At 46.2% G+C, this 115,343-nt stretch carries 102 protein-coding genes and 4 tRNA genes (2 of these 106 running past the window's edge); 45 read left to right on the plus strand and 61 right to left on the minus strand.

Annotated features, from left to right (window positions below):
* The 6 genes from cas10 to FHS56_RS07075 all read right to left on the minus strand — a co-directional run.
* Window positions 1–2,164, minus strand: the 5' portion of a protein-coding gene (gene cas10, locus FHS56_RS07050) for a type III-A CRISPR-associated protein Cas10/Csm1 (protein ID WP_166919188.1). 152 nt of this gene lie to the left of the window's left edge; the window shows 2,164 of its 2,316 coding nt (coding positions 1–2,164); it begins with the start codon at window positions 2,162–2,164; its stop codon lies beyond the left edge, outside the window.
* A gap of 637 nt (window positions 2,165–2,801) precedes the next feature.
* Window positions 2,802–3,188, minus strand: coding sequence for a hypothetical protein (locus FHS56_RS07055; protein ID WP_166919189.1), 387 nt, complete (start codon window positions 3,186–3,188; stop codon window positions 2,802–2,804).
* A 141-nt stretch (window positions 3,189–3,329) separates the two neighbouring features.
* Window positions 3,330–4,658 (minus strand): TM1812 family CRISPR-associated protein, encoded by a 1,329-nt coding sequence (locus FHS56_RS07060; protein WP_166919190.1) that lies wholly within the window; start codon window positions 4,656–4,658, stop codon window positions 3,330–3,332.
* 150 nt (window positions 4,659–4,808) lie between these two features.
* Window positions 4,809–5,984 carry a thiolase family protein gene (locus FHS56_RS07065; RefSeq protein WP_166919191.1) on the minus strand — a complete coding sequence of 392 codons (1,176 nt, stop codon included), beginning with the start codon at window positions 5,982–5,984 and terminating at the stop codon, window positions 4,809–4,811.
* Between the two features lie 110 nt (window positions 5,985–6,094).
* Window positions 6,095–8,542: a 3-hydroxyacyl-CoA dehydrogenase/enoyl-CoA hydratase family protein gene (locus FHS56_RS07070; protein WP_166919192.1), complete on the minus strand. Its 2,448-nt coding sequence runs from the start codon at window positions 8,540–8,542 to the stop codon at window positions 6,095–6,097.
* Window positions 8,543–8,588: 46 nt separating this feature from the next.
* A complete protein-coding gene (locus FHS56_RS07075; protein WP_166919193.1) occupies window positions 8,589–9,050 on the minus strand; it encodes a MarR family winged helix-turn-helix transcriptional regulator in 462 nt (153 codons plus the stop codon).
* A gap of 306 nt (window positions 9,051–9,356) precedes the next feature.
* Here FHS56_RS07075 and mdh point away from each other — a divergent pair, with 306 nt between their 5' ends.
* Window positions 9,357–10,298 carry a malate dehydrogenase gene (mdh, locus tag FHS56_RS07080; protein ID WP_166919194.1) on the plus strand — a complete coding sequence of 314 codons (942 nt, stop codon included), beginning with the start codon at window positions 9,357–9,359 and terminating at the stop codon, window positions 10,296–10,298.
* A 95-nt stretch (window positions 10,299–10,393) separates the two neighbouring features.
* On the opposite strand, the gene FHS56_RS07085 is transcribed toward mdh, so the two are convergent.
* Both FHS56_RS07085 and FHS56_RS07090 read right to left on the minus strand, forming a co-directional pair.
* On the minus strand, window positions 10,394–12,034 hold the full coding sequence (locus FHS56_RS07085; protein WP_166919195.1) for a mechanosensitive ion channel family protein: 1,641 nt from the start codon (window positions 12,032–12,034) through the stop codon (window positions 10,394–10,396).
* 47 nt (window positions 12,035–12,081) lie between these two features.
* Window positions 12,082–12,828, minus strand: coding sequence for a class I SAM-dependent methyltransferase (locus FHS56_RS07090; protein ID WP_166919196.1), 747 nt, complete (start codon window positions 12,826–12,828; stop codon window positions 12,082–12,084).
* Window positions 12,829–12,871: 43 nt separating this feature from the next.
* Between FHS56_RS07090 and FHS56_RS07095 the strand changes: the two genes are divergently transcribed.
* Together FHS56_RS07095 and FHS56_RS07100 are read left to right on the plus strand one after the other, a co-directional pair.
* Window positions 12,872–13,627, plus strand: a complete 756-nt coding sequence (locus FHS56_RS07095; RefSeq protein WP_166919197.1) for an ABC transporter ATP-binding protein — start codon at window positions 12,872–12,874, stop codon at window positions 13,625–13,627.
* A 30-nt stretch (window positions 13,628–13,657) separates the two neighbouring features.
* Entirely contained in the window at window positions 13,658–14,464 is an 807-nt protein-coding gene (locus FHS56_RS07100) for a thymidylate synthase (RefSeq protein ID WP_166919198.1), read from the plus strand.
* 39 nt (window positions 14,465–14,503) lie between these two features.
* Here the strand turns inward: FHS56_RS07100 and FHS56_RS07105 are convergent, their stop codons facing one another.
* Window positions 14,504–14,944 carry a J domain-containing protein gene (locus FHS56_RS07105; protein ID WP_166919199.1) on the minus strand — a complete coding sequence of 147 codons (441 nt, stop codon included), beginning with the start codon at window positions 14,942–14,944 and terminating at the stop codon, window positions 14,504–14,506.
* A 141-nt stretch (window positions 14,945–15,085) separates the two neighbouring features.
* Between FHS56_RS07105 and FHS56_RS07110 the strand changes: the two genes are divergently transcribed.
* Complete coding sequence (locus tag FHS56_RS07110; protein WP_166919200.1) at window positions 15,086–15,985, plus strand: SDR family oxidoreductase; 900 nt, start codon at window positions 15,086–15,088, stop codon at window positions 15,983–15,985.
* Window positions 15,986–16,052: 67 nt separating this feature from the next.
* Here the strand turns inward: FHS56_RS07110 and FHS56_RS07115 are convergent, their stop codons facing one another.
* Complete coding sequence (locus tag FHS56_RS07115) at window positions 16,053–16,565, minus strand: Spy/CpxP family protein refolding chaperone (protein WP_166919201.1); 513 nt, start codon at window positions 16,563–16,565, stop codon at window positions 16,053–16,055.
* A 317-nt stretch (window positions 16,566–16,882) separates the two neighbouring features.
* Window positions 16,883–17,542, minus strand: a complete 660-nt coding sequence (locus FHS56_RS07120; RefSeq protein WP_166919202.1) for a hypothetical protein — start codon at window positions 17,540–17,542, stop codon at window positions 16,883–16,885.
* Between the two features lie 346 nt (window positions 17,543–17,888).
* Here FHS56_RS07120 and FHS56_RS07125 point away from each other — a divergent pair, with 346 nt between their 5' ends.
* The 7 genes from FHS56_RS07125 to FHS56_RS07155 all read left to right on the plus strand — a co-directional run bounded on the left by FHS56_RS07125 (window position 17,889) and on the right by FHS56_RS07155 (window position 28,057).
* Complete coding sequence (locus tag FHS56_RS07125; protein ID WP_166919203.1) at window positions 17,889–21,206, plus strand: helicase-related protein; 3,318 nt, start codon at window positions 17,889–17,891, stop codon at window positions 21,204–21,206.
* A gap of 11 nt (window positions 21,207–21,217) precedes the next feature.
* Window positions 21,218–24,538, plus strand: a complete 3,321-nt coding sequence (locus tag FHS56_RS07130; RefSeq protein ID WP_166919204.1) for an Eco57I restriction-modification methylase domain-containing protein — start codon at window positions 21,218–21,220, stop codon at window positions 24,536–24,538.
* A complete protein-coding gene (locus FHS56_RS07135) occupies window positions 24,535–25,146 on the plus strand; it encodes a transposase (protein ID WP_166919205.1) in 612 nt (203 codons plus the stop codon). The genes FHS56_RS07130 and FHS56_RS07135 overlap by 4 nt, the downstream gene beginning before the upstream one ends.
* 34 nt (window positions 25,147–25,180) lie before the next feature.
* On the plus strand, window positions 25,181–25,750 hold the full coding sequence (locus FHS56_RS07140; RefSeq protein ID WP_208409648.1) for a transposase: 570 nt from the start codon (window positions 25,181–25,183) through the stop codon (window positions 25,748–25,750).
* A 201-nt stretch (window positions 25,751–25,951) separates the two neighbouring features.
* On the plus strand, window positions 25,952–26,560 hold the full coding sequence (locus tag FHS56_RS07145; protein WP_166919206.1) for a DUF6992 family protein: 609 nt from the start codon (window positions 25,952–25,954) through the stop codon (window positions 26,558–26,560).
* 116 nt (window positions 26,561–26,676) lie between these two features.
* Window positions 26,677–27,378 carry an SDR family NAD(P)-dependent oxidoreductase gene (locus tag FHS56_RS07150; protein WP_243844179.1) on the plus strand — a complete coding sequence of 234 codons (702 nt, stop codon included), beginning with the start codon at window positions 26,677–26,679 and terminating at the stop codon, window positions 27,376–27,378.
* 49 nt (window positions 27,379–27,427) lie between these two features.
* Window positions 27,428–28,057 (plus strand): flavin reductase family protein, encoded by a 630-nt coding sequence (locus tag FHS56_RS07155; RefSeq protein ID WP_166919207.1) that lies wholly within the window; start codon window positions 27,428–27,430, stop codon window positions 28,055–28,057.
* A 235-nt stretch (window positions 28,058–28,292) separates the two neighbouring features.
* Here FHS56_RS07155 and FHS56_RS07160 read toward each other — a convergent pair whose 3' ends face one another.
* The 5 genes from FHS56_RS07160 to FHS56_RS07180 form a co-directional block, all read right to left on the minus strand.
* Window positions 28,293–29,741, minus strand: coding sequence for an SDR family oxidoreductase (locus tag FHS56_RS07160; protein WP_166919208.1), 1,449 nt, complete (start codon window positions 29,739–29,741; stop codon window positions 28,293–28,295).
* Window positions 29,742–29,807: 66 nt separating this feature from the next.
* Window positions 29,808–30,458 carry a hypothetical protein gene (locus FHS56_RS07165; protein ID WP_166919209.1) on the minus strand — a complete coding sequence of 217 codons (651 nt, stop codon included), beginning with the start codon at window positions 30,456–30,458 and terminating at the stop codon, window positions 29,808–29,810.
* Window positions 30,455–31,756 (minus strand): DASH family cryptochrome, encoded by a 1,302-nt coding sequence (locus FHS56_RS07170; protein ID WP_166919210.1) that lies wholly within the window; start codon window positions 31,754–31,756, stop codon window positions 30,455–30,457. Before FHS56_RS07170 ends, FHS56_RS07165 begins: the two co-directional genes overlap by 4 nt.
* Complete coding sequence (locus FHS56_RS07175) at window positions 31,753–31,908, minus strand: DUF2256 domain-containing protein (RefSeq protein ID WP_166919211.1); 156 nt, start codon at window positions 31,906–31,908, stop codon at window positions 31,753–31,755. The genes FHS56_RS07170 and FHS56_RS07175 overlap by 4 nt, the downstream gene beginning before the upstream one ends.
* Window positions 31,909–32,303: 395 nt before the next feature.
* Window positions 32,304–32,672: a DMT family protein gene (locus FHS56_RS07180; RefSeq protein ID WP_166919212.1), complete on the minus strand. Its 369-nt coding sequence runs from the start codon at window positions 32,670–32,672 to the stop codon at window positions 32,304–32,306.
* Between the two features lie 403 nt (window positions 32,673–33,075).
* On the opposite strand from FHS56_RS07180, the gene FHS56_RS07185 reads away from it, so the two are divergent.
* From FHS56_RS07185 to FHS56_RS07195, 3 genes are all read left to right on the plus strand, one after another.
* Window positions 33,076–34,320, plus strand: coding sequence for a metallophosphoesterase (locus tag FHS56_RS07185; RefSeq protein ID WP_166919213.1), 1,245 nt, complete (start codon window positions 33,076–33,078; stop codon window positions 34,318–34,320).
* A gap of 66 nt (window positions 34,321–34,386) precedes the next feature.
* Window positions 34,387–34,701, plus strand: coding sequence for an ArsR/SmtB family transcription factor (locus tag FHS56_RS07190; protein WP_166919214.1), 315 nt, complete (start codon window positions 34,387–34,389; stop codon window positions 34,699–34,701).
* Between the two features lie 27 nt (window positions 34,702–34,728).
* Window positions 34,729–35,124: a rhodanese-like domain-containing protein gene (locus FHS56_RS07195; RefSeq protein ID WP_166919215.1), complete on the plus strand. Its 396-nt coding sequence runs from the start codon at window positions 34,729–34,731 to the stop codon at window positions 35,122–35,124.
* Here FHS56_RS07195 and FHS56_RS07200 read toward each other — a convergent pair.
* Together FHS56_RS07200 and FHS56_RS07205 are read right to left on the minus strand one after the other, a co-directional pair.
* Entirely contained in the window at window positions 35,121–36,443 is a 1,323-nt protein-coding gene (locus FHS56_RS07200; protein WP_166919216.1) for a sensor histidine kinase, read from the minus strand. The two genes, FHS56_RS07195 and FHS56_RS07200, sit on opposite strands and share 4 nt — an antisense overlap.
* Window positions 36,433–37,815, minus strand: a complete 1,383-nt coding sequence (locus FHS56_RS07205; RefSeq protein WP_166919217.1) for a sigma-54-dependent transcriptional regulator — start codon at window positions 37,813–37,815, stop codon at window positions 36,433–36,435. The genes FHS56_RS07200 and FHS56_RS07205 overlap by 11 nt, the downstream gene beginning before the upstream one ends.
* A 35-nt stretch (window positions 37,816–37,850) precedes the next feature.
* On the opposite strand from FHS56_RS07205, the gene FHS56_RS07210 reads away from it, so the two are divergent.
* The 7 genes from FHS56_RS07210 (at window position 37,851) to def (ending at window position 43,404) form a co-directional block, all read left to right on the plus strand.
* Window positions 37,851–38,594, plus strand: a complete 744-nt coding sequence (locus FHS56_RS07210; RefSeq protein ID WP_166919218.1) for an ABC transporter ATP-binding protein — start codon at window positions 37,851–37,853, stop codon at window positions 38,592–38,594.
* A 9-nt stretch (window positions 38,595–38,603) separates the two neighbouring features.
* Window positions 38,604–39,026, plus strand: a complete 423-nt coding sequence (locus FHS56_RS07215; protein ID WP_166919219.1) for a hypothetical protein — start codon at window positions 38,604–38,606, stop codon at window positions 39,024–39,026.
* Between the two features lie 152 nt (window positions 39,027–39,178).
* Window positions 39,179–39,865, plus strand: a complete 687-nt coding sequence (locus tag FHS56_RS07220; protein ID WP_166919220.1) for a response regulator transcription factor — start codon at window positions 39,179–39,181, stop codon at window positions 39,863–39,865.
* Between the two features lie 55 nt (window positions 39,866–39,920).
* On the plus strand, window positions 39,921–41,012 hold the full coding sequence (locus FHS56_RS07225; protein WP_166919221.1) for a sensor histidine kinase: 1,092 nt from the start codon (window positions 39,921–39,923) through the stop codon (window positions 41,010–41,012).
* A 62-nt stretch (window positions 41,013–41,074) separates the two neighbouring features.
* Entirely contained in the window at window positions 41,075–42,358 is a 1,284-nt protein-coding gene (locus FHS56_RS07230; protein ID WP_166919222.1) for a UDP-N-acetylmuramoyl-tripeptide--D-alanyl-D-alanine ligase, read from the plus strand.
* Window positions 42,359–42,370: 12 nt separating this feature from the next.
* The gene (ruvX, locus tag FHS56_RS07235) at window positions 42,371–42,784 is read left to right on the plus strand and encodes a Holliday junction resolvase RuvX (protein ID WP_166919223.1); all 414 of its coding nucleotides are present in this window, start codon (window positions 42,371–42,373) and stop codon (window positions 42,782–42,784) included.
* Between the two features lie 41 nt (window positions 42,785–42,825).
* Window positions 42,826–43,404 carry a peptide deformylase gene (def, locus tag FHS56_RS07240; protein ID WP_166919224.1) on the plus strand — a complete coding sequence of 193 codons (579 nt, stop codon included), beginning with the start codon at window positions 42,826–42,828 and terminating at the stop codon, window positions 43,402–43,404.
* A 92-nt stretch (window positions 43,405–43,496) separates the two neighbouring features.
* Here the strand turns inward: def and FHS56_RS07245 are convergent, their stop codons facing one another.
* From FHS56_RS07245 to FHS56_RS07265, 5 genes are all read right to left on the minus strand, one after another.
* Window positions 43,497–43,931, minus strand: a complete 435-nt coding sequence (locus FHS56_RS07245) for an STAS/SEC14 domain-containing protein (RefSeq protein WP_166919225.1) — start codon at window positions 43,929–43,931, stop codon at window positions 43,497–43,499.
* A gap of 430 nt (window positions 43,932–44,361) precedes the next feature.
* Window positions 44,362–44,688, minus strand: coding sequence for a HesB/IscA family protein (locus FHS56_RS07250; protein ID WP_166919226.1), 327 nt, complete (start codon window positions 44,686–44,688; stop codon window positions 44,362–44,364).
* 65 nt (window positions 44,689–44,753) lie between these two features.
* A complete protein-coding gene (locus tag FHS56_RS07255) occupies window positions 44,754–45,317 on the minus strand; it encodes a hypothetical protein (protein ID WP_166919227.1) in 564 nt (187 codons plus the stop codon).
* Window positions 45,318–45,351: 34 nt separating this feature from the next.
* Window positions 45,352–47,301, minus strand: a complete 1,950-nt coding sequence (locus FHS56_RS07260; protein WP_166919228.1) for a GAF domain-containing protein — start codon at window positions 47,299–47,301, stop codon at window positions 45,352–45,354.
* A gap of 183 nt (window positions 47,302–47,484) precedes the next feature.
* The gene (locus FHS56_RS07265; RefSeq protein ID WP_243844180.1) at window positions 47,485–48,012 is read right to left on the minus strand and encodes a YfiR family protein; all 528 of its coding nucleotides are present in this window, start codon (window positions 48,010–48,012) and stop codon (window positions 47,485–47,487) included.
* A gap of 234 nt (window positions 48,013–48,246) precedes the next feature.
* Between FHS56_RS07265 and prfA the strand changes: the two genes are divergently transcribed.
* The 4 genes from prfA to FHS56_RS07285 all read left to right on the plus strand — a co-directional run bounded on the left by prfA (window position 48,247) and on the right by FHS56_RS07285 (window position 53,522).
* Complete coding sequence (prfA, locus tag FHS56_RS07270) at window positions 48,247–49,320, plus strand: peptide chain release factor 1 (protein WP_166920178.1); 1,074 nt, start codon at window positions 48,247–48,249, stop codon at window positions 49,318–49,320.
* A gap of 5 nt (window positions 49,321–49,325) precedes the next feature.
* Window positions 49,326–50,684: a choice-of-anchor Q domain-containing protein gene (locus FHS56_RS07275; RefSeq protein ID WP_166919229.1), complete on the plus strand. Its 1,359-nt coding sequence runs from the start codon at window positions 49,326–49,328 to the stop codon at window positions 50,682–50,684.
* Between the two features lie 80 nt (window positions 50,685–50,764).
* Complete coding sequence (locus tag FHS56_RS07280) at window positions 50,765–52,147, plus strand: CsgG/HfaB family protein (RefSeq protein ID WP_166919230.1); 1,383 nt, start codon at window positions 50,765–50,767, stop codon at window positions 52,145–52,147.
* The gene (locus FHS56_RS07285; protein WP_166919231.1) at window positions 52,122–53,522 is read left to right on the plus strand and encodes an LPP20 family lipoprotein; all 1,401 of its coding nucleotides are present in this window, start codon (window positions 52,122–52,124) and stop codon (window positions 53,520–53,522) included. Before FHS56_RS07280 ends, FHS56_RS07285 begins: the two co-directional genes overlap by 26 nt.
* A 96-nt stretch (window positions 53,523–53,618) precedes the next feature.
* Here the strand turns inward: FHS56_RS07285 and FHS56_RS07290 are convergent, their stop codons facing one another.
* On the minus strand, window positions 53,619–56,252 hold the full coding sequence (locus FHS56_RS07290) for an AAA family ATPase (protein ID WP_166919232.1): 2,634 nt from the start codon (window positions 56,250–56,252) through the stop codon (window positions 53,619–53,621).
* 98 nt (window positions 56,253–56,350) lie between these two features.
* On the minus strand, window positions 56,351–57,307 hold the full coding sequence (locus tag FHS56_RS07295; protein ID WP_166919233.1) for an ABC transporter substrate-binding protein: 957 nt from the start codon (window positions 57,305–57,307) through the stop codon (window positions 56,351–56,353).
* Window positions 57,308–57,509: 202 nt separating this feature from the next.
* Here FHS56_RS07295 and FHS56_RS07300 point away from each other — a divergent pair, with 202 nt between their 5' ends.
* A complete protein-coding gene (locus tag FHS56_RS07300; protein WP_208409649.1) occupies window positions 57,510–58,610 on the plus strand; it encodes an anhydro-N-acetylmuramic acid kinase in 1,101 nt (366 codons plus the stop codon).
* A 55-nt stretch (window positions 58,611–58,665) separates the two neighbouring features.
* On the opposite strand, the gene FHS56_RS07305 is transcribed toward FHS56_RS07300, so the two are convergent.
* Both FHS56_RS07305 and FHS56_RS07310 read right to left on the minus strand, forming a co-directional pair.
* Entirely contained in the window at window positions 58,666–59,130 is a 465-nt protein-coding gene (locus tag FHS56_RS07305) for a hypothetical protein (RefSeq protein ID WP_166919235.1), read from the minus strand.
* A 292-nt stretch (window positions 59,131–59,422) separates the two neighbouring features.
* Window positions 59,423–59,935 (minus strand): Sua5/YciO/YrdC/YwlC family protein, encoded by a 513-nt coding sequence (locus tag FHS56_RS07310; protein ID WP_166919236.1) that lies wholly within the window; start codon window positions 59,933–59,935, stop codon window positions 59,423–59,425.
* 158 nt (window positions 59,936–60,093) lie between these two features.
* On the opposite strand from FHS56_RS07310, the gene FHS56_RS07315 reads away from it, so the two are divergent.
* Both FHS56_RS07315 and FHS56_RS07320 read left to right on the plus strand, forming a co-directional pair.
* Entirely contained in the window at window positions 60,094–62,358 is a 2,265-nt protein-coding gene (locus tag FHS56_RS07315; protein WP_166919238.1) for an aconitate hydratase, read from the plus strand.
* A 90-nt stretch (window positions 62,359–62,448) separates the two neighbouring features.
* A complete protein-coding gene (locus FHS56_RS07320) occupies window positions 62,449–63,090 on the plus strand; it encodes a tetratricopeptide repeat protein (protein WP_166919240.1) in 642 nt (213 codons plus the stop codon).
* Window positions 63,091–63,158: 68 nt separating this feature from the next.
* Here FHS56_RS07320 and FHS56_RS07325 read toward each other — a convergent pair whose 3' ends face one another.
* From FHS56_RS07325 to FHS56_RS07340, 4 genes are all read right to left on the minus strand, one after another.
* The gene (locus tag FHS56_RS07325) at window positions 63,159–64,613 is read right to left on the minus strand and encodes an SUMF1/EgtB/PvdO family nonheme iron enzyme (RefSeq protein ID WP_449441501.1); all 1,455 of its coding nucleotides are present in this window, start codon (window positions 64,611–64,613) and stop codon (window positions 63,159–63,161) included.
* Between the two features lie 200 nt (window positions 64,614–64,813).
* Window positions 64,814–66,247 carry a gliding motility lipoprotein GldJ gene (gene gldJ / locus FHS56_RS07330; protein ID WP_243844182.1) on the minus strand — a complete coding sequence of 478 codons (1,434 nt, stop codon included), beginning with the start codon at window positions 66,245–66,247 and terminating at the stop codon, window positions 64,814–64,816.
* 157 nt (window positions 66,248–66,404) lie between these two features.
* Window positions 66,405–69,758, minus strand: coding sequence for a transcription-repair coupling factor (mfd, locus tag FHS56_RS07335; RefSeq protein ID WP_243844183.1), 3,354 nt, complete (start codon window positions 69,756–69,758; stop codon window positions 66,405–66,407).
* A gap of 113 nt (window positions 69,759–69,871) precedes the next feature.
* On the minus strand, window positions 69,872–70,465 hold the full coding sequence (locus FHS56_RS07340; protein ID WP_166919242.1) for a NifU family protein: 594 nt from the start codon (window positions 70,463–70,465) through the stop codon (window positions 69,872–69,874).
* A gap of 54 nt (window positions 70,466–70,519) precedes the next feature.
* Here FHS56_RS07340 and FHS56_RS07345 point away from each other — a divergent pair, with 54 nt between their 5' ends.
* Window positions 70,520–71,191, plus strand: a complete 672-nt coding sequence (locus FHS56_RS07345; protein ID WP_166919245.1) for an acetyltransferase — start codon at window positions 70,520–70,522, stop codon at window positions 71,189–71,191.
* On the opposite strand, the gene FHS56_RS07350 is transcribed toward FHS56_RS07345, so the two are convergent.
* The 4 genes from FHS56_RS07350 to recO form a co-directional block, all read right to left on the minus strand.
* The gene (locus FHS56_RS07350; RefSeq protein WP_166919248.1) at window positions 71,182–72,021 is read right to left on the minus strand and encodes a transglutaminase family protein; all 840 of its coding nucleotides are present in this window, start codon (window positions 72,019–72,021) and stop codon (window positions 71,182–71,184) included. The genes FHS56_RS07345 and FHS56_RS07350 overlap by 10 nt on opposite strands.
* An 83-nt stretch (window positions 72,022–72,104) precedes the next feature.
* Window positions 72,105–73,751 (minus strand): acyl-CoA carboxylase subunit beta, encoded by a 1,647-nt coding sequence (locus FHS56_RS07355; protein WP_166919250.1) that lies wholly within the window; start codon window positions 73,749–73,751, stop codon window positions 72,105–72,107.
* A 114-nt stretch (window positions 73,752–73,865) separates the two neighbouring features.
* On the minus strand, window positions 73,866–74,750 hold the full coding sequence (locus FHS56_RS07360) for a ChaN family lipoprotein (RefSeq protein WP_166919253.1): 885 nt from the start codon (window positions 74,748–74,750) through the stop codon (window positions 73,866–73,868).
* 24 nt (window positions 74,751–74,774) lie between these two features.
* On the minus strand, window positions 74,775–75,458 hold the full coding sequence (recO, locus tag FHS56_RS07365; RefSeq protein WP_166919255.1) for a DNA repair protein RecO: 684 nt from the start codon (window positions 75,456–75,458) through the stop codon (window positions 74,775–74,777).
* Between recO and FHS56_RS07370 the strand changes: the two genes are divergently transcribed.
* The 6 genes from FHS56_RS07370 (at window position 75,457) to FHS56_RS07395 (ending at window position 80,750) form a co-directional block, all read left to right on the plus strand.
* A complete protein-coding gene (locus tag FHS56_RS07370; protein ID WP_166919258.1) occupies window positions 75,457–76,515 on the plus strand; it encodes a thioredoxin fold domain-containing protein in 1,059 nt (352 codons plus the stop codon). The two genes, recO and FHS56_RS07370, sit on opposite strands and share 2 nt — an antisense overlap.
* A 70-nt stretch (window positions 76,516–76,585) precedes the next feature.
* Window positions 76,586–77,629 (plus strand): DHH family phosphoesterase, encoded by a 1,044-nt coding sequence (locus tag FHS56_RS07375; protein ID WP_166919260.1) that lies wholly within the window; start codon window positions 76,586–76,588, stop codon window positions 77,627–77,629.
* Between the two features lie 7 nt (window positions 77,630–77,636).
* A complete protein-coding gene (locus FHS56_RS07380; RefSeq protein WP_166919262.1) occupies window positions 77,637–78,545 on the plus strand; it encodes an FKBP-type peptidyl-prolyl cis-trans isomerase in 909 nt (302 codons plus the stop codon).
* Window positions 78,546–78,548: 3 nt separating this feature from the next.
* Window positions 78,549–79,499, plus strand: coding sequence for an FKBP-type peptidyl-prolyl cis-trans isomerase (locus FHS56_RS11880; protein ID WP_208409650.1), 951 nt, complete (start codon window positions 78,549–78,551; stop codon window positions 79,497–79,499).
* Window positions 79,499–80,095, plus strand: a complete 597-nt coding sequence (rdgB, locus tag FHS56_RS07390; protein WP_166919264.1) for an RdgB/HAM1 family non-canonical purine NTP pyrophosphatase — start codon at window positions 79,499–79,501, stop codon at window positions 80,093–80,095. The genes FHS56_RS11880 and rdgB overlap by 1 nt, the downstream gene beginning before the upstream one ends.
* Window positions 80,096–80,171: 76 nt before the next feature.
* Window positions 80,172–80,750 (plus strand): LPP20 family lipoprotein, encoded by a 579-nt coding sequence (locus tag FHS56_RS07395; RefSeq protein WP_208409651.1) that lies wholly within the window; start codon window positions 80,172–80,174, stop codon window positions 80,748–80,750.
* Between the two features lie 60 nt (window positions 80,751–80,810).
* Here the strand turns inward: FHS56_RS07395 and FHS56_RS07400 are convergent, their stop codons facing one another.
* Both FHS56_RS07400 and sucD read right to left on the minus strand, forming a co-directional pair.
* Window positions 80,811–81,212: an Hsp20/alpha crystallin family protein gene (locus FHS56_RS07400; RefSeq protein ID WP_166919266.1), complete on the minus strand. Its 402-nt coding sequence runs from the start codon at window positions 81,210–81,212 to the stop codon at window positions 80,811–80,813.
* A gap of 176 nt (window positions 81,213–81,388) precedes the next feature.
* Window positions 81,389–82,273 (minus strand): succinate--CoA ligase subunit alpha, encoded by an 885-nt coding sequence (gene sucD / locus FHS56_RS07405; protein WP_166919268.1) that lies wholly within the window; start codon window positions 82,271–82,273, stop codon window positions 81,389–81,391.
* Between the two features lie 165 nt (window positions 82,274–82,438).
* Here sucD and FHS56_RS07410 point away from each other — a divergent pair, with 165 nt between their 5' ends.
* A complete protein-coding gene (locus tag FHS56_RS07410; protein WP_166919270.1) occupies window positions 82,439–82,654 on the plus strand; it encodes a hypothetical protein in 216 nt (71 codons plus the stop codon).
* A gap of 62 nt (window positions 82,655–82,716) precedes the next feature.
* On the opposite strand, the gene FHS56_RS07415 is transcribed toward FHS56_RS07410, so the two are convergent.
* The 21 genes from FHS56_RS07415 to purB form a co-directional block, all read right to left on the minus strand.
* Entirely contained in the window at window positions 82,717–83,352 is a 636-nt protein-coding gene (locus tag FHS56_RS07415) for a lipoprotein signal peptidase (protein ID WP_166919272.1), read from the minus strand.
* A 13-nt stretch (window positions 83,353–83,365) separates the two neighbouring features.
* The gene (gene hemL / locus FHS56_RS07420; protein ID WP_166919274.1) at window positions 83,366–84,667 is read right to left on the minus strand and encodes a glutamate-1-semialdehyde 2,1-aminomutase; all 1,302 of its coding nucleotides are present in this window, start codon (window positions 84,665–84,667) and stop codon (window positions 83,366–83,368) included.
* An 11-nt stretch (window positions 84,668–84,678) separates the two neighbouring features.
* Window positions 84,679–86,397, minus strand: coding sequence for a hypothetical protein (locus FHS56_RS07425; protein ID WP_166919276.1), 1,719 nt, complete (start codon window positions 86,395–86,397; stop codon window positions 84,679–84,681).
* Window positions 86,398–86,481: 84 nt separating this feature from the next.
* Window positions 86,482–87,162: a DUF2461 domain-containing protein gene (locus FHS56_RS07430; RefSeq protein WP_166919278.1), complete on the minus strand. Its 681-nt coding sequence runs from the start codon at window positions 87,160–87,162 to the stop codon at window positions 86,482–86,484.
* Window positions 87,162–87,554, minus strand: a complete 393-nt coding sequence (locus FHS56_RS07435) for a DUF3467 domain-containing protein (RefSeq protein ID WP_394352667.1) — start codon at window positions 87,552–87,554, stop codon at window positions 87,162–87,164. Before FHS56_RS07435 ends, FHS56_RS07430 begins: the two co-directional genes overlap by 1 nt.
* Window positions 87,555–87,569: 15 nt before the next feature.
* Complete coding sequence (gene rpoC, locus FHS56_RS07440) at window positions 87,570–91,907, minus strand: DNA-directed RNA polymerase subunit beta' (RefSeq protein WP_166919280.1); 4,338 nt, start codon at window positions 91,905–91,907, stop codon at window positions 87,570–87,572.
* 89 nt (window positions 91,908–91,996) lie between these two features.
* The gene (gene rpoB / locus FHS56_RS07445) at window positions 91,997–95,896 is read right to left on the minus strand and encodes a DNA-directed RNA polymerase subunit beta (protein WP_166919282.1); all 3,900 of its coding nucleotides are present in this window, start codon (window positions 95,894–95,896) and stop codon (window positions 91,997–91,999) included.
* Window positions 95,897–96,025: 129 nt separating this feature from the next.
* Window positions 96,026–96,406 carry a 50S ribosomal protein L7/L12 gene (rplL, locus tag FHS56_RS07450; protein WP_166919284.1) on the minus strand — a complete coding sequence of 127 codons (381 nt, stop codon included), beginning with the start codon at window positions 96,404–96,406 and terminating at the stop codon, window positions 96,026–96,028.
* 78 nt (window positions 96,407–96,484) lie between these two features.
* Window positions 96,485–97,027, minus strand: coding sequence for a 50S ribosomal protein L10 (gene rplJ / locus FHS56_RS07455; RefSeq protein ID WP_166919286.1), 543 nt, complete (start codon window positions 97,025–97,027; stop codon window positions 96,485–96,487).
* Window positions 97,024–97,722, minus strand: a complete 699-nt coding sequence (gene rplA, locus FHS56_RS07460) for a 50S ribosomal protein L1 (RefSeq protein WP_166919288.1) — start codon at window positions 97,720–97,722, stop codon at window positions 97,024–97,026. The genes rplJ and rplA overlap by 4 nt, the downstream gene beginning before the upstream one ends.
* A gap of 13 nt (window positions 97,723–97,735) precedes the next feature.
* Window positions 97,736–98,191 carry a 50S ribosomal protein L11 gene (rplK, locus tag FHS56_RS07465; RefSeq protein ID WP_166919291.1) on the minus strand — a complete coding sequence of 152 codons (456 nt, stop codon included), beginning with the start codon at window positions 98,189–98,191 and terminating at the stop codon, window positions 97,736–97,738.
* A gap of 83 nt (window positions 98,192–98,274) precedes the next feature.
* Window positions 98,275–98,850, minus strand: coding sequence for a transcription termination/antitermination protein NusG (gene nusG / locus FHS56_RS07470; RefSeq protein WP_166919293.1), 576 nt, complete (start codon window positions 98,848–98,850; stop codon window positions 98,275–98,277).
* 27 nt (window positions 98,851–98,877) lie between these two features.
* Window positions 98,878–99,108, minus strand: a complete 231-nt coding sequence (gene secE / locus FHS56_RS07475) for a preprotein translocase subunit SecE (protein WP_166919295.1) — start codon at window positions 99,106–99,108, stop codon at window positions 98,878–98,880.
* 14 nt (window positions 99,109–99,122) lie between these two features.
* Window positions 99,123–99,195 (minus strand) — tRNA-Trp (locus FHS56_RS07480).
* Between the two features lie 95 nt (window positions 99,196–99,290).
* The gene (tuf, locus tag FHS56_RS07485) at window positions 99,291–100,478 is read right to left on the minus strand and encodes an elongation factor Tu (protein WP_166919298.1); all 1,188 of its coding nucleotides are present in this window, start codon (window positions 100,476–100,478) and stop codon (window positions 99,291–99,293) included.
* A 109-nt stretch (window positions 100,479–100,587) separates the two neighbouring features.
* Window positions 100,588–100,659, minus strand: a tRNA-Thr gene (locus FHS56_RS07490).
* Between the two features lie 31 nt (window positions 100,660–100,690).
* Window positions 100,691–100,763 (minus strand) — tRNA-Gly (locus tag FHS56_RS07495).
* A 7-nt stretch (window positions 100,764–100,770) separates the two neighbouring features.
* Window positions 100,771–100,856 (minus strand) — tRNA-Tyr (locus tag FHS56_RS07500).
* 138 nt (window positions 100,857–100,994) lie between these two features.
* Window positions 100,995–101,984 (minus strand): SiaC family regulatory phosphoprotein, encoded by a 990-nt coding sequence (locus tag FHS56_RS11885; protein ID WP_208409652.1) that lies wholly within the window; start codon window positions 101,982–101,984, stop codon window positions 100,995–100,997.
* A complete protein-coding gene (locus FHS56_RS07510) occupies window positions 101,962–102,717 on the minus strand; it encodes a ribonuclease H-like domain-containing protein (protein WP_166919300.1) in 756 nt (251 codons plus the stop codon). Before FHS56_RS07510 ends, FHS56_RS11885 begins: the two co-directional genes overlap by 23 nt.
* 59 nt (window positions 102,718–102,776) lie before the next feature.
* Complete coding sequence (purB, locus tag FHS56_RS07515) at window positions 102,777–104,132, minus strand: adenylosuccinate lyase (RefSeq protein WP_166919302.1); 1,356 nt, start codon at window positions 104,130–104,132, stop codon at window positions 102,777–102,779.
* A 163-nt stretch (window positions 104,133–104,295) separates the two neighbouring features.
* Between purB and FHS56_RS07520 the strand changes: the two genes are divergently transcribed.
* The 6 genes from FHS56_RS07520 (at window position 104,296) to ccsA (FHS56_RS07545) (ending at window position 110,398) form a co-directional block, all read left to right on the plus strand.
* Window positions 104,296–105,570 carry a dicarboxylate/amino acid:cation symporter gene (locus tag FHS56_RS07520; protein WP_166919304.1) on the plus strand — a complete coding sequence of 425 codons (1,275 nt, stop codon included), beginning with the start codon at window positions 104,296–104,298 and terminating at the stop codon, window positions 105,568–105,570.
* Between the two features lie 117 nt (window positions 105,571–105,687).
* Complete coding sequence (locus FHS56_RS07525; protein ID WP_317165659.1) at window positions 105,688–106,353, plus strand: heme exporter protein CcmB; 666 nt, start codon at window positions 105,688–105,690, stop codon at window positions 106,351–106,353.
* A gap of 12 nt (window positions 106,354–106,365) precedes the next feature.
* The gene (gene ccsA, locus FHS56_RS07530; RefSeq protein ID WP_166919314.1) at window positions 106,366–107,061 is read left to right on the plus strand and encodes a cytochrome c biogenesis protein CcsA; all 696 of its coding nucleotides are present in this window, start codon (window positions 106,366–106,368) and stop codon (window positions 107,059–107,061) included.
* Window positions 107,058–107,264, plus strand: coding sequence for a CcmD family protein (locus FHS56_RS07535; RefSeq protein WP_166919316.1), 207 nt, complete (start codon window positions 107,058–107,060; stop codon window positions 107,262–107,264). The genes ccsA (FHS56_RS07530) and FHS56_RS07535 overlap by 4 nt, the downstream gene beginning before the upstream one ends.
* A gap of 13 nt (window positions 107,265–107,277) precedes the next feature.
* Complete coding sequence (locus FHS56_RS07540) at window positions 107,278–107,715, plus strand: cytochrome c maturation protein CcmE domain-containing protein (protein ID WP_166919318.1); 438 nt, start codon at window positions 107,278–107,280, stop codon at window positions 107,713–107,715.
* A 106-nt stretch (window positions 107,716–107,821) separates the two neighbouring features.
* Window positions 107,822–110,398, plus strand: a complete 2,577-nt coding sequence (ccsA, locus tag FHS56_RS07545; RefSeq protein WP_166919327.1) for a cytochrome c biogenesis protein CcsA — start codon at window positions 107,822–107,824, stop codon at window positions 110,396–110,398.
* Between the two features lie 391 nt (window positions 110,399–110,789).
* On the opposite strand, the gene FHS56_RS07550 is transcribed toward ccsA (FHS56_RS07545), so the two are convergent.
* Window positions 110,790–111,407: a rhomboid family intramembrane serine protease gene (locus tag FHS56_RS07550; protein ID WP_166919329.1), complete on the minus strand. Its 618-nt coding sequence runs from the start codon at window positions 111,405–111,407 to the stop codon at window positions 110,790–110,792.
* Window positions 111,408–111,488: 81 nt separating this feature from the next.
* Here FHS56_RS07550 and FHS56_RS07555 point away from each other — a divergent pair, with 81 nt between their 5' ends.
* Both FHS56_RS07555 and FHS56_RS07560 read left to right on the plus strand, forming a co-directional pair.
* On the plus strand, window positions 111,489–113,045 hold the full coding sequence (locus FHS56_RS07555) for an NFACT RNA binding domain-containing protein (RefSeq protein ID WP_166919331.1): 1,557 nt from the start codon (window positions 111,489–111,491) through the stop codon (window positions 113,043–113,045).
* A gap of 56 nt (window positions 113,046–113,101) precedes the next feature.
* A complete protein-coding gene (locus tag FHS56_RS07560; protein ID WP_166919333.1) occupies window positions 113,102–113,740 on the plus strand; it encodes a LysE family translocator in 639 nt (212 codons plus the stop codon).
* On the opposite strand, the gene FHS56_RS07565 is transcribed toward FHS56_RS07560, so the two are convergent.
* Window positions 113,733–114,257 (minus strand): dihydrofolate reductase, encoded by a 525-nt coding sequence (locus FHS56_RS07565; RefSeq protein ID WP_166919335.1) that lies wholly within the window; start codon window positions 114,255–114,257, stop codon window positions 113,733–113,735. The genes FHS56_RS07560 and FHS56_RS07565 overlap by 8 nt on opposite strands.
* The gene (gene fmt, locus FHS56_RS07570; RefSeq protein ID WP_243844184.1) at window positions 114,254–115,171 is read right to left on the minus strand and encodes a methionyl-tRNA formyltransferase; all 918 of its coding nucleotides are present in this window, start codon (window positions 115,169–115,171) and stop codon (window positions 114,254–114,256) included. Before fmt ends, FHS56_RS07565 begins: the two co-directional genes overlap by 4 nt.
* Window positions 115,172–115,310: 139 nt before the next feature.
* Here fmt and FHS56_RS07575 point away from each other — a divergent pair, with 139 nt between their 5' ends.
* On the plus strand, window positions 115,311–115,343 hold the start of the coding sequence (locus tag FHS56_RS07575) for an iron-containing alcohol dehydrogenase (protein WP_166919337.1). 1,116 nt of this gene lie beyond the right edge of the window; only the first 33 of its 1,149 coding nucleotides appear in the window; it begins with the start codon at window positions 115,311–115,313; the stop codon falls past the right edge of the window.

Genomic DNA, 115,343 nt, shown 5'->3' on the forward strand with positions numbered 1-115,343 from the left:
CTATTACCTCGTGGGTATAGCCTCTGCGAGCAAACCAATAATGCAAGCCTACCATGCTGCGCCGCAGTTCCATCACATCCACCTCTTGTTGGTTTTTGAAAGAAACTTTGATGATTCGAAGAATACGGTGTACCATCGAGCGGCTTATCTTCCCCTCTTTTGTATCGCCTTCTTCCTGAGTGGCAGTATGCTTCAGCAAGGTGCCGGCAAATTTCAGCATTTGGGAATAAAGCCCCCAGCCCATTACTACCCCAAAGACCGACACGGCATTCTTGGCATTGGTGTGGCAGTTCTTTTGGCGTAAGGCATACATACCTTTGGCTGCTTCTTCGGCTTCGGCAGCCAATTCGGCAAATTTGGGCACTGGAAAATGGTCGTGGCAGAAGAAAATGCCAGCACTGAAGGTCAAGTTTTTGTTTTCGACACAGAAAGCAGAAAAACGCTGGCGCAGCTCATCAGCAAAATGCAAGATGTTGTACCACGAACCCACAACAAAAGCATCATCGCCACCAGCATAGAGCACATATATCTGAAACTGTTCTGCCAAATAATTGATGTAGTGGCTGAAGAAAAACGCTAGTTCGCGGCTAAGAGACGCCGTGTGCAACACCGATGCCTTTTCGCCTAAGCCTATTTCGAAGAGAGCCCCAAGGTTGTCCACATCGAGGCGCAACACGCCCAGCAAAGGATAGCTAAGGGACTCGCTTTCGTTGTAGCTCAAAGCTGCCAACTCAGAAAAATCCAAAGTCCTCACATGTCCATCTTTCTCTTTTTTGCTTGGTGCATACGTACCGAAAAGTCTGTAGGTATAACTTCCAGTACGTTCATTGTCGTAAGGAATGTAGGCGGTTGGCTTGGGATAGTTCAAATAAATGACTCTGTAGGCTTGCTTTTTTTCCCAAATTGGGGGCTTATTTACTTCCTTACGGTCTATGGAATAGGGGAAAAAGTAGCGCGTGTCCGTTTTTGTTTCTAAGTGAAATAATGCTTCTTCCTTCAAGGTCTTTTTCTCGTTTTCACTTAAGCTATTCTTATCAAAGCGCAGCTCAATGAGCGCATCGAGGTAAGGCAGCTCTCTGCCTAATTTTTCCATGAATGATGGAGAATACCCTTTGCGCTTTTTCAAAGACTCCAGTATGTCGGGCAGATACTGCAAGTGGGCTTGTGCTTTTTTGCGTTGCAGAGCAAAACCTAACTCTTGCATCCGAGAGCTAAAGTGTTGGTCGAGGTCTTGTTCCGAGAGAGGCTCTGTGGCAGCCAGCAAGAAAGTGGCGCTTCCAAACTGCTTCAACAATTCGTTGATTTCCTGCTCTATCTCTTCTATGCTTTTCCCTTCGGGCAACAAGCTTGCCAACAAGAGGAAGTGCCCACCGCCGGCATAGAGCAGGTTGGCGGCTTCCAAACCCAACTTCTCAAGAATATAACCAGCAAAATAGTCGGTAAGAAAACTCACCAAGAAAGAGCGGGCGCGCAGGTTGCGTGCCGTGCCTTTGGCTTCGCCAGCTTCTTCTTGCGACACCTCGCCGTAAATAAAATCCTGAATGCCCTTGAAGTCGCCTTTCAGCAGCACATAGCGGGCTTGTGCGGGCGTGGTATTTTGTTGGGTAGCAATCGCTTGTTTAGCGGCAGCTACGCGCACTTCATCAAACAGACTGATGTATTCTGCGCCTTCCTGTATGGTGTGGCGTGCAGGCAAACGAAACATGTACTTTTTGCACAGCTCAAAGAGCACCGTTTTGTATGCCTCCTCGCTGCGCAAGGACTTCATCTTTTCCAGCTCGGCTGCCAAGTGTTTGATTAACTCTTTGTAACAATCAGGGGCTTTTTGCTTGGCTTCGCTTTCTTCAAGAGGGAAATAAGGGGATGCCGCCTTTTCTTTCCCATGCACTCTTTCCAGCTCACTCCACGTGTACAGGGGCATGGGCAAATAAGCAAACTTCTTCTCGCTCAACAGCCCATGGTTTAGTTTCACATGCTTGAAAATAGAGCGTAAACAAGCATCCTGCTTTATGCTGATGTGCTGGTTTTCGAGGTTGGTGGGGAGCTGTAAGCCACAACCCTCTACGGAGTTGCTTAATAAGGCTTGCGCCTCCTCAGCGTTCTTTTCCATGCGCAAGACATCATAAATGCCCTGCCAGAGAATGTGTAGGTATTCCGATGCCATAGTGTTTATGTTGTAGGTTCTGTGAATAAAGGGATATGAGTAAGTGCCACTCTAATGCATTCTATTCTTGCATTGAATTTAAAGCATTGCACTTATTTACTTCTTATTCTGCAAGCTTGTAAACGCTCACTATTCCAAAACCCACACTGGCAGGGCGCCTACCGAAAGAATACATTTGAATGAAATATCAGGTCAAATGTATGATAAGCTTGCCTTTTTATAGCATCGCTTCTCAATTCGTTCTGTGTATGTTCTACTTATATGGTTTCTCTGATTATCCACTCGTATGCTCTTAACAAAACACAGCTCTATTGCCCCGTAAGTAAGCACACCCTCAGACGGGCAAAAGAACCGCCCATGTAAGTGCAAAGCAAGAATTAGCCAAAAATCATGTAGTTTGTTGAAGGAGTGAATTGCTTCAAAAAATGTTTTACTGACTTTCGAGTTTTTCATAAAATAACATGTAGTAGCATGTTCAATCTTAGAAATATTTTTTAAAAAACCAAAAAAATGGAAATGATTTTGAACAACTTTGGCTTTGTAGTTAGCAGCAAACAGGCAGTTTGTGGTAGAAAACACCAAAAGCAAGCACCTCATCTACTCAGAAGCACATGCAGCTGGCTACTGCTTTTTGTTTTCACTTCAGTGAATAATAATCTCGGAAACGCACGAACTCAAAACGGACTTCCTTACGGTTATCTGCCAACTGCTGCACCATGCGGCGGCTGGTAGCCACTACACAACGTATGCCGGCAGCCTCGAGACGTTTTACCAATTGATAACAGAAAGTAAATTCACCAGCAAGATGAAGAGCCAAGGGCTGTCGTTCTACAATCTGCTGTGTCATTTCCTCTGCCAAACGGTTCACTTCTTCTATGCCCCATTGCGGTGGGATTTCCGGGAAAGGCAGGTCTTCTACCGCCCCAAACTCACGAATAGCAGCCTGCTTTTGCGCCTCGCCCCAACCTTCAAAAGGATGGTTGCTTAGGTTGATTAAACACTTTTTATATACTTGCCCACTCATAAGCAGATGTTCGTTTTATCATTAAAAACATGAAAAAAAAGAGCATGGCGTTCTGTCCCTCTTATCCGCTGACATGTAGGACATACAGTTCCGCAAAAATCACTTTGTTTTTTTCTTCTGATAACTTTTTCTTTTAAACCTCTACTTTTCTTTTTTCAGATAGTTTTTTGCTGTCTTTAGGTACTCGTCGAACTGTTTAATCGTATCAGGGCTTCGGGGGTTTTCACGCATACCGGCATGCTGTATATCATTGCGTAAGTCAGACAGCTTTTTTGCGTACCAATCAAGCAGCTCTTTTTTATTGAGTTCTTCCCACGCAAGCATCTCTTTTATCAAGTCTTTATATTCATCCTTAATGTCCCAATTTTCTTCTTTTATTCCTTTACACTTGATATGAAACGCCTTCGATAAATGCTCTCTAAAGTGCTTTTCACTGTAGTTTTTACCGTGTGCATGCAATATCACTGACAAAACATGCTCGTATAGCAAATTTACCCCAATGGCATACCACTGGTATTTCGAGCACCAATCCAGCACCACCCAAGCGTTGTCCAAGCTGTTTGGCTTTAAATTGCCTATCAAGCTTTTCAGTTCTTTAAGCACAGGACGCAGGGGAGGCAATACCTCTTTTTCGTTGAGCACCTGCTCCAGCACCTCGTTAGCTTTGTCTGCCCCCTTCATTTCGTATATGTTTTGCAGACGCACAAAGCGTACTGCTTCAAAGGCTTGTTCTATAAAATTGACTACTCGCCGTAGTTTAGCAGCTACCTTATCCGGCCCATTGGGTTGAGCCAAGATGGGCTTAATCTCCTCTTTGGTAAGAGTTATCAAATAATCTGGATTACCATACTGCACCAAAGCACGTACCGCGGCTGCCCACTCCTGCAAAGTGTTCAATACCAACAAGTCAATCATCTCTACTTTTCTCTTTTCAGGGGGCATCTCTCTCACTTCCTTTGGCGAACCTAATGCTTCAAAGGCACCATAGTAAATGCCTTTTATTTCTACGTTTTTCAAAGATTTCAAATAGTTGAGCGAAGTAATAGAAAGCAGCGGCAAAGAGCGGAAAGCATGGGTTACATCCATAATGATGGGGCTGCCCGGCTCCACCGCCTCTATGAATTTTTCAAAGATACCCAGTAGCTGAGCACGATCAAATCCATTTGGCACATCCACTTCTTTTATCTTCGATGCATCATAACCTATGTCTTGCAAGCGTTTTTTTAGCTTGCCTTCTCCTTCCCAGTTTTTGCTGCGTGCCTCGGAGGTCAAGAAAATTACGATTTTGCCTACCTCTACTTCACGCTTCAACATACGCAGCAGCACTGCCTCTTGGGTGTATTTTACCGAGGGAGAACAGAACTCTAATGCACTACCCTTTTCGAAAACATAACGGCAATCCACATAATCGCCTGTGCCCAAAAACGAAAGGAAATACAGAGGTGTTTGCTTTTGGTCAGTAGCTCCCATGTTGTTTAATTGTTTTTGCTTCATGTTCAAAAGTGAAAAAAAATAAACAATACCTCTTACTTCTACAAGCTTGCAAAAGACAAAAACAAAAAAAAAAACGGCAGCCGGTGAAGACTGCCGTTTTGCGAAAACCTCCATAATGAACGGGCACTAATTCAACAACTCATAGATGCCAGCCACTCCCTGCCCACCGCCCACGCAGGCAGTAACCATGCCGTATTTCTGCTTGCGGCGACGCATTTCGTTCAACAGCTGCACGGTCAATTTAGCACCAGTGCAACCTAAGGGGTGCCCCAAAGCAATAGCCCCCCCATTCACGTTCACAATGTCGGGGTTGAGGTCCAAAGCACGGATTACTGCCAACGACTGCGCAGCAAAGGCTTCATTCAGTTCTATTTGCTCGATGTCGCTGAGTTTTAAGCCGGCTTTTTGCAAGGCTTTGGGTACGGCAGCCACCGGACCAATCCCCATGATGCGCGGCTCTACGCCTGCTGCCGCATACGAGAGCATGCGGGCAATGGGTTTCAAGCCCAGCTCATTCACCATCTTTTCAGACATCACCAACACAAAAGCGGCACCATCGGAGGTCTGCGACGAGTTGCCGGCAGTTACACAACCGTTAGCAGCGAAGACCGGTGGCAGCTTCGCTAAGGCTTCCAAGCTGGTGTCTTTGCGCGGTCCTTCGTCGGTATCTACCACCCAGCTGCGTTTTTGCTTCTTGCCTTTTTCATCTACATACACCTCTTCTACCTCTACGGGCACTATTTCATCTTTGAACAAAGCGCTTTCTATAGCTTTGGCGGCTTTTTGGTGTGATTCGTAAGAAAAGCGGTCTTGGTCTTCGCGCGAGATGTTGTAGTCTTTAGCTACTTGCTCGGCGGTCAAACCCATGCTCAGGTAGTAGTCGGCATGTGCCGAAGCTATTTCATAGTTAAGGGCGGTTTTCCAGCCCATCATGGGCACCAATGACATAGATTCCGCCCCCCCAGCTACGATGCAGTCGGCTTGTCCGGAATGGATGCGCTGAGCTGCCAAAGCGATTGCCTCCAAGCCAGAGCCGCAGTAGCGGTTCAACACAAAACCGGGCACATCAATAGGCAAAGACAAGAGCGAAATCATACGTCCCATTTGCATGCCTTGCTCTGCTTCGGGAATGGCGCAGCCCACAATCACGTCGTCGATGCGCTTGGGGTCGAGGGCAGGCACAGAACCCACCAAATGTTTAATGACTTTGGCAGCCAAGTCATCGGGGCGCATAAAGCGAAACCCGCCTTTTTTGGCTTTACCTACTGCGGTACGATAGCCTGCTACAATATATGCGTTCATAATTGTTTGCTTTTTGGGTTTTGAAAAAATTTATGTAAACAAGTGTTTGAAAACGAAACAAGTGGCAGCGGTGCAGACAAGCCAGCTACACCACTGCCTTGCGTTATTGCTTAGTTGCGAATGGGTCTGCCGGTAGTCAATACTGCCTGAATGCGCTCCAGGGTTTTCTTCTCGCCACACAACGACAAGAAAGCCTCGCGCTCCAAGTCGAGCAGGTATTGTTCCGATACCAGCTGAGGACTCGACAGGTCGCCACCGCAAAGCACATAGCCCAGCTTATCTACTACCTTCTTGTCGTGCTCAGAGATGTATTGCCCACGCCACATGCCATGCAAGCCTGCTTTGATAAGTGCCAAACCGCTACGCCCTTGCACCTTGATGTCTTTGCGGCGGATAGGCTGCACATACCCGCGGTCTGCCAACTCTATCACTTTGGCTTTGGCGTCGCCTATCAAGTGCGCACGACTGGTGGTGATGGCATCCGACGGGCGCAGATAACCCAATTCGAAGGCTTCTACTGCCGAAGTAGATACCTTCGCCATGGCTATGTTCATCAAGGTGTTTTGCAAACGGTTCAACTCCACATCCCCATTTTGCAGCGAGTCAGACAAGCGCAGTGCCATCTCTTTGGTACCACCGCCGGCAGGAATCAAGCCAACGCCTACTTCTACCAAGCCCATGTAGGTTTCAGCATGCGCTTGTACGTGGTCGGCGTGCAGGTTCAACTCGCAACCACCCCCCAGTGTCAAGCCAAAAGGCGTGCTTACTACCGGTATTGCCGAGTAGCGCAGGCGCATCATAGTATTTTGGAACTGGGCAATCATCATGTTGATTTCGTCCCAGTCTTGTTCCACAGCATACATAAACAGCATGGCGAGGTTGGCACCTGCCGAGAAGTTGTCGCCGCGAGCAGTGATAACCAAGCCACGGGCTTCTTTTTCGGCACGCTCCACAGCATAGTTTAAACCTTGAATGACTTCTGCCCCGATGGTATTCATCTTGGTATGCAGCTCAAGGCAATATACACCATCGCCGATGTCATAGAGCGAAGCCCCCGGATTGCTCCAAATGACGTTGTTGCTGTAGTTTTCAAGCAAGATGAAGTTCTCTGTACCCGGAATTGGCTGATAAGACTTGCTGTGTACATCGTAGTACAGCTTACGGCTGCCTTCCACCTTATAGAATGAAGTAAAGCCAGCAGCCAGCATGTCTTTCACCCACTGGGCTACGCTCAAGCCTGCTGCTTCGATGAGCTTCACGCCTTCTTCTACGCCAATGGCATCCCAAGTGGCAAAGGGACCCATTTTCCAACCGAAACCGGCACAAACGGCATCGTCTATCTTGTAAAGCTCATCGGCAATTTCAGGAATACGATACGACACATAGGCAAACAAACTGGCAAAGGTTCTACGATAAAACTCGCCGGCTTTGTCTTTGCCGTTCACCAACACTTTGAAAGCCTTTGCCAAGTCGTCGATGCCCTTGACAGCATCGAGCGTAGCAAATTTTACTTTCTCTTGCGGACGATACTCAAGCGTAGCAAAGTCCAGCGCTAAAATATCTTTCTTTCCGTTCTGTTGCGCTTTCTTGTAAAAGCCTTGTCCGCTCTTTTCGCCCAACCATCCTTTTTCTTGAAGGGCTTCGAGCACTTTGGGCAGCTTAAACGCTTCGCGGCGCTCGTCATGCGGCACGGCTTCATACAGGTTTTTGGCTACCAGAATCATGGTATCCAAGCCCACCACATCTAAGGTGCGGAAAGTAGCCGATTTGGGGCGCCCCAACACCGGACCGGTCAGCTTGTCCACCTCTTCTACCTTCAAGCCCATTTCTTCGATGATATGCAGGGCATCCATGATGGCAAATACCCCCACACGGTTGGCAATGAAGGCAGGTGTGTCTTTACACAAAACGGTAGTTTTGCCCAAGAAGCGACGCCCGTAGTCCATCAAAAACTCCACTACTTCGGGCTTGGTGCGGTCAGTAGGGATGATTTCGAGCAAGGGCAAATAACGCGGCGGGTTGAAGAAGTGCGTACCGCAGAAATGGGCAGCAAAGTCGTCGCTACGCCCTTCCAGCATCAGGTGAATAGGAATCCCCGAAGTGTTGGAAGTAACCAGCGTGCCGGGCTTGCGGTATTTTTCTACCTGCTCAAATACTTTCTTCTTGATGTCCAAGCGCTCCACTACAACCTCTATGACCCAATCGCAGTCGGCAATTTGGGGCATGTCGTCTTCCATATTGCCCAAGGTGATGCGCTCGGCGTATTTATTGGAATACAAAGGGGCTGGCTTTGATTTTACGGCTTTTTGGAAAAGCTCGGTTACTTGACGATTGCGCACCACTTTGTCTTGCAGCGTCAAACCTTTTGCCTTTTCGGCTTCGGTCAGCTCACGCGGCACAATATCCAACAACAAGACTTCTACTCCTATATTCGCAAAATGGCAAGCGATGCCACTGCCCATCACTCCGGCGCCCAATACAGCTACCTTTCGAATACGGCGACGCTCAGCCGAGCGCAGCCAAGTGGCTTGTTTGCTTTTTTCTAAGGCTGTTTCCATAGTTTTATTCTGTTTTTGTGAAAAGACAGTTTGAAAATGATTTACTTTATGATGATTGAAGCGAAAACTCATCGACTACCTGCATGACCATGCGAATCACTTCAAAAAAGACCTGCAGCTTTTCGGCAGGCACACGCTCCCGCACAGAAAAGTTGAACTGACGTACTACCCGGCGTGCCACTTCTTTCTTTTCGCGCCCTTTAGGCGTAAGGCAAATCCGCACATAACGACGGTCCAAGTCGTCCTGCTTGCGCACAATCAAGCCGTCTTCTTCCATTTTTTTGAGGGTGCGCGTAATGCTGCGTGCTTCCAAACCAAAAAGCGGTGCTATTTTGGTGGCAGGCGTCCCCTCCTCATCATCTATGTTGAGCAAAATGTAACCGATGGAAGTCGTGATACCATACTTCACTGCCTCGGCATTGTACATGCGCGCAATGGCATGCCATGCCGTCTTAATGTTGTAATCAATGGTTTCTTCGCGAGGTAGTTTTACCTTTGTATCAATCATAGCCCAAATTTATAAATTATTATGCTTGCATACTAAATTTTATCCCAAAAAATATCAGAATAAGTATAGGTCATAGGCAAACTTACACAAATTTTATTGTTTTTAAGACCTCAAACGGCAGCGAAAAGTAGTGAAAAACAAGCGACTGCCCGCTGCGCCTTATACAGGGGCTTAGCTACAGCTTGCCCCCAAAATACTTAATAAAAAAGGCTCTTTTAAGCACCACACAGGGGCAGATAACAGGATTTTACTAAATTTACCACACCAACCATTGGTTCATGTCTTACAATTAAAATTCACGTTCTTATGAAAGTAACAGTTATAGGTGCCGGAAACGTAGGTGCTACCTGCGCCGATGTATTGGCTTACCGTGAAATTGCCAACGAAGTAGTGCTTTTGGACATCAAAGAAGGTATAGCCGAAGGCAAAGCGCTGGATATTTGGCAAAAAGCTCCCATCACCCTTTACGACACCCGCACCATAGGGGTAACCAACGATTATAACCGCACTGCCAACTCCGACGTGGTAGTGATTACGTCGGGTATGCCACGCAAGCCGGGCATGAGCCGCGACGACCTCATCGAGGTGAATGCCAAAATTGTAAACAGCGTAACGGAAAATGTAATCAAGCATTCTCCCAATGCCATCCTCATTGTGGTGTCGAACCCCTTGGACGTGATGACCTATGCCGCACACGTAACTTCTAAGTTTCCCCGCACGCGTGTCATAGGTATGGCAGGCATTCTTGACACTGCTCGCTATCGCGCTTTTTTGGCAGATGCTTTGAACTGCTCGCCCAAAGACATTCAGGCATTGTTGATGGGAGGTCATGGCGACACCATGGTACCTCTGCCTCGTTACACCACCGTTGCCGGCATTCCGGTAACCGAATTACTCGACAAAGAAACCATCGATGCCATCGTGCAACGCACCATCCATGGCGGTGGCGAGCTGGTGAAACTCATGGGTACTTCGGCATGGTATGCCCCTGGTGCTGCAGCCGCTCAAATGGTAGAAGCCATTGCCCGCGACCAGCGCCGTATCTTCCCCTGCTGCGTGAAATTGGAAGGTGAGTATGGCATCGACAACTGCTATTTGGGCGTGCCCGTGATACTGGGTAAAAACGGTGTGGAAAAAATCATTGAGGTAAGCCTGAACGAAGAAGAGAAAAAGCTGCTGGAGGTTTCCCGTCAGAAAGTGTCGGAAGTGATGGCAGCATATGACCGCATTGTAGGTGTAAAGCAATGATAGAGCCATAGTTTCTCTTGAATAAGAAAAATCAGAAGGGGTGCTTTTGGCGGGCACCCCTTTCTTCTTTCGCTCTGCTTTCTGTAGTCAAAACATTAACCTTGTTTTCTTTCTGTTCCATTATAGCGCTCCGAAAAGAATGCCTGCAGGCGCTTTTGCAACTCGCTGGGGTTGGTTTCGTACTGTGGCGCCAAGCTGCCCTGCCCCGGTGCTTCTTCTATATAAATTCTTTGCGCAGGGAAGGCAAAACGCACTCCCAGTTTCTCGGCAAGGCGTAACATATCCAGTATCAATTCATGACGCGCCCGAAGCTCATTGTCCCTGTCAGGTACTTTAAGGTACACAGAAAAAAATATTTCGATAGCGCTGCTGCTTAGGTCATTTACATAAACATAGAAATTTTCTTTACGAGTATTGGGGTGGTTTAATATCAAATTGCGCAAACCTTGCACATAAGCTTCCAGCAACTCAGGAGGCGTGTCATAGGTAACTGCTAATCGAATGAGAAAGCGCCGGTAAACGCGCGCCCCCATGTTATCTATAATCATATCAGCCAATTTGCCGTTGGGCACAGTAATAAGCGAATCATTAAAAGTACGGATGCGGGTAGAGCGAAATCCTACTTCTTCTACTGTGCCATCTATCCTTTCAGATACAATCCAATCGCCAATCTGAAAGGGCTTGTCAATGAAAATAGTTAAGGAACCAAACAGGTTTTTGATGGTATCTTGTGCTGCCAAAGCTACTGCCAAACCACTGATGGACAAACCGGTGAGCACTGCCGCTATATTAAAATTCAGTAAATTCATAATGGCAACCCCTACACCCACCCAAACCAGCACTTTCAAGATGCGCTCAAGCAGGGGTACGAGTTGGTCGTCCAGCTTCGACTCGGTCTTCTCAGCAAAGCGGCGCATATAAATGCTCACGAAGTCAACCGCTCGCACCAAAACAAAACCAACAAAGACAGCAATGGAAATACGCACGCCCAAAATCAGGAATCTAGTCAAACCGACAGGCAACTGTAAAACAGGGATAAGCAGTTTCAACAGATGAAAAACCAAAAACAGACTCAGCGGGCGCGCAGTAGGCAACAGCAAATGTTGAGTGAGTGTCTTCTTGCGCCAACGGATGATGATACGCAGAAGTATTTTCCGTATGATGAACGTAAATAGTTTATGCAGTACAAAAGAGAAAGCCAACAACAAGCCCAAGCCCAACCACTGCCAATAACTTAAGCCCAGAAAGCGGCTCACGGTCTGTTGCGGCACCAACATAAGCAGTTTGTCAATGCCAAAGGGATAAGTCTCGCGATGCAATTGTGGAATTTTCCTTACCGTTTGAGCAGAATAGAGCCACTTCTTTCCCTTTTTCACCAAATACACATCGGGCAATTCTTTGGGAAAAGGCACATACCGCTGCTTACCCGTCAGCGAATCGACATAATCGGGGTCATTGGGAATAGCCTCCAAATCGACAAATAGACCTCGCCCTTCATAAATTTGAATAAGCTCAATTGCCAAGCGGCGCCTTTGCTCGGGCGAAAGTCCCGGCGCATCGAAGACCTGCGCCGCTTTATCTGGGTCATAACTATCGGGCTGGAGATACTGCAAATGGGTGCGTATGGTCTCAAAGGGGGAAAAAAGGCGGAGCGTATCTTCTTGCGCCCACGCCTCTTGGTGGCATACCCACAACACACTTGCAAGCAGAACCCAAAGTAAAGATAGTTTCTTCATCGCTTTTTTTCTACAAAGTTAAGTGAGGCAGTTTCTTTTTCCCAAAACTATTTGCGAGCAATGAGCACAATGTAAGGGGAAAAGTACTTAGATTTCAACGGAATCAACTTACTCAACACCTTACCGCTCAACCACAAGGCTTTCACCATAACACGCACATACCACGGTTTAGGGGGCTCTTTTTCGAGCCATAGGCTGAATACTTTATAATAATCGCAATGCAATACCTGCAAACCTAAGGCTTCTGCGGCAGTCTGTAAGTGAGTTTTCGACATACAGGGAATGTAATGCCTGTTGTAGTTCTCACGGTCAAAGGTCTTTTGAATCCAGCCGTTAAGTCCCCGAAAATTGGGGATAGCTATCATCAAACAGCCTCTGGCGGCGAGAAACTTCGTATGCTGCTCTAAGATGTTGAGCGTGTCAGAGAAGTGCTCAACCAAACCTACCGAAAACACCAAGTCATAGCGTTTTTGAGGTGTAAAGTCGAAAAAGTCGGCATGAATGACCTCTACTTCTTTGATTGACAAACCATTGCGCTTCCAAAGGTCTTCCATCAACGGGTGGTCTATGAAGTAGTCGAGCAGCGCTACCTGTTCAATTTGCAGATATTTTTTCAAGTAAAGTGCGTAAAAGCCGGGGAAGCCCCCCAACTCCAAAGCCGAGCGAAAAGGCGCCAAACGGTATATTTTTTGAAATACATCTCCAAAAATGTAATTTCGACTGATAGGCTGATAAAGTACCGGATGTCGGAGCCAATAATTTCGCCAAAATTCCTGCTCAGTAAGCTTTTCCATAAGCTCAAATTATTTCGTATTTTTCGACACAAAGCACAATCTAATGATAGAAATCCGGAATGTAAAAAAGAGCTTCGCTTCAAAAGAAGTACTCAAAGGCATCAGCGGGCGCTTCGAAAAAGGGCGTTGCAACTTGATTATCGGTGCCAGTGGCACTGGCAAGAGCGTATTGCTTAAATGCATCGTGGGGCTCATCGAACCCGATGAAGGCGAAGTGCTTTTCAACGGTAAAAATTTCTGGCAAGCCTCTAAACAAGATAAGCTTGCCATACGTCGTGAAATAGGCATGCTTTTTCAAGGGGGCGCTTTGTTTGATTCCATGACCGTAGAACAAAACGTCATGTTCCCGCTGAACATGCTCACCAATATGCCTTTGAGCGAGAAGCGCGACCGCGTGTTTGAGTGTTTGCGGCGAGTAGGCTTAGAAGATGCAGCGCACAAAATGCCCTCAGAAATCAGCGGTGGCATGAAAAAACGTGTGGGCATTGCTCGTGCCATTGTCATGAACTCCAAATATCTGTTTTGCGACGAACCCAACTCGGGGCTCGACCCGCTGACTTCCATCAAAATAGACGCCCTGATTAAAGAACTGACCGAAGAATACAATACCACTACCATTGTGGTAACCCACGACATGAACTCGGTACTTGAAATCGGCGACTATATCATGTTCTTGCACAAAGGACATAAACTATGGGAAGGCAACAAAGAAAGCATTATTGATGCCGAAGTGCCCGAGCTACAAGAGTTTGTTTTTGCAAACAAGATTTTGCGCTCAATGAAAAAGCATTTACATTAGCAGGCTGTCTTGTGTCAAAAAAAGAGCGTTATGTCGAAAAATGAACAACAATATTTAAACCTACTGAAGCACATTCTGCAAAACGGAACCAGAAAAGAAGACCGCACCGGCACCGGCACACTGAGTGTGTTCGGCTATCAAATGCGTTTCGACCTGCAAGAAGGCTTTCCGCTGCTCACCACCAAAAAAGTACACTTCAAATCTATTGTGCATGAATTGTTGTGGTTTATCAAAGGCGATACCAACGTGCGCTATCTGCAAGAAAACGGCGTTACCATTTGGGACGAGTGGGCAGACGAGGCAGGTAATTTAGGTCCGGTGTATGGCAAGCAATGGCGCAGCTGGGGCACTGCCGACGGGCAAAACATTGACCAACTCAAACAGGTGATTGAAGACATACGCCACACGCCACACTCGCGCCGCCTGCTGGTGAGTGCATGGAATGTAGGCGAACTGCCACAGATGGCTTTGGCTCCCTGCCATGTGCTGTTTCAGTTTTATGTAGCCGACGGCAAGCTCTCTTGTCAGTTGTATCAGCGCTCGGCAGATACCTTCTTGGGGGTACCGTTCAATATTGCATCCTATGCCCTGCTCACCATGATGATAGCACAAATCTGCGAGCTAACTCCTCACGAATTCATCTGGACGGGCGGCGATGTGCATCTTTATTTGAATCACCTTGAGCAGGCACGTCTTCAGCTGTCGCGCGAGCCACGCCCGCTGCCACGCGTGCGCTTAAATCCAGCGATAAAAGAAATCGATGCCTTCCGCTATGAAGACATCGAGCTGTTAGGCTATGACCCACATCCGGCAATCAAAGCGCCGGTAAGTGTGTAAAGACCCACCCCGAGGCGCTTATGTCAATCGCCTCTTTTTTTATTTCATTTTATGCTTTTTCTCGAAGTAAGTATAGGCTTCGTTTAATTTGCGGCATACCTCTTCGGCTATTTGCCGCTTCTTCTCATCCTGATAAAAGCGGTCGGGATGATACTGCTTCATGAGCTTTTTATATGCCTTGCGTATGTCTTCAAACGAAGCGCCGGGCGGAAGCTCCAAATAGGCATAGTAGCGGGCTTCTGCGCTTTGTGTGCTCTTGTTGTTGGTCGATGAGGAATGGTGGTTGTTTTGCCCGTAAGCATATTGCTGATAAAACTGCTCGTAGCGCTTTTGCTGATACTGTTGATAGCGCGCATACTTTTCTTCGAACTCCTCGAAGGGGTCTTTCCGCTTGTATTGCTTGCGTTCTCTGGTATTTTCTTCTTCCCCAAAGAGAAACTCATCCAACTCCTCGTCAAGCGCATCTACCATGTATGACATAAAAATTTTCCAAAATTTATCGGCAAGCATACTTTATTAGGTTTTTTGTGTATTTTAGAGCAAGAACCTGTCCAAAGGTTTGCAATTAAAGCAAGTATTTTAAATACACAACTCCATCAAACAATTAAAACATAGAAAATTATGGCATTGTACACACAACCTATGTTGCCGGAAGGCAGTATGAAAGACCGTGTAATAGTAGTTACAGGCGGGGGCACGGGTTTAGGGCGCTCCATGACAAAATATTTCCTGCAGTTGGGTGCCCACTGTGTCATTACCAGTCGTAAGCTAGAAGTATTGCAAGAAACAGCCCAAGAACTGGAAAAGGAAACCGGTGGCAAAGTGCTGGCAGTCGCCTGCGATGTGCGCGACTATGAGTCGGTGGAAAACATGCTCAAGCAAGCTGTGGAACACTTTGGCAAGGTAGATGGCTTGGTAAACAATGCAGCGGGCAATTTCATCTCTCCTACTGAGCGTTTGTCGCATCGGGCATTCGATACCATCGTGGACATCGTACTGCGAGGCAGCTATTACTGCACCTTGGCATTTGGCAAATACTGGATAAAAGAGCAAATACCGGCTACGGTGCTCAACATAGTAACCACTTATGCATGGACCGGTTCGGCTTATGTGGTGCCTTCGGCTTGTGCCAAAGCTGGCGTGCTGGCTATGACCCGCTCGCTGGCAGTAGAGTGGGCAAAATACAAAATACGCATGAACGCCATTGCACCGGGTCCGTTTCCTACCGAAGGGGCATGGAGCCGCCTCTTCCCGCCGGCACTGGCAGAAACAGAGCTGGGACAAAAGCTTAAACCTGAAAACAAAATACCGGTAGGTCGAGTAGGCGAGCACCAAGAGCTGGCAAACTTGGCAGCCTATTTGATGTCAGACTTCTCTGCTTACATCAATGGCGAAGTGGTAACCATCGACGGCGGTGAATGGCTCAAAGGCGCCGGTGAGTTCAACATGCTGGACGCTGTGCCTCAGCAGATGTGGGACATGCTCGAGCAAATGGTGAAAGCTAAAAAAGGCAACAGCTAAATAATCGTTGTTTTGCCAATCATCAATCAAGGGCACCTGAAAGGGTGCCCTTTTGTTTTCGCTTACCTTAATCTTCCATTTCTATGTCTTCTTCAAGTTCTATTTCCTCTTCCGTATCTATTGGTTTGCCCTTTCCGCGTTGTTTGCGTAATTTTTTTCGCTGTTCTACACGTTCACGAAGTTTCTCTTTCTTTTCTTTTTGCCACTGCTCATACTTTTTCAACTGTTCATCGTTGAGCTCAGCGCGTATGGCTTCCTCTCTCTTTTCTTGCACGCTTTTCCGTGCTTCAAGATTCGCTTTCATTTTTTCGCGCATGGCTTCAGGCTCTGCCTCACGCATAGCCCGGCGTTCTTCGCGTAGCTTTCCCAGCTCTTTTTCTGCTTCTAAATTGATTGCATAAATCTTTTGATACTGCTCATCGCTCAGGGCAAGCTTTTCTTTCATGCGTTCAGTTATCAGCTTGGCGCGCTGTTCGGGTGTTTTGGGTGCCTTTTGCGGTGTTTTGGGTGCCTTTTGGGCATGCACGCCCCATGCAAAACACAATGCAACAAGTAGCATCCATACATTTCTGAGTTTCATAGTACTTTCTGTTTTTGGTTTTCAATATACTTAGAGTCTTCTGAGGCGAAAAGGTTTAAAGAGCCCAGACAACAGTGCCTTTTATCATATTCCTCCTTCCTTTACGGCGTAGCTCCTTCATTTGTTTGATGCGATGCTTTCATTTTTTCTAATTACAGGAGCAAAAGAAAATCTTGCAAAAACAATCATTGACTTCCCTGAAAAAAACATCTCGCCAAGCAACATTTCTGCATTGGCGAGATGCGAGAATAAAACAGTGGAATTCCAAGCGAATTGTGTATTGCTAACCTTGAAATTCTCAAAGCCGAGGCGGCTATTTAGCGGAACTTAGGACCTCCCATTATTCTTATACCCTCAAACTTGCCCTCGGTAATGGTAACGCCTTGGTAAGATTCTCGCCTAAAGGGATTATGTTCCTGAATCAGCATTTTTGCCGAAAAGGTGCCACTCGCCAGCCATTCTCTGCCCGTAAAAGAGTCGAGGTCGGGCTCAATTTTAGTGATGGTGAGGTTCATTTCTGTTCCTTTATTAACCTCACTACTAGAAGCTATAAATTGCACTTCACCACCTGCATTGATGGTTTCATAGCGTGAAAACATTGCAAAATTTTCTTTTGATAAGGTATAAGTGGCTGGTTCGAATTTAAAGTCTTTGATAAAGAAATTTAACCAACCGCGGTGAGGTCTATGGGGCACATCACCATATAGACCAAGACTCAAGCTTCGCGTGTCTTCGTTATACAGCCCTATATGTTCATCTACATCTCCACCGGTGGTTTTGTTGGTGCGCACCAGCGTATCGTTTACTTTAAATGATACAAAACCATCCGAGTTATCATCATTAGTGGAAGGCGCTGTGTTGACAGAGGTCTCGCTTTCCTTTTCTGTGTTGCTGCTGCTGCTTTCTTTTGATGATTCCGAGCCGCAGGATAAGAGCAACAATGCTCCAAACAAAGTAAGTGAAGCTACGTATTTCATATGAATTGGAATTTCAAGACATCAAAGTAAGAAAAAAATAATAAAACACCAATTCTGGCTCAAATTTTTTTATGCAGTAAGGAATTCATAGCCCTTTTCTATCGTAGGTTTCTTATCGGAATTAGTAGCCAATGTAGGTAGATGCCACTTCCAAAAAACGAAATAAAACACACAGAAAGCAAGACAGCCTGAGGGATAGGGTGTTTTTTTTGAAATTAAAATTTCTAATTGCAGCATGTGGTCTGTTGAATGAAAGGGCGCCGTTTTTTCAATCAAAAGTTTTACTATGTTTAAAAATTTCTGTGTAGGTTATGGAATATATTCATAAGGTTCAACATGTAGGAATATGAGTACAAAATTTTTTAACAACAAAAACGACCGAAATCTTTACAATAAGTTTATTGGCATCATCGAAAACATGAAGGATTTGTACGCCTTCTATGCCGCAGTGGGCTATTTTCGTTCTTCGGGATACTTTGCACTACAGCCCTATCTGAAAAATGTAAAAGAGGTTAAAATACTCGTGGGCATCAATGTCGACCAGCTATTTGCCGAAGCTCAACGTAAAGGGATTTTATTCTTTGGAGATGAACAGAAAACCAAAGAAGAATTCTTGAACTGGTTTATTCAGGATATTCAAGAAGCTCGATATTCCGAAGAGGTTGAAAATGGGATTGTACAATTTGTGAATGACATTATCGATGGGCGGATTGAGGTTAGGGCTCATACTTCAAGCACTTTACATGCCAAGTTTTACCTCTTTTTGCCCGAACACCATAGTGAACACTCCGATGGTTGGGTCATTATGGGTTCTTCGAACCTCACCGATGCTGGGCTGGGTATTAAAAAATCGCCCAACTATGAATTAAACATTGCCCTTAAAGATTACGACGATGTACAATTCGCTAAGCAGGAATTTGAAGAATTATGGGCTCAATCGACTCCCATACTGCCCGCCGACATCCAAGAGTTTAAGCAAAAAACCCATATAGGGCAAAAGTTTACTCCATTTGAGCTATACATCAAGTTCCTGATTGAATATTTTGGCAAAAACATCGACTATGACCCCGACACGGTGGGCGATTTACCCAAGAATTACAAAAAACTCTCGTACCAAATCGATGCCGTAAACCAGGGCTTTCATATGCTTATGGAACACAACGGTTTTTTCCTGTCGGACGTGGTGGGGTTGGGAAAAACCGTTGTAGCCACCCTCATAGCCAAGCGTTTTATCAATACCAATGGCTCGTTAAATACTAAAATACTGGTAGTTTACCCTCCTGCCCTTGAGAAAAACTGGAAAGCAACCTTTCGACAATTCGGCATTGACCGCCATACCAAATTCATTACCAATGGAAGTCTCGATAAAATTGTAGAAAAAAAAGATTTAGATTATTGGTCCAAAGAAGATTACGATTTAATCATAGTCGATGAGGCGCACCGCTATCGCAACCATACCTCTCAGGCATTTGCTTATCTTCAACGCATCTGTAAGGCACCCCGTAATGGACAGGGACTTATTCCCGGAAAAAATAAAAAAGTCATACTCATCTCTGCTACTCCCCTCAATAACCGCCCACAGGACATTTACCATCAGCTGCTTTTATTTCAGGATGCCCGGCGAAGCACTTTACCAGTTACCAATTTACAGGGTTTTTTTGCGCCCATTATTAAGGAATTCAAAGAGTTGATGAACCAAGACCAACCCGATATACAAGCCATTCGCAAAATATATGGGAAGATACGCGAAAAGGTCATTTCACAGATAACGGTTCGCCGCACGCGCCGCGATTTAAAGAACTACCCCAAATACCTCGATGACCTGAAGGCTCAAGGCATTACTTTTCCCGAAATTGCCCCACCTCGCCCCCAAATTTATCAACTCGATGCCAAGCTGAGCAAACTGTTTTACAAAACCATCTTTTACCTGACCGACGATGAAAAAATCCAGTACTACCGCTATCAAGCCATCCGATACTTAAAACCCGAAATCGGACAACAGCATTACGAAAAAGCCAACTTGGTTTCACAGTCATTGGCAGGCATCATGAAAACGTTGATGGTGAAGCGATTAGAGAGCAGCTTTACCGCTTTTAAAACTTCCTTGCAAAACCTGGCTACCTCCACACAACGAATGATTGAAATGTTTGAAAAGGGGAAAGTTTTCGTTGCTCCAGATTTAAACATTAACCTCCTCATAGAAAAAGGCTACAGCATGGAAGAGCTGGAAAACCTCATTCTTGAGCTAAATTTAGAAAAACCCCAAAATAATGTATTTAGCGCCGATGATTTTGAAGCAGAATTTATTGAGGGCTTACGAAACGACTATAAGCTTTTAACAGAATTACTCAACGAGTGGAACAAGGTAGAGCATGACCCCAAATTGGAATTATTTTTAAATATTTTCCACAACGAGTTGATGAACAAACAAATTAACCCTACCGGCAAGCTGGTTATTTTTACCGAAAGCACCGACACAGCTAACTACCTCGCCCAAAAATTAGAAGAACGCTTAAATGTCAAGGTCTTGAACGTCTCGAGCCAGAACATCAACAAACTATTCGAAAGCATACAGGCGAACTTCGATGCTAACTACCACGGCGACCAAAAAAATGACTACAATATTCTTATAGCAACCGATGTTTTGGCAGAGGGCATCAACCTGCACCGGGCTAATGTGATTGTGAATTACGATACCCCATGGAATGCCACCCGCTTAATGCAACGCATTGGGCGCGTAAACCGCATTGGTAGCATCGCAGGCGTCATTTATAACTACAATTTTTACCCATCGCAACAAGGCGACGAAGAAATACAACTCTACAAAAATGCTTTAGTCAAACTACAGGGCTTTCACTCTGCATTTGGAGAAGATGCAAAGATTTTTACCCACGAAGAAATGATTGAACAATTCAAACTTTTCAACGAAGGCATGCCCGACGACGAAGACAACCGCCTGCAGTACTTGCGTTTTATCCGAGAATTTAAAGACAACCATCCCAAAGAGTTTAAACGCATACAAGCGTTTCCGCTTAAAGCACGAACCGCGCGAAGCATCTGGCAAGCCAACAAGCCCGAAGCCAAAAATTCGTCGGTGGTTTTCCTCAAATCGTCCTATAAAACCGAGTTTTACAAAATTACAGGCGAGGGCGAGGTTACTCCCCTCACCTTTATAGAAGCAGCCCAATTGTTCGAAGCCAACGTAAATGAACCACCGTATCATCCTATCCCCAAAAACCACTTTGACCACATTCAGGCTGCCTTAAATACATTTGAAAAAGAGTTCCTTAGCCAAAACACCGAAAAAGCCGCTTCAACCGACAAAGCCGATGCCAATACCAAACAAGCCTTAAAGTTCTTACGCGATTTTAAATCCATTACTCACGATGAAAAGGTAAAGCAGGTTTGTCAGAATCTACAACCTATAGTCGAAAAAGGGACCTATACCCCCTTAGCCAACGAACTCAAAAAAATTAGCCAACAATTCTTTAAAAAAAAGTCTCTCAACCTCGCGCAAGTAGATGGCTTGCTGATGAACTTAGCACAAAAGTACGATGCTTTACCCGCAGAGGATGAAAAAACCAGCCAGAATACAACCCAACCGCAAAGCCTAAACGACATTACCCCCCATATTATCCTATCCGAAACATTTGTTGAGCCATAAATAAAAGACTTATGGAAAAGAAAGAATTACAAGCCACTTTATCAGCTCCATTCGATTTGCAACAATGGCAACAGGTTTTAAGGAAGGTCTTTGGCGTTCAACATTTATATGCCACTCCAAGCGAAATTCCATTACCAGCTAACAACAAAGCCGATGCGGCTTACGAGCTGGGCAAATTTACTACAGCCGACGACCGCCTGGTAGGGCTTTACTGGGTAAAAGTGAAACCCAACGTATGGATTGAACGCAACAAGGTAGGGCTTAGGGAACTACTTCGGTCGGTTTATAAGTACGATGTGGATGGTGCCCTCATTGTGTTCGAACAAGGCGATAAATGGCGTCTGAGCTTTGTGAGCGAAATCAGAACCCGCGACGAACAGGGCAATACCGTAGAACAGCTAACCGAACCCCGCCGCTATACCTACCTGCTCGGCGCGGGCGAAAAAACCAATACCCCCAGTGCCCGCCTTGCAAGCCTGGCTGGCAAAAAACTATACCTCGACGACATTCGGCAAGCCTTTAGCGTGGAAGTTCTCAACGCCGAGTTTTATAAAATGGTAGCCAACCATTTCTATCAACTGGTGGGCACTGCCGAAAACAAAAATATTGCGCATCAGGGTGTTCTGCTATTGCCCTCAATTACTCCCAATAACCCTCAGAACAGAAAAAAATATCAGGAATTTGCTGTAAGGCTTATTGGTCGTACCGTCTTTTGTTGGTTTCTTAAAGTGAAAAAATCAAAACAGGGCAAAGCACTCATACCCGAAGAACTGCTAAGCGCTCAAGCCGTAAAGCAACATCCTAACTACTACCATAACATCCTCGAAAAGCTTTTCTTTCAAACCCTCAATACCCCGATGGCTAAGCGAAGAGACGACCTACCCGAAGCGTTTCGAGACATTCCCTTTCTCAATGGCGGACTCTTTGACCCACACCCCGACGATTACTATAAGCTTAGCGAATTAACTGGCTTATCGGGGCACCTTAATACGTTGATAATCCCCGACAGCTGGTTCGCAAGCTTTTTTGAGCAACTGGAACAGTACAACTTTACCATCGACGAGAACAGCAGCGTAGATGTAGAGGTAAGCGTTGACCCCGAAATGCTGGGACGCATTTTCGAAAACCTTTTGGCTGAGATTGACCCCGAAAGCGGCGAAACCGCCCGCAAAGCCACAGGTAGCTACTACACCCCACGCGAAATTGTCGATTACATGGCAACCGAAAGCTTGGTGCACTACCTGCACAGCAAAACCCACATCGACCCCGACCAGCTCAGACCCATTTTTAAAATGGACAGCAGCGTTTCGTTTACCGATGACGACAAGGAAAAAATACTGCAAGCCCTGGACCAGCTCAAAATCATTGACCCCGCCTGTGGTTCGGGGGCATTCCCCATGGGCGTGCTGCAAAAAATGGTAATGGCTCTTGAAAAATTAGACCCCAGCGCCCATTGGTGGAAACAGCAACAAATTAGCCGCATTGAAAATGTGATGCTTCGCAAACAGGTGAGCGAAAAATTAGATAATACCTCAATGGAGTATGCCCGTAAAATTGGCATTATACAAAATACCCTGTACGGTGTGGATATTCAACCCATTGCTGCCGAAATATCGAAGCTGCGCTGCTTCCTTACACTTGTTGTCGATGAAAATGTGGACGACACCCAACCCAACCGCGGTGTAGAACCCCTGCCTAACCTCGAATTTAAATTTGTTACTGCCAATGCACTCATTGGCTTGCCTGTAGAACAAGACTTTGGGGGCTTATTCAATGCAAACGACGATTTAGATAAGCTTAAACAAATCAGGCTAAGCTACTTGCAAAGCTATGGAGATGAAAAAAATCAGCTAAAAGAAGAATTTAAGAGCATACAAACTAAAATTTTAAGAACCCAATATAACAATAGAGTAACCGATGTAAACAGTCGTGCCTACTTAATAAGCACATGGGAACCCTTTAGCCACGAGTCTGCCAACTGGTTCGACCCCGAATGGATGTTTGGCGTAAAAGAGTTTGATGTAGTGATTGGAAACCCGCCGTACATTCAGCTGCAAAAAGCCCAAAACGATAAAACGAAATATGCTGACCTTTACAAAGCCCAAAACTACGAAACCTTTGCACGCACAGGCGATATTTATTGCCTCTTTTACGAAAAAGGCATGAAGCTGCTCAAATCCGATGGCATACTCTGTTACATCACCTCGAACAAATGGATGCGAGCCGGCTATGGCGAAAAACTTAGAGCATTCTTCACAAGGTACAATCCGCTGTTGCTCCTCGATTTAGGTCCCAACGTGTTCGAAAATGCCACCGTCGATACCAACATACTGATTATTCAAAAGTGCGAAAACCGCAACCAGCTCAAAGCCCTCACCATCAACGAGCGCAAAAAGGATACAATACCTTTCGACAGCCTGGTAAAAGAAAAAAGCGTGGTATTGAAAAACCTTAGCAAAGATGCCTGGTTTATAGGCAGCGATGCCGAGCAGCGGCTCAAAGAAAAAATTGAACGCATTGGCAAACCCCTCAAGGACTGGGATGTAAAGATTTATAGGGGGGTATTAACTGGCTTAAACGAAGCCTTTATCATCACCACCGAAAAGCGCAACGAGATACTGGCTCATTGCAAAACCGACGAAGAACGCCGCCGCACCGAAGCCATCATCAAACCCATTTTGCGGGGCAAGGATATTAAGCGGTATTATTATGAGTGGGCAGGGTTGTGGGTGATTGTTATCCCTGCTGGCTGGACAAACGAGAACAAGGGAAAACAAAGTGCTGAAGAATTTATACAAGAACAATTTCCATCTCTAATGACGCATTTAAAAGTGTTTGAAGCAAAAGCTAAAAAACGAGATGACCAGGGCGATTACTGGTGGGAACTACGAGCCTGTGCCTACTACCCAGAGTTTGAGAAGGAGAAGGTGGTGTGGCAACGAATAACTCAGGAGCCAACATTTTGTTTAGTAAAACCAAATGTTTATGTCCTTGACAGTATGGCATTTTTTACAGGAAATAATCTTAAATTCATAATGGCTATATTAAATTCAAAACTAATTTATAAGTATGTTGAGATGATTGTTCATCAATATGGTTTTACTGGGTTTAGGTTATCAAATCAATATGTAGAAGTAATGCCCCTTCCTCCCATCACCCCAACCAACGAGCCCATTGTTCGGCAAATTGAGGCGCTGGTGGATAAAATCCTTGCGGCAAAGAAAGAGGATAAAAACGCCGATACCACCGCCTGGGAGCGTGAGATAGATGGGTTGGTGTATGGGTTGTATGGGTTAACAGAAGAAGAAATAAAAATCATAGAAGGAAAATGACCTACGACCCTAATAAACATCATCGCCGTTCCATTCGTTTGCGCGGATACGATTATTCAAAACCGGGTGCGTATTTCATCACCATCGTTACCCACAATCGCCAATGTTTATTTGGCGAAATCATCAACGGCGCAATGGTGTTGAACGATGCGGGTTTCATTGCCCGAAAATGTTGGTTGGAAATACCATCGCATTTCCCGCATACCCAATTGGACGAATTCATTATCATGCCCAATCATATTCATGGAATCATCATTATTTGCGACAATGAACATGTGGGGGCGAAAAATACCGATATTGTTGGTGCGAAAAATATCGATATTGTTGTAGGGGCAAAAAATTTTTCGCCCCTACAACAAACCCCAAAACCATTGGTCACATCAACAAATCAACAACCACAATCCCCATCCCGAACCATCGGTTCCATTGTTCGGGGGTTCAAAATTGGTGTTACGAAATGGTTTCGACAAAACACCGATATATACAACGTCTGGCAACGCAATTATTACGAACGCATCATTCGCAACGAGAAGGAATTCAACAACATCAGGCGATACATTATCAACAATCCCGTGAATTGGGCAAATGATAAAAACCGTGTAAAATAACGCCCCCCGAAAACACCATCGCCGTTCCATTCGGTTGCGCGGATACGATTATTCAAAACCGGGTGCGTATTTCATCACCATCGTTACCCACAATCGCCAATGTTTATTTGGCGAAATCAAAAACGGCGCAATGGTGTTGAACGATGCGGGTTTCATTGCCCGAAAATATTGGTTGGAAATACCATCGCATTTCCCGCATACCCAATTGGACGAATTCATTATCATGCCCAATCATATTCATGGAATCATCATTATTTGCGACAATGAACATGTGGGGGCGAAAAATACCGATATTGTTGGTGCGAAAAATATCGATATTGTTGTAGAGGCGAAAAATTTTTCGCCCCTACAACAAACCCCAAAACCATTGGTCACATCAACAAATCAACAACCACAATCCCCATCCCGAACCATTGGTTCCATTATTCGGGGGTTCAAAATTGGTGTTACGAAATGGTTTCGACAAAACACCGATATATACAACGTTTGGCAACGCAATTATTACGAACACATCATTCGCAACGAGAAGGAATTCAACAACATCAGGCGATACATTATCAACAATCCTGTGAATTGGGCAAATGATAAAAACCGTGTAAAATAACGCCCCCCGAAAACACCATCGCCGTTTCATTCGGTTGCGCAGATACAATTATTCACAGCAAAATACCGACCATGAGGTAAAAAATTTTTCGCCCCTGTTCCTATTCAACCATTTTTCGCGCCACCAAAAAAATCATCTGACTTTAAAACATTTTAGACAGATGAGTGTATTAAAAGGTGTCGTGATTAACAAAATAAAGAAATGAATCATAAAACGCCCCTCCTGCTCTTCACAATGGTTTTTATCCCATTAAACTTTCTTTTTGCTCAAAGAGCAATCTCAGACAAACTGCAACATTTCCAAGCCAAACGAAATGACATAAACCAAACTGCTATGCTTGTGCTGGGCAGCTGGGCTGCTGCAAATATTTTAGTGGGAAGCATTGGAAATTTTAAAACAGAAGGTGAAACTAAATATTTTCATCAGTTGAATGCCACGTGGAACGCAGTGAACTTAGGCATTGCTGCTTTGGGTTATTTTAAAGCTGTCCATTCTGACCCGGCAGCAATGACCAACGTAGAAATGCTGAAAGATTACAATTCACTTCAGAGCTTTCTCTTGCTTAACGCTGGTTTGGATGCTGCCTATATTATGACAGGGCTTTATTTGAAAGAAAAATCAAAACATTCTTCAAGCGCTGAAAGGTTGAAAGGATATGGCAACAGTTTGCTGCTTCAAGGTGGGTTTCTTTTGCTGTTTGATGTGTCTTTATATTTTATCCATCTGAACCATGCCAACATCCATCTTTATCCGCATCTGGAAAGCTTAGCTGCCGGAGGATTTGGTCTTGGGATAAGCATTCGATTGTAATTTTCTGCTTGAAAGTTCTGTATGAAGCAGCATTTCGCCCCAAACAAACAGAACCTTGTAGAGTTATTCTAAAAGACAACAAGGGAAAAACGATTATTTGATACAAAACCAAATCCATGATGAGCACATATTTAATTGTTGGCGGCACCTCTGGAATCGGATTGGAAACCACCAAACTTCTCAGTAAAAACCATCGTGTGATGGTGCTAAGCCGAACAAAGAAAAATCTTGACGGATTAAATAATGTCGAGTTCTTTTCTGCCGATGTTACAAAATCAGTAGAAGAACTTCCACCAATCAATGAACCCATCCACGGCATTGTTTATTGCCCCGGAACAATAAACTTAAAACCGCTAAGAAACTTAAAAACAGAAGATTTTCTACATGACTTTGAGGTGAATCTGCTCGGTGCAGTTAAGGTAATAAACAAGTATTACAACAACCTCAAAGGTGCAGGCAAAGCCAGCATAGTCTTGTTCAGCACGGTGGCAGTGCAAACAGGAATGCCATTTCACGCCTCCATTGCTTCGGCAAAGGGGGCTGTTGAAGGACTAACAAGAACGCTTGCCGCCGAGTTTGCACCAAACATTCGGGTGAATTGCCTTGCGCCCTCCATTACCAATACGCCACTTGCAGAAAAACTTTTAAACAACGAAACCAAAATGAAATCATCCGAAGAGCGTCATCCTCTAAAAAGAATCGGCGATGCAAAAGAAATGGCTCAGATAGTAACGCTGCTGCTTTCTGATGCTGCTTCGTTCATAACCGGACAAATTATCAAAGTGGATGGCGGAATTTCTTCTATAAAGTTAATTTAATCACTGCGCCTTAGAACATCTTTTGCTAACAGTTAAGTTTGAGAAACGAATGAAAATAACTAAAGAAAATATCCTGCAGTTTGAAAAACTATATCGCACCAATTTCATCAACTCACTTTCCGGTTTTAAAAGTGCCAATCTCATAGGAACAGCCTCAAAGGAGGGCAACACCAATCTTGCCATTTTCAGTTCTGCGATTCATGTTGGTGCCCATCCCCCTTTGATTGGATTATTGTTCCGCCCTGTATCGGTTCCCAGACATACTTACGAAAACATCAAAGAAACAGGATACTTTACTGTAAACCACATCAATAAAGACATTTACAAACAAGCACATCAAACCTCCGCAAGGTATGATAAAGAACTTTCTGAGTTTGAGGAATGCGGATTGACTCCGGAATTTTCGGATACAATTCAAGCACCTTATGTGAAAGAATCGAATATTAAAATTGGTTGCCGCTTTGTTGAAGAACATTGGATAAAAATCAACGATACCATTTTTCTAATCGGTGAGATTCTGGAAGTGATTCTACCTGACAATGTTGTGCTCGATGATGGATATGTTGATATAGAAAAAGCCGGAACAATCACCATCAGTGGATTAGACAGCTATCACGAAACGAAAAGAATTTCAAGATTGTCTTATGCTAAACCCGGTAAGGAATTAAATACTTTATAAGTAGAAATTTTTTTGAAGAAGCAATTTGCCTTCAAAGCAATTGAGCTGAAATTTAGTATCAAGCAAAGAGAGGTTTAGAAAAATTGTATTGAAAATATGCACAAAATAATTTGGCAAAAGTAAAGCAAAAAAGTTTTCATTGGTAATTGTTCATGACACTATTTTAAACCTGATGTAATCGATTTCTGCTACAAAATTCCCTTCCTGATTAAAAAAATTATGTGCAAAGAGATTTTTAATCTCTGTTGTGCTTAATAATATTTTCAGCCATACCCTCAAACACAAAAAAATGAAAAGGCAAAATCAAGTACCAGTATAAACGCCCTAGCAAGCCTTTCGGGCGGAATGTTGCGGTTTGTTGCAGAAAATGTTTTCCGTCCTTATTTGTAATCTTAAACTCGAGCCAGGCTTCCCCGGGCAATTTCATTTCGGCATAGAGCAGCAGTCTTTTATTTTCTTTGTCGGCAACAAGCACGCGCCAGAAGTCCAGTGCGTCCCCAGTGTAAATGTTGTTTTGGTTTGTTCTTCCTCTGCGCAAACCCACACCGCCCACCAGTTTATCCAAAAAGCCACGAAGGCGCCATAACCAATTTGCATAATACCAGCCGCGTTCACCACCAATAGACCAAATGTTTTCAAGAACTTTATCAACACTGCCCTTAATTTCTTTTACTCTTCTATCAATATAACATCCGTATGTTGGCACATTGATATGTTCTAAAAGCGAGTTATCCGTATAACTTGATACGAGTGAATCTTTCCAGCTCGAAATAACATTGTTTTGTTCTATTTTTTGAAACGCTAACTCAACCGCTTCTTTGTACGGAATTGGTTTTATGCCCAGCATTTTTTCAAGTCTGTTGTCTTTTGCCACCACAGGCACTTTCATACTCTCGACTAAATTAACCGCAAGCTTGTAAGATGTGGAGGTTACAAAATAGAGCCAATAAGAGGATAATCTGGGAGTCATAACAGGGACCGTAAAAATATACCTTTTTAGTCCGCGAACTTCTGCAAATTGTAAGAGCATTTCTTTATATGTCAAGATATCAGGACCCCCAATATCGAATGATTGATTATAAGTTTCTTCATTTAGCAAAACGCCAACTAAATATTCCAACACATTTCGTATTGCAATCGGCTGATGCTTTGTATTGACCCATTTGGGAGTTATCATTACAGGAAGTTTTTCAACCAAATCACGAATGATTTCAAAGGATGCACTGCCCGACCCCACGATAATTCCGGCTTTCAGAGATGTGAGTGGAATACCGCTCTTGCTTAAAATCTCTTCAACTTTTTTTCTGGAGGCAAGATGTTTAGAAAGTTTTTCTTCGTTTGTAATTCCGCCCAAATAAATAATCTGCTTCACAGCAGTTTGCTTCATAAGCTTTACAAAATTATTTGCAGAGATTTCTTCGAGCTTTTCAAAATCTTTTATTTTTGAACTCATGGAATGGATAAGGTAGTATGTAGCATCAATATCCTCTATGGACTTTGCGGAAGGTAACTCTTTTGTAAAATCCACTTCAAATAGAGAGATTCTATCACTTTTGTAAATCCCTTCGGTTGGGAATCGCTTCTTGTCTCTTACACAGCAAACCACCTCGTGCCCATGTTCTAACAACACAGGCAGCAAACGCTTGCCAATATATCCGGTTGCACCTGTTAAAAGTATTTTCATAGGATTATGATAAAGAAGCAATCAGAACAACTGGAAAAGGAACGATTTGGTTTAGATGAAATCTTTTTAACCTGTTTCATACAACCTCTTATCTTCTAATCTGCGGGGCAAAACGATGGTTCCTAAACCATCCTCGCCCCCGACTTCGCAACCTCTTCCATTTACAAATTCATAAACCGTAATGGCTGCAACCGAAGCATCCAGCATATCTTTGATTCCGCTAATAAAATGATTCAAGCACAATTCATACGTAAGGTTTTCTTTTTCAAGCATTTTGTATGAGGCGGACGGAAAGACTTCATATACATGCTTAAAATCTTCAAGTGCCGAGAAAATATTATAACCGAGCTTCATCCACTGCGGCGATTCTGCCAGTGTTTTCGTCCATTGCGGATTTGCTATGTTGTAAGCTTTGATGATTGCTTCGCATTCTCTGCCGAAGCTTTGTTTAGGTTTTTCAATCCAAGAATTCATTTTTCTATCAAAATATCTGTTCCGCCATTTTGTGATAGGCATTCGGGGTGCATCAATCCCAACCGCTATCTTATCAGGTCGATTGTTAGAAACTTGAAGCAGTAGTGTGCGTAATGTTTGTGGAATATTTTCTTTTACCCATCCGCTTGCAACATATTTTTTGTTTTGCTCAATAATGTAATAGCAACAACCTCGATTTATCTGGACATCGATTCCGGCAAAGTATTTCAATTTATGCTTCATGGTTTAGCTAATGAATCAAGCCAAAGTTTTCTGTAAGATGTGTCTTGGTCATACATTGCAGCCTGCTTGTTCACATTGAAGTACCTCGCTTCACGGGGGTCATTTCCAACGCCGGCTATATACATCCAGTTGCCCCAGTTGCTTGCCACATCATAGTCAATAAGTTGAGATTCAAACCAACTGGCGCCCCATCGCCAATCAATCTTCAAATCTTTACAAAGGTAACTCGCCACATTTTGTCTGCCACGATTAGACATAAATCCCGTTTTCATCAATTCGGTCATGTTAGCATCCACAAAGTCATTACCTGTTTTTCCAGTTCGCCATTTTTCAAACACTTCAAAATCATTGTTATAGCTGAGACTTTTGTTTTTAATTCCACCTTTCAGAAAAATTTTATTTCCATATTTCTTGGCAACAAATCGGAAATAATCACGCCACAGTAGTTCAAATACAAGCCAGTAGGTGGACTCATTGGCTTCAACTTCTTTTTCAAACTTTTTAATTTCTGAAAATACTCTTCTTGCCGAGAGTGAACCGTTGGCAAGCCAAGGAGAAAACTTCGAAGAATAATTTTCTCCTATCAACTGATTTCGTGTTTCTTTGTAATGAAGAATACTTTTATCTTGCCAAATAAACTTGTTTAATCTCTTCAGCCCTTCGCACTCGCCCCCAGTAAAATGCATTACGGCTCTTGAGTCAAACACAGCTTCGTTCAAACCAAAGTCTTGAAGAGAAAAAGAATGCTCATTTCTGAACTCATCCGGAAACGGCGGAAGCTTTTCTACTTCTTCGATAGGTTGAACTGTATCAAGTATTGGCTCAACTTTCTTTCTGAAGTGGGTAAAAATATCAGGCAGGTTACTAATGGAAAACGGAAGTTGTTCGGTTTTCAACAAAGTTTTGGATTCATGAAAATGAACAGGAATGCTAAGTCGTTTCTTCAATGCTTCTTCAACAAAAATCTCTTCGCTTGTGTCTTCTTTCTCTGCATAAATCTCATTTGCGTTAAACCTTTTAGCAACCTCAAAAAGCACTTCTTCGGTTTTACCAAAAGTTACAAGAAGGTCAGAACCAATCTTTTGAAGATTGGTTTTTAAATTGTTCACGGTCTCAATTAAAAACTTTGCCCTGATGCTGCCGGTTTTAGGAAAGCCAAGTGTATGCTTTGCAAACCATCGTTCGTCAAAGCAAAATATAGGCAGCAGAACCACCTCTTTCTGATTTTCAATTCGTTTTAAAATAATTTGGTCGTGCAGCCTTAAGTCATTTCTAAACCAATAAATTATTTTTTTCATAAAGTTTTTATTGAGCCTCGTTTACTTCGGCATTTATCGCTGCAATACTTAACTTCATCCCATACCTTTTTCCACTTCTTTCGCCAAGAAAAAGGGCGCCCACACACAACACAGATTTTTTGTGGAAGAAATTCTTTTTTATTTCTTAACATTTTTGCTATTGATGGATTCAAGGAAGAATTACAACAGAGCACTTGTGGTTAGTTAACTATTTGAAATAGGATTAGGTTATATGAAAGTCAAATCTTTTTCTTGGGCTTTTGTTGTTTTTTCTTCAAGCCACTGAATCAGGCAGGATGCTTTTAAAGCAGGGGGTGCAAAAATATTTATCCACTATAAGCATAAGCTGTTGATATTTTCGGAATTTAAAGCAGCTTTGCCATAGCTTTGCACTCCCTGTAATTTTACTGTTTTTTACTTTCTCACTACTCCTACACTGTGTGGCGGTCTTATGGGTTTTTGGCTACAAAACCTTGAAATCGCGACTTCGTTGGCAAGTCTATTTCATTTTGCCCATGTCGCAACACGTCCAATGTCTGTAATTCCACTACTTTTTGAAAGTAAAATAAACGGCTAAAACCAGAAAGATGAATGCTATTATATGGTTCGTTCTGAAGGTTTCTGTTTTGAAAACAATCAAAGTAAAAACGGTAAAAACCACCAAGGTGATTACTTCTTGAAGTACCTTTAGCTGAATCAAAGAGAAGGGTCCGCCATTGCCTTTAAATCCAATTCTGTTGGCAGGGACTTGAAAAATGTATTCAAAGAAGGCAATTCCCCAACTTATGAGGATTATTGAAATGAGTCCTAACTTATTGAACCATTTCATTTCGGAAAATTTTAAATGCCCATACCAAGCAAGGGTCATAAATGAATTGCTCAAAATCAGAAGCAAAATAGTTAAAACTGCTTTCATTTTACCTCAACTTTTTATTTTAAGACGATGATTTTTTTGACTTGCATACAAGGTTTTGGCAATATCTGAAGTCTCGACAAAAGTAGATATTTGGACGAAAGGTAGCAAAGCCCGATACCTGCTTGTTAAGCATAGTTTGAGTAGGATTAGTTTCGATTTCTTTACTGTTCTTTATTTTTCTTCGGATTTTTGTTTATCTCTTGATTTGAAAGCCAAACACTTCTGCTGAATTGACCACAAAGGAAGCAATAATAATCCGGCAATATTAGAAATCTTACTAAAAGACAAGCCTTACTAAAAGACAAGCATACCTAACTGACGTAGCTATCCGGCGATAAACTTATCCGCTTCCTTATGTGTTTTTATTTCGCTTTCTTCTTTCAACAAAAATTTAATAGTATCGATGCAACAAGGTAGAATTATTTTTCTTTTGGTACTCGCGGTTATTTTTTTGCTTTTAGATTGGTATGTATTTCAGGCAGTGCGTACTGTGTGGCACGACAGCCCTCCTGCTACACGCCAACGTATTTACGCACTTTATTGGTCTATCACTGTATTGAGCCTGATGAGTGTAGCCTCTTATGTCTTTTTAGGCAGCCAATGGGCTACATGGAAAACCCTCTCCATGGGGGGAACTTTTATTGTCTTTCTGTCGAAGCTACTGGTAGGCATTGCTTTAGTTATTGAAGACCTTAGTCGTTTGTTGCGCTGGGGCACGCAAGTGGTGGTCTCAGCTGGTGCCAACACCGAAGGCATCAGCCGCAGCGAGTTTTTAAGTCAAGCAGCTTTGGTCACGGCGGCGCTGCCGCTTACTGCCATGAGCTTTGGCATTCTGTCGGGCGCGCATGACTACCGCGTGCGCCGGCGGCAAATTTATCTTCCCAACCTGCCCAAGAAATTCGATGGCATCCGATTACTGCAAATTTCTGATATCCACAGCGGCAGTTTTTTCAATAAGCGGGCAGTGCGTGGCGGTATAGAGATGATTCTTCGCGAAAAGCCTGATATCATTTGCTTTACTGGCGACTTAGTCAACAACGAAACCAAAGAAGTCAACGATTACATTCAGTTGTTCGAAAAACTGAAAGCGCCTTTAGGGGTGTATTCTACGCTTGGCAACCATGACTACGGCGACTATCACCCATGGGCAAGTATGGAAGAAAAGCGCCGCAACTTCGAAGATATGTTGAAAGCGCACCGCCTGCTTGGTTGGCGCCTGTTGCTCGACGAGCACCTGCCCATTGAAGTAGAAGGCGAAGCCATTGCCCTGCTGGGCGTGCAAAACTGGGGCACAGGACGCTTCCCTAAATATGGCAAACTGCACAAAGCCTATCAAGGCACCGAAGACTATCCCGTGAAAATACTGCTTTCACACGACCCCAGCCATTGGGATGCACAAATACGCCCCGAATTTCCGGACATAGACTTGACACTTGCCGGTCATACACACGGCATGCAGTTTGGCATAGAAATTGGCGATTTCCGCTGGAGTCCTGCAAAATACCGTTACAAACAATGGGCAGACCTCTACCGTGAAGGACAGCAGTATTTGTACGTAAACCGTGGCTTCGGATATATAGGCTTCCCCGGACGAGTAGGCATACTGCCGGAAATCACGGTGCTGGAACTCCGTAGCACCAAGGCGTAAAAAAGCACTATTTTTGCATGAACATATTTTCATTTAACTTTGTTCTGTAAAAAAACAGAACACGCTATGACGACGGAAGAGTTAAATTTAGAGGCTTTGACAGCCGACAAAATCGAAAAAGTAGCTTTCATACTGAAAGCCATTGCGCACCCTATGCGGCTGGGTATTGTGAAGTTGCTGGCAGAACATGAAGAATTGTCGGTATCTGCCATTTGCGAGATGCTGGGCTCAGAGCAGTCGCTCACTTCGCATCACCTATCCAACATGAAACTGAAAGGTATATTGGATTGCAAGCGAGACGGAAAAAATATCCTTTACTCCCTGAAGATGAAAGAAGTGTTGGGTGTACTGAAATGTATGAGCAGCTGCGATGCCTTTTGAAAATAAAGCGTAAAAAAACAAATGACCATGAAACTGTGGAGCATAAAGTGGATAACCCTTGTTGCCTTATTACTGACAGCCTGTTCTGGCGCCTCCCAGTCGAAAGAAGGGCAAGACCTACCCCCTACCACCTTCGCTCAAAAACTAAAAGAGCAGCCGGGGGTTGTATTGGACGTGCGCACGCCCGAAGAATACACTGAGGGGCATTTGCCCAATGCCCAACTGCTTAACTTCTACGATGAACGATTCCGCCAGAAACTCGAGCAGCTGGATAAAAATCAAACGTACTACGTCTATTGCCGCAGCGGCGGACGCAGTAGCCGCGCTGTTGCCTTGATGCGCGAATTGGGTTTCAAGAAGGTATATAACCTAAAAGGAGGCATCATGGACTGGCAAGCGTCGCAATTACCAATTGAACGCTAAAAATCAATGCGAATGCAGGTGCCTTTCCCCCATTCGGATTGTACCTTCAAGCGCCAGCCATGTGCCCTTACAATTTGCCTTGAAAGGCTCAGTCCTATGCCTGAGCCTTTTTTCTTTGTAGAGAAAAAGGGCACCAACAAGCGTTGCATGGCTTCCGGTCGAATGCCCAGACCGTTGTCTTCTACCGCCAAATAACGCTCCGCCTCTATGGCTACCAATCGCACTTTGCGTTCTTTGCCTGCTTGTGTGTCTGCCAAAGCATGCAGTGCATTTTTGCACAAATTGATGAGCACTTGCATGAGCAAAGCTCTGTCTGCCCACAATTGCATACCGGCAGGCGCTACTACGATTTCAATGGAAGCTTGAATGGCATCGGCTTCTTGCTGTAACAGCTGCTTTACCTCTTCAAACAAAGCGCGTACTTCTATCCATTGGCGGTTGGGCTCCGGCATTTTGGCTAAATGCCGAAACTCTTGCACAAAACGAGTCAGCTCTTGGGCGCGACGCTCTACCAGTGCCAAGGCTTGTTGCACTTCCTCTTGCTCTTCGGCAGCCAAGGCTTCCCCTTGCATCAGTTCGCGCACCGAAGCGAGAATAGAGGCAATAGGGGTAACCGAGTTGCTTATCTCGTGAGTAAGTACTCTGGTCAGCTGCTGCCACGCCATCATTTCTTTGTCTTCCATGAGGTGCTGCAGGTTTTGTATGCTTGCCGCTATCAGCGACTCACCCAACACGGCAAAACGACTCACCTTAGAGGAAAAGCTAATGAGCGAATGGTCTATGGGCACCTCAAAGAGGTGCTCTTCGTGGTGTGCTGCCTGCAACACCCATTGTTTCCATGTTTCCCAAGCCGGCGGCAGTTGTTGCAGATGCCGTGCTGCCGGCGGCAAGCGCAACCAACGTACGGCTGCCGGATTGTGCCAATAGATGGTGCCATCCAAGCGCAGCACTATCACGCCCACTTCTATGTTGGCAAGCAGTGTTTCCAAAAAGAGGTTGTGTGCCTCTTGTTGTTCTTGTTGTTGCTGCAAGGCAACGACGCTTGCTTGCCAACGACGGTAGGCTTCGGCATAGTAGTCTTTAAAGGAAGCAGGCTGGCGGTGTTCGCCTGCTTCCCATGCATCGAAGAGCAACCACCACCTGCGCTCAATGCGCAACAAAACCTGCCATGCTGCCAACAAAAAAGCCCCTGCCAACAAAGCAAAGAAGATAGCGGTAAAAGGTCGCTGCTGCCCATAGCTCCACGTTGCGGCAGCTACAAAAGCACATCCCAGCAGCACATGGAAAAAAAATTGCCGATATGGTGATTTAAAGCCCATATTTTTCTATTCGTCTATACAAAGCAGCACGCGTAATGCCCAGCTCTTTGGCGGTCTGGCTTATGTTGCCTTGATGCTTTTTCAGTGCCTGCGCAATGGCTTGCTTTTCCAGTTCTTCCAAATTCAGAGGCAAATCCGTAGGTAGTTTGGCAGAAGGTGCCGCTTTTTGCAAAAAAGCAAAATCATCGTTGGTCAGCGTGTGCTTGTCTGCCATAATCACTGCCCGTTCTATGGCGTGCTCCAATTCCCGTATGTTGCCGGGCCAGCTGTAAGTTTTCAAGACTTTGAGCGCTTCGGCAGACAACTGCCGCACTTCTTTTCTGTACTTCTGCGCAAAACGGCGAAGGAAATGCTCGGCAAGTAGCGGAATGTCTTCGATGCGCTCGCGCAGGGGCGGCAAATAAATCTCTACTGTATTGATGCGGTAAAGCAGGTCTTGGCGAAAAGTGCCCTCCTTGACCATCTCGTGTAGCGGCATATTGGTGGCACAAATCAAACGCACATCGATGTCAATCCAGTCATTGCTGCCCAGCCGACGTATGCGTCTGTCTTGCAATACGGTCAACAACTTTGCCTGAAGTGCCAGCGACAGGTTGCCTATTTCATCTAAAAAGAGGGTGCCTCCATGAGCCAATTCTATCTGCCCTATTCTGTCTTGTTTGGCATCGGTGAAAGCTCCTTTTTTATGCCCGAACAGCTCACTTTCAAAGAGGGTTTCGCTCACTGCCCCCATGTCCACGCCAATAAAGGGTTTTGCCGAACGCCTCGATTGGCGGTGAATCATCTTAGCCACCAATTGCTTGCCTGTGCCGTTTTCGCCTAAAATCAAGACATTGGCATCGGTAGCTGCCACCTTGTCGATGAGCATGCGCACCTTCTGCATGGCAGCGCTATTGCCCAACATTTCCACCTCTGCTCGGTTGATGATGCCAGTCAGTTGTTCGTTTTTGCGTTCCAGTTGCTCTACCTTGCGATAAGAATCGCGCAGCTTCAAAGCAGCCTGCAGCGTGGCAATGAGCTTTTCATTTTCCCAAGGTTTGAGTACAAAGTCGGTAGCACCGGCTTTCAGGGCTTGCACAGCGGTATCCACATCGCCATAGGCTGTAATCATAATCACCACGGCTTGGGGGTCTATTTCCAATATTTTAGCCAGCCACTCAAAACCTTCCTTGCCGGAAGTAGTATCTTCGCGAAAGTTCATGTCCAGCAAGATAAGGTCAAATGCATGCTGCGACACCAAAAAAGGAATGCGGCGCGGGTCTTGCTCGGTGCTTACCTCCCAACCTTGTCTTTTGAGCAACATCTTCAGCGCCCACAAGACGTCCTCGTTGTCATCTACAATCAATATTTTCTTTTTTGCTGCCTGTGCCATATCTTGCATATTTGAGCGTAAGCCTCTTCTTGCGAATGTACAAATTTTATAAACTACTTGGCAGCTCTTCGTTTCAGCAACCGGCAAACGCCGGGCAGCTCTTCCCTATTCAACTGAGAGACGTGCACAAATATTACGATTCTGGCAGCGTGCAAACACCCGCCTTGCGCGGCATAAACCTGCAAATCTCGCAAGGGGATTTCCTCGCAATCATGGGACCTTCGGGCTGTGGCAAAACCACCTTGCTCAACTTATTGGGCATGATAGATGTGCCTACGTCGGGCAGTATTTACCTGAACGACCAAGCAGCGCCCCTTTCCGAGAAAGCACGCACCATCCTGCGCCGCAATCATATAGGCATGGTATTTCAACAGTTCAACTTGGTAGAAGAGCTGAATGTGTATGAAAATATTGTGTTGCCCCTGCGGTATAAAAAAAACAAAGACGGCTTACCTTCCGCCTTGCTCAAAGAGTGGATGCAACGCTTGCGCCTGTGGCACCGGCGCTATGCTTACCCCCACGAGCTCTCCGGCGGGCAACAACAAAAAGTAGCTTTGTTGCGTGCATTGGTGAGCCGCCCCGCTTTGTTGCTTGCCGATGAACCTACCGGCAATTTGGATAGTACCGAAAGCGCTCAGGTGATGCAGCTGATGCAGGAACTGCATCACAGCGGTGAGCTCACCATTGTCATGGTAACGCATGCCGAACAATGGGCGCACTACACTCGCCGCATCGTGTATATGCTCGACGGCAAAATTATTGGCGAAAAACAAACCTAAAAAAGAAGGATGCAAACGGCGTTTCAAAGCGAACACAGCTGTATAAAAATAGACACTGGCAAAGAGCTTATCGTAGTCGAATGGTGGGGATTTGCCCCCCCAGAAGAGCATCGGCAAGTGTGGCACGAAAGCATAGACTTAGTCAAAAAGCACAAACTCAAACGCTGGCTTATTGACTTGCAGGATGCTTCCTTGCAAACAGTAGAAGAAATCCGCTGGACCTACAACGAATGGTACCCACAAGCCATAGCACAGGTACCCTTCCCTTTCCGGGTAGCTATTCTGCCTTTTCGAAATGCCTTCGGCGAACTGACCCTGCAGGTACAGCTCAACAAGAAAGTACCAGAGCGGGGCTTGGTCTTACCACCCCTGCGCTATTTTCAAGATGAAGAAGAAGCCCTACAGTGGCTGTTTGAAGACATAGTGCTCTGAGTGCGTTGACTTTCTCGGGCTACCCAGCACGTCACCCAGTCAAATGATGTAAAGAAATCATTAACAAAGCTTTAATATTTTGTCAATCAAACACTTACTCTCTTCGGTTTTATTAAAAAACATTAATTTTACGACAAAAAAGCATACACACTATGAGTACTACCCCTTACAAGGTGTTGGTGGTTGACGATGAGCGTGATATTGTCGAGCTGTTAAGCTATAACTTGAAAAAAGAAGGCTATGAAGTGCAAACAGCCTTCGACGGACAGGAAGCCGTAGAGGTAGCCCGGCGGTTTCGTCCTGACCTTATCATTATGGATATTATGATGCCCAAAATGGACGGAGTGGAAGCCGGCAGGCGTATCAGAGAAGAAAATGAAGATGTTTACCTTCTTTACTTGACCGCCCGTAATGAAGAATATTCTGAAGTAGCCGCCTTCGATATTGGTGCTAATGACTACCAATCTAAGCCCATACGTATTCGAGCACTGATGACTCGCATTGCCAGCGCTCTAAAACGAGAAACCAAGCGTAGCCGTGAACCTCAAAGCAACCGTATAGAAGTAGGCGAGCTCATCATTGACCGCGACAAGTACTTAGTTACACTGAATGGAAAAGAAGTGGAGCTGCCCCGCAAGGAGTTTGAACTGCTTTTCTTCTTGGCACAACACCCCAAAAAAGTATTCACCCGCGAAGAGCTGCTGCAAAACATATGGGGCGACGATGTGTTTGTCCTTACCCGCACAGTAGATGTGCATGTGCGTAAAATACGCGAAAAGATTGGTGATAACTACATCAAGACGGTCAAAGGTGTAGGATACAAATTTTCAATCGATTAAAATAGCTGCTCACAGTAGAATAGAAGTAGTTTTGAACCGTTAAGATTGCTCTTTTATGCCTCGTTCACCCAAACAGTGGGCTGTATTCATTTCAGTGTGTGTAGCAGGGCTCACTACCCTTTTTGTGTCTCTCTTTCCAGAAAGCCATTTTTGGTTGCTCCTCACCTGTTTTGGCATTTCTTTTGCCGCAGGCGTCATTCTCAACACTTTGGCGCTGGAGCTGCTTATCTTCCGCGAAGTCAATCAACTCTACACTTCTCTGAATAAGATTAAGAAAAAAGACTTTAAGCTTGCCAAGCGTCAACTGGCTACTATTTCAGGACCGCTGCAGGACCTGCACAAAGAGATATATAGCTATGCTGCTAAAAAACAAAAAGAAATAGATGACTTGGTGAAGTTGGAGGCTTTTCGCCGCGAGTTCATCGCCGATATTTCCCATGAGTTAAAAACACCCATTTTTGCAGCACAAGGCTACATACAAACCCTTTTGGATGGCGCCATCGACGACGAAGAAGTGCGCTATGTATTTTTAGAACGTGCCAACAAAAGCCTCGAAGGACTCGAGCACTTGGTGCAAGACTTGCTCATGCTCTCACAAATGGAAATGGGCGTTATCAAAATGAACTTTCAACAGGTGGACCTGCATAGAATCTGTGAAGAGGTATTTGAACAGCTGCAGAACAAAGCCGCTGCCCGCTCCATCGAACTGCAACTAGAGAGCCCGAGGCAGTGTATCGCATGGGCAGACCCACAACGCATCCGCCAGGTATTTATAAACTTAGTGGAAAACGGAATTAAATATGGGAAAGAAGGCGGCTTCGTACGGGTGCGTCTGCTGTCGGCAGACTCCACAGACCGGTGTCAAGTAGTGATTGAAGACAATGGCGTGGGGATTCCCAAAAAGCACCTACACCGCATCTTCGACCGCTTCTATCGTGTAGAAAAAAGCCGTTCGAAAGAAAGTGGCGGCAGCGGTCTGGGGCTCGCCATCGTGAAGCAAATCATCTTGGCGCACCACAGCGAAATAGAAGTAAAAAGCAAAGTGGACGAGGGCACGCGTTTCAGCTTTTATCTCTTCACCAAACCGCAGGCTGTGCCCTCTGCCCCCACCGGGGCAAGTGCTCAAATCCCAACAACAGAAGCCTAAGTCTTAGAAAAGAAGTTTCGTATCTTTGCCCTCCGTTCTTATTCCGATACAAACAGAAAGTCATGTACACTACCATTCCGGAGCTTTTTCGTCTTTACAATGAAAGCCGCGGGGTTTGTACCGACACCCGCACCCTGCAATCAGGCGAGATTTTTTGGGCATTAAAAGGTGCGCGCTTCGATGGCAACCGCTTTGCCTTGCAGGCTATAGAAGCCGGCGCCGCCGCTGCAGTCGTCGATGACCCTTCGGTGGCAAAAGCCCATCCCCGCTGCTATCTGGTAGAAGATGGCTTGCAAGCATTGCAAGCATTGGCACATCACCGCAGAAAACAATTCAATATTCCACTTATTGCCATTACCGGCTCCAACGGCAAAACCACCACAAAAGAGCTCACCCACGCCGTGCTGTCTTGTGGCTACCGTGCCTTTGCTACACCGGGTAACCTCAACAACCACATAGGCGTTCCTTTGAGCCTTTTGCGCATGCCTGCAAATACCGAAATAGCTGTAATAGAGCTGGGAGCTAACCACGAAGGCGAAATAGCGGCTTTGTGTGAAATAGCAGCTCCTACCCATGGGCTTATTACCAACATAGGGATGGACCACCTCGAAGGCTTCGGCAGCCTCGAAGGGGTTGCCCGTGCCAACAGTGAATTGTATTATTATTTGCTCAAAAACGAAGGTACTGCCTTTGTCAACAGCCGCGATGAATGGCTCATGCGCATGGCAAGCCGGCTACCTAAACGGATAGAATATCCACAAGGCATAGAAGCCATAAAAGGCGAGTACTTTGTAGGCATCAAAACAAAAGAAGGACATACTTATTCAACCCACCTCTTTGGCGACTATAATTTCGACAACATAGCAGCAGCCCATTGCATCGGGCTTACTTTTGGGATTGAAGAAAGTCAAGCACTACAAGCCATTGCCCAATACATCCCCAAAAATCAGCGTTCGCAACTCATAGAACAAGGACAAGTGCGCATCGTATTGGATGCCTACAATGCCAACCCCTCTTCTATGGAGCAAGCCATACGTAGTTTTGCACGGCTGCCCCATCGCCCCAAGATGCTTATTGTTGGTGATATGCTTGAACTGGGCGGTTATAGTCGGCAAGCTCACGAAGACTTAGGGCAACTCATTGCTTCCTTCGACTTTGATAAAGTGGTACTCTATGGCAAGGAGGTGCAGGCAGCACTTGCCCACTTGCCTTTTGCCTACTATTTCCCCGACAAATTTTCACTTCACAATTGGTTGGCAGACCAACACTGGGCAGGTTATCATATACTCATCAAAGCTTCGCGCGGTATGCAGCTCGAAAGTACCCTTCCATTCATTCACGATTAACCCAAACGCACGATGGCTCGCATTCTTGCCTTTGACTACGGACTGAGTAGAACCGGCATAGCGGTAACCGACCCTTTGCAAATCATCGCGTCGCCTTTGGAAACGGTGCCCACCGACCAACTCTGGGAATACCTGCACCGTTACCTGCAAAAAGAAGAAGTAGAAGCCTTTGTAGTGGGCTACCCGCTCAAAGCCGACGGCTCCCCTACGCACTCTACCACCGCTGTAGATGCTTTTATTCAAGAACTGAAACAGCGTTATCCGCACATCGCCTTGCATACAGTAGATGAATACGGCAGTTCTAAAGACGCAGTACGGGCAATGATTGCCGGAGGCACCAAACAGAAATACCGCCGGCAAAAGGGCAATATAGACCGCACGGCTGCCACCCTCTTGCTTCAAGAGTTCTTGCAACATCGCCTATAAGCAATTTTGTTCGTATCTTTGTTGTCGAAACAAAAAGACTTATGATTTATCCTATTGTAGCTTACGGCGACCCGGTGCTGCGTAAAAAAGCAGAAGATATACCACAAGGCTCCGACCTCAAACAGCTGGTCGAAGACATGTTCGAAACCATGTATCAGGCGCATGGAGTAGGGTTGGCTGCCCCGCAAATAGGTAAAGCCATTCGCCTGTTTGTGGTGGATACCCTCCACCTGAAAGAAGAGGAAGAAGAAAATGCCTCACAAGAGCAATACATCAAAAAAGCATTTATAAATCCCACCGTGCTTGAAACTTCAGGCGAAGAGTGGGTAATGGAAGAAGGATGCCTAAGCATTCCTGAGGTGCGCGAGAATGTGAGCCGCAAAGAGCGCGTCAAGATTCGCTATTTCGATGAAGAATGGCAACTGCATGAAGAAGAATATGATGGTTTTACTGCGCGTGTCATTTTGCACGAATATGACCACATCGAAGGCAAGCTGTTCATCGACTACCTTTCGCCTTTGAAGAAACGTCTGCTAAAACGGAAGCTGCAAAAAATAATAAAAGGAGAGCTTAGCCCCTCCTACCCCATGAAGTTTGCAACAAAGGAAGTTGCCTTATAGGCATTTATCCTAAAAAAACAAACATGCAGGTTCTTCAAACAGAAAACTTGCCGCATGTTTGTTTTAAAATAATGGCTGCTTTCCTCTTCTGACTATTGATTCAAAGCCATTGTGCGCAACCAGCTGCGCGCTTCTTCTATTTCTTTGAAGATGCGCACATTCTCCTTCATTTCTGGGCGCTTGCGCATTAGCATACGGTATAGATTATCCAGAGAGATACGAGGCAGCAGCTCTTCCGGTGCCACAAATGCCACATAACGAAGGCGTAGGCGTTGAGCATCATTGAGCCACCTTTCCACAATCCAGCGGTTGGCAGAGTCCCAGGAGTTGGTTACTGCCCGGTGGTCTGAAAGGAGCTTATCGCTTTTAACTTCCTTTAATATTTTTAGTGCTTTTTGCATGGCTTCCTGCACCTCAGCAAAAGCAATGTGCCCCTTCCATTGCATCTCCAGCCAATTCTCAGGGGCAGACACGTAAAACATGTTCACGTGCTCGGTATGGTAATAAGCGCTTGACAGGTCAATCATAAGAAATTAAGCTTTTAAATGAGAATGAAGAAGCAACAGGCTTGCAAATATAAAATTCCAAATTAAACCGATTTGTTTTTGACTTGGTAATGTCTTCTTGTATAATTTACCAAATCATCAGCGCATAAACAATTAAAGCATTGAAAAGTAATGCCCTATTTTACTTTTCCTGAATCAAAACATGCTGCTCTCTGCGATATTTCTCGCTAAGCACGAGGTAAAAGAGTAGAAAAATCGCCCTCTTTATGGTGTTTTTTTCTTTTCGTCTCGTAAGCGCTGTACCTGCGTTTTAGACATAGCTTTAAACTGGCAAATAGGTCGAAGCATTATTCTTTTATAAGGCGTGGACAAAGGGCTTCGTAAAAGAAACACGAGCCACCTTGCAAATAGATGACTCGTGTTTCTTCTGGATTATCTTTTATGTAATGCTCTATACTGCAAAACTTTCGCCACAACCACAAGTGCGGGAGGCATTGGGATTGAGGAACTGAAAACCTTTACCATTCAAGCCGTCGGAATAGTCCAGCGTGGTACCCAACAGATACAGCAAGCTGCGCTTATCGACCAGTATTTTGATTCCCTTATCTTCAAACACTTCGTCGTTGGGCTGTATCTGATTGTCAAAAGAAAGGTCATACATCAAACCTGAACATCCGCCCCCTTTGACAGCTACCCGCAGGTGATAATGCTCGTCTTTCCCTTCTTCGGTACGCAGCTGTATAAGTTTTTGCTTGGCTTTTTCTGTAATTGTAACCATAGTGAGTTTGTATTTAATGGACTTCTATTTTTAACTTTCTTGCTCGTGGAATAGTTTCCAAAGCCTCAATTGAATCGCTTGACTATTTCTTTTTGCGGAAAGATAAGCAACCACAAAGCAACAGGCGCGTTGCTTTCAGCATCCTCATAAAAAACTACGGGTGCAGTGTACCAATATTCCTTACGTTCTTTGATAAATTGCACATTGGTTTGCAAATCATGTCCCTGCTCCATGTCATAGAGATAAGCCAACCACAACTGTTTTTCTTGCTCTGTTGAGGCAGTTTCATGTTTGCTTTGTAAATCTTTCAGCGTAAGAAACTCATAGCGAAAACCGTGCACAGCGGCAAGGCTATCGATATATGGACGTATTTGCTCTTCGCAATCTGCTAAAGGGTGTTGATGCATGCATGCCTCTAAGCGGCGGTTCAGTGCCACCACTACGCTGGCGCTGTGCTCATCTACCCAAGCCACAAACTGCGCCGGCGTGATGCGCTTCACTTTGCGCAACTTTATTTCTTCTTGAATTGCTTCTACATCATAGCCCGCTTCTTTGATGGTTTTTACTTCGCAAGACCAACCAAAAGTGGATAGCCAAGCTATCCATCCCCATGCAAAAAGACGTTTCATGTCCCTTTTTCTTTTTAGATACCAAGTAAAATTGTCAGTTCACATGCAACATGCGTACTTCATTGATATCATCAAGCACCAGCATGTATTCCGTGCTTTCTCCATTTTGAATGGTACCTGCCAAAATTTTCACCCACAGTTCATCGCCCGATTTGGTGCGGATGGTTACAATGCCCCGCCAGCTTTGCCCGCGCGAAAGCTGCATACGCATCTCTTCGTACTTGGCTTCGGAAGCAAACAACTCACTCAAAGTCATTTTTTTCAATTCTTCGGGGGTATAATAAAGCACCTGTGATGCTAAGTTGTTAGATTGGGTAATTTGAAAACGCTTATTTACATGCAATACAACGGCATTAGAATAAATCACCAATTCTTTGCTTTCTGCCAGCAACTGGCGCTGTGCCAACTCTTCCTGAGTAGCCTGCATCTCTTCAATGTATTGGCGCGTTTGCTCTTCTTGGGCTGCCATACGCTCTGCCAGCATCTTACTTTCTTCAAGTAGGCGCTGGGTTTTCTCGTTGTTTTTAAGCATTGCCAAAGTAGCAGCAATGCTCTCGGCTACTTTTTCCACAAACTCACGCTGGTAGTCTTCAAATCTATCGAATGAAGCCAATTCAATAACACCATACACGACATCGGCGGCTTTCAAAGGTACTATCAAAATGCTGTTAGGGTTGGCTTTGCCAAGACCAGAGGTAATCATCACATAATCATCGGGCACGTTTTCAAGGTATAACATCTCGCCCTCTTGCCATACTTGTCCAGTGAGTCCTTCGCCTTTGTATATTTTCTTTTCAAGGAAACGTTTTTTATCCCATGCATAACAAGCCACCAGCTCCAAATAAGGTTCTTGTTCCCCCTCCTCATCTTCACGCACGATAAAAAATCCGCCTTGGTTAGCTTTCAAATAAGTAACCAACTCCGAAATCACCACATCAGCCATGCGCTCGACGTCATCACTACTTTCCCGCAAGATTCTACTAAACTCAGCCAATCCGCGGTTTGCCCAGTTTTGGCGCGTCTCCAGCGCGGTCATCTTCACAAGGTTGTCGCGCATGTTTATCAATGCGTTACCCAATACGTCATTTTCACTAAGCGGCTTAAAGGGCACGTTATACTCTTTGCGACCGATGCTTTCGGCAAAGGCAGCTACCGAGCGCAAGCCGCTCACCAAGCCATACACCGAACGAGCTATCTCACCCACTTCATCGTTACGGTTGCGAATGGTATCTATTTCGTTTTCTTCGGGCAGTTCACCACGACTCAGGCGCGCAATGACCGTATTGATTTTTTCAATAGGCAATACGATATCGTTGGTTACCAGCCATGCCAATACCAGACCTGTGAAGGTAATAAACAAGACTAAAAGAATAGTCTGCAATTTCAAATTTTGAAATGAATCAACCACATCATCATGATACACGTCCTTTTCTTGCTTCTTGGCTTGCTCGATACGGTCCAAGTCGTTCAATATGAGCGAGGTGGCAGGCAATAATTTGTCTTCTACCAGTTGGTTCATATTAGATATTTTCAGGAAGTCGTTCCGGTCATCCACGGTACGGAAGGTGCTCAATGCCACTTTTTGGTCTGCTATAAGGACTTCTATCTTTTGAAAAGCCTCTTCCATTTGCTCTACTTGTGAGCTGTCTTTCCAAAAACCCGTAAGGGTAGTAATGCGCTCCTTCAAGGAAGGATACTCTTGTTCGTGCAGGTTTTGAAGCGCTTGTTTATCATCTTCGAGGGTAGGTGCCTGCGGTGGCGAATAGATGAAAGAGAAGGTAAGTCGCTGCGAGTTGACCACCAAAAGCTTTAAGTCTTTAATAGCATCCAAAGAAGGGTCAATCACCCGGTTCCATTCGCCTATTTTTGTTGCACTGTTTTGCACGGTAACAATACCGTACACACCATAAACGGCGAAAATAAATACTTCCAAAATAAAGCCTAAAAGTATTTTTCCGCGTATAGTTAGCCCTTTTCGTTTCATATATTTTGCTTGTTGATACGACTATTTTGCTTAAAAATACGCTTTTTTGATAAAAAAGAAAAGAAGTACAAGCTTAATGGGCTATTCCCTCAAGCGAGCGCCAGAATACTCTTTTGCGAGCACAAAAAAACCACCCCACAGACAAGCCTGGAGGTGGCATCTTTGTATTGCTTTTTATCACCCTTAGCGTACTCTAATGGCTACACGCAGCAACTCACTCGACACTTTCAAACCGGCTCGTTCAGTAGCTTCTTCATTGATTTCGAAAGTCCAACGACCATTACGTACTACGAAGTTTATCATGCTGCCCTGTAGGGCTAAGCCATTTTTTTCAGTTATTATCAACGTAGGTTTGCCGTCTACCGCTTCCTGCACATATTTCAAATACCCGCTTTTTGAATAAGGGATAAAAAACATATGCACTTTTTCATTGCGCAAATCGTTGGGTGAGTCGAATTGCTTCACTACGATAGGCTGCACTCCACGTACTTTCTTTTTCTCTGTCCAATATATCAATTGATTGGTCAGGGGCGATGCTCCCAACACACCTATCACAAAGTCGCCTTGCTGATAGTCAGAGGGCCAAACAATATACTTAGTAAAGTTGTAAATAAAAATGTTGTGGAACTTGTAATCTCCGCCTTGCGCCTGGGCATATTGGGCGAAAAATACCATTACAACCGATAAACACAACAGTCGAATTGTCTTCATAAGTATTTACGTTTGCTTTTTCTTCTATAAGCAATTGACTGACAAAGATAAGGCAATTTACGTGAATCTAAATATCAATCAATCAAGTTTTTGTATGTTTTAAAAAGATTTTTTCAATTTTTTGCTTTTGCAGCTCAAAGGTAAAACCTCTTGCCGATTTTCAACTATCAATTTAGTTAAATTTTAGTTAATTTTGCAAAAGTTGTTTTTCAAAGACATCCAACACCTATGGACCTGATAGCTAAATTAGAGGCGATAGTAGAGCGTTTTGAGGAAGTAAACCGTCAAATGAGCGACCCCAATGTCATTAGTAACATGGACAATTACGCCAAGCTCAGCAAGGAATACAAAGAGCTGGAAAAGATTGTAACCGTCTATAAGAGATATAAATCCATCTTATCGAACATTCAAAATGCCAAAGACATTTTAGCCAACGAAAAAGACGAAGAGTTTAGAGAAATGGCTAAAATAGAACTTGACGAGCTGTTGCCTGCCAAAGAGCAAATAGAAGAAGAGCTGAAACTTCTACTTATTCCCAAAGACCCCAATGACAACAAAAACGCCATCCTCGAAATACGGGCGGCTGTGGGCGGCGACGAAGCTGCCCTCTTTGCCGGAGACTTGTTCCGCATGTATCAACGCTTTGCAGAAAAACAAGGTTGGAAAATAGAAGTACTCGATTACACCGAAGGCACTTCGGGCGGCTATAAAGAAATTGTAGCCTCTATAACGGGCAATGAAGCCTATGGTACCCTGAAATATGAATCGGGGGTGCATCGCGTGCAACGAGTGCCGGCAACCGAAACCCAAGGACGGGTACATACCTCGGCAGCGAGTGTAGCCGTGCTTCCCGAAATGGAAGAAGTAGAAGTAGAAATCAACCCGAATGATTTGCGCATCGACACCTTCTGCTCTTCGGGTCCCGGGGGGCAATCGGTAAACACCACCTATTCGGCAGTGCGCATCACCCACTTGCCCACCGGCTTGGTGGTAAGCTGCCAAGACGAAAAGTCACAGATAAAAAACAAAGAAAAAGCGATGAAGGTACTGCGCGCCCGCCTCTATGAGCTTGAACTTGAAAAATACCAAAAAGAAGTGGGTGAGCAACGCCGCTCTATGGTGAAAACAGGCGAGCGCTCCGAAAAAATACGCACCTACAACTTTCCGCAGAGCCGTGTAACCGACCACCGCATTGGCTTGACGCTCTACAACCTGCCGGCAGTCATGGACGGCGAGCTGGAAGAAATCATTGACGCACTGCGTATTGCCGATAATGCCGAAAAACTCAAAGAGGGTAGTGTGCAATAAAAGCGATGAAGCAAAGGAGCTGGCATGTACAGTATCGAATAGTGATTCTTCTGGCTTGGCTGTTAGCATGCCAAAGTACAGAAGAGCCTGTATCCTCTGACAGCCAGCTCAAACTGTCGTTTTCGAGCGATGCCATCATATTAGATACGGTTTTCACCGACCTCACCACGCCCACCTATCGCTTCAGCGTTTACAATAAAAACAGTAAAAACTTACGTATCCAGCGCATCACGTTGCAGGGTGGCAACTCATCGCCCTACAAGGTGATTGTCAACGGAAAAGCCGGCAACCAATGGAAAGATGTTTTCTTGCGTGCCGGCGACAGCCTGCGCATCTTGGTGTCTGCCAAGCTGCCCGGCAACAGCCAAAGCCAAGAGCCAACACTTTTTTACGATGAGCTGCTTTTCGAAACCAACGGCAACCAACAGAAAGTGCCGCTCATCAGCTGGGGGCAAAGCGTAAACCATATCAGTGGTACTATCGGCTGCGACGCCGTATGGGATGCCGCCCGCCCCTATATTCTCTACGACTCGGTGAGCGTAGCCCCTACTTGCAGTCTCACCATCGAAGCAGGCGCACGCGTCTATGCCTACAATCGCGCTGCCCTACATGTTTTTGGCACTTTGCTGGTCAACGGAACCCCCACCAATCCCGTAGTAATGGGTGGCTTCCGTCAAGAGCCCCTCTACGAAAAAGCTGTAGGCACATGGCGCGGGCTCTTGCTCTACCCAAACACAAGCCGTCATGTACTCAATTACTGCACCCTGCGCAATACAGAAATAGGTATCTTGTGCAGTGATACTCAAGTAGACCTCAACGGCTGCCAGATATATCACGCTTCGGTGGCAGGCTGCGTTGCATTCAATAGCACAATGCGCCTCTACAACAGCATCATTAGTAACTGCATTGAACGCCTCTTTCAAGCCAACGACGGCGGCAACTATGAACTCATACACTGCACTTTCGCCAATTATGAATATGATTTCTTCCGCAACAATGAGCCGGGTACTGTTTTCTTACAAAGCGACGGAGCGCCTGCTATGAACATCCGCCTGTTCAACTCGGTTTTTTGGGGTAATTTAGCCGATGAAATTTACTTCGTAGGACCGAACTTCACCCTTCAGGCGGCTCATAACGTATTCAAGACAGCTATTTACTCTGCCGAAGTGCTCAACCCGTCTGGCAATCAAAATCAGGTGAACCCCAGCGGTGCCCTCTTCCAAAACGAGCGTCTTTTGGACTTTCGTCCGGCAGAGAACTCGCCGCTCATCAACCGAGGATTGCCCACCTCTTTGACAATCGATATCAAAGGCAATCCCCGCGACAGCCAACCCGATATCGGCGCTTTTGAGTACCACCCCTAAGAGGTTTTCATTTTACCCGACCAATGGTCTGCTTTGGCACATTTTTTCTTAAATTAAAGGCAAAGAGAATCGATGGTATTATGAAAAACTGCTCACCTTTTTATTTTTTAGTAGCCTTGTGCCTGCTGTTATCTGGGTGCAGTGGAGCCAAAAGGTATTTAAAACAAGGCATTGCCTTCGAGCAATCCCACATGTATCTCGAAGCTGCCAATAGCTACATGGAAGCCATACGGCGCAACCCCAGAAAAACAGACGCCCAAATAGGCTTGAAAAGGGCAGGCGAACATGTGCTGGAAGACTACCTCCGTGAAGTATTTAAAGCACATACCAACGGGCAACATCGCGAAGTGGTTTATGCTTTTCTGAAAGCCGAAGACTTCCGACAGAAAGTAGCCCAACACCATGTAGAGTTAAGTATTCCCGCCCCCCATCGTGAGTATTTTGAAGAATCCAAAGCCATCTACCTTGAACAGCGCTACAAGGAAGGCACTCAAAAGCTGCTCGCAGAGCAGTTTGCCGAAGCCGATGCCATCTTCGATGAAATTCTACGCATGGACCCCACTTATAAAGACGTCAAAACGCTGAAACAAAGCAGCACCTATGAGCCCATTTATCGAGAAGGCAACCGCTTGATGAACGAAGAAAAATACAAGCAAGCCTTCTATAAGTTTGATGAAATTTACCGTCAACTGCCCGACTACAAAGACGTGCGTCAATTGCGCGAGTACTGTCGTCAAAAAGCCATGCTTACGGTCAGTGTGTTGCCGGTCATTCCCGGCGACCACCAAAACCTACCTTATGCCGAAAGCCTGCGCGGGCGCCTCATCCATCTATTGGTCAACAGCAAACACCCTCTAATTGAAGTTGTGGACCGCGACAATATCAACAAGTTTTTAAGCGAACAACAACTGAGCATGAGTGGGATGGTCAATGAAAATACAGCAGCCGAAGCCGGCAAGTTATTGGGTGCCAAAGCAGTATTGTCAGCCCGCATCATCAGTGTATCGGTCAACCAAACGCCCCTGCAATCGATGAACAAAATAGCTTATGAAAGCTATAAGGTAAAAGTAACAGATACAACAAGCAATGAAACAAAGTATGAGATACGCTACCGCAAAACCAACTACACTGAATACCAGCAATCCAAAACTGTGGAAGTAAGCGTACAGTATTATTTAGTTTCTTCGGAAACAGGCAAAATCATATTTTCCGATATTGCTCGCTATGCTCAAAACGACAACATACACTATGCCACCTATCGTGGTGATTATAAAAACTTGTATCCCGGTAGCGAAACCAGTGTCAATACCTCTACTGCCGCCCGCAGCGAATTGCAAAAACTTTTCACTGCCAAGCAGCAGCTCAACTCCACCCAAGCAATGATAGACCCGCTTTGGGAGCGTATTGCCAACGAATGTGTAAAAAAAGTAATTCGATATGTTGAAACTCAGTATGAAGACTAACAACTGCCTATATTTGCTGTGCATGGTTGCTTTACTATGCGGCACCTTTGCTTGTCAGAAAAAGAGTGCTGCCGTCGGCATGCAAGAAAAAGACAATCGTCCCGAATGGGTGAAGTCGCGTCCCATCTCTTCGGTTTACTACATAGGCATTGGAAGTGCTTCTATGCGCCAGCCCGACTACCAAGAAACCGCCAAAAAAAATGCCTTGCAAGATTTGATTTCAGAAATAAAAGTAACCGTATCCAGCACGTCCTTTCTGTATCAATTGGATAAGAACGGCAGTTTTCGCGAAGAATACGAGTCAAACATCAAAACAATAGCTACTGCCGAAATCGAAAATTTCGAAATCGTAGATACCTACGACGACGGCGAGCGCTATTGGGTGTATTACCGCCTGTCGAAAGCCGAATATACACGCCAGCAGGAACAGAAAAAAAAGAATGCACACCAAACAGCTCTTGCCTTCTACCAAAAAGCCAAAGAAGCAGAACAAAACCACCAATGGATAGAAGCCATGGAAGGCTATTTTCAAGCCTTGTTTGCCATAAAAAATTATTGGGGCGAAAACCTTGAAATAAACATAAACGGCGAGTCTCGCTCATTGATGGTAGAAGCTTATTACGGCGTTCAAAACATCTTGAATAAAATCAACCTTTTCATAAGCCCGCAGGAAGTGCGCCTCAAGCGCCGCAATAGTCAGCCTCAATTGCTGAAATTGCGAGCCACCGTAGCTAACCAACAAGCGTTGGCTTATTTGCCTCTACACAGCTATTTCCAAGACGGCGAGGGGATATTGAGTTGCCCCCCTACTGCTGACGCAAACGGCACTGCCAGTCTGGAGCTCAAAAGAGCCCTCAGCGCTACAACGACGCTCCATCTCATCGTAGAACCCAACCTCATGCAGATTGCCAAGGTCAAAGAAAGCGATAAGCTGGAGCGCTTTCTCATCGAGCGCTTTTCAACCCCAAAAGCTACTGTAACCATCCACATTGAAAAACCCGTGGTGTATGTCGAAAGTCAAGAGTTCAACTTGGACAAACCGCTCGAAAACAAAATCATAGAACAATACGTCAAGAGCGAGCTCAGTAAAAAAGGCGTGGAGTTTAGCAGCACCGCCCAAAATGCCGATGTGGTGCTTTCTATCAAAGCCAACACCGAAGCGCTCTCACGCAATGGAGCAATTCACATCAGCAAACTCAGCATACAGGCAGTAGCTATTGACCCTATCACCCGCCGCGAGATACTGACCACTACTTTAGACAATATCAAGGGTTTTCAGACCGACTATGAAAAAGCAGGTTTAGACGCCTACAAAAAGGCACAGCAAGAAGTAAGCCTACAATTGGTCAGAAAACTAACCGAAGCCCTCTTGTAAAAAAGCAACAGACAGGGTCTTTTGCCCATAAAAATACAAGTCAAAGCCGAGCTTCAGGCTTAGCTTTGACTTACTTCGTTTGGTGAGGCTTGGCATTTAGGCTTCTCCTCCGCGCAAACGAAAGCCCAAGCCTTCGGCTTTTTCTTCGGAAGTAGGAAGCAAGTCCTTCAAATCTTCAATAGTAACCGTTGCCAGTACTTCGGGAGTACGCTCCTCTTTGGGCAAAGAAGCCATACGCAAGTGCTGGTTGCGAACGGCTTGCTGCACCACCTTACGCACCGAACGGGCATTGCCAAAATACTTGTTTCTCGTACGGTAAAGATGTTCCAAATAGCTTCGCAACTGCTGTTGCGCTGCCAAGTCCAGTTGTAAGCCCTCCCGCTCGAACATGCTCACGGCTATGGCATACAGCTCCTCTACATTGTAGTCGTCAAAGTGAATGGTCATGTCAAAACGGGACAATAATCCCGGATTGGCATGCAAAAACTCGTGCATGTTATCGGGATAGCCAGCTACAATCACTACAAACTCGCCACGACGGTCTTCCATCTGTTTGAGTAATACCTCCATGGCTTCTTTGCCATAATCTTGTTCAGACTTAGCACTCAAAGCATAGGCTTCATCAATGAACAAAACCCCGCCAATGGCTTCCTCTATTTTTTGCTTGGTTTTAATGGCAGTTTGCCCTACGTAAGCCGCTACCAACGATTGCCTGTCGCACTCCACCAGATGCCCCCGCTCCAAAATACCCAATGCCTTGTATATCTGTGCAATGATACGTGCCAAAGTAGTTTTACCAGTACCCGGATTGCCTGTAAATACCATATGCATGGAAAACTTATTCAGCACGTCGCGCCCCGACTCACGGTAAAAACGCACCAATTTTACCAGCTCATATATTTCATTTTTCACATTCTCCATGCCTATGAGAGCATTCAGTTGCTGCATGGCATCCAGAAGCAGCTCTTCATCTATGGGGATATCGGGCTTTTTGGCTTGTTGTTTGCCGAAGATGCCCTTCACGTCTTCCAGCAAAATGGTTTCCAACGCCTCTTTTGAAAGCTCTCGCGACGGCTGTTGCACAATGCGCAAGCCCATGTTCATTTTTGCTTCCTCTACGAGTGAAGTAACCAAACGGGCATTGCCAAAAGTGCGGTCGCGATTGCGGTACATCTCCACCAGTTGCTTGTAAATAAACTCCTTGGCTTCGGGGGAAAACACAACCCCTTTCTTTCGGGCTTTTAGCTCAAGGATTTCCATCAGCTCCTGCGGAGTATAATCCGGGAAGTGATAAATCAAGTTGATACGGGATTTCATACCCGGATTAGACTGCAACATGTGTTGCATCTCTTCGGGGTAACCTGCCATAATGATAGCCAAATCGCCGGGACCATCAGACATTTCCTTTATCAGGATTTCAATGGCTTCCTTGCCAAAGTCTTGCCCTCCCTCATCGCCCTTGCGCGCTAAAGCGTAGGCTTCGTCTATAAACAAAATACCTCCCCTTGCTTTGTTGATGGCTTCTTGAGTTTGAGGGGCTGTTTGTCCAATGAATTTACCTACCAAATCGACACGGGACACTTCGTGTACAGTACCCTTTGACAACAAGCCCATCTTGTGGTATATCTTGCCCAACATTTTGGCAACAGTAGTCTTACCAGTACCGGGATTGCCCAAAAAGGCAGAATGCAAGCTTATTTGGGTGTTCTCCTCAAAGCCTTGCGCCTGTCGTAAGCGTAAAAACTTTAAGTAGTGGATAAAATCGTTGAGACGTTTTTTCACGGGCTCTAAGCCTATCATCTCATTGAGTTCTGCGAGCAAGTCTTCCAGCGACTTTTCATCTACTGCCTCTGCGGTCGCTCCATTAGCAACATAAGGCTTCCCCCCCGCCGGATAAAATACCTCCGGCACTCCTTCTATCTCCTGCGTCTCATGCACACGAAAAGGTGCTACTGCCACCAACTCCGACATAAACACGACTTCCACGCGATAATTGTCGGGCAACCAAGACCCCGGGATGCCATTGCCCCAACCTGCCAGTGAATAGAAGGTAGTAGTACCCGGCGGCACATACGCCAAGTCGCTCATACTGCCTTTTAATTGCCCGGCATCATCGAAATAACTAAAAAAAAGCTCGCAGTACCAAGAGCGACTTTGCTTATTGCGTAATTTCAGTTCCGTCCATATGTACTGTGTTTTGTCGGAAGCAAACTGCGTCAAATAGCGCCTTTGTCCGCTTGGTAAGTCATCGAGGCTGTAGGGACCGTTGAAAAAACGTAAACTTTCAATATCGAAATAAGGATTATTTCCGGGGGTTACTTTTCCGCCCTCCTCCACGTATATTTTGCGAGAAGCCACCAGCTCCCCATCAATAAAAGCCTCCCAGATGTAGTCCCCGCGTTTCCAGACCCCTCCATAGTCAGGCGTTCCCCATCCTTCCCGCACATACACGATGTTCTCTTCCTTTTGCACCTCCCGGTGAATATCAATACTGCACAATTCTATCTTTTCATTGTTTTTGATGCGATAAGCTTTCAGCACACAATCACATGCCCAATCTTCTTCGTCAAAAAGTTTGTTGTAAAAAGACAATTCCGCATACAAGTAATTCACTTCCGAGGCTTCAAATACACAACGGTACTGATATTGATTTCCCATGAGCGGATTGCGCGAAGCATAGCAGCGCAAATCCCTTAATTTGTAGTTTTTATCTAATTTCTTGGATGTCATGAACGTATCATTTCTATGCCTCAAAAAGAAAAATACCTTACTAAAAGTTTTTTAGTAAGGTATAAAACAGACACATGAAAAGCAAAAGCAGTAACCGCTCATGCCACCGTTTCTTTCTGCAAAACTGGCTGCACCACTTCTTCTACGGCAAATGGCAAATGGTCGAGTACTTTTTTGTCGAGTCCCAGCAGCACCTTATATTCCAACATTACGTTCCATAAGTCATGCCAATAGGCGAGGTCCATCCTACCCCAGTTTTTGCCTCCATAATGCGCCAGTGCTCTTAGCTGTGTTTGATACAAAAAGCGAACGTTATTTAAAGAGGGATGACGCGCCCCTTCCATCAATAAGTTGGCAGCACTATCGGGGTGTTCAGTAGCAAAATAATAACCTTCTGCCACCACGCGCAGAAAAGCTCGGATTGCTTCTTGCTTCTGCTGCCATACGTCATCACGCACACACAATATATGCGTATAGCGATAAGGCAGGTGGTGCTCATCTATCATAAAAGAAGTAAGGGATATATGCCTGCAAGCTGCATCCACCCCTTCCCAAATCGTGTGATAACGCACTACATCTACTTGACGGCGCAAGAAAGCACGCCATGCTCCTGCTACGCCCGTTTCTATTGTCTCATACTTGCCCTTTCCTCTGTCATGCTTTATCAAACAACGCAAGAGCCTATGCTCATAGGGCAAACCCATATAAGCATAACGCTTGCCGTCGAGATGCGCCAGACGCGCCACCCCCATTTCTTTCCTTACTCCAATGGCTTGTGTATTGTTTTGCAGCAAAGAAGCCAATGCTATAAACCGATGCGCTGGCTCCGAAATGTTTAAACAAGTAAATTCTTCCGGCTTCAAAATTGCCAAATCTACTTTCCCTTTCCATAATTTTTGCGCAGGGGTCTGGTAGTAACTATCTTCATCCGGGCTAATGAAGCGCACTACCAGCTCTTCATCGTTGAACCAGCCTTTGCCTAAGGCTACATACATGCCCGTGTGGAATACAGAGGGCGTGGAGTCCAGAGCAATTTTGAGACAATGGCTTTCCATAGTTTTAATTAAGTTGGTTTTTAGTAATAAAAAAGGCTTCAAAAAAGAGAAAGAGAACCAACAGCTGTATAAGCTTGTTGTCATCAATCTAAAAAAAATGCACTATTTATTCAAATTTTTTACAAAATTTTTCAAAAAAATAGTAGACATGCATACCATTTTAAAAACAATGCAAAAACAAAAGCTAAAAATCATAGGCTGTATGTCAGGAACATCTATGGATGGATTAGACATAGCCCTCTGCACAGTAAATCAAATCAAAAAAAACAAGAATATTACATTACATTTCTTCAAAACGGCGAAATACAGTAAGTCTCAAAAAGAAAAATTACAAAAAATAGCCTTTCAAGAGCAGGTAAGCTTAAAAGAAGTAAGCCGCCTGCATCGCATGATAGGCGAATGGCACGCACAAATGATACTGCAAGCTCTTGAAGAGTGGAAAATCCTCCCCCAAGAAGTGGACATGATTGCCAGCCACGGACAAACCATCTACCACGCCCCAGACCCGCAAGGTGGCTTTCATTCCACTTTGCAAATTGGCGACGGCGACTGCATCGCTTTACGTACTGGCATACTTACCATCAGCGATTTCAGGCAAAAACACATTGCGGCAGGCGGCGAAGGTGCCCCTCTTGCGCCCTATGGCGATTACCTGCTATTGAGCGATGCAAAAGAAAGCCGCTGGCTGCTCAATATAGGAGGAATTGCTAATGTAACTTATCTACCTCCGCGCCATAGCGGGCAAAGTCTTTGGGCAAGCGACTGTGGTCCCGGCAATACCTTGTCGGATGCCATTTCAAAACACTTTTTAAAGCAAGATTATGACCCTCACGGACAAATTGCCAGCCAAGGGCGTTTTTTAGAGGATTTATTTACCCAACTCACTGCTCATCCGTTTTTCAGACAAGCATTTCCCAAAAGCACCGGACAGGAAGCTTTTTCGTGGCAGTGGCTTGCCGGCTTACTGAAAGGCAAGGACTACAATGTACCCGACATTTTGCACACGCTTGGCTGTTTCGTAGCATGGAGCATCGCCCAAGCAATAAACAGCCAAAACCCATGCGATGCCCGCAAGATATACGTAAGCGGCGGTGGTGTGCATAATCATTTTTTGATGGAAAAACTGCAGGCTTATCTTCCCGAGTATCACATTCAAAGCACTGAAGCACTGGGCATCCCCCCGGATGCCAAAGAAGCCATGCTGTTTGCGCTCTTGGCTTATGAATGCTTTCACGGCAACCCCGACTCCTACCCGCCCCCTCTTGTGCCGGTGCGTTTTGGTAAAATATCCCTACCCGGATAAAACAAAAAAGCCCCCTCGGGGCTTTTGATTCTTTTTTCTGACACTAACAACTTAACTAAAAACTGCGGAAAAGGCGCGCACTCTCGTGCCAAGGAATGCGCGTAAGCATTAAAAGAAAGCTAATCAGAAAGAAAGTAAAGGCATGCTTGAACTTTTGTTTCTCTGCTCGCGCACGCTTCGACTTGGTACGCCCAATTTGAGCCAAAACCACTGCAATCAGCATCACCGCAATGTGTTCTACTGCCCAATAACGCAGAACCGCGGTTTTCATTACTACCTTGGTACCTTGCGCAAAAGCATCCAAGCCAAAAGGGCTGAATACGAAATAAAGCAACAAGCCCAACAACAGCTGCAAATGCATCATGCCCACAAAGGCGACTTGTGTGGCATTATCCGACTTTTTGAAATGCAAGCCCATTTGCCATCCTCGAAAAGAACGGACAATAACCCATATGGCTGTCAGCAAGACAGCCCACCGCAGCCAAGAGTGTAAAAAGAGTAAAATTTGATAGAAACTCATAGTTGTATCTGTTTGATGATGAACTCAGAAGTCAAGATAGTGCAAAGTCCCCAAAGAAGCAAAGGCAAAGCTTATACTCACAGCTCCGATGGCATTCATGCGCATGGTATTTTCATCAATAGGCAGCTGCTGGCGATATACTCAACACCATTCATTCAAAAAACACATGCATGGCAAAAGTCAATGCAAGGCAAGCCGCCCGCAACCAAAAGGCAGTTGTAGTTGGCTCAAGACATAGAAGCATACCAGCTATAAGAAAAACGAAAATGCAGTATAGCGCCATATACTTTCATCAGCTTCCTTTTTCCAAGCTTTGAATGGTGCCGTTGTTAAGCAAATGCACTTTATCGGGGCGATGCCGCTGCTTGGGCAATGTCATCGCCGGAAGGTAGGCGTCCCAAGTATCATCCAAAACGTAAGTGTCGCCCAGCAATATACCAATCACTGGATGCCCTATACGATTGAGCAACTTGCGCCAGTTTTCTTCTTTGCTCAAAGAAATCCAAAAATCATTGCCTTCTACGCCCTCTGGTAAGCAGTGATATTGCTCAAATTTCATCCACAAGGGGCGTTGGTTCATTTCCATCCAGTCCCAAGCGATATCGGGTACTTCTGCAACGTATTGCGATAACAAACCGATGGATTCAATATGCAACACCCATTCCTTCTGTGTCAGTGTATGTTTGATTTCTTTCAAGCGCTCAATCCCCTCCTTTTTCCAGCTGTCGGCAATTAACCACCAACCTAAGGAAGAAGGAAATAAACACAAGTTGGCTGCTTTCAGCTTCTTTACAATTTCAATCATGACTTTTCTCTTAGCTCTTCCTTTCTCGACAAATATACAAGGAAAGCGGTGCAATACCGTGTTTTCTTTTTCAAAAACCGCTGTGCTTGTTATCATCCGATATTTACTAACTTTGCCATGAGTTTTTAGTTCGTAACTTCTTTAAAAAACTAAGCCTTATGCTATTCGACTTCGATATGATTCAGCGGGTGTATCAACAACTACCCGAGCGAGTAAACCAAGCTCGCAAGGTATTGAATCGCCCCATGACATTAGCTGAAAAAATCTTATATGCCCACCTCTACCCCGGGCAGGAAATTCGTGAGTTTCAACGTGGGAAAGACTATGTGGAGTTTGCCCCCGACCGCGTAGCCATGCAAGATGCCACTGCCCAAATGGCGCTGCTGCAGTTCATGCTGGCAGGTAAAAGCAAAGTGGCTGTACCTTCAACTGTACACTGCGACCACCTTATCTTGGCAAAAAACGGTGCAGAGCAAGACTTGGAAGAAGCCTTAGGGCGCAATAAAGAAGTATATGACTTCTTGTCTTCCGTATCCAATAAATACGGAATCGGCTTCTGGAAACCGGGTGCAGGCATCATCCACCAAGTAGTATTGGAAAACTACGCCTTCCCCGGCGGTATGATGATAGGTACCGACTCGCACACCCCCAATGCCGGTGGGCTGGGCATGATTGCCATTGGTGTAGGTGGTGCCGACGCCGTAGATGTAATGACGGGCATGGCTTGGGAACTGCTCTTCCCCAAATTGATAGGTGTGAAGCTGACGGGCAAGTTGAACGGCTGGGCTTCCCCCAAAGATGTTATTTTGAAGGTAGCAGGTATCCTTACTGTGAAAGGTGGTACCAACGCCATCATTGAATACTTTGGCGAAGGAGCCGATTCACTGTCTTGTACCGGTAAAGCAACCATCTGTAACATGGGTGCAGAAGTGGGGGCTACTACCTCTGTTTTTGCTTACGACCACCGTATGCGAGCATATCTCGAAGCTACCGGACGCAAAGAAGTAGCTGATTTAGCAGAAAGCATCAAGGAATACCTGCGTCCGGATGCAGAGGTATATGAAAACCCTGAAAAATACTACGACCAGGTGATAGAAATCAACCTGTCGGAACTGGAGCCCCACATCAACGGACCTTTTACCCCCGACTTGGCATGGCCCCTGTCGAAATTTGCCGAAGCAGTAGAAAAGAACAACTGGCCCGACAAACTAGAAGTAGGTTTGATTGGTTCCTGCACCAACTCTTCTTATGAAGATTTGACCCGCGCAGCCTCCGTAGCCAAGCAAGCCAAAGAAAAGAAACTGAAAGTGCAAGCCGAGTTCACCGTAACCCCCGGCTCTGAGATGGTACGCTATACAGCCGAACGCGATGGCTTACTCGATGAGTTCGAAGCTATCGGCGGTGTAGTGCTTGCCAATGCCTGCGGTCCTTGCATCGGTCAGTGGCAGCGCCACAACAACCCTGACCGCCCCAACTCCATCATGACTTCCTTCAACCGTAACTTCGCCAAACGCAACGACGGCAACCCCAAAACCCATGCTTTCGTGGCATCGCCTGAAATCGTAACAGCTTTTGCCATCGCCGGCTCTTTGAAGTTCAACCCCATGACCGACACCCTTCTCAATGAGGAAGGCAAAGAGGTGAAGTTGGACGAGCCCAAAGGCATTGAGCTGCCCGAAAAAGGATTCGATGTAAAAGACAACGGCTATGTGGCACCTGCCGAAGATGGCAGCCAAGTAGAGGTAAAAGTGAACCCTCAATCGGAGCGCTTGCAACTACTGACGCCGTTCCCTGCGTGGGAAGGTGCCGACCTCAAAGGCTTGAAGCTGCTCATCAAAGCCAAAGGTAAGTGCACTACCGACCACATTTCTATGGCAGGTCCTTGGTTGAAATACCGCGGTCATTTGGATAACATATCCAACAACCTGCTTATCGGAGCAGTGAATGCCTTCAACGGTGAAACCAACAAAGTAAAAAACCAGCTGACCGGTGAGTATGACGAGGTGCCCAAAGTAGCCCGTGCTTACAAAGCTGCTGGCATTGGTTCGGTTGTAGTAGGCGACGAAAACTACGGCGAAGGCTCTTCTCGTGAGCATGCCGCTATGGAACCTCGCCACTTGGGTGTACGTGCCGTTATTGTGAAGTCTTTTGCCCGTATCCACGAGACCAATCTGAAAAAACAAGGGATGTTGGCGCTTACCTTTGCTAACCCGGCAGACTACGACAAAGTGCAAGAAGATGACACCATCGACATCTTAGGGCTGGAATCGTTTGCTCCCGGCAAGCCGCTGACTGTAGTCTTGCACCATAAAGACGGCAGCACCGACGAAATAAAAGTCAACCACTCTTACAACGAAGCTCAATTCGAGTGGTTCAAAGCGGGTTCTGCACTTAACCTGATTCGTCAACAAAGCAATGCATAACTAAGCATTGAATGATGCGTTCATAAAACAACAAGACCTATGGGTATAATACCCGTAGGTCTTTTTTCTCATACCATAAACAAGCAAAGCATGAAAAAAGTATCTGGTTTTTTGCTATTGTGCTGCCTGCTGTGGGTAAGTGCTTGCAAGACAGCTTCGCAAACTGAGGAAGCAAAAGCAAAAGCAGAAGCGCTGCGCTTGCGGGCAGTTAGTTCTTTGCAAAAGCAAGACTATGCCACTGCCTTAGCGCAATACGACAGCCTCTTGAGGCTTACCGACACGGTAGCCGACTATTACTTTGAGCGGGCAATAGTCAAAGAATTCCTTACAGACACCGCAGGGGCTATTCAAGATTACGAGCGGGCTATTGAGCTAAACCGCCACTTTGCCGATGCGTGGTGCAACAAAGGCGAGCTGTACCGTCTTCAAAAACGCTACCAAGAGGCAATCGAGGCGCTGTCGAAAGCCATTCGCTTACAACCCCGAATAGCCATTCTTTATTACAATCGGGGCTTGGCATATGCAGCTATAGATAGCACCGATGCAGCACTGGACGACTTCACCACCGCCTTAGATTTGGCACCCAATTTTGCCTACGCCCACTTGGAAAGAGGAAAGGTGCTTTACCAGACAGGACACCGGGAACGTGCCTGCCAAGAGTGGGCAAAAGCCTATGAAAAAGGGCTTTCCGAAGCCGCCGATTGGGTAAAACAACATTGCCTTCAGCAATGAACGAAAAGCGGGGAAAAAAATAAAAGGCAGGTGCTTGGGGCATCTGCCTTTTCTTCCTATATTCCGACTTACTCTCTGTTTCGTTTCAACTGCCACCATTTTTTCTTTTCTTGTTCGGTATAGTCTCCTTCGGGCAAGTTCTCTCCTCCCATATAGCTCATGGCGCAGCGAAAACCCACTGTTGCCGAGCTTTCTGTCATTTTCATAAAACGGCGCGTGCCCGGTGCCAACCAATAAGCAACATCCTTCCAAGAGCCACCTTTGTACACACGGTAAATTTGTGGATTCATAGGGTCGATGTAGTCTTTAAAGAAGCTGTTGGGAAAAGTCATCAAGTTTTCATGCATAACCGCCGCCGAGTCTTTCATCCCCCCATCTTTGCCCAGCACATCTTCATTGTAAAGCAGCACCTTCATGCGAAATTTGGCGACAGAAGCCGAATCGGTGAAGCGCTCATATCGCTTAATGGCTTGAATGTCCACGAAGTCTTCCCATCCTTCCGGCACATATACGTCTTCTACCCATTCATTGACATTACCTGCCATATTATATAAACCGAAGTCGTTGGGGGCATAGGCATACACCCACTCAGTCATCACTGCTCCGTCGTTTTGACGACCGGCTATGCCGGCATAGTCGCCGCGTCCACGCTTGAAGTTAGCCATGAAGTAACCTCCATTTCTTTGGTAAGGGTTACGCAAAGCCCTCCCGTCCCATGGATACAGGCGTTTGCTTTGATTACGCTCATCATCGTAGCGCACTCCCACACGGGCAGATGCGGCATATTCCCATTCGGCTTCGGTGGGCAGGCGGTAATCAGGCAAGCGCAAGCCCTCTTTGGGCTGGGTTCGCGCTATCTGTCCTTCGTCTATCTTATTGTTTTTCTTTAAACCTGTAACGTAGGTTTGCGCTTCTATGGTTTTGTTGACCATCATGGTTCGCCATTTGCAGAATTCTTGGGCTTGAATCCAAGAAACTCCCACTACCGGATACATACGAAAGCCCGGATAGCGCAAGTAATTTTTCACATAGGCGTCGTTGTAAGCCCCTTCCGATGCCCAAACAGTTGTATCGGGTAGTAAAATTAGTTTGCGATATTCTTCATAGCTAACCCCTTCGGGTACGTCTCCGGGGTTTTTTTCATAATAATTCATAAACTCAAGCCAATGCAAGTTGGCTACCTCCGTACGGTCCATGTAAAACGAAGGCACGGTTACGCGCGTAAGTTGCCCGGGTGAAAGGTGCATCACATCTTCTTCGGTAATGCCCATCACAAAGCTCCCCCCCTCAATAAAAACCAAACCGGGACCGGCTATCTGCCCAGAGAATTCACTCAATCGATAACTATTTTCATAGGTAGAGTCGTTGTAAGGAATCCCTGTTACCTGGCTTACTGCTCCTTTTTTAAGACCTTTTGCCGACTGCTTCTCAAAGCCATCTTTCTTTTGAAAGACTTTACAAGCAGTCATCAGCAGCAATACCAACAGTATTATTCCTCCAAAACGCACCCTTACCACAGGCATCTTCATCATTGCAATTCAGGTTCTTTTACTAAAGTAAAGTACAGGAACTGTACCAACTGCGGCTATCTTCTTTACGCAAAAAGATGCAAAAGGTTAGCAAATTTTACATAAGGTAAAATCCGAATTTTATTTCAATGGGCGATTTTAAACAAGAAAAGGCTTTTTTAAAAAGCCTTTTCTTGCAAATTTAATATATTTTCTTACTTCCTTCTATATTTTCTTGTTTCGTTTTTGCGTCTGTTTTCTCCTTCTTTCTCGCCTGCCATAATCATGGCGCAACGGAACCCTATATCGTTGGTTGATTTGTTTTTGTCAAGGAAACGACGTGTACCGGGCGACAGCCAATAGGCTACGTCCTTCCAAGAACCACCTTTGTAAACCCTCACGTCGTCATTGATAAGAGAGTTCAGGGCTTTGCTCCCATCGGCTTTTCTTACCAAGTAGTTTTCTTCATCGTCGCCATATACGGACAGAGTAGTGTCGGGACGCAGGCGGGTACTGTCCAAGCGCTCACGACGTACGGGGTTGAGGTCGTCGAAGTCTTCATAAGCCAAGGGGCGATATACGTCTTCTACCCACTCATTTACGTTGCCTGCCATGTTGTACAGACCGAAATCGTTAGGCGGATAGGCATAAATCCACTCGGTAATAAGCGCCCCGTCGTTTTGCCTACCGGCAATACCGGCATAATCCCCACGCCCACGTTTGAAGTTTGCAAGGAAGGTACCCATCTGTTTACCGTAGGGATTACGCAAAGAATGACCGTCCCAAGGATAGATGCGTCCGTTAGATTGGTTTTCATCGTTGTATTGGGTACCAATCAACCCTTTGGCGGCATATTCCCATTCAGCTTCGGTAGGCAAGCGATAGTCGGGCAATACTATCCCACTTTCCAGAGGCACTTGCCCGGGCTTGTATTCGTTGAGGCGCCCGTCTTTGTCTTTCTTTTTGGCTTCTGCAAACAGATATTCGTTTACCGCTTTGGTACGCCATGCACAGAAAGCTTTGGCTTGTACCCAAGATACACCTACCACCGGGAAGAAACGGAAGCCGGGATAACGCAGGTAGTTTTGCACATAGGAATCGTTGAAGGCTTTGTCGTTTGCCCAAACGGTAGTATCTGGTAGCAAGATACGTTTGCGGAATTCTTCGTAGCTGCTGGTATAATCGGGGGACAACACCAATTTAAAATCTTCTTGAATGGTTCCTTGATTTTGAGGTCTTTCATAGTAGTGCATGAACTCCAGCCAGTGGATGTTGGCTACTTCGGTACGGTCCATAAAGAAGGACTGGATACTGACGGTACGCTCCTTATTGTCGCGCGTATAAAGAATATCTTCTTCACCGGACCCCATCACAAAGCGCCCCCCTTCAATGAACACTAAGTTGGGACCATCGGGCTGCCCCAAATATTCGTTTACTACCAAGCTGGTAACGTTGTTTACAGTGTCTTCGTAGTTATAGGGGATGCCTGTCACCTGGCTAATCATGCCTTTACGGTGTACATTCGTACTTTTTTGAATTTGAAATTCAAACCCCTGCTCTTTTTTCTTGAAGAGCTTGCAAGAAGTAGCACCAAATAGCATCGCAGCTGTCAACAGAAGGCTTCCAGCTAATTTCCCATGTTTTCTCATAACTTGTTTAACTTTTTGATAGCACCAAAGCTGAAGTTTCTACCACATGAATTGTACCAAACAATGCAAATACTTACTGGAAAGTAATCACATATTTTAACTTTCTATCTACAAATAAACTAAATTTTACAATTTTTCTATAAGCAGGGTATGAAATTTACGCATTTTTTTTCATTTCACCCAAAAGGTCAATGGCTTGCTTGACGTTGGCAACTCCTTGCGCTATCAAGACAGGCTTCCCTTTTGCCTCCTTGAGACGGATTTTGGTAGGGTTTTGTTGCACAAAGCGCAAAATACACCCAAAAGTTTCTGATTGAAAGTACTCTTCTTTGTCCAAGAAATAAGCTTTCATCTTGTCATTTTTAAGTATCAGCTTTTCGAATCCCAGTTTTTCGGCTATCCAACGCAGGCGTACGGTTTCGAGCAGCGCTTCTACTTCGGTGGGCAAAGGACCGAAGCGGTCTTGCAAGGCTGCGGCAAAGGCATTCAGCTCTTGCTCGGAATGCAGGTTGTCCAGTTCGTTGTAGAGGCGCAGGCGCTCGGTGATGTTGCTTACATATTCTTCGGGGATTCGCAGCTCCCAGTCTGTTTCAATGGTGCATTCTTGCGGGCGCAAAAGTTTTTGCTCCAGCTCCTCACTAAACAACTCTTTGAATTCTTCTTCTTTCACCTCTTGAACAGCTTCATCCAGTATTTTATGATAGGTCTCAAAGCCGATATCATTGATAAAGCCACTTTGTTCCGCCCCCAGCAGGTTACCTGCCCCGCGTATGTCTAAGTCGCGCATGGCTATTTTAAATCCATCGCCCAAGTCGGAAAATTCTTCCAAAGCTTTCAGGCGGCGATGTGCTTCGCGAGTAAGTGCTGTCTGTGAAGGTATGAGCAAATAACAAAAAGCCTTACGATTGGAACGCCCCACCCTGCCCCGCATTTGGTGCAAGTCTGACAAGCCGAACATATGTGCATGGTTGATAATGATGGTATTGGCGTTGGGGATATCCAAACCCGATTCTATAATGTTGGTAGAGAGCAGAATATCGTACTCGCCTTCTATGAAGCGGGTCATTACTTTTTCAAGATATTTGCCCTCCATTTGCCCATGAGCAATACCCAGCTTAGCGTCGGGCAGCAAGCGCAAAATCATATCCCCCACCGACTCGATGTCGGCTACACGGTTGTGTACAAAAAAGACCTGCCCTCCACGCTCCAGCTCAAAGCGGATGGCATCGCGGATGAACTCTTCACTAAAAGTGTGGACTTCGGTAAGCACAGGACGTCGGTTAGGTGGCGGCGTGGCAATCACCGACAGGTCGCGAGCCCCCATCAAAGAGAAGTGCAAGGTGCGGGGAATGGGTGTTGCCGTCAGTGTGAGGCAGTCGATGTTTACCCGCATCTGTTTTAGTTTTTCTTTGGCTTGCACACCGAATTTTTGTTCTTCATCAATGATGAGCAATCCAAGGTCTTTGAATACTACATCTTTGTTCAGTAAACGGTGCGTGCCAATAATGATGTCGATTTCACCAGCAGCAAGGGCTTCCAAAGTGCGCTTAATATCTTTTGACGACTTGAAGCGATTGATATAAGAGACAGTGCAGGGAAAGTTTGCTAAGCGTTCCGAAAAAGTGCGATAATGTTGCATAGCCAGAATGGTAGTAGGCACCAACACTGCCACTTGCTTGCCTGCACACACAGCCTTAAAGGCAGCTCGTATGGCGACTTCGGTCTTGCCAAAGCCTACATCACCACAAACCAAGCGGTCCATAGGATAGGGCTTCTCCATATCGCGCTTTACTTCCTCGGTTGCGCGAGATTGGTCGGGCGTATCCTCGTAGATAAAAGAAGACTCGAGTTCTGCCTGCAGGTAGTTGTCTGGTGGAAAGGCAAAACCTTTGGCAGCCCGCCGTTTGACATAAAGCGCAATGAGTTCTTTGGCAATATCTTTTACATTTTTCTTGACGCGCTTTTTCTTTTGTTCCCATTCGTTGCTGCCCAACTTGCTTATTTGAGGCACCTGCCCCTCCTTGCCAGCATATTTGGCAATTTTGTGCAGTGAGTGCACATTGACATACAACACATCATTGTCTTTGAAGATAAGACGTACGACTTCTTGCTTGCGCCCGTTGTTCTCGAGGGTGGTCAATCCGGCAAAGCGGGCAATACCATAGTCAATGTGGGTTACGTAGTCGCCGGGCTGCAACGACTGCAGCTCTTTTAGAGTAATGGCTTTGCTTTTATTGAAGAAGCTACGGGTTTTGTAGCGATAATAGCGGTCAAAAATTTGGTGGTCGGTATAGCACACAATACGCTGTTGATGGTCTATAAAACCGGCACGCAAGCCTGTAATCCACTCGTGAAATTGAACATCTGCCCCTATGTCTTTGAAAATACGTCTGAGGCGCTCGATTTGCTGCGGCGACTCGGCAACCAGTACATTCATGTAGCCTTTTTGCTGCCACTGCGCAAGGTCATCGGCAAGCAGCTCAAAGCGTTTGTTGAAGGAAGGCTGGGGATTGGAATCGTATTTCCACACTTGGCTTTCTTTGAAGAAAGCAGTAGAAGAAAATTCAACGACGGCATGAGCGCTCAACTGCTTTGCAAACGAAATGGCGTTATCAAAAAGCTGTGTAGGGGCTGTTATCACGGTACTTTGCGCCGTTTTCTGCATGATGCGCTCAAAAGTTGCCGCCGCTTTCTCAAAGGATTTATCCAGCAACTCAAAGGTATATTCCAGTTGGCTACACCACAAGACACTCTCTTTGGGCAAATACTCCAAGAACGACTCCCTTGCTTCATGCAAAAATTTAGTTTGCAAATTGGGCACGATATTCACTTCGCTCAGCTGCTCTTTGGAGAGCTGAGTTTCAGGGTCGAACTGCCGGATGCTTTCCACTTCATCGTCGAAGAGTTCAATGCGGTAAGGATACTCATCGGCAAAGGAAAAGACGTCGATAATTCCGCCACGCACAGCAAATTGCCCCGGTTCATATACAAATTCAGTGGCTTCAAAGTCATAGGTAGTGAGGAACTCCGTAAGAAAGGCGGCATCCAGCTTATCGCCCACCCTGATAGGGAAGGTATTTTCTACCAAAGTACGTTTGTTCACTACTTTTTCGAAGAGGGCTTCGGGATAAGAGATTATCACAGGGGCATGCAGTGTGCGTTTGCGCAAGGCATTGAGCACCTCCGAACGCATCAAAATGTTTGCATTTTCTACCTCTTCGTAATGGTAAGGGCGGCGATAAGACGAGGGATAAAGCAACACACTGCGGTCGGGCAGCAGGTTCTGCAAGTCATTGAAGAAGTAAATGGCTTCTTCTCTGTCGTTCAGCACCAATAAATGCACTTTGGAAGGACCGAGGCGTGCTAAGGCGGCTACCACCACTGCCGACAAGCTGCCACTCAGCCCCTTGGCATGTATTTTAGCTGTTCCTTGCGAAAGATTATGATGCAGCAACTGCACTAAGCTGTCACGCTCATAAAAAGCCAGTAGCTCTTGGGTTGTCAGGCTCATAGTGTTTGCTTGCTTCTCTTCTAAAAAAGCTGCACCCTATAACAGTCAGGGCTGATATAGGGCGCAAGGTTTATGACAAAGTATATGACTCACAAAAAACTGAACAATTAAAGTCAAACACCTTCGGCTACCACTTCTTTCACTTCGGGCACCATGCGCTTGAGCAGGTTTTCTATGCCTGCTTTCAGGGTCATAGTAGAAGAAGGGCATCCGCTGCAAGCGCCTTGCAGCAAGACTCTGACCTGCCCGCTGGCTTCATCGAAAGAATGAAAGGTAATTGCGCCGCCATCTTGCTCTACCGCCGGGCGCACATACTCATCCAGTATGCTTTTTATTTTCTGCACTATTGGTGAATCCCCTGCACGAATGGCGTTGCTGCTTACGGATGCTGTTTGCGTTAGCACCGGCTTTTCTTCTTCCAAATATTGCTGTACGAACTGCTTTATTTGGCGAACTACTTCTTCCCATTCAATGCTTTCGTTACGGGTAAGCGTAATGAAATTGGCAGCAATGAACACTTTTTCCACGAAGGGGAATGTTTGAAAAAGGGCTGCTGCCAAAGGCGAACCTTCGACATTTTGCGGAGCAAACTCATAGCTCTCGCCGTCGGCAACAAGCATAAAATTCACCACGAATTTCAGAGACTGCGGATTAGGGTTCGCCTCTGTGTACACATTTACATAGCGCTTCGGCTTCAGGGTTTGCATAATACTACTGCTTGTTTTTATTTACAAACGCACAACAAAGGTAGCTTGTTCATTATGAGAAAACAAAAGCGGAGCAAAGAAAAGCATTTGGTGATTGTAGGCAAAGGAGGGCATGCGGCTGTTATTGCCGATGCGGCTGCTTTAAGCGGCATTTATGCTACCATCACCCAGATGGAAATCGATGCTCAACTCATAGAACAGCATCCTGAGCAAGCTGCCCAAATGATTACCGAATGGCAAGCCCGCCATGCCCCCTGTGCGTGGATTGTGGGCATAGGCGACAACTACCGACGAGCGCACCTCATGACACAGATAGAGAAAATTTACGCCGTAGAATGGGCTACCGTCTGTCATCCGAATAGTGTGGTGGCTGCCTCGGCGCACATCGATGCCGGCAGTTTTGTGGCAGCCATGGCAGTGGTAGGGGTGCGCTGCCGCATAGGACGTGGGTGTATTGTCAATCACCATGCCTCGCTGGACCACGACAGTCAGATGGAAGCATACAGCAGTCTGGCACCGGGCGCCATCACGGGCGGGCAGGTGCATATAGGCAGCCGTAGTGCCATAGGGTTAGGGGCACGGCTGATTCACCGCATAACCATAGGTAATGACACGGTGGTGGGCGCCGGTGCGTTGGTGCTTACATCGCTGCCTGCGGGCGTAGTGGCTTATGGCGTGCCCGCGCAGATTATGAGAACACGAAAGATAGACGAGCCTTATTTGTAGTGTTCGATGATGTCAAGCAATTGTTTCACTTCTTCTGCTTTGTGTGTCTCGCCCAGTTCTTTGAAAGAAAAAATCAGGTTGCGGCAGGCTCTTGCCAAAATATCGGCGTGTGTACAAGGTTCAAAGAAAGTTACTTGTGGTTTTACGTTCAACTGCTTGAGGTAGTCTTCTATATCACTTCTGACAAATACCGAGCCTTGGTTGAAAACGTTGATATAGCATTCCAATCCACGGCTGCGGTAAAGCAACACAAACACTACAGGCAGATTGACCCCATAAACCGGCAAATTGAGGCGTTGTGCCACCAACAGGTAAAGCACGCACAAAGTCAAGGGATTGCCCTTGCGGCTTTCGAGCACCAAGTGAATCATATTGTTGGAAGGGGCATGAAAATTTTGGGTGTTGCCCGTGAATTTCCACTCTTTGAAAAAGACGCGGTTCAGCAGTTGTATCTGGTCGAGTGGATGCAGACCTTCACGAAAGCGAAACCAAACGTCGTAATATAGGCGATTGAACTCTTGAGCGAGGTCTTCAAAAGAGAGGTCGGGATATTGATAACGCGCCAGCAGCCACATGCCTTTAAGCAGGTTGTCCTGCTCGTAGTCCATCCATGCTCTGAAATCTTCTTTCAGGCTTTCGAACTGCACCCGGTGAATCAAGTCTTCGATGCGACTTTGCAACAAAGGGTTGGGCGAGGTTTCCCATGCCCGTTCAAGAAAAGGGATAGCCCTCTCGCCCAGCGAAAGCAGGCGATTGCTCACCTCCTGATATACTGCTTCGTCTTCGTCGTCCAATAAAGCAATGAGTGCCTGTAATTCTGTTTCTTTCATCCATTTGCTTATTGAATCGGAACAGAAAAGAAGCTGCCGTTGTATGTCTGGCAGCTTTTTTTAGGAAACACAATCCCCCTGCTTTAGGTTTGTATCACCCCCACATTGAAGCGCTTGTTGATAGGGGCATGATTGGCTGCTTCAATGCCCATAGAAATGACCTTACGGGTTTCGAGCGGGTCAATGATGCCATCGACCCACAAGCGGGCTGCCGCATAGTAAGGCGACAGCTGTTCGTTATATATGGTGGTAATTTCTTCGAGCAGTTGCTTTTCTTCTTCCGGGCTTATTTCTTTGCCTTTGGCTTTGAGCGATGCCACTTTGATTTGCAATAATGTTTTGGCAGCCGATGCCCCACTCATCACAGCTATTTGGGCAGTAGGCCAAGCGTAAATCAAACGCGGGTCATAGGCTTTGCCACACATGGCATAGTTACCGGCTCCATAAGAGTTACCCACGATGATGGTAAATTTAGGCACTACGGAATTGGCTACGGCATTCACCATTTTGGCGCCATCTTTGATGATACCGCCATGCTCAGAGCGGCTGCCCACCATGAAACCGGTAACGTCCTGCAAAAACACCAAAGGGATTTGCTGCTGGTTACAAAGCATAACAAAACGGGCAGCTTTGTCGGCAGAATCAGAGTAAATAACGCCTCCCATTTGCATTTCGCCTTTCTTGGATTTGACCATAGAGCGCTGATTGGCAACGATACCCACCGCCCAACCATCAATACGGGCACGAGCGCAAATCACTGTCTGCCCGTAGAGGGGTTTGTACTCTTCAAATTCAGAATTATCGACCAGCCGTTTGATGATTTCGCGCATGTCGTAGGGTTTCACGCGGTCGGCAGGCAACAGGCTGTAGATTTCTTCAGGATTTTCTTTTGGTGGGGCAGGCGTTGCACGGTCAAAGCCGGCTTTTGGGAAGTGTCCCATCTTGTCCATGATTTTTTTGATGGCATCCAAGCACTCTTCATCCGAGTCATACATGTTGTCTGTTACACCTGATATTTCGCAGTGAGTGCTTGCGCCGCCCAAGGTTTCAGCATCCACATCTTCACCAATAGAAGCTTTCACTAAATAAGGACCGGCAAGAAAAACCGAACCCGTCCCTTTGACTATCAGGGCTTCGTCGGACATGATGGGCAAATAAGCTCCCCCTGCCACACAACTCCCCATGATGGCAGCAATTTGGGGGATTCCCTCCGCAGACATAATCGCATTGTTGCGGAAGATGCGCCCGAAGTGCTCTTTGTCAGGGAATACTTCCGCTTGCATGGGCAAATACACGCCGGCACTATCCACCAAATAGATAATGGGAATACGGTTCTCCATGGCTATTTCCTGCGCCCGCAGGTTCTTTTTGGCAGTCATGGGAAACCAAGCCCCTGCTTTTACAGTGGCATCGTTGGCAACCACAATGCACTGCCGCCCGCTCACATAACCCATGACCACCACTACACCCGCAGAGGGGCATCCTCCTTCCTCCTCATACATACCATAGGCAGCCAAGGCACCAATCTCAAGACGAGGTTTGTCTTTGTCAAGCAAATAGTCTATGCGTTCACGGGCAGTCAATTTGCCCTGTTTGTGCTGCTTTTCAATGTTTTTTTCACCTCCTCCCAAATATATTTTCTCTAGGCGGCTTTTGAGCTGAAACAACTTTTGCTTCATTTCATCAGCATTGCGCTTCTGCTCAAGGTCGTTTGCTACTGTGTTTTTCATGGTTCAGGCTATGATTGAAATTGTTTTTATACAACTTTTTCTTTTCAAAATTACACAAAAACGCAATAACCCAACAAAAAAGCGTCTGGGATGGGCTGCTATGCGGGGCACGGGTCAATAACTTTTGTGCATGCCGACGGGAAATACTATCAAAAAGTCAGCTTTGTTTTTGTGTTCTTCTTCAAGCTGTTTGAGCTGTTCCTGCTCTACACAGCTTATGGTCAACAGACGCACACCGGGGCGTAGGCGCTTCAGATACCAAACAATGCCCTCGTAATAGTCGGAGTGAAAGCTGCCGTGGTAGTGAATTACCTTTTTTCTTTGCGTAAGTGCCTGTGCGATAAAGTGTGCCATGGTGGCATCTTTGACTGCTTGCGCTGCTACGAAGTTGTCAGCATTCATAGCCTGTCCGTGTCCAGCGCCCATCATATCACGCATTTGACGGTAGCTTCGCAGCTCATAGTCAATGACGATGGGCAGAGGCGCCATCCACGCCTTCGCTTCGGCGGGCAGGCTTTCGAGCACCTGCAAACCACTATAGGCGACCATATGAGCGTAGCGACGGGGTATGTTGGTTGCCCACACTGGTATTTGTTTTTCTTTTGCCCACTCTATCAAAGGGCGGTAATCCGTGTGGTAGTTGTCCCACACCTTCGCTTCTTTAAGAAAATAGGACTCTTTGATTTGTCCGCCCAAGTATTCGTTTAATGTCAGTTGGTCGTCGGCTTCGAACATCTCCAAGCCCAAAGCATAGGTATCAGGCAGAGCGGTAGTAAGGTCGCGCAGTAGCTCCCACTCCAGCCAATGGGCAAGGCTGTTGTTGTGTTGCTCACCAAACAAGACTACTTCGGCAGCTTCGAGCTGCTTGAGCATGGCAGCATAAGTTACTTTTTTGCCTTGAGCATCGAAAATCACATATGCCGGCTTGTCTTTGTGTTGTGCATGGGTTTGCATGAACATCAAGAGCGTTAAACACAAAATATTTGCTATGGTTTTCATGGATATTTTGTTTTTTTTTACAACTTACATAATCTCGCGCAAAATCGAAAGGCTGCGGATTTCATCGAAATGGGTGGTATGCTCACTGATAAGAAAAAGCAGGGCTTCGAGCAAATGACGGCGTTGTGTGGTATCAAGGGGCAACTCTTGTGGCGGAGCCGCTGCCCGCAATAGACGAAGGAAGTGCGCTGTGGCTGCATCGAAATGGTAAGGGGTTTGTTCGTTCAGCTCTTGCAACAGACGTTCTTCATGGGGTGGCATCAAGCCCATGCAATCGAGGTAATGCAGCAAAAACCAAAGGGCATAAGCCCGCACAGAGGCAGTAGCCTCCAGCTTGAGCAAAGCTTCATGTATGAAGTCGAACATAGCATGGTCGGGTGTTTCTTCTTTGCGTGTTTTATAGAGCAGTTCCGCCATAAAATACAGCACAGATATTTTTGCAGGCTGCGCCAACTGCTGCATGGACAACCACAAGGGAAAAGCCTCTTTGAGTCGCCCCAAGCCCCCGCTCTGTTTGGGCAAATACAACACTGCCTCCAGCAAACTCATATGTTGAAACCATCCCATAGGAAATGAGGGGGTAGCTTTCCGCACACCATTGACCACCAAAGATAATCTGCCATGTTCCCGGCTATAGGTATGCACAATCAAGGAAGATTCTCTATATTTCAGCGTATGAAGAACAATCGTCCGAGTTTTGCTTAACATGCCTTGGCTGTTATTGGTGCTTGAATGCTGCTTTCTGTGCTTATGTGGCTTTAGCGCTTGGTCGCAGGAAGTAAAGCTATCAAAAAAATACCATCTGGTGCATTTGTACCGCGAAGGCTGTGTGCCCTGTGCACAACTGGACAGCCTTCTGGGCGGGTGGGTGTCTGCACAAGACAGTTTACTCTACGAGAAAAGGCACTATGCCCACGAAACTGTGCCCTCTGGACAGCTGCCTGCCTTGCTGCTTTATGCGCCCGATGGCAGCTTAAAGTGGCAAAAAAGCGGCTTCCGGGCATATGAATGGGCAAGGCAGATGCAAACGCAGGCTTTGGAAAAGCGCATGCTTGCGCGCTACGACTCGGCAAGTGTCGCCATGCCGCGAGAATGGCAAGAAGTACTCAAAATTGCTAAACGCAGTGGGCAGCTTTTGTTAGTATGGCTTACACATGCCGAGTGCTACGCCTGCAAGCGCCTGTTTGTAGAAACATGGTTAGAAGACTCTTTGCGACTTCGTCTGCAGCCTTATTTCACACCTTATTTGGCAGATATTTCACAGTTTTCGAGCCGCCCGCTACGCGCTCTGTTGCACTACCGCTCTTTGCCCGCTTTGTTTATTGTGAACACCAAAGAGCGCAAACAAGCCGAAATAGCAGGGTATCTGCCCGCTCCTTTGCTTACGGACAGCTTGCTCAGTACCTTAAATAACTTGGATGCCGCCGCTTTGTTCGACTATGAACAACATTACCGAGCAGCGCTGCGGAAAGCCAAAAACAACCAATACCGCTTGATTTGGGCAGTCATTGCTGAAAAAGATTGCGCTTCCTGCCAAGAGATATTCGAGCAATATGTACAATACCCTCCCTTGCGTACCTGGAGTCGCCGCCATGCCATTGCCGGCTATTTCCTATTTCGTCAGCTGCCCGAACGCTACAAGCTGCGTTTCTTCAATGAAGAAACTCCTTTTGTTTTGCTGCTCAGCCCGGAAGGCAACATCATAGAGCACTTCGCACCTTGCCCCCCGCCCGCTGCCTTATACGACCGCCTGCTTCAGCATTGATAAGTTTCCGTGCAGTCTTTCATTCTACTTTATTTGCGATATTTGCTAATTCGAACACAATAAAACAGTTATGTTGGAAAGTCCGTCGATACAAACCGATACAGTCAAAGCGCTGCAAGAATTTCTATCGGCTCCCAAAAAGGTAGCTATTACCATGCACCACAACCCCGACGCCGATGCCTTAGGCTCTGCCTTAGGGCTGGCACGCTACCTGAAAAAGAAAGGGCATCAGCCCACCGTCATCAGCCCCAGCGTGTATCCTGCCTTTTTGGAATGGCTACCCCAAGAAAACGAAGTGATTGTTTTTGAAGAAAGCAAGACAGAAGAAATCAAACAAATCATTGATAGTTGCGATTTGGTGGCATACCTCGACTTTTCGGTACCTTCCCGCATGGAAGCTCTGGAGCCACTGTTTTGTAGCGTAGATAAGCCCAGCTTGCTGCTTGACCACCACATTGCCCCCAGCATGAAAGGTACCTTTCATTTTTGGGACCAAGAAGCTGCGGCAACCGCCCAACTGGTCTATCGCCTAATAGCTGCCATGGGCGACCTGCCTTTACTCGACCCCCACATTGGCGAAGCTATCTACGCCGGCATAGTTACCGACACCGGCTCGTTCAAGTACCCTTCAACCAGCCGCGAAGTACACGAAATAGCCGGGCATCTGATAGACATAGGCGTGCCCACCTCCACCATCCATTACCGGATTTATGACAACAACTCAGAAAATCGCCTCCGGCTGCTGGGGTATTTGTTATCGGAAAAACTACGGGTATTGCCAGAACTGCGTACTGCCTATTTTACACTGAGCGCCGAAGAGCAAGAGCGTTTCTCCTCAGAAAAGGGCGATACCGAAGGTTTTGTAAACTACGCCCTTTCTATTCGCAACATTGTCTTTGCAGCCATCTTCATGGAGAAAGAAGGAAAAACAAAAATATCGTTCCGTTCCATTGGCGACTTCCCCGTGAACGAGTTTGCCCAAGCACATTTTAATGGTGGCGGACACAAAAATGCTGCCGGCGGAGCTTCTTACGCCTCTCTCGAAGAAACCGAAAAATTATTTTTAAGTTTGTTACCGAAATATAAAGAACAATTATTAACCGTTAAAAGATAAAAACCTTATGACCCACTCTCGTTTCTCATGGCTAAGCATGCTTTTGTTGACGGTTCTCTTTTCGAGCTGCAAAGAGAACATAGAAAAACTCCCCTCTGGTGTGCGCTACCAAGTATTGCGCAGTAACCCAGACTCCACGCTCATCACCGATGGCAGTCTGGTGTCGTTTCATTTGCAAGTAAAAGGCACCACACGTAAAGGCGAAGACACCCTCTTGCAGACTACCTATCCCAACACACCTATCCTCTACCGCCTCATTGTCAACCCACCTAAAGGTTCCTTTTTAGAGCCGTTTTTGAAACTGCACAATGGCGACAGCGCCCGTATTTGGGTACCTCTGGATTCCGTGGTCAAGCAAATCGGTATGTCGGAACCTCCCGAATACCTTATGCCCGGCAGTGAGATAGAATATGTCGTCAGCATCTTGGATGTCAAAACACAAGACTACTTTAAAAAGCAATTTGAGGAAATGGAGCAAAAACAGCGCGCTCAAGTAGAAGCCACCGAGCGTGCTCAAATACGCGAATATCTCAAAAAGAATGGCTTCACTGCCGACTCCACAAAAAACGGTTTGTATTACATCAAAGAAAAACAAACCGAAGGACCAACTGCCCAGCCGGGCGACATAGTAAGCGTGTATTACTCTTTACAGCTGCTTTCTAAACCCGACACCCTCATCGAGTCCAACAAAGATGCGCAACCTTTTGAATTTGTGCTGGGCAAGGGCGAGGTAATCAAAGGATGGGACGAAGGCATTGCCCTTTTCCGTAAAGGCGAAAAAGGCAAACTGATTATTCCTTCTTACTTAGGTTACGGCTCAAGGCAAATGGGCAAAGCCATTCCACCCAACTCCATCCTTATTTTCGATGTAGAAGTAGTGGATGTGCGGAAAGAAAATAAAATAAAGAAAGAATAAACCATGAAGCGAGTCTGTATAGCAATCAGCCTGCTGACGCTCCTTAGTCTGAGCGCATGCAAAAATAAGAACGAGCAAGCAGAGTTTCTGGCAAGAAAACTCAAAGAAAACGAAAGCATTATTCAGCAATACATTGCCGACAAGGGGCTGCAAATGCAAAAAACCGAAAACGGCATTTATTACCTCATTGAAGGCACCCCCACCAGCAATGAACAAGCCAATGACTCTTTATGCCATCATGTTTTCGTTCAATACGAAACGTATCTCCTACCCTACGAAACCCTGATTGACGACCGCTACAAGCGTGGCGGCAACGATACCTTGCGCTTTCCTTACAACACCAACTATGCCTACAATACCCTGATACTTCCTATTGGCATCAGCCAAATGGTGGACTTGATGAAGCCGGGACAAAGCGGCATTTTCCTTACCAACTATCTGCGCGGCTATGGCGAACGGGGCACGCCATTTATGCCGCCCTACTCTCCCATACGTGTAGATTTGGAACTAAAAGCTCTAAAAACGGATGCCCAACTTATCGATGACTACATTGCCCGCAAAGCTTATAGCGGCGTGATAGAGCTGGAAAAAGGCGTAAAATATCTGCGTATCATAGCCCCCCCCGATGGCGCCGAACAAGTAGGCGATTCCGTCAATGTAGTCGTGGACTATACCCTCCGCTCTATTGAAGACAAAACCTATGACAGCAACAGCGATTTTAGGTTTTTTCTCTTTCCGCGTAATAAAAACCAAACAGACAGCAATGACCCCATAAGCCGAAGCACCGTGATAGAAGGCTGGCAGATAGGTGTTTCACAAATGCATGTAGGCGAGCGAGGTATTTTGTTTATCCCCTCATCTGTGGCATATGGTAAAAAAGGAAGTGGTGCCATTCCCCCTTATGAACCTCTTATCTTTGAAATAGAAGTAAAAAACCGCATCCTGCCCGAATAATGGAAACCCTTTGTTTCGCTACCCACAATGCAAACAAACTAAAGGAAGTTCAAAAGCTTTTTCAGGAAGCAGGACTTCCTTTTTCGCTGCTTAGCTTAGACGACATAGGTTGCACCGAAGACATTGCCGAAACTGCAAGCACCCTCGAAGGCAATGCCCTACTCAAAGCCCGCCATGTGTGGCAACACTATAAAATACCGGTTTTTTCCGACGATACGGGCTTGGAAGTAGTCGCTCTGCAGGGGGCTCCCGGTGTGTACTCGGCACGCTACGCGGGTCCTCAAAAAAACGACCAAGACAACATAAAAAAATTACTTGCAGAACTGCAAGGCATCAAAAACCGGCAAGCACGCTTCCGCACCTGTATTGCCTTCATCGATGCCGAAGGACAAGAACACCTCTTTGAAGGCATCGTAGAAGGGAGAATCACAGAAACACCCCGCGGTGCAGAAGGTTTTGGTTATGACCCGGTCTTCTGCCCCGAAGGTGAAAAACGCACTTTTGCGGAAATGTCATTGCAAGAAAAAAATGAAATAAGCCACCGTGCCAGGGCATTCCAAGCTTTTTTCCAATGGCTTCGCATACAGGTTTCATAAAATCTTTTATTAACACAATAGTTTGGCATCAAAAATGTGTATAATACTAAGTGTCGAACATCAAACGAAAATAGTTATGAAAAGGGGCATCTATTTAAGCGTATTTCTATTGAGTGGCATGCTGCTCTTCAGCGCATGTAAGAAAAAAGCAACTTTGCCACCCGACGAAAAAGAAGTGATTGTGCCTTGCTCCGGTCCTGAATACTGGACCAACAAAGAGGTCTTCCGTGCCAATGCAATCGGCGAGAGCTACGACCAAATGACTGCCAAAAAGAAAGCACTGAGCAACGCTCGCGCCGAATTGGCTGCCAGCATATCTACCGTTTTGAAAGGAGTTACTGACAACTACGTAAACTCACGTGAGTTTAACAACCGCGAAGAAGTAGAAGAACGCTACGAAAGCTTGAACCGCGAAGTAGTGAATCAAGAGCTGAACGGTATTCGCACCATCTGTGAAAAGCAGGTAAAAACCCAAGAAGGTAAATACAAAACCTATATAGCCATTGAGTTGGCTTCTGAAAAACTGCTGGAAGCTTACAACGAGCGCATGCAAAAACTTTCGCGCGAAGAGCGTATGCGCATCGACTATGACTACGAAAAATTTAAGCAGACTTTCGACAGAGAAATGGAAAAATTCAGTCAAAGCAGACCCTGATTCTCCGTTTCGCCTATAAACAATAAGGCTCCTCTTTGGTTGCAAAGAGAGCCTTTATTTTTAGTGATTGTTACCTGTTTTCTTAATCTGTATTTTTTTGTTGAGGTTTTGGATGCCCTCGCGAAATGGTGCAATTATCCGCAAAATACCATCTTCAAAAATGGCTTCGATGCGCTGCGCATCCACATGCGGCAAAATAGGATATACCCCCATAAACATGGGGAATACCATGCCCTCCTCATTGTGGGTCAATTCATTGTGGGTAAATACCACCAACTGCCCATTTTGTATTTCCACACCATAGTTTTCATATTCCAACGTAGGGGTGTAGAACTCGGCAACGTAGGCGTTTGCAGCTTGCTGAAGCTGCACCCTTGTAGGAGCAATACCGCCTTGCGTTACCGATAGGCATTGCGCTTGCTTTGCCAGTTGTTTGCTCAATCGTTTATCAGCCGACAACATCACTCAATCCCTCCTTTCTCTTTCATTTTTACAGTGTACAGTGCAAAAGATATACCATGGCATTTTTCAAGACAAGATGGCACCTTAACCCGACAAGATGTCTTAAAAAAACCAAAAGCTCGGCACATAAAACTGCCGAGCTCTCTTGTAAACCTTGATTTGGTCTGTAAGGCTTATTATACGTTGGCTGCTGCCTTCAAAGCTTCCACCATGGTGCTGCCTATTTCAGCAGGCGATTTCACCACATGAACGCCACACTCTGCCATAATCTTCATTTTAGCTTGTGCGGTATCGTCTTTGCCGCCCACAATAGCCCCTGCGTGCCCCATACGACGTCCTTTGGGGGCAGTCTGTCCGGCAATGAAACCAACTACCGGCTTAGTGCCATGCTCTTTAATCCAGCGAGCAGCTTCGGCTTCCATGCCACCGCCTATTTCGCCAATCATGATAATACCTTCGGTTTCGGGGTCGTTCATCAGCAGTTCTACGGCTTCTTTGGTTGAGGTGCCGATAATAGGGTCGCCACCAATGCCGATAGCAGTAGAAATCCCCAAGCCTGCTTTCACTACTTGGTCGGCAGCTTCGTAAGTGAGGGTACCCGACTTCGATACAATGCCAATTTTGCCGGGTTTAAAAACAAAGCCGGGCATAATGCCCACTTTAGCCTCGCCGGGGGTAATCACACCCGGGCAGTTGGGACCTATCAAACGAGCCTTCTTGCCTTTTAAGTATTCCTTTACATACATCATGTCACGTACAGGAATACCCTCAGTGATGGCAATAATCACCTCAATACCAGCATCAGCGGCTTCCATGATGGCATCGGCAGCAAACGCCGGAGGCACAAAAATAATAGATACGTTGGCTTGCACCTGCTCCACTGCCTCCTTTACAGTGTTGAATACCGGACGGTCCAAATGCTTTTGCCCCCCTTTGCCGGGAGTTACCCCCCCTACCACATTTGTGCCGTATTCTATCATTTGTTCCGCGTGAAAAGTACCTTCAGAGCCCGTGAACCCCTGAACGATGACGCGAGAATTCTTATTGACCAAAACGCTCATAACAATGAATTTAATATTTAACGATATGCACAAAAATAACTTTTTCTATTGCTTTGGCAAAAGTGAAATCACAGAAGATGTTGCTTTTTCAGTAGTTTACAAGAAACTCTCACAAGGGCAGCTCTGTTGTTATTCTAAATCCTTTTTAAAAAAACAACTACAGCCATGAGCAAGCAAAGCAAACGAATCAAAGAAAAGCAAAAACCCAGGGTACACCCCGAACTGGAAGGCTTCGATATTACAATCAATTCATTCGGAGAAATCAACAGTACTTACGATATCGATAAAATCAATGAATTTTTGAACAGAAAAGTAAAAGACAAAAAATTGAAGGACAGAGACGACCTATCTTTCAATCAGATGAAAGATGAAGAGGAATGAAAGACGAAGATGAATAAAACACAAAAACAGGTGAGCTATTCGGATATAGCCCACCTGTTTTTTCACTCAAGCGATGTGGTTTCAGGCTCTGCTTTTGCCGGCGGGTGCTGTACTTCTCTCTTGCTATGCTCCCCAAAAAAACGCTTTTGAAAAAGCAAAATAGTGAGTACACTTACAAAAATGGCAGCATCGGCAACATTGAAAATGGGCCACAATGCCATATAGTCGCCACCAATCAAAGGTACCCATCTGGGTACATAGCCCTCCCATATGTCTATATAAAACATATCCACCACTTGTCCGTAAAACCAAGGAGTGGGGGCATACAAAGGCGCGTTGTTCAGCCAAACACCATAGAAAACACTATCAATAAGATTGCCCAACGCCCCGCCCAAAACCAAGGCGACACAATATTGCAAAGCACGCGGCATGCCTTTTTTCACAATATGAATAAGGTAATAGGTGATAGCTCCCATTGCAAGGATACGGAAGGTAGTAAGCAGCAATTTGCCATAGCTTCCACCAAAAGTAGCTCCAAAAGCCATTCCTTCGTTTAAGGTATAATGCAGCTTGAACCAACCATCGAATATGGGGATTTCTTCACCCAGCTGCATATTTCCCGCTACCCACAGTTTAACCATTTGGTCGATGAGCACCACCGTCAAGGCAACAGCAAATACTGAAATATATTTTTTCATAAACGGAGTTTTATTATGCCTTTTGATTGATGATTTCATCTAAAGCATCTGCATGAGCTTGAATGATATGCTGGATGTCTTCTTCGCTCAAAGCAGCCGAGCAAAACCAACTTTCAAACTGCGAAGGCGCCAGATACACCCCTCTACGCAACATGGCTTGAAAATATTTGGCAAACAACTGAAGATCACAACTTTTGGCTGTTGTAAAATCATATACGGTTTGCTCTGTAAAGAAGACATTCAGCATGGAGCCTATTTTATTCATCGTGTAATGTAACCCACGCTTTTCGAGTTCTCCCTTCATGCCCTTATAGAGCTTATCGCCGATGCTTTCGAGGCGAGCATATATTGCTGAGTTTTCGCGCAACTCGCGCAAGATAGCCAATCCGGCAGCCATTGCCACGGGATTACCCGACAAGGTGCCCGCCTGATATACCTTTCCCGAAGGCGACACCTTTTCCATTATCTCGCGTTTGCCACCATAAGCCCCTACAGGCATGCCTCCGCCTATGATTTTGCCCAAGGTCGTAAGGTCAGGAAATACACCGAAGCGCTCTTGGGCACCACCGGGTGCCAAGCGAAAACCGGTCATTACTTCATCAAAAATGAGCACAATGCCGTGCTTGTCGCAGAGGTCGCGCAAGCCTTGCAAATAACCCGGCTTGGGCAAAACACAGCCCATGTTGCCAGCTACTGGTTCTACAATAATAGCTGCAATCTGTTCAGGGTATTGTGCAATTAAAGCTTCCACTGCCTGCAAATCATTGTAGGGCGCTATGAGCGTGTCTTGGGCAGTGCCAGGGGTTACGCCCGGGCTGTTGGGCGCGCCAGTGGTAGCCGCACCGCTGCCAGCAGCAATCAGGAAGGAGTCGCCATGCCCATGATAACAGCCTTCAAATTTGATGATTTTGTGGCGCCCCGTATAGCCACGTGCCAAACGAATTGCCGACATGGTGGCTTCGGTACCAGAGTTCACCATGCGCACCATCTCCACGGAAGGCACCATCGAAACAATCAGCTCAGCCATTTCCACCTCAAGGCGCGTGGGAGCTCCGAAGGAAGGCGAATCAGCAGCTGCCCTTTGAATAGCCTCCAGCACAGGTGCATAGGCATGCCCCAATATCATGGGTCCCCAAGAGTTGATGCAGTCGATATAGCGATTTCCGTCTTCGTCGTAGAGATAAGCGCCTTCTGCTTTTTTGATAAACAAAGGCTGCCCGCCCACTGCTTGAAAAGCGCGCACTGGCGAGTTCACTCCACCGGGAATCACTTTTTTTGCCCGCTCGAACAGAATTACACTTTTGTCGGTATTCATGGTATGGAAAGTTAGTTTTTAACAGGATAGTTTACAATCTGTATTTTTTCTGCTTCATATTTCAGGATAGGCACAAAAGTATTGACAAGCCCTCCCTTTTTCTCTTTTTTGAACAAATACGGGCGCAAGGTCGTAGCAGAGGGTACTTCCCCAGCAAGCGACAGCCAGCCGGTGGCAGCATCGTCTTTTAAGGCGTGCCCCAGCAGACGTAGAGCGTCATAAGTCAGATAAGCCTGCACCGGGGGTTGGCGGTAGTTGCCGCGGTGAGCAATGCGATACGCCCACCAATTGAATTTTTCAAGGAAAGGCTCCTTAGTGTTGAAAGGGCAGAAATGCGGGGCTATAAAATAAATGGGCATGCTGCTAAGCACTGCGGCTTCCAGATGCCCATGCAGAAGCCACGCTTCGGGCACCAACAGCAGGTTGTTGAGTGCTTTGTCTTTCCAATACTGTAGAATAAGCTTTTCGAACAACTGACTATTGCTGAGGCAGTAAACAAACTGCGCCGAAGCAATACCCCATTCATTCAGCAAAGTGGAAAGGTTGGGCAAATCTTCAGTTTTGAGCTGTCGAGCGGTGATATTTATACCCTCAGCACGCAGCTGTTCTACTTTTTTTTGTGCTTCTGCGACCATCTCTTCGGTATAAAGCAGAATACCTTGCGTTTTCATTTTCTGCGTAAGGAAGTCTGCCACCGCCCGCGCTTCATAAATAGCAGGGGGCTGCATCAGGATGCTCAATGGCAAGGCAGCCAGATGTTCGTCATTGTTGAACACCTGCAGCAGGGGCACGCCCAAGTGCTCTGCCAAGCGCAACTGCCGCATCAAGGCATCCGGTTCGGGCGAGGCTATTATCAGGTCGGTAAAGGCAAACTCACCGTATTCTGCCCACACCAACAAAGAGTCTTTTACCTTTTGCCAATCGTAGGCAACCAATACCCAACGCTTCCCAAGGGAATCGGTGATGGCTTCTGCTGCCTTAGCCCCCCAAAAAACAGCAGCCCCGGGCGAGTACATCATCTGCTTCCTGTAAGTGAGCGTATCACCGGATTTCAAGGCATTCAGTCCGAAGTTGTAAAAAAACACGGCGTAGAGGGTATCACTCCGCGGACGTACAACCTCTATGGCTACTGATTCGGGCACATTCAAATCATACTTGGCAATCAGGCGTTTCATCAAGGCAATATCTTCTACATCGCGTGCATATTTTGCCAAGTGATTGACAAAGATTTGCGCCAAAAATAAGTCGTCGGGATACAAAGACAGCAAGTTTTCCAGCACCTTTCTTGGGCGACTTTGCAAGTAGTAGCCCTTCATGTTGTTGGCTGCATTGTGCAGTTCTATGTTGTTTATTTTTTCTATATAACGGAAAGCCAGTGGGTCCTCCTGTTTTTCAAAAGCTATGTTGGCAAGTAAATAAAAAACTTCATCTACACGTTCCCAAGGGGTAATGCGGTTCAATATGTTGAGCAACAAGGCTTCTGCATCGTCGTACTGCTCCATTCGAAAAGCGCAAAGGGCAGAAAAATAATAGGCTTCCACCTCATAAGGGTTATCCGGGGCACTCAGTCGCAATTGTGCCCACAGACGGGCAGCTTCTGCCCACTGTTGAGCATCGGTATATTGTACTGCCTGCGTGAAAATAGACTCGTATTTGCTCGATTGTGCCGAGGCTACTCCACTTACCAGCATCAGCCCCAAAAGCACACAAAACATTCGGTATCGAAGCATAGTACCTGAATTTAATAAAAAAGTAGCATGAGGCTCAAAATTAACAAAATTTGCAAGGAATGGAAGGATTCAAGTCAAGAGGTATCAGGATTCTTTCATGTCTTCCAGAGCTGTGTTCAGAAAGCCAATCAAGGGTTGTGCCACCGTAGCATAAGTAAGCAGCAGGTTGGGGAAAGCGGCAGAGAGCACCTCTTCATCGCTGCAGGCTTTACGCACAATCCACCGTTTGCGACGTAGCGATAGCTGCAATGCTTCGGGCGCATCGGCAAATTCTTTCGGTAAGCGTTGCAGTAGCTCGCCCTCTACCTCGGGAAAATAACGCACAAAGGTAGTTTGTTGCAAAAGTGCAAGCCACTTGTCTTGCTCGTAGTATATTTCTTGACGCACAGCCTTCTGCATAGCAGCCGAAGGGGCATATAAACCCGCTGCCACAAAAGAAGCGCCTGGCTCTATGTGTAAATAAAAGCCTGCGAAAGGACTCTTGCGCCCCCCGGGCGCTATCAATGCCCCAAAGTTGGTTTTATAGGGGGTTTTGTCTTTATTAAAACGCGTATCACGCGCCAGACGAAAAATGCACTGTGCAGCAGTCAGGTTTTCCTGATGGTGAAGGTGTATGCTTGCTTGGATGAAGGCTTCTACAAATTCCGAAAAATTTTGCTTGGCTTGTTCATAAGCCTCCCGGTGGGCAATCATCCACTCGCGGTTGTTGTGCTGCTTTAGCTCTTGCAGAAAAACAAGCGTTTCCGGATAAATCGTGTACTGCATCAGGCTTCACCTATTGGTCCGTTGTAGGGGAATGGCTGATTTTTGCCCGTTTCAAGCTTGATTTCCCCAAAATTTGCCTCGTATTTTCTGATGTTGTTTTCCAGCGCCAGTAAAAAACGCTTGACGTGTTCGGGGGTCATAATGACCCGAGTTTTTACTTTGGCTTTGGGCATGCCCGGCAGCATTTGAAGAAAATCCAAAACAAACTCGCTTGGCGAATGGGCTATCATAGCCAAGTTGGAATATATGCCTTGGGCGATTTCTTCGGATATCTCTACGTCGATGTTTGGGATTTTGTCGTCTTGCATGGCTACTCCGATAGTTTCAAAAACAGCATTGAAGATACAAAAAAGGCGCCCGACATACAAACGGGCGCCTTCGGCAAAGGTCATATCCAGTGCTGCTTGTTATTTGGTTTTTGCTTTGCGGGTGCTTTTGCGGCGTTTGGGCTTTTCCTCTTCTTCCTTTTGAGCAGCTTCTGCCTGCAAAGTCTTTTCATACTCTTCTTTCGAGAGCACGATGTAGTCTTGATAGCGGCGGATGCCTGTACCAGCGGGAATGAGGTGCCCAACAATCACGTTTTCTTTCAAGCCCAAGAGTTCATCGGTTTTAGCCGCTACGGCTGCCTCGCTCAGTACCTTGGTGGTTTCTTGGAACGATGCCGCCGAGATGAAGCTCTCGGTACCCAACGACGCTTGTGTGATACCTTGCAGCGTGGGTTTTGCTACCGCAGGACGGGCATCACGCACTTTTACCAGCCGCAAGTCTTTGCGGCGCAGCACCGAGTTTTCGTCGCGTAGCTCACGCATGCTCACGGGCTGTCCTGGGCTGAAGCGATTGGAGTCGCCGGGGTCCTCCACTATCTTCAACTCTAGGATACGGTCGTTTTCCTCACGGAAGCGCCACTTTTCTACCAACTCGCCGGGCAAGAAGTCTGTATCTCCGGGGTCAATCACCTCTACTTTTTGCATCATCTGACGCACAATCACTTCAATGTGCTTGTCGTTGATTTTCACCCCTTGTAGGCGATACACTTCCTGAATTTCGTTTACCAAATAAGCCTGTACAGCCGTCGGTCCTTTGATAGCCAAGATGTCACTTGGGGTAATGGTACCGTCGGAAAGCGGCGCGCCAGCTTTCACGAAATCACCATCCTGTACTAAGATGTGTTTCGACAAGGGCACCATGTATTTCTTCTGTACCCCGTCTTTGGCTTCCACTATAATCTCACGGTTGCCTCGTTTGATGCTGCCAAACTTCACAATACCATCGATGCCGCTCACTATTGCGGGGTTCGAAGGGTTACGGGCTTCGAACAATTCGGTTACACGAGGCAAACCACCAGTGATGTCGCGGGTTTTACCCATGGCACGCGGTATTTTAGCCAACACCTGACCGGGTTTGATGGTAGTTCCTTCTTTGGCAACCACATAAGCCCCTACCGGTATGTTGTAGCTCTTCACCTCGCCGCTTTCGGTAGTAATGATGATGGCGGGGTTCTTGGTTTTATCCTTAGACTCCACAATAATTTTTTCGCGGAAGCCGGTTTGTTCGTCCACCTCTTCTTTGCAGGTTATACCTTCGATGATGGCTTCGTAAGAAACCTTACCCCCCACTTCTGAAAGGATAAGAGCGTTGTAGGCATCCCACTCGCAAATCACATCTCCTTTCTGTAAGGTATCGCCTTCTTTCACATGTAGAACTGCCCCATAAGGCACGTGGTTGGTTACCAATACCTTTTTGGTTTTGGGGTCCACTATTTTCACTTCGCCCATACGAGAGAAGACGATATCGGCTTCTTGCCCATCGGTAGTAACCCCACGAATCACACGCATGTTTTCAAACTCAACAACACCGGGGAATTTGGCTTTCAAGTTAGCATCCACGGCAATGTTGGAGGCGGTACCCCCTACGTGGAAGGTACGTAGTGTCAGCTGCGTACCAGGCTCACCAATCGACTGGGCGGCAATAACACCTACAGCCTCTCCTATTTCTACCATGCGACCGGTAGCCAAGTTGCGCCCATAGCACTTGCGACAAACACCACGTTTGCTTTCGCAAGTCAGCACAGAACGCACTTCCACTTCCTCGATGGCTGATTCTTCTATGCGTGCAGCTATCTCTTCGGTGATTTCTTCGCCTGAGCGTACAATCAACTCATCGGTGATGGGGTCGTATATGTCGTGCACAGACACCCGCCCCAGAATACGTTCGCTGATGGGCTCTACTATCTCCTCTTCGTTTTTGAGAGCGCCGATGACGATGCCTCGCAGAGTGCCACAATCCTCTTCGTTCACAATCACATCTTGGGCTACATCCACCAAGCGGCGAGTCAAATAACCGGCGTCAGCTGTCTTCAAAGCGGTATCTGCCAAACCTTTGCGGGCACCATGAGTAGAAATAAAGTATTCGAGTACGTCAAGCCCTTCTTTAAAGTTCGACAAGATGGGGTTTTCGATGATAGCACCTACCGAGCCTTGCAAGCTCTTTTGTGGTTTTGCCATCAAACCACGCATACCGCCCAGCTGACGAATCTGCTCTTTAGAACCGCGAGCACCGGAATCCATCATCATAAATACAGGGTTGAAGCCCTGGTCGTCGTCGCGCATTTTATCAAGCAAGATGTTCGTCAGCTTGTTGTTTACACGAGTCCAAATGTCGATTACCTGATTGTAGCGTTCGTTATCGGTAATCAGACCCATCATATAGTTTTGGTAGATGCTTTCTACCTCTTCTTTAGCTTTTTCAATAAGTTTCTGTTTTTCTTCGGGCACAAGGATATCCCCTAAGCCAATAGACAAGCCCCCTTTGTATGCCATAGTATAGCCCAGCTCCTTGATGTCGTCAAGGAATTTGGCAGTTGCTGGCACGCCCGCCTCTTTGTGCACCAGCGAGATGATTTTCTGCAGTTTTTTCTTGGTGAGCAGCTCGTTGATGAAGCCAACTTGCTCGGGCACAAACTGATTGAAGATAACACGCCCGGCAACAGTTTCAATCATTTTTTCCACAAGCTGTTCCCCCTCTTTCACTTTCACTTTCACTTTGATGAAGGCGTGTTTCGAAATTTTACCCTCATTCAAAGCAATGATTACCTCTTCGGGCGAGTAGAAAATCTTGCCTTCACCCGGTACTGGCTTGTCTTCGGTGCTGCGACGCCCTTTGGTGAGGTAATACAAGCCCAACACCATGTCTTGCGAAGGCACAGCAATGGGGGCACCGTTGGCAGGGCTCAAGATGTTGTGAGTAGAAAGCATCAATAGCGATGCTTCAAGGATAGCCTCGTTGCTCAAAGGCACGTGCACTGCCATTTGGTCACCGTCGAAGTCGGCGTTGAAAGCCGTACATACCAAGGGGTGCAACTGGATAGCTTTGCCTTCAATCAATTTAGGCTGGAATGCCTGAATACCCAAGCGGTGCAAAGTAGGTGCACGGTTGAGCAATACGGGATGCCCTTTCAACACATTTTCCAAGATGTCCCAAATGACAGGGTCCTTGCGGTCCACTATTTTCTTGGCAGTCTTTACAGTTTTTACTATCCCGCGCTCAATCAGCTTCCGGATGATGAAAGGCTTGAACAACTCGGCTGCCATGTCTTTGGGCAAGCCACACTCGTGCATTTTCAATTCTGGACCTACCACAATCACCGAACGCCCGGAATAGTCAACACGCTTACCCAAGAGGTTTTGACGGAAGCGCCCCTGTTTTCCTTTCAAGGTATCGGAAAGCGACTTCAAAGCGCGGTTGCCTTCTGCTTTCACGGCATTGACCTTACGCGAATTGTCGAAGAGTGAATCTACCGCTTCTTGAAGCATACGCTTTTCGTTACGCAGAATCACCTCCGGCGCTTTGATTTCAAGCAGGCGCTTCAAACGATTGTTGCGGATAATCACCCGACGATACAACTCGTTGAGGTCTGAGGTAGCGAAGCGTCCGCCGTCCAGAGGCACCAAGGGGCGCAACTCGGGCGGAATCACCGGTACCATGCGCACAATCATCCACTCCGGACGGTTCTCTATTTTCTTTTGTGCTTCTTGGAAAGCACGCACTATGCGCAGGCGCTTGAGCGCCTCGGCACGACGCTGCTGTGAGCTATCGTTGGCTGCCTGATGGCGCAACTCATAAGAGAGTTTATCCAAGTCGATGCGCGACAGAAGCATCTCCAATGCCTCGCCCCCCATTTTAGCAATAAACTTTCGGGGGTCACTGTCATCAAGCATTTGGTTTTCTCGAGGCAGTTTATCTAAAATATCCAAATATTCGTCTTCGGTGAGGAAGTCGAGATAAGAGACGCCCTCTTCTTCCAAAATACCGGGCTGAATCACAACATAGCGCTCATAATAAATGATTTGGTCGAGCTTTTTGGAAGACAAGCCCAGCAAATAGCCTATTTTGTTAGGCAAAGAACGGAAGTACCAGATATGAGCCACCGGCACTACGAGCTCAATATGCCCCATTCGCTCACGCCGCACTTTCTTCTCGGTTACTTCTACCCCGCAGCGGTCGCAAACGATGCCTTTGTAACGAATCCGTTTGTATTTGCCACAGTGACATTCATAATCTTTGACCGGTCCGAAGATGCGCTCACAGAAAAGACCGCCCATCTCCGGCTTGTAGGTTCTGTAGTTGATAGTCTCGGGTTGGGTTACTTCCCCGTAAGAGCTATCAAGGATTGATTCCGGCGATGCAAGGCTAATGGTAATAGCCTCGAAATTGCTGCTTACTTTTTTGCTTCTGCCGAATGCCATATCGTATATTTCAGGTTTGGAGCTTAAATTAAAAGATTGAGAATAAGAGAAAGAAGAGCAAGCCCCAGCAAGGGGCTTACTCCAACGAATCATTTTTCTGTCAATTCTTTGATGCGTTTCAGGTCTTCTCTATCATGGAAAGTTACCTCGAGAGCTAAGCCGCGCAGCTCATGTACCAATACATTGAACGACTCGGGCACTCCCGGCTCGGGGAAGGGCTCACCCTTCACTATGCTTTCGTACACTTTGGCACGTCCTACCACGTCATCTGACTTCACGGTAAGGATTTCACGCAGGATGTGAGCAGCGCCGAAAGCTTCAAGTGCCCACACTTCCATCTCACCAAAACGCTGACCACCGAACTGGGCTTTACCACCCAAGGGCTGTTGCGTGATGAGCGAGTAAGGACCAATAGAACGGGCGTGCATTTTGTCATCTACCATGTGCCCCAGCTTGAGCATATACATTACCCCTACGGTAACGGGCTGCTCGAAGCGTTCACCGGTCAAGCCATCATACAGATAAGTACGCCCCAAGGGAGGCAAGCCGGCTTCTTGAATCTCTTTTTCGATGTCTTCGAGCTTGGCACCATCAAAGATGGGGGTAGCGTATCTGCGTCCTAGTTTTTTACCTGCCCAACCGAGCACCGTTTCATAGAGCTGCCCGATGTTCATACGCGAAGGTACACCCAGCGGGTTAAGAACGATATCTACGGGGGTACCGTCTTCAAGGAATGGCATGTCTTCTATACGCACGATTTTGGCTACCACCCCTTTATTACCGTGACGCCCCGCCATTTTATCTCCCACTTTCAGTTTACGCTTCTGGGCGATATACACTTTAGCGAGTTTCAAAATACCGGCGGGCAGCTCGTCGCCTACTTCCAAGTTGAAACGTTCACGCTTGAACCAAGCAATGACCTCGTTGCGAGCACGCTGGTAGTTGGCTACCAACTTAGCTACCAATTCATTGGTTTTTTCGTCTTCTGTCCAGCCTTCCAAGCGCACCTCGGCGATGAGGTTCACCTCTTCCGGCACGTTGTACATGCTTTCGTCACTGTATGGGTTTTTCTTAGGGAAGAGGTTTTGCTCTATGTTCTTACGGGTGAATTTGGTGCCCTTCGATATAAGCTCATCACCAAATTTATGTTTCACCCCTTGCGACACCTTGCCTTCGAGCAGCTGCGCCAGCTTGTCAATCATGGTACTGCGCAATTCAGCCAATTTTTTGGAGTAAGTGTCCATTAGTTTTTTCACTTCGTCTTTGGCTTTTTTGCGCAGGTCTTTGTCTTTGCGCGAGCGGGCAAACAACTTGGTGTTGATTACCACCCCTTCTACTGCGGGCGGCAGGCGCAGAGAGGCATCTTTCACATCACCGGCTTTATCGCCGAAGATAGCGCGCAGCAGTTTTTCTTCTGGAGTGGGGTCTGATTCGCCCTTAGGAGTGATTTTACCTACTAGTATGTCTCCCTCTCTCACAAAGGTGCCTATCTTCACTATGCCGTTTTCATCCAAGTGACGGATGGCATCTTCTCCCACGTTGGGGATTTCGGAAGTGAGTTCTTCTTCGCCGCGCTTGGTGTCGCGTACCTCCAGCTCATATTCATCAATATGAATGGATGTGTAGATGTCTTCTCTAACTACACGTTCCGAGATAACAATAGCATCCTCGAAGTTGTAACCACGCCAAGGCATGAAGGCAACCAAGAGGTTGCGACCCAATGCCAGCTCGCCGCCTTGAGTTGCATAACCTTCACACAAAGGTTGTCCTTTCTTCACGCGGTCACCTTTGCGCACAATAGGCGTCAAGTTGATGCAAGTGCTTTGGTTTGTACGGCGAAACTTCGCAAGCTTATAGGTTTTATATTCACCGGTGAAACTTACTAAGCGGTCTTGTTCATCGAAGTCATATTTCACCACAATCTTGCTGCTATCCACATAATCCACGACCCCATCGCCTTCGGCTAATATCAAAATGCGAGAATCCAATGCCGCACGTTCTTCAAGCCCGGTACCTACGATAGGCGCTTCGGGTTGAATCAAAGGCACTGCCTGACGCTGCATGTTCGAGCCCATGAGAGCACGGTTGGCGTCGTCATGCTCCAAGAAAGGAATCAAAGAAGCCGCTAAGGATACAATCTGGTTAGGCGACACGTCCATGAAGTCCACTTCTTCTGGACTTACCATGATAAAATCGCCCTTATTGCGAGCCTTCACTTGTTTTAAAAGGAAGTTCCCCTCGTCATCAATAGGGGCATTTGCCTGTGCTATGGTGTATTTGTCTTCTTCTTCGGCAGTCATGTAAATCACTTCGCCGGACATGTCCACCTTGCCATTGACCACACGGCGATAGGGCGTTTCAATGAAGCCCATGTTGTTGATTTTAGCATAAACGGTCAAGGAGGAAATCAAACCGATATTAGGACCTTCGGGGGTTTCGATGGTACACAAACGTCCATAGTGGGTATAGTGAACGTCGCGCACCTCAAAGCCGGCATGTTCACGTGACAAACCACCAGGTCCCAAGGCTGACACACGACGTTTGTGAGTGACTTCAGCCAACGGGTTGGTTTGGTCCATGAACTGCGAAAGCTGGTTGGTACCGAAAAAGGAGTTGATGACAGAAGACAAGATGCGGGCGTTGATGAGGTCAACGGGCTTAAATTCCTCATTGTCACGCACGTTCATACGCTCGCGTATAGTACGCACCATGCGTGCCAAGCCCACGCCAAACTGTGCATATAACTGCTCCCCTACGGTACGCACACGGCGGTTGCTGAGGTGGTCGATATCGTCCACCACAGCACGGGAGTTAATCAAGCCAATGAGGTACTTTACAATGCTGATAATATCTTCTTTGGTCAATACCCGCACGTCCAGGTCTATATCCAAGCCCAGCTTGGTATTGATACGATAACGCCCTACATCGCCCAGGTCATAGCGTTTCTCGCTGAAGAACAGACCATGAATGAGGTCGCGCGCGGTGGCATCATCTGGGGGCTCGGCATTACGCAACTGGCGGTATATCTGCTCTATAGCCTCCCGTTCAGAGTTGGAATTGTCTTTTTGTAAGGTATTATATATGATTTGATAGTCGGCAGTATTGACATCTTCGCGGTGCAAGATGATGCTGGTGGTTCCAGAGTCCAGAATCAGTGGCAAGTGCTCTTCTTCAATCACGGTATCGCGCTCCAACAACACTTCGTTGCGGCTGATAGAAACCACCTCGCCGGTGTCTTCATCTACAAAATCCTCTACCCAAGTGCGTAACACACGAGCAGCAAGCCTGCGACCGACTACTTTTTTCAGGTTCTTTTCGTTTACTTCTAACTCTTCGGAAAGTCCAAAGATGTCGAGAATATCTTTATCGGTACTGAAACCAATAGCACGCAGCAGCGTGGTAACCGGGAATTTCTTTTTGCGGTCGATATAGGCATACATGACGTTGTTCACGTCTGTAGCGAATTCAATCCACGACCCTTTTAAAGGAATAATGCGTGCAGAATAGAGTTTGGTGCCGCTGGCGTGCTTGCTTTGAGCAAAAAACACCCCGGGCGAGCGGTGCAACTGCGATACAATCACGCGCTCAGCTCCGTTGATAATAAACGAGCCACGCTCGGTCATATAAGGGATGTTGCCCAAAAAGACCTCTTGTTCTACGGGTTCAAAGTCTTCGTTGTCTTCGTCGTTGCAAATTAAGCGTAGCTTTGCTTTTAAAGGGACAGCATACGTTAAGCCTCTGTCAATACACTCATCTACGGAGTACTTGGGGGGGTCTATTACATAATCTATAAATTCAAGCACAAAATTTTCGCGCGAGTCGGCTACCGGGAAATTTTCCATAAATACTTGGTAGAGCCCCTCACGTTTGCGTTTTTCGGCAGGTGTGTCTAATTGGAAGAAATCCCTGAACGATTGCAACTGAACGTCAAGGAAGTCGGGGTAATCAATCACCCGTTTGGTAGAAGCAAAGCTGATTCTCTTTGACATTGTAAAGTTTTTTTGGTGGAAGAAAGAACGAACAGAGGCGGAAGAGAAAGTAGTGTTATTGAATACAAATAGGTTTAGACCTGACTGTGATGCCAGGCCTAAAACCTATTTGAAATGTGTGAAAGAACTCTACTTGATTTCTACTTTAGCACCTGCTTCTTCAAGTTTCTTCTTGATTTCCTCAGCCTCTTCTTTGCTTACACCTTCTTTAACAGGCTTGGGCGTATTGTCAACCAATTCCTTAGCTTCTTTCAAGCCAAGCCCGGTGATGGTTTTTACTTCTTTTACTACATTCAGCTTCGAAGCACCAGCGTCAACCAAAATTACATCGAAAGAAGTTTTCTCTTCTGCAGCTTCGGCTGCACCACCAGCAGCGGGGGCAGCCGCTACGGCTACTGCTGCAGCAGCAGGCTCGATGCCATACTCTTCTTTCAAAATTTTAGCTAATTCGTTTACTTCTTTTACAGTCAAGTTTACGAGTTGTTCTGCGAAAGCTTTCAAATCTGCCATTGTCGTACCCTTTTTATAGTTGTTGATAACTTTTGACTAAATGTTGATGAATAAAATATTGATGAATATAATTGAAGATTAGCTGGCGGCTCTTTCTTCGAGCGTTTTGAGAATGCCAGCAATTTTTTGCCCTTGCCCCTGCAGCGCAGAGATGACATTTCGAGCAGGCGATTGCAGCAATCCGATAATTTCGCCCAGCAATTCTTGTTTGGACTTGAGCGAAACCAGAGTTTCTAAGTGCTCGTTACCAATGTAAGTATCGCTGTCAATGAAAGCACCTTTCAAAATAGGTTTTTCTGACTTATGCTTCTTGCGATACTCGTCCACTATTTTAGCTGGAGCATTGGCAGCCTCTTCGGAGGCAAACATCACTGCCGAGTAGCCTTTGAGCACTTTTTCGTTGAAAGCCTCAAGGTTGCCTTTTTGGCTTTTTTCAAGTGCTTTACGAATCAACGTATTTTTTGCCACCTTATACTCTACACCGGCTTTGAAGCAAGCACGACGCAACTCGTTGATTTGGGCGACGGTAAAGCCGCTTGCATCTACGATGTAGAAGTAATCGGTTTTGGCAAACTTATTGGCTAACTCTTCTATTAAGAGTGCTTTTTCTTCTCTTGTCATAATCCTGGCACTGTGTTTTTATCGATTTGAACACTTGGGCTCATCGTCGTCGACAAGTAAATCGACTGGATGTAGGTCCCTTTAACAGTCGCCGGCTTCAATTTTATCAAGGTAGTGAGCAGTTCTTGTGCGTTTTCGGCGATCTGTTCAGGAGTGAAAGAGATGCGACCGATAGAAGCATGCACAATACCGTACTTATCTACCTTGAAATCGATTTTACCGGCTTTTACATCCTTCACAGCTTGGGCTACGTCCATGGTCACAGTACCGGCTTTAGGGTTGGGCATCAAGCCACGCGGACCCAACACACGCCCCAATTTACCTACTTTAGCCATCACGGTAGGCATGGTAATGACCACGTCGAAGTCAAGCCAACCTTCTTCTATTTTCTGGATGTATTCATCCAAGCCTACATAGTCAGCGCCAGCTGCTTTGGCTTCCTCTGCTTTATCGGGCGTACAAAGCACCAATACACGCTTTTCTTTCCCGGTACCATGCGGCAAAGTAACCACGCCACGTACCATTTGGTCGGCTTTGCGTGGGTCAACTCCCAAGCGTACATCGATATCAACCGATGCATTGAAGTTGGTATAGGTGATTTCTTTTAAGATTTTTGCCGCATCGAGCAGAGAGTAAGCCTTATTTTTATCGTACTTTGCTAACGCTTCTTTGCGTTTTTTTGAAATTTTTCCCATGATTGAAGGCTCTTTATTCGGTTGATTCTGTTTCCCAAGGCGCCTTACCGCTCACCGTGATACCCATACTGCGTGCCGTTCCGGCTATCATACGCATAGCGGCTTCAACGGTATAGCAGTTGAGGTCCGGCATTTTGATTTCGGCAATCTCACGCACCTGGTCCCAAGTAACCGAAGCAATTTTTTTACGGTTGGGCTCAGGTGAACCTTTTTTCTGCTTGGTGGCTTCCATCAGCAATACTGCTGCTGGAGGGGTTTTGATAACGAAGTCAAAAGACTTATCCGTATAGTAGGTAATTACTACGGGCAGTACTTGACCCATTTTGTCTTGAGTTCTGGCATTGAACTGCTTGCAGAACTCCATGATGTTAATCCCCTTCGCACCAAGAGCAGGTCCTATGGGCGGTGCCGGGTTGGCCTGACCGCCGCGTACTTGCAACTTGACGTATCCTGCTACTTGTTTAGCCATTGTTTTTCTGCGGTTTGAATGTTGTGCGAATTGATTGGTGTTGGTGGAAGCAAGCCAATATTTTCACGGAGAGCACGTCCGTTTTAGTCGAGTTTTTCTACTTGCGTATAACTTAACTCAACGGGTGTGCTTCTACCGAATATTTTCACGATTACATTCAGTTTCTTTCTGTCTTCAAAGACTTGATCTATCACGCCATCGAAGCCACTAAACGGACCATCGGCTACTTTTACATGCTCGCCCACCATAAAGGGGGTTTCGAGGCGTTCGGCTTCTTGCGATTCGTCAGCTTTTCCTAATATGCGTTTTACTTCGGATTCACGCAGGGGGATAGGTTGCTTCACGTAGCCATCTTTGGGGTTCTCGCCGGCGCGAGCTTCTTCTTGTAGAAAGCCAATCACCCCCGGCAAGGTGGTAAGGGTGTGCACCAATTCGGGCTGAGATAAGTCAGCCAAAATAAGCACGTAACCTGGCAAAAAAATCTTTTCTCGTATTTTCTTTTTGCCGTTACGCACTTCATACACCTTTTCTGTGGGAATAAAGACCTGCTTCACTTGCTCTTGCCATCCTTGGCGAGCAACCTCGTTTTCAATATAGCTTTTTACTTTTCTTTCTTGCCCGGCTATCGCGCGCAGGACATACCATTTATGCGTTTCCATTCCCACCCCCGAATTAGGTATATAAAGTTATATTTGCTCGTAGAAGAAGGTCAAGGCTGTCTTAAAGATGAAATCCATGGCACCAATAAGAAGGGCAAAAAGCAAGGAGGCAAAGAGCACAATCATAGCGTCTCTCCACAAAGTTTTCCCTTTGGGCCAAGTGACTTTGGTTGTCAACTCATGATAAGATTCGCGCACATAGTGCACGAGCCCTCCCCAAAGTCCTTTTTTGTCATTTTCTTGTGTAACTGAAGACATAAGCCTATTTTTTGCACAGGTGGCAGGACTCGAACCTGCAGCCTGCGGTTTTGGAGACCGCTGCTCTGCCAATTGAGCTACACCTGTAGGTGTGTATTCAAACAAAAGGAGTGCAAATGTAAGCATTTGCTTTGAAAAAAGCAAGTGTATCCAGAGGATACACTTGCCTATGCATTATTTAATTAGTCAAGGATTTCAGTTACCTGACCAGCTCCTACGGTTCTACCACCTTCGCGGACAGCGAAGCGCAAACCTTTTTCCAAGGCGATGGGTTTTTGCAATTCCACAGTGATGGTTACGTTGTCACCGGGCATTACCATTTCCACGCCTTCGGGCAATTGAATAGTGCCAGTTACGTCAGTAGTACGGAAGTAGAACTGAGGGCGGTAGTTGTTGAAGAAAGGAGTGTGACGACCACCTTCTTCTTTGCTCAATACATAAATCTCAGCCTTGAATTTCTTGTGAGGTGTTACGGTACCGGGCTGGCAAATGACCATACCGCGGCGAATTTGGGTTTTCTCTATACCACGCAACAACAGACCTACGTTATCACCGGCTTCACCTCTGTCCAAAATTTTGCGGAACATTTCCACGCCGGTAACGGTAGAGGTCAGTTTTTCCTCACCCATACCGATGATTTCTACGGGGTCACCGGTTTTGATAACACCGCGCTCGATACGACCCGTAGCCACAGTACCACGACCGGTGATAGAGAATACGTCTTCGATAGGCATCAAGAAAGGTTTGTCAACCAAGCGCTCGGGGGTAGGAATGTATTCATCCACCACATTCATCAGTTCTTCTACGGTAGCTACCCAGCGAGGCTCGTTATTCAAAGCACCCAAAGCAGAACCACGAACTACAGGGATGTTGTCCCCATCGTATTCATATTTGCTCAACAACTCACGGATTTCCATTTCAACAAGGTCGAGCAATTCTTCGTCATCAACGAGGTCTACCTTGTTCATAAATACCACAATAGCAGGCACCCCTACCTGACGAGCCAACAGGATGTGCTCACGGGTTTGAGGCATAGGACCATCGGTAGCCGCTACTACAAGGATAGCGCCGTCCATTTGAGCAGCACCGGTAACCATGTTTTTCACGTAGTCGGCGTGACCGGGGCAGTCCACGTGAGCATAGTGACGCTTTTCGGTTTGGTATTCTACGTGGGCAGTGTTAATGGTAATACCACGCTCTTTTTCTTCGGGAGCGTTATCGATAGAAGAGAAGTCTCTTGCTTCTGCCAAGTTTTTCTTAGCCAATACGTGAGTAATTGCCGCGGTCAAGGTAGTTTTGCCGTGGTCAACGTGCCCGATAGTGCCTATGTTTACGTGGGGCTTAGTTCTCTGAAATGTTTCCTTTGCCATATCTCTGTTTTTCTTTTGAAGTTATTAATTACAAGCGATGGATAGATAAACAAATAAGCTATTCACTGCGCGAATAGCGTTGTCTGTGTGCTTTACAAAATTAAAATAGAGCCAATGACGGGATTTGAACCCGTGACCTCTTCCTTACCAAGGAAGCGCTCTACCCCTGAGCTACATCGGCTTAGACGAAAATACCTTTTTGTTTTAAGCAGAGCGAGAGACGGGACTCGAACCCGCGACATTCAGCTTGGAAGGCTGACGCTCTACCAACTGAGCTACTCTCGCTTTTAAATGGTGGGGAGAGCAGGATTCGAACCTACGAAGGCATAAGCCAGCAGATTTACAGTCTGCCCCGTTTGACCGCTTCGGTATCTCCCCAAATATTTGTTTTGCGATGTTTTTCGTATTAGCCATCTGCTAACGGAATGCAAAGTTAAAGGCTTCTTTCAAATTTGCAAAACTTTTTTTGATTTTTTTCTTCCGCCTCTCATAGTCCAATGATTTTCAAAAAATTGCTCAATCAAATTTTTCTACCGAAATCACATTAAATTTCAAGCCTGTACTCAGTTGAAAGTCTTCGGCTTCTTCGAGCATGCTTTCATCGTGCATGAGGTAATACCAGTTGATAGTTACCTCGCCCCCCTGTTCTTGGTATTCTTTAAGCAAGAGAAAAATTTCCTGCAGGGCACGAGAAGAAGAAGTATTAAAGTAAGTGAGCTTCAAGTTCAGGGTCAATGGTTTTTTTACTTCATGGATGTAGGTATCTATCCAGTTGATAAGGGTATTGTAGAATTCGAAGGTGTCTTCTTGGTACGACTCACCTTTTATTTCACACACACCAGTTTGCGCCGAGAAATACACATCGGGCGTCAGATAGGTGCCCTTTTCACCTTTGATAACCAAATCGTCCATTTTGGTGCCACTATCGTCTTTCTTATCAATATACGCTTTCACTACAAATAGAACAAGATTTTCGCTGGTTTCTATCCAATGAAAATCCACTTTTTGGTTGAGTCGCAATAGCACCTCTATCAAACCTATATTGCCAGAGTGGTGTTTGTTTTGAATGGCTTGTTGGCGCAAGTCATTTTTATAGGCACGCAGCTCGCGCCGGTCCATGCTCGTCACTTTTGCCAAACGCTGTTGCAACTGTTGTTGCTGCTGCACGGTAACATAATTGACGGTTTGAATGCAATAGCTTTTTTCTGTTTCAGAAAGTGCCATCAAGCCGGTACCTATACGTTTTTTGCCTACTACCTCGTAAGTAGCTGCATAGTTGCCTATATTTTCGCACAATTCTACAAAGGCGTAAAATGCTTTGTCGCGTACGTTCTTCGACTTGTCGAGGTATTGCTTGATGTGGTAGCCCAACTCGTTGATGACATTATAAGTAAAAGGACCATAATAGATGGTGCGTATTCCATCCATACGCAGGTGTTGAATCAGTTGGTTCAGCTCCACTTTGTTTTCGTTTATTTGCATATTAAACCATAAGCCTGTCGGCATATTCCACTTGCTCGCTGCTGATGGAAGGCAGGCGCATGTATTTTAAATAGAGACGGGCAGTAGCCAGCACATCGTTTTCACAGTAGCGTGCAATACGCTCTAAATCTTTTTCTTTCCAGAAAACCTCTCCTACTTTGCTTCCATCGATATCGGACTTGGGCGAGGGGATATCGAAAACAGCACAAAGCAATTCCAGACGGGTAAAGCTTTTCTTGTCGCCAAAGCTCCATAGTTCCATTGTATCAATCACATACCTGGCGGCTTCGTCCCAGGGTCTTTTCATACGCAAGTCTATCATAGCAGGCACCGGCAGCCCTTGAATCAGGTAGCGGCGTGCCAAAAAGGGCACGTCAAATTCACGCCCGTTGTGGGCACACAAATAACGTATAGATTTATTGTCAAGGATACGGGCGAACTCTTGCAGCAGACGGGCTTCGTCTTCGCCGCAGTAAGACTTCAAACGGAAGAAATAATGCCCTTCTTTTTTTCCAAACAGCCCGAAGCTCACACATACCACACGGGCAAACTCTGCATAAATGCCGGCTTTGAGCGGATACAGCTCTTCGGCAGACATGCCGGTGTCTTCATAGCGGTTTATCTTCTCTGCCTGATGACACCACTGGTCTTGTAAAGCCGGCGGCATGGCATCAAAAGAAGGAAAAGCAGGTGCTGTTTCTATATCAAAAAACAGCACCTTGCTGCACAGGTCATCAAGACTGTGAAAGAGAGCCATAATCTTGTTTGAATAAGTTAAGTACCCAAAAGATTACAGCAAATAAAATAACAATTTTTTTAGAAACGTAAAGCAGAGCCTACATAATTGAAAGGGGTAATGTTGCGCAGCTCTTTTTTTACCTGTTCGGGCACGTCCAAGGCGTCGATGAAAGCATGAAGGCGCTCTGCTGTGATACGCTCACCTGTGCGTGTGAGGGCTTTCAATGCTTCGTAAGGCTTGGGATAGCCTTCGCGCCGCAGGATGGTTTGGATGGCTTCTGCCACTACAGCCCAATTGTCTTCGAGGTCGCTGCGAATCGCCTCTTCGTTGAGTTCGAGTTTGTTCATGCCACGCATGAGCGAGGTCCATGCCAAAAGGGTATGCGCCATAGGAACGCCCAAGTTGCGTAAGACGGTTGAGTCGGTCAGGTCGCGCTGTAGGCGCGACACCGGCAATTTGTTTGATAGGAAGTTAAAGGCGGCATTTGCCCACATGAGGTTTCCTTCGGCATTTTCGAAGTCAATGGGGTTTACCTTGTGCGGCATTGCCGAAGAGCCCACTTCGTTGGGGTTGATTTTTTGTTTGAAATAATCAAAAGCAATATAGCTCCACACATCACGGGCAAAGTCAATCAAAATGACGTTGATGCGGCGGAAAGCATCTAAGAGGGCTGCCAGTTGGTCGTAGTGTTCAATCTGAGTAGTAAAATGACTACGCTGTAAGCCCAGGTAGTTCGCTACGAAATCATCGGCAAAAGCGTGCCAATCGACCTGCGGGTATGCCACATAGTGGGCGTTGAAGTTGCCAGTGGCACCTCCAAACTTGGCGGCATAAGGGACTCGCTGCAAATGGGCTACCTGTGCCTGCAAGCGCTCAACAAAAACCATCCATTCTTTACCCATGCCAGTAGGCGAAGCCGGTTGTCCGTGGGTACGTGCCAACATAGGCACCTCGCGCCAATGGGTAGCCATTGACTGCATCAAAGCCAAGAGTTCTTGCAGGCATGGCATCATCACTTGCTCTATGGCTTCTTTGAGCATCAAGGGCATAGCCGTGTTGTTGATGTCTTGCGAAGTGAGCCCAAAGTGAATAAACTCGCAATAAGACGCCAAACCAAGCGACGGAAAACGTTCCTTCAGAAAATACTCTACAGCTTTCACGTCGTGGTTGGTGGTGCGCTCTATTTCTTTGATGCGTAGGGCATCGTGTTGGCTAAAATTTTCATACAAAGCGCGCAAGGCTTCTTTTTGTGCGGTAGTTAAAACGGGCAAGGGAGGAGTGCCCTGTTCACAAAGGGCAATAAAATATTCCACTTCCACCCTCACTCGGTAGCGAATCAAGGCATATTCTGAAAAGTAGGGTGCTAAGGCTTCCACTTTGCTTCGATAGCGCCCGTCGATGGGCGAAATGGCAGTTAAGGGGGTCAGTTCCATGTGAATTGCTTGTTTTTCGAGATACAAAAGTAGAAAAAAGCCCTTACAGGCGCTGCCCATCTCCTGCTGCTCGTTCATTTCCACAGCTTTTAGAAATCTTTAAAAAGCTGTTATCTTTGAACGCTTTCCATGGAAAAGTATAAATCTAACTTACTTCAATACTATGAGCTTATCAAGCAAAAACAGTAAAGGGATTTTGGCTTTTTATCAGAAAAATCTTTTTGCCTTTATTTTGATTGCCTTAATTGCCGGCGTAGGTGTGGGCTACCAATTACCGCAGCAAGCCGGACTCTTTACTTGGATGGGCGAATTGTTTATACGGGGGCTGAAAATGGTGATAGTGCCGCTCATATTGAGCTCTATCATCTCTGGTGTAAGTAATCTGGGGCAAAGCAACAGCTTAGGACGTCTCACTTTGAAAACCTTGGGCTATTACCTTATCACTAGCCTACTGGCAATTTTAACGGGCTTGCTGCTGGTCAATCTCATAGAGCCGGGCGTAGGTGCTCCCATTCCTTCTACTACCGAGTCACTGCCGGAACTTTCTTCGGAGGGGGCATCTTTAAAAGATACCTTGTTGCGTATGGTGCCCAGCAATGTATTTGCTGCTTTCAGCCAAGGGGAAATGCTGAGCACCATCTTTTTCGCTGTTTTGTTTGGGGTGTTTCTTACCAAAGTAAATGAAGAACGTTACAGAACTGTATTGAGTGATTTTTTCAATGCCACTTTCGAAGTCATGATGGGCATCACCATGCTTGTGATACTATTCACTCCTCTGGGTGTATTTGGCTTGGTGGTGGACGTGGTAGCTGAGCAAGCTGGTGACACCGTTCGGCTCACACAGATGGCAGCCAGCTTGGGGAAATATATGCTTACAGTCATTGGCGGATTGATTGTTCACGCTTTTGTTACTTTGCCGCTGCTGGTGTTGCTATTAGCCGGCATCAACCCCGTGCAGCACTTTCGTGCCATGCTCACCCCTCTCATCACTGCGTTTTCTACCAGTTCGTCGGGGGCTACCCTGCCGCTCACCATGGAGGCACTCGAGCACAAAGCCGGCATACCCAACCACATTGTCAGCTTCACCATTCCCTTAGGCGCCACTATAAATATGGATGGCACAGCACTCTATGAATGTGTGGCTGCCATGTTCATTGCACAAGCCTATGGCATCGAGCTGGACTTTTGGCAACAAATGGTTGTGGTCATCACTGCCCTTTTGGCATCTATTGGTGCTGCTGGCATCCCCATGGCGGGGCTGGTAATGATATCCGTCATTCTGAATGCAGTAGGGCTGCCACTCGAAGGTGTAGGCATGATACTGGCGGTAGACCGTATTTTAGACATGATGCGCACCGCCGTGAACGTATGGAGCGACAGCTGTGTGGCTGCTATTATTGCCCACTCCGAGAGAAAAAGCATCCATAACGCTGCTTAGTTGGCAATAACAGGGCAGTAAACAAAAAGACGTCTAACAGCGCCTTATTTTTATACGACACTTCGTATTCAAAGCATTTTATATAACTTTGTAGCCGACTCTGAAGCCCAAAAGCCTGTGTCTATACGGCGCATTATAGCACTCATACAGAAAGACCTGTTATTGGAATGGCGGCAACGCTATGCTCTCAATGGCTTGTTGCTCTATATCAGCGGCGCTACTTTTATTATATACATAGGCATTGAGCAGAGCGGAAGCGAGCTTACGTCTTCATTGTGGAATGTGCTGTGGTGGATAGTGGCGCTCTTTACAGCCACCAATGCTATGGCAAAGGGTTTTATGCAAGAAGAGGAAGAGCAACAGTTGTATTATTACACTATTGCTTCTGCTCATGAAATACTGCTGGCAAAAGTCATCTACAATACTTTGCTGATGCTGGTGCTGGGCAGTGCCGGCTTCGGTTTATATTATTGGTTCCTGCCAATTGCTATTCCACATCCGGCTTTTGCTTTGTGTCTGCTTTTGGGCTTTGTGAGTTTTGCCTGTTCACTCACCATGATTGCTGCCATTGCGTCGAAAGCTGGAAACAATAGCGTTTTAATGGCTGTTTTGAGTTTTCCGGTACTGATTCCTCAGCTGTTGATGCTCACCCGAGCTTCTTCGTTGAGCCTGATGCCGGCAGCGTGGAGTCTGATTCAGAAGGAATTGACCATGCTTTCTCTGATAAATATCATTGTTTTGGGTGTTGCTTTTGTGTTATTTCCGCTGCTGTGGCGGAGCTAAAATAACTATGTTATGAAAAGATGGTACCAAGCTGTTACTGTGCTACTGCTGCTTTACGTCATCATAGGGGGCTTTTTGATGCCTGTACCTCGTTTGCCTATTGTCAACGAAAGCATCCGCAACTTGTATTTCCATGTACCCATGTGGTTTGGCATGACCCTCTTGCTGGCGGTTTCTGCCTACTATTCGGTGCAATACTTGCGCAAAGGCACCGAAAGCTTGGATGACCACGCCGTGGAGAGTGTCAACACGGCTGTATTATATGGTTTGTTGGGGCTAAGCACCGGTGCCATTTGGGCAAACTACACTTGGGGAGCTCCATGGAATGGCGACCCGCAGCAAACCATGGCGGCTATCGGTGTGTTGATTTATATCGCTTACTTGGTATTGCGTGGCGCTATCAATGACCCATTGCGCCGGGCACGGGTCAGCGCTATTTACAACCTGTATGCCTTTGCCGTATTTATCCCACTCATATTCGTTTTACCACGCTATACCGACTCACTGCATCCCGGTAAGGGCGGCAATCCTGCTTTCAGCCAATACGATTTGGACAATACCATGCGCCTAGTATTCTATCCTGCCGTTATTGGCTGGAGCATGCTTGCTTGGTGGATAACCAAGATAGCCGTTCGCTTGCGCCAACTGAAACGAAAAAAAGAGGAAATACAAGCTCACCGACAAATACAAATTGAAGAAAACCTATGAGACAGTTCTTTTATATCCTATGCCTGTGGACGTTTGTTTCGATGCCGACATGGGCACAAGGCAGCGAAGTGGAAATGGCTGATGCCTTACGCGCCAATGGAAAGATTTATGTAGTAGTAGCGGTGCTTGCAACCATCTTTTTGGGCATCGTGTTATACCTTTTGACCCTCGACCGCAAGGTAAAAAAACTAATAAAAGACTAAAACAAGCTTTGTTATGAAACGCATCCATATTTTCATTCTCATCGTGATTGCCGCTGCCATTGGTTTGATAGTCAGCTCAATGGGCAGTGCAAGCAAATATGTGTCTTTTGAAGAAGCCATTGCCATGAGCCAAAGCGGCAACAAAAAGGGCATTTATGTTATTGGCGAGCTGCCCAAAGATGCACAGGGGCACATCGTAGGCATGGAATACACCCCTTCTGTCAACCCCAATCTTTTTCGTTTTATGTTGAAAGACGAAAAAGGAAAGCTAATGCCGGTAGTGTACCCAGATGCCAAACCACAGGACTTTGAGCGTGCAGAAAAAGTAGTGGTAGTGGGCAATGTAGAGGGCAATGAGTTTCATGCCAAGAAAATATTGATGAAGTGCCCTTCGAAGTACAACGACCAACAAAACAAGAACGAATTCACCGAAGTGGCTACTTCAAATTAAACATGGCAAACATGCAAGCCGCTTTTAGGCATAAACTCCCTCGGTTGCTCACGCAAGGGGCTTTTCTTTTATGATATGTAGTGCGTAGCGGAACATAAGTACTCTCATGATACACTATACCGTCGGAAATATTGGACACCTCTCGCTCATTGCTGCTTTTGTGTTGGCGCTGATGAGTGCTTTGGCTTACGGTTTCACTGGTCGTCGTCAGTTGCCTTTAAACGAGCGCGAAAGCTGGCGCCGTTTTGCACGCTGGACATTCTTGCTGCACGGTTTGTTTGTAACAACTGCCGGTGTGGTGCTCTTTGTCATCATACTGAATCACTACTATGAGTACTACTATGCTTATGCTCACTCGTCGCGCCATCTGCCCACGGAATACATCATCGCCTGCTTCTGGGAAGGGCAAGAAGGCAGCTTTTGGCTTTGGATTTTCTGGAACGTACTCATCGGCTTGTTCTTTGTACTGCGCCGCCCCACCGAATGGGAAGCCCCTATCATGAGCATTGTAGTGTGGGTGCAGGCATTTCTCACCTCCATGATTCTGGGGGTGGTCATCGGCGACTGGAAGATAGGCAGCTCGCCCTTTGTCTTGACCCGTGACGTGCTGGACCTGCCCGTGTACACACCCGGCAGCCCCATGTATAACCCCAACTTTGTACCTACCGATGGTACTGGTCTCAATCCTCTGCTGCAAAACTATTGGATGGTGATTCACCCCCCCACTTTGTTTTTAGGTTTTGCCCTCAGCTTGGTGCCCTTTGCTTTTGCAGTAGCGGCTTTGTGGAGAAAAGAATTCACCGGCTGGATACGCCCTGCGCTACCTTGGTTGATAATTTCGACACTTGTGCTGGGGTTGGGCATCTTAATGGGTGCTTACTGGGCATACGAAACCCTGAACTTCGAAGGATATTGGAACTGGGACCCCGTAGAAAATGCGGTGTATGTACCTTGGCTGGCAATGGTAGCTGCTATACACACCGCCCTGGTAGCCCGCAAGTCGCCGATTGCCCTACGCTTCACTTTCTGGCTGGTAATCAGCAGTTTTCTACTGGTGCTTTATTCTACATTCCTTACCCGCAGCGGTATTTTGGGCAATGCGTCGGTGCATTCCTTTACCGACTTGGGGCTTTCGGGGCAATTGCTGCTTTACTTGCTCTTCTTTAGCGTCGTATCTGTAGGGCTGCTGATAGCACGCCACAAACATCTTCCTAAAAGTAGCGAAGAAAGCGACCTGTCGATTTACCAACGTGAATTTTGGATATTCACTGCTGCCTTCATCATGCTGCTGTCGGGCTTTCAGGTGTTGAATACGACCTCTTTCCCCGTGTACAACAAGATAGCCGAGCTGTTGGGCTTTGAGCTTAACTTGGCACCCCCAGAAGACCAAGTGATGCACTACACACGCATACAATTGTGGTTTGCCGTGCTGCTTGCCATCGGCTCGGGCTTGGGGCAATTTTTCTGGTGGAAGAAAATAAAAAGCAATCAGCAGTTAAGTACCCTATACTTTCCCACAGCCTTGGCGATGATAAGCAGTGCGCTGGTGATTATTTTGAGCGGCGAAAAGAACCTCAGCTACATTGCGCTTCTGTTTGCTTCGTTCTATGCCATCATCAGCAACGCATGGATACTCACCGAGCTGCTGCGCAAGAAGCCACGTCTTGCCGGCGGTGCCCTCACTCACTTGGGCGTTGGGCTGATGCTTATTGGTATTTTGTACTCCTCTGGCTATACGCGCGTGGTATCGCTCAATGTCAGCGGTTTACTCTACACTACCGATGAAAGTGCCCCTTCCGACTTCAACGAAAAGAACACACTGCTGTGGCTGGACGAGCCCACACCTGTGGGCAACTACATAGCCACCTTTCAAGGTCCTGCCCTTGAAGTGGATGGCTTTCCGTCATATATTCCTTACAACAAGGTGTATTTCCTTGATGACCCGCACTACATCGTGGCACTCGAAGACATAAAGCATAAAGGCAAAACCTATTTTAAGGCGGGCGATACGCTCTATACCCGCCCCGAGAATGTGTATTATCAAATCCGCTTTGATGACCCACGTGCCCAAAAGAGTTTCAACATGTATCCGCGAGTGCAGGTCAACCCTTCGATGGACCTGACCCCCTCGCCTGCCATTCGCAAAGAATGGGGCAAAGACCTCTATACCCACATTACGGCGGTATATCCTGACCCCAAAGAAGGTAGGGAGTGGAGCGACAGCGAACAGCACGAAGTAATGCCCGGCGATACCCTCTTCTTGAATGACTTCGTTGCTATTTTTGATGAAGTAAAACCCGTGCGGGTGTACAAACAAATGACATTGGAAGACCACGAAATGGCTCTGCAGGCACACTGGCGCATTTTAAGCAAAACAAAGGAATATCATCTGTCGCCAGTCTTTCTGTTGAACATACAAGATGGCATGATAGCCTCGCCGGCAGAAATAGAACCTGCCTTAGGCTTAAAGATGGCTTTTGTACGTGTAAATCCGGAAAAACAGACTTTCATCTTTGAAACACAACGCACACAGCGCGACTACATCATCTTGAAAGCCATTGAAAAGCCGCTTATCAACTTTTTGTGGATAGGTAGCTTATTGATGCTTGCCGGCTTTGGCGTGAGTGCCTACCGGCGCCTACGGGCAGCTAAAGGCAAAGCTGCCGTGGAAAGCATGGTCTGAGTCTTGACCTTCAACATCTTACTGGTGCTGCCCTCTCTGTGAGGGCAGTTTTTTTATTTGCACAAACACCACACTTAAAGAAACACACGATTTTTACGCCTTCTGCTCATTAGACAAAATCAAGAAAAAGCAGCTGAAAGGGTATACAGACAGGCAGGGCAAAAAAACCATTCCCATACAGCTTAAAGGCATATGGAATTTTCGCTATGAGCTGGCAGCTGCCTGCCATACCCAAAGCAAATGGGATACATCCACCTGAAAAGCAAGTGGCAAATGGCAGAGCCATACGAGAAAGGCTCGGCTTTTCGCCATAGATTGACAAAAATCCAGCTTCGTGGTGCCACATGCAAGCGACACGCTATGCAAGCAGTAAGCTCTCTTTAAAGCATAGCTAAAAGGCATTCAAAAAATATTGCCATGCACCCGGTATCACCAACAAGGTGAACAACACGCCTATGACGCCGCCCCCCAAATGTGCTGCATGGTCTATCTTTCCCTTTTTTTCATAAATACCATACACCGAATATCCCACAAAACCTATGGCAAAGATATAGGCAGGTATGGGCACTGGTATAAAAAACAAATAGAGTTTGGAATCGGGCGACAATAAGATAAAAGAAAACAATACCCCCACAACTCCACCCGAAGCACCTACCGACCGGAAATAGGGGTTGTCTTTATGCCGCCAAAGATTGAGCAACTGCCCTCCCACAGCACTCAAAAGAAAAAGCCCCAGATACCATATCCAATAGGATGGTCCTAAAAAATAATTGAATAGGTACTCCAGAGTACGCCCGAAGAAAAAGAGCGTAACCGCATTGAACAAGAGATGCAAAAGATTTACATGTACAAAAACGGCAGTTATCAAGCGGTACCACTCACCCTTATGCCACACTTCATAAGGGCAAAAAGCCCACTTTTGCTGCAAACGAGGTACAAAGTTTATAATGGCAGCTGCTATTACCATCAAGCCAATCAGAGCGCCTGTTGTGAAATTTAAAGGAACCATACTTTCTTGCTTATTTGCATGTTCAAGGTTTACTCATGCAATAAAAGCATTTTTCTATTTTTGAAACCAATCTCATAGAAAATGCACCTTTCTTATTACTTCATACGACAGATTAGCCAGTACTTGGCTGAGACCATATGCGACTGGCAGCTGGGCACGGCTTTTAGCCAAGAAAAAGACGAATTGATATTAGGCTTTTATTTAGGCAGACAAGAGTTTTTCATCCGGGCGCAACTCACGCCGCAATGGGTAGGCGTTTCCTTCCCTGCTCATTACGCCAAAGCTAAAGCCAATGCCATTGAGTTGTTTGAAATGCTGCACGGAAGGCGTCTGATGCGCGTAGAACAGTTCCGCAACGAACGTGCCTTCTGTTTACATTTCGAAGAAGATTACAGCCTGCTTTTTAAGCTCTTCGGCAACCGTTCGAACCTCATTGTCTATAAGGGCAACGAAGTCATTGACCTATTCCATAAAAAGATGGAAGAAGACACACAGCTTCACCCCAGTAGCCTGCACCGTTCTATTGAACTATCAGAGGAAGCCTTCATTGCCTCAGGGGGAAAAATACGGGAATTCTTCCCTGCTTTTGACCGCCTGACCATGCGCTACATAGAGCTGCAAGGATGGCTGCAGCTGCCCCTGCAAGCACAATGGCAGAAACTGTTAGCGCTTCATGAACAGTTGCTCGCCCCCCGGCAATACTATGTGGGCATGCAAGCAGATAAGCCCCAGCTGTCGCTTATTGAACATCCCGAGCTGCAAGTACATTGCACCACCACTTCGCCCATAGAAGCTGCCAATGAGCTGCATCGCCTGTATGTTCATGAAGTAGTTTTCTTGCAAGAAAAGCAGCACTACCTCAAACAAATAGAGCAACAACTCAGACGCTGCGAAACCACTCTTCAAAAAAGCAAAGAACGCTTAAGCTCGCTCAAAGAGGCTCGCTTCGAAGAGATAGGGCATTTAATCATGGCAAATCTACACAGCATTGCACCGGGAAGCGAAGAAATAGAAATATATGACTTTTACCGCGATGCTCCCTTGCACCTCAGACTCAACCCTCACCTGACCCCACAGCAAAATGCCGAGCGCTTTTATCGAAAAGCCAAAAATCAGAAGATAGAAGAGCAAAAACTACAGGAAATCATCGAAAGTAAAGAAAACGAATGGCTACACTTGGAAAGGCTTCGGAAAGAGCTTGAAAGTTGCCACGACTTTAAGAGCCTGCGTCGATGGGCAAAACAGCACGGTTTTATGCAGCAAGGCAAAGAAGAAGAAACCCTGCCATTCAAGCGATTCGAATACAGGGGCTTCCAAATTTGGGTAGGAAAAAATGCCAAAAGTAATGACCTGCTCACCCAACGCTTTGCGCACAAAAACGACCTCTGGCTACACGCCAAAGATGTAGCCGGCTCGCATGTGGTCATCAAGCGAAGCGGACAAAAACAAATTCCCCAAGAAGTCATAGAAAAGGCGGCATCGCTGGCTGCCTACTATTCCAAGCGCAAAACCGACAGCCTTTGCCCTGTGATTGTTACAGAAAAGAAGTATGTACGCAAACCCAAAGGCTTGGCACCCGGGCAGGTGATTGTGGATAAGGAAGAAGTCATCATGGTAGCGCCCGCCCCCTTTGAATAGACTTGCTTCATGCAGTTTTTTTTCTTTAAAATAGCAGTTTCAAAACCGATGACTTTATGCTACTGGCTATTGCAGGAGGACTCATCATCGGCGTGCTGCTCAGCTGCAACTTGGGCACCGTCTTTTTCTCTCTCATTCAAAACAGCATAGAAAACGGCTTTAAAAGCGGCGTGATGATAGCCGGTGGAGTCATTTTGTCTGATAGTATGCTTATTTTGTTGGCTCATTTCAGCACACAATTCATTCCGGAAAACAATCACAACTGGGAGTTCTATGTAAGCCTTGCTGGCGCCCTGCTACTATGGAGCTTGGGGCTGGCTTCTTTGCTCAAGAAGCAGGTCAAAAGGCGTCCTGTCAAGCGCATGCAATTTCGCAGAAAAATGTACTTCTTTGCCAATGGCTTCTTGCTCAATACACTCAATCCCATCAACTTTTTCATATGGGTGGGCATAGCTGCTCAACTCGAAGCCAAAGGCTATTTTGCCGAGCAATACAACTGGCTTTTCTTCTGCTTTGCGCTGTTGGGCATTTTCGGCGCCGAAAGTTTCATTGCTCTGTCGGCTCAGCGTCTCAGAAAGGCATTCAATGAACGAAATTTGTTGCGTATCAGCCGATTGAACGGCTTGGTGTTTTTACTTATCGGCAGCAAGCTGTTCTATGATGCCCTGACCAAATATACCGGCTATCTCATGTGAAGGAAGGCTTGCGCCAATGTTGCCAAGTAAAGGGATAATCATTGTGTTCGTCGGCATCAAAAAAACGCTCTTCTACCAACTGCCACCCTTCTGTTGCATGCAAAGGAAAAAAAGTGTCGCCTTCCGGTGCTGCCTGCACCAGCGAAAGCATCAGCTCGTCTATCAGCTCCCTCTCAAACATTTGACGGTAAAGCTCCCCCCCGCCGATTACAAACAAACGATTTGAAGACAAACCACTCGCTATGTCCAAGGCTTCTTCTATGCTATGAGCAACAAACAAGGGCTTTCCTACCGCTATTAGCTCACGAGCATAATCTTTCTGCCCTGTAAGCACAATATGCGGGCGCCCGGGTAGGATGCCGGGCAGCGATTCAAAGGTTTTGCGCCCCATCAGCAGCGGTGCCCCCATCGTTTGCTTCTTGAACAGCTTCAGGTCATTGCGCAAGCGCCAGGGCATCGCGCCGTCTTTGCCTATCACTCCATTCAAAGCGGCGGCTACAATGGCTATCCGTTTCATAGTGTATGCCCTCTCAAAAACTCATCAATATCCATGGGGCGTTTGCCTTCGATTTGCAGCTTCTTTACAGACAAATAGCCATCGCCGGTACGCACCAATGCAAAGCGTTTTTGGTCGGTAGCCCACTCGCCCGGCTGCAAATGCTGCCACCACTTCGGTTCATACGGCTCTTGGTCGGGGCGCAATGCCCAGTAGATTTTTAAATTTTTACCTTGCCAAGTAGTCCATGCTGCCGGATAGGGCGACAAGCCGCGTATGAAGTTGTACAGTTCTGCCGATGTGCGATGCCAATCTATGTGGCAGGTGTCTCTGAATATCTTAGGTGCTTGGGTCGCTTCGCCCTGCTGGGGCACCGACGGACAACGCCCCCACTCGATAGCCTGCACCGTACGTAAGACCAAAGCAGCCCCCTTGTGTTTGAGCCGCTCGTAGAGCGTGCCTACGGTGTCGTAGTCGTCAATAGGTTCTGTATCTTGAAAAATGATGTTGCCCGTATCTATCTGTTCATCTATGAAAAAAGTAGTAACGCCCGTTTCTTTCTCGCCATGGATAATAGCCCAGTTGATGGGGGCAGCCCCTCGATATTTGGGCAGCAAAGAAGCATGCAAGTTAAAAGTAGGCGCCAACTGCCATACTTCTTTGGGCAGCATACGAAATGCCACCACCACTTGCACCTCAGGCTTGAGTGCCTGCAGTGCTTCCAAGAAAGTGAGGTCTTTTAAACGTTCCGGCTGCAATACGGGCAGCCCTTTGCTCTGGGCATATTGCTTCACCGCCGAAGCCTGCAATTTGCGTCCCCGTCCAGCAGGCTTGTCGGGTACGGTTACAACCCCCACCACCTCATAACCAGCTTCTACCAAGGCAGCCAGTGAGGCAACTGCAAAATCGGGGGTTCCCATGAATACGATGCGCATCGTGTAAAAGGAGTTTATATTTTTCCACAAAAAACCAATGTCGGCAACTGCAAAAGTATGCAAGCCCACCTTGAGAACCAAAGACAGCACAGCGCTGTTTGTGTAAATACAACAACATAAACAAAGCTTGTATCAACCTATGGAAAACTTTAGTGTTTACAACCCCACCCGT

Origin of the sequence: Thermonema lapsum (genome assembly GCF_011761635.1) — a bacterium.
Taxonomy (GTDB): Bacteria; Bacteroidota; Bacteroidia; order Cytophagales; family Thermonemataceae; genus Thermonema; species Thermonema lapsum.

Excerpts from the sequence above, each read along its gene's own strand:
- FHS56_RS07055 (WP_166919189.1), bottom strand. The coding sequence starts at position 3,188 with ATGAGTGGGCAAGTATATAAAAAGTGTTTAATCAACCTAAGCAACCAT.
- FHS56_RS07060 (WP_166919190.1), bottom strand. The coding sequence starts at position 4,658 with ATGGGAGCTACTGACCAAAAGCAAACACCTCTGTATTTCCTTTCGTTT.
- FHS56_RS07065 (WP_166919191.1), bottom strand. The coding sequence starts at position 5,984 with ATGAACGCATATATTGTAGCAGGCTATCGTACCGCAGTAGGTAAAGCC.
- FHS56_RS07070 (WP_166919192.1), bottom strand. The coding sequence starts at position 8,542 with ATGGAAACAGCCTTAGAAAAAAGCAAACAAGCCACTTGGCTGCGCTCG.
- FHS56_RS07075 (WP_166919193.1), bottom strand. The coding sequence starts at position 9,050 with ATGATTGATACAAAGGTAAAACTACCTCGCGAAGAAACCATTGATTAC.
- mdh (WP_166919194.1), top strand. The coding sequence starts at position 9,357 with ATGAAAGTAACAGTTATAGGTGCCGGAAACGTAGGTGCTACCTGCGCC.
- FHS56_RS07085 (WP_166919195.1), bottom strand. The coding sequence starts at position 12,034 with ATGAAGAAACTATCTTTACTTTGGGTTCTGCTTGCAAGTGTGTTGTGG.
- FHS56_RS07090 (WP_166919196.1), bottom strand. The coding sequence starts at position 12,828 with ATGGAAAAGCTTACTGAGCAGGAATTTTGGCGAAATTATTGGCTCCGA.
- FHS56_RS07095 (WP_166919197.1), top strand. The coding sequence starts at position 12,872 with ATGATAGAAATCCGGAATGTAAAAAAGAGCTTCGCTTCAAAAGAAGTA.
- FHS56_RS07100 (WP_166919198.1), top strand. The coding sequence starts at position 13,658 with ATGTCGAAAAATGAACAACAATATTTAAACCTACTGAAGCACATTCTG.
- FHS56_RS07105 (WP_166919199.1), bottom strand. The coding sequence starts at position 14,944 with ATGTCATACATGGTAGATGCGCTTGACGAGGAGTTGGATGAGTTTCTC.
- FHS56_RS07110 (WP_166919200.1), top strand. The coding sequence starts at position 15,086 with ATGGCATTGTACACACAACCTATGTTGCCGGAAGGCAGTATGAAAGAC.
- FHS56_RS07115 (WP_166919201.1), bottom strand. The coding sequence starts at position 16,565 with ATGAAACTCAGAAATGTATGGATGCTACTTGTTGCATTGTGTTTTGCA.
- FHS56_RS07120 (WP_166919202.1), bottom strand. The coding sequence starts at position 17,542 with ATGAAATACGTAGCTTCACTTACTTTGTTTGGAGCATTGTTGCTCTTA.
- FHS56_RS07125 (WP_166919203.1), top strand. The coding sequence starts at position 17,889 with ATGAGTACAAAATTTTTTAACAACAAAAACGACCGAAATCTTTACAAT.
- FHS56_RS07130 (WP_166919204.1), top strand. The coding sequence starts at position 21,218 with ATGGAAAAGAAAGAATTACAAGCCACTTTATCAGCTCCATTCGATTTG.
- FHS56_RS07135 (WP_166919205.1), top strand. The coding sequence starts at position 24,535 with ATGACCTACGACCCTAATAAACATCATCGCCGTTCCATTCGTTTGCGC.
- FHS56_RS07145 (WP_166919206.1), top strand. The coding sequence starts at position 25,952 with ATGAATCATAAAACGCCCCTCCTGCTCTTCACAATGGTTTTTATCCCA.
- FHS56_RS07150 (WP_243844179.1), top strand. The coding sequence starts at position 26,677 with ATGATGAGCACATATTTAATTGTTGGCGGCACCTCTGGAATCGGATTG.
- FHS56_RS07155 (WP_166919207.1), top strand. The coding sequence starts at position 27,428 with ATGAAAATAACTAAAGAAAATATCCTGCAGTTTGAAAAACTATATCGC.
- FHS56_RS07160 (WP_166919208.1), bottom strand. The coding sequence starts at position 29,741 with ATGAAAATACTTTTAACAGGTGCAACCGGATATATTGGCAAGCGTTTG.
- FHS56_RS07165 (WP_166919209.1), bottom strand. The coding sequence starts at position 30,458 with ATGAAGCATAAATTGAAATACTTTGCCGGAATCGATGTCCAGATAAAT.
- FHS56_RS07170 (WP_166919210.1), bottom strand. The coding sequence starts at position 31,756 with ATGAAAAAAATAATTTATTGGTTTAGAAATGACTTAAGGCTGCACGAC.
- FHS56_RS07175 (WP_166919211.1), bottom strand. The coding sequence starts at position 31,908 with ATGTTAAGAAATAAAAAAGAATTTCTTCCACAAAAAATCTGTGTTGTG.
- FHS56_RS07180 (WP_166919212.1), bottom strand. The coding sequence starts at position 32,672 with ATGAAAGCAGTTTTAACTATTTTGCTTCTGATTTTGAGCAATTCATTT.
- FHS56_RS07185 (WP_166919213.1), top strand. The coding sequence starts at position 33,076 with ATGCAACAAGGTAGAATTATTTTTCTTTTGGTACTCGCGGTTATTTTT.
- FHS56_RS07190 (WP_166919214.1), top strand. The coding sequence starts at position 34,387 with ATGACGACGGAAGAGTTAAATTTAGAGGCTTTGACAGCCGACAAAATC.
- FHS56_RS07195 (WP_166919215.1), top strand. The coding sequence starts at position 34,729 with ATGAAACTGTGGAGCATAAAGTGGATAACCCTTGTTGCCTTATTACTG.
- FHS56_RS07200 (WP_166919216.1), bottom strand. The coding sequence starts at position 36,443 with ATGGGCTTTAAATCACCATATCGGCAATTTTTTTTCCATGTGCTGCTG.
- FHS56_RS07205 (WP_166919217.1), bottom strand. The coding sequence starts at position 37,815 with ATGGCACAGGCAGCAAAAAAGAAAATATTGATTGTAGATGACAACGAG.
- FHS56_RS07210 (WP_166919218.1), top strand. The coding sequence starts at position 37,851 with ATGTACAAATTTTATAAACTACTTGGCAGCTCTTCGTTTCAGCAACCG.
- FHS56_RS07215 (WP_166919219.1), top strand. The coding sequence starts at position 38,604 with ATGCAAACGGCGTTTCAAAGCGAACACAGCTGTATAAAAATAGACACT.
- FHS56_RS07220 (WP_166919220.1), top strand. The coding sequence starts at position 39,179 with ATGAGTACTACCCCTTACAAGGTGTTGGTGGTTGACGATGAGCGTGAT.
- FHS56_RS07225 (WP_166919221.1), top strand. The coding sequence starts at position 39,921 with ATGCCTCGTTCACCCAAACAGTGGGCTGTATTCATTTCAGTGTGTGTA.
- FHS56_RS07230 (WP_166919222.1), top strand. The coding sequence starts at position 41,075 with ATGTACACTACCATTCCGGAGCTTTTTCGTCTTTACAATGAAAGCCGC.
- ruvX (WP_166919223.1), top strand. The coding sequence starts at position 42,371 with ATGGCTCGCATTCTTGCCTTTGACTACGGACTGAGTAGAACCGGCATA.
- def (WP_166919224.1), top strand. The coding sequence starts at position 42,826 with ATGATTTATCCTATTGTAGCTTACGGCGACCCGGTGCTGCGTAAAAAA.
- FHS56_RS07245 (WP_166919225.1), bottom strand. The coding sequence starts at position 43,931 with ATGATTGACCTGTCAAGCGCTTATTACCATACCGAGCACGTGAACATG.
- FHS56_RS07250 (WP_166919226.1), bottom strand. The coding sequence starts at position 44,688 with ATGGTTACAATTACAGAAAAAGCCAAGCAAAAACTTATACAGCTGCGT.
- FHS56_RS07255 (WP_166919227.1), bottom strand. The coding sequence starts at position 45,317 with ATGAAACGTCTTTTTGCATGGGGATGGATAGCTTGGCTATCCACTTTT.
- FHS56_RS07260 (WP_166919228.1), bottom strand. The coding sequence starts at position 47,301 with ATGAAACGAAAAGGGCTAACTATACGCGGAAAAATACTTTTAGGCTTT.
- FHS56_RS07265 (WP_243844180.1), bottom strand. The coding sequence starts at position 48,012 with ATGAAGACAATTCGACTGTTGTGTTTATCGGTTGTAATGGTATTTTTC.
- FHS56_RS07275 (WP_166919229.1), top strand. The coding sequence starts at position 49,326 with ATGAAGCAAAGGAGCTGGCATGTACAGTATCGAATAGTGATTCTTCTG.
- FHS56_RS07280 (WP_166919230.1), top strand. The coding sequence starts at position 50,765 with ATGAAAAACTGCTCACCTTTTTATTTTTTAGTAGCCTTGTGCCTGCTG.
- FHS56_RS07285 (WP_166919231.1), top strand. The coding sequence starts at position 52,122 with ATGTTGAAACTCAGTATGAAGACTAACAACTGCCTATATTTGCTGTGC.
- FHS56_RS07290 (WP_166919232.1), bottom strand. The coding sequence starts at position 56,252 with ATGACATCCAAGAAATTAGATAAAAACTACAAATTAAGGGATTTGCGC.
- FHS56_RS07295 (WP_166919233.1), bottom strand. The coding sequence starts at position 57,307 with ATGGAAAGCCATTGTCTCAAAATTGCTCTGGACTCCACGCCCTCTGTA.
- FHS56_RS07300 (WP_208409649.1), top strand. The coding sequence starts at position 57,510 with ATGTCAGGAACATCTATGGATGGATTAGACATAGCCCTCTGCACAGTA.
- FHS56_RS07305 (WP_166919235.1), bottom strand. The coding sequence starts at position 59,130 with ATGAGTTTCTATCAAATTTTACTCTTTTTACACTCTTGGCTGCGGTGG.
- FHS56_RS07310 (WP_166919236.1), bottom strand. The coding sequence starts at position 59,935 with ATGATTGAAATTGTAAAGAAGCTGAAAGCAGCCAACTTGTGTTTATTT.
- FHS56_RS07315 (WP_166919238.1), top strand. The coding sequence starts at position 60,094 with ATGCTATTCGACTTCGATATGATTCAGCGGGTGTATCAACAACTACCC.
- FHS56_RS07320 (WP_166919240.1), top strand. The coding sequence starts at position 62,449 with ATGAAAAAAGTATCTGGTTTTTTGCTATTGTGCTGCCTGCTGTGGGTA.
- FHS56_RS07325 (WP_449441501.1), bottom strand. The coding sequence starts at position 64,613 with ATGCCTGTGGTAAGGGTGCGTTTTGGAGGAATAATACTGTTGGTATTG.
- gldJ (WP_243844182.1), bottom strand. The coding sequence starts at position 66,247 with ATGAGAAAACATGGGAAATTAGCTGGAAGCCTTCTGTTGACAGCTGCG.
- mfd (WP_243844183.1), bottom strand. The coding sequence starts at position 69,758 with ATGAGCCTGACAACCCAAGAGCTACTGGCTTTTTATGAGCGTGACAGC.
- FHS56_RS07340 (WP_166919242.1), bottom strand. The coding sequence starts at position 70,465 with ATGCAAACCCTGAAGCCGAAGCGCTATGTAAATGTGTACACAGAGGCG.
- FHS56_RS07345 (WP_166919245.1), top strand. The coding sequence starts at position 70,520 with ATGAGAAAACAAAAGCGGAGCAAAGAAAAGCATTTGGTGATTGTAGGC.
- FHS56_RS07350 (WP_166919248.1), bottom strand. The coding sequence starts at position 72,021 with ATGAAAGAAACAGAATTACAGGCACTCATTGCTTTATTGGACGACGAA.
- FHS56_RS07355 (WP_166919250.1), bottom strand. The coding sequence starts at position 73,751 with ATGAAAAACACAGTAGCAAACGACCTTGAGCAGAAGCGCAATGCTGAT.
- FHS56_RS07360 (WP_166919253.1), bottom strand. The coding sequence starts at position 74,750 with ATGAAAACCATAGCAAATATTTTGTGTTTAACGCTCTTGATGTTCATG.
- FHS56_RS07370 (WP_166919258.1), top strand. The coding sequence starts at position 75,457 with ATGCCTTGGCTGTTATTGGTGCTTGAATGCTGCTTTCTGTGCTTATGT.
- recO (WP_166919255.1), bottom strand. The coding sequence starts at position 75,458 with ATGTTAAGCAAAACTCGGACGATTGTTCTTCATACGCTGAAATATAGA.
- FHS56_RS07375 (WP_166919260.1), top strand. The coding sequence starts at position 76,586 with ATGTTGGAAAGTCCGTCGATACAAACCGATACAGTCAAAGCGCTGCAA.
- FHS56_RS07380 (WP_166919262.1), top strand. The coding sequence starts at position 77,637 with ATGACCCACTCTCGTTTCTCATGGCTAAGCATGCTTTTGTTGACGGTT.
- FHS56_RS11880 (WP_208409650.1), top strand. The coding sequence starts at position 78,549 with ATGAAGCGAGTCTGTATAGCAATCAGCCTGCTGACGCTCCTTAGTCTG.
- rdgB (WP_166919264.1), top strand. The coding sequence starts at position 79,499 with ATGGAAACCCTTTGTTTCGCTACCCACAATGCAAACAAACTAAAGGAA.
- FHS56_RS07395 (WP_208409651.1), top strand. The coding sequence starts at position 80,172 with ATGAAAAGGGGCATCTATTTAAGCGTATTTCTATTGAGTGGCATGCTG.
- FHS56_RS07400 (WP_166919266.1), bottom strand. The coding sequence starts at position 81,212 with ATGTTGTCGGCTGATAAACGATTGAGCAAACAACTGGCAAAGCAAGCG.
- sucD (WP_166919268.1), bottom strand. The coding sequence starts at position 82,273 with ATGAGCGTTTTGGTCAATAAGAATTCTCGCGTCATCGTTCAGGGGTTC.
- FHS56_RS07410 (WP_166919270.1), top strand. The coding sequence starts at position 82,439 with ATGAGCAAGCAAAGCAAACGAATCAAAGAAAAGCAAAAACCCAGGGTA.
- FHS56_RS07415 (WP_166919272.1), bottom strand. The coding sequence starts at position 83,352 with ATGAAAAAATATATTTCAGTATTTGCTGTTGCCTTGACGGTGGTGCTC.
- hemL (WP_166919274.1), bottom strand. The coding sequence starts at position 84,667 with ATGAATACCGACAAAAGTGTAATTCTGTTCGAGCGGGCAAAAAAAGTG.
- FHS56_RS07425 (WP_166919276.1), bottom strand. The coding sequence starts at position 86,397 with ATGCTTCGATACCGAATGTTTTGTGTGCTTTTGGGGCTGATGCTGGTA.
- FHS56_RS07430 (WP_166919278.1), bottom strand. The coding sequence starts at position 87,162 with ATGCAGTACACGATTTATCCGGAAACGCTTGTTTTTCTGCAAGAGCTA.
- FHS56_RS07435 (WP_394352667.1), bottom strand. The coding sequence starts at position 87,554 with ATGACCTTTGCCGAAGGCGCCCGTTTGTATGTCGGGCGCCTTTTTTGT.
- rpoC (WP_166919280.1), bottom strand. The coding sequence starts at position 91,907 with ATGGCATTCGGCAGAAGCAAAAAAGTAAGCAGCAATTTCGAGGCTATT.
- rpoB (WP_166919282.1), bottom strand. The coding sequence starts at position 95,896 with ATGTCAAAGAGAATCAGCTTTGCTTCTACCAAACGGGTGATTGATTAC.
- rplL (WP_166919284.1), bottom strand. The coding sequence starts at position 96,406 with ATGGCAGATTTGAAAGCTTTCGCAGAACAACTCGTAAACTTGACTGTA.
- rplJ (WP_166919286.1), bottom strand. The coding sequence starts at position 97,027 with ATGACAAGAGAAGAAAAAGCACTCTTAATAGAAGAGTTAGCCAATAAG.
- rplA (WP_166919288.1), bottom strand. The coding sequence starts at position 97,722 with ATGGGAAAAATTTCAAAAAAACGCAAAGAAGCGTTAGCAAAGTACGAT.
- rplK (WP_166919291.1), bottom strand. The coding sequence starts at position 98,191 with ATGGCTAAACAAGTAGCAGGATACGTCAAGTTGCAAGTACGCGGCGGT.
- nusG (WP_166919293.1), bottom strand. The coding sequence starts at position 98,850 with ATGGAAACGCATAAATGGTATGTCCTGCGCGCGATAGCCGGGCAAGAA.
- secE (WP_166919295.1), bottom strand. The coding sequence starts at position 99,108 with ATGTCTTCAGTTACACAAGAAAATGACAAAAAAGGACTTTGGGGAGGG.
- tuf (WP_166919298.1), bottom strand. The coding sequence starts at position 100,478 with ATGGCAAAGGAAACATTTCAGAGAACTAAGCCCCACGTAAACATAGGC.
- FHS56_RS11885 (WP_208409652.1), bottom strand. The coding sequence starts at position 101,984 with ATGCCGACAGGCTTATGGTTTAATATGCAAATAAACGAAAACAAAGTG.
- FHS56_RS07510 (WP_166919300.1), bottom strand. The coding sequence starts at position 102,717 with ATGGCTCTCTTTCACAGTCTTGATGACCTGTGCAGCAAGGTGCTGTTT.
- purB (WP_166919302.1), bottom strand. The coding sequence starts at position 104,132 with ATGGAACTGACCCCCTTAACTGCCATTTCGCCCATCGACGGGCGCTAT.
- FHS56_RS07520 (WP_166919304.1), top strand. The coding sequence starts at position 104,296 with ATGAGCTTATCAAGCAAAAACAGTAAAGGGATTTTGGCTTTTTATCAG.
- ccsA (WP_166919314.1), top strand. The coding sequence starts at position 106,366 with ATGAAAAGATGGTACCAAGCTGTTACTGTGCTACTGCTGCTTTACGTC.
- FHS56_RS07535 (WP_166919316.1), top strand. The coding sequence starts at position 107,058 with ATGAGACAGTTCTTTTATATCCTATGCCTGTGGACGTTTGTTTCGATG.
- FHS56_RS07540 (WP_166919318.1), top strand. The coding sequence starts at position 107,278 with ATGAAACGCATCCATATTTTCATTCTCATCGTGATTGCCGCTGCCATT.
- ccsA (WP_166919327.1), top strand. The coding sequence starts at position 107,822 with ATGATACACTATACCGTCGGAAATATTGGACACCTCTCGCTCATTGCT.
- FHS56_RS07550 (WP_166919329.1), bottom strand. The coding sequence starts at position 111,407 with ATGGTTCCTTTAAATTTCACAACAGGCGCTCTGATTGGCTTGATGGTA.
- FHS56_RS07555 (WP_166919331.1), top strand. The coding sequence starts at position 111,489 with ATGCACCTTTCTTATTACTTCATACGACAGATTAGCCAGTACTTGGCT.
- FHS56_RS07560 (WP_166919333.1), top strand. The coding sequence starts at position 113,102 with ATGCTACTGGCTATTGCAGGAGGACTCATCATCGGCGTGCTGCTCAGC.
- FHS56_RS07565 (WP_166919335.1), bottom strand. The coding sequence starts at position 114,257 with ATGAAACGGATAGCCATTGTAGCCGCCGCTTTGAATGGAGTGATAGGC.
- fmt (WP_243844184.1), bottom strand. The coding sequence starts at position 115,171 with ATGCGCATCGTATTCATGGGAACCCCCGATTTTGCAGTTGCCTCACTG.